General features: G+C 71.4%; 103 protein-coding genes (2 of these 103 running past the window's edge). 45 read left to right on the forward strand and 58 right to left on the reverse strand.

The genetic code is table 11. From position 1 onward, the window contains the following. The 7 genes from ACTOQ3_RS23530 to ACTOQ3_RS23560 all read right to left on the reverse strand — a co-directional run. Positions 1–57, reverse strand: the 5' portion of a protein-coding gene (locus ACTOQ3_RS23530; RefSeq protein ID WP_350947866.1) for a hypothetical protein. Its footprint begins 294 nt before the window's first position; 57 of the gene's 351 nt are visible here — the first part of the coding sequence; its start codon is at positions 55–57; the stop codon falls past the left edge of the window. A 129-nt stretch (positions 58–186) separates the two neighbouring features. Then, positions 187–1,341, reverse strand: coding sequence for a S8 family serine peptidase (locus tag ACTOQ3_RS23535; protein WP_440085500.1), 1,155 nt, complete (start codon positions 1,339–1,341; stop codon positions 187–189). 218 nt (positions 1,342–1,559) lie between these two features. Continuing rightward, positions 1,560–2,528 carry a hypothetical protein gene (locus tag ACTOQ3_RS23540; RefSeq protein WP_440085501.1) on the reverse strand — a complete coding sequence of 323 codons (969 nt, stop codon included), beginning with the start codon at positions 2,526–2,528 and terminating at the stop codon, positions 1,560–1,562. A 110-nt stretch (positions 2,529–2,638) separates the two neighbouring features. Then, entirely contained in the window at positions 2,639–4,003 is a 1,365-nt protein-coding gene (locus ACTOQ3_RS23545; protein ID WP_440085502.1) for a S8 family serine peptidase, read from the reverse strand. Next, entirely contained in the window at positions 3,997–4,683 is a 687-nt protein-coding gene (locus tag ACTOQ3_RS23550; protein ID WP_440085503.1) for a hypothetical protein, read from the reverse strand. The genes ACTOQ3_RS23545 and ACTOQ3_RS23550 overlap by 7 nt, the downstream gene beginning before the upstream one ends. 264 nt (positions 4,684–4,947) lie before the next feature. Further along, positions 4,948–6,129 carry an adenylyltransferase/sulfurtransferase MoeZ gene (gene moeZ, locus ACTOQ3_RS23555; protein WP_440085504.1) on the reverse strand — a complete coding sequence of 394 codons (1,182 nt, stop codon included), beginning with the start codon at positions 6,127–6,129 and terminating at the stop codon, positions 4,948–4,950. Between the two features lie 77 nt (positions 6,130–6,206). Beyond that, complete coding sequence (locus tag ACTOQ3_RS23560; RefSeq protein WP_440085505.1) at positions 6,207–7,115, reverse strand: alpha/beta fold hydrolase; 909 nt, start codon at positions 7,113–7,115, stop codon at positions 6,207–6,209. 441 nt (positions 7,116–7,556) lie between these two features. Between ACTOQ3_RS23560 and ACTOQ3_RS23565 the strand changes: the two genes are divergently transcribed. The 6 genes from ACTOQ3_RS23565 to ACTOQ3_RS23590 all read left to right on the forward strand — a co-directional run bounded on the left by ACTOQ3_RS23565 (position 7,557) and on the right by ACTOQ3_RS23590 (position 12,049). Next, positions 7,557–7,883 (forward strand): hypothetical protein, encoded by a 327-nt coding sequence (locus ACTOQ3_RS23565; RefSeq protein WP_440085506.1) that lies wholly within the window; start codon positions 7,557–7,559, stop codon positions 7,881–7,883. A gap of 666 nt (positions 7,884–8,549) precedes the next feature. Beyond that, positions 8,550–8,870 (forward strand): hypothetical protein, encoded by a 321-nt coding sequence (locus ACTOQ3_RS23570; RefSeq protein ID WP_440085507.1) that lies wholly within the window; start codon positions 8,550–8,552, stop codon positions 8,868–8,870. Positions 8,871–9,647: 777 nt separating this feature from the next. Further along, positions 9,648–9,983: a hypothetical protein gene (locus tag ACTOQ3_RS23575; RefSeq protein WP_440085508.1), complete on the forward strand. Its 336-nt coding sequence runs from the start codon at positions 9,648–9,650 to the stop codon at positions 9,981–9,983. A gap of 639 nt (positions 9,984–10,622) precedes the next feature. Continuing rightward, complete coding sequence (locus tag ACTOQ3_RS23580; protein WP_440085509.1) at positions 10,623–10,919, forward strand: hypothetical protein; 297 nt, start codon at positions 10,623–10,625, stop codon at positions 10,917–10,919. 60 nt (positions 10,920–10,979) lie between these two features. Next, entirely contained in the window at positions 10,980–11,609 is a 630-nt protein-coding gene (locus ACTOQ3_RS23585) for a TetR/AcrR family transcriptional regulator (protein ID WP_362685409.1), read from the forward strand. 209 nt (positions 11,610–11,818) lie between these two features. Next, positions 11,819–12,049: a DUF3107 domain-containing protein gene (locus ACTOQ3_RS23590; RefSeq protein ID WP_440068504.1), complete on the forward strand. Its 231-nt coding sequence runs from the start codon at positions 11,819–11,821 to the stop codon at positions 12,047–12,049. Positions 12,050–12,510: 461 nt separating this feature from the next. Here the strand turns inward: ACTOQ3_RS23590 and ACTOQ3_RS23595 are convergent, their stop codons facing one another. Continuing rightward, positions 12,511–13,161 carry a ferritin-like fold-containing protein gene (locus ACTOQ3_RS23595; protein WP_440085510.1) on the reverse strand — a complete coding sequence of 217 codons (651 nt, stop codon included), beginning with the start codon at positions 13,159–13,161 and terminating at the stop codon, positions 12,511–12,513. 369 nt (positions 13,162–13,530) lie between these two features. Here ACTOQ3_RS23595 and ACTOQ3_RS23600 point away from each other — a divergent pair, with 369 nt between their 5' ends. The 3 genes from ACTOQ3_RS23600 (at position 13,531) to ACTOQ3_RS23610 (ending at position 17,466) form a co-directional block, all read left to right on the forward strand. Next, positions 13,531–15,489 (forward strand): DEAD/DEAH box helicase, encoded by a 1,959-nt coding sequence (locus ACTOQ3_RS23600; protein WP_440085511.1) that lies wholly within the window; start codon positions 13,531–13,533, stop codon positions 15,487–15,489. 112 nt (positions 15,490–15,601) lie between these two features. After that, positions 15,602–16,474 (forward strand): alpha/beta fold hydrolase, encoded by an 873-nt coding sequence (locus ACTOQ3_RS23605; protein WP_440085512.1) that lies wholly within the window; start codon positions 15,602–15,604, stop codon positions 16,472–16,474. A gap of 56 nt (positions 16,475–16,530) precedes the next feature. Further along, a complete protein-coding gene (locus tag ACTOQ3_RS23610) occupies positions 16,531–17,466 on the forward strand; it encodes an oxygenase MpaB family protein (RefSeq protein WP_440085513.1) in 936 nt (311 codons plus the stop codon). Between the two features lie 60 nt (positions 17,467–17,526). Here the strand turns inward: ACTOQ3_RS23610 and ACTOQ3_RS23615 are convergent, their stop codons facing one another. The 3 genes from ACTOQ3_RS23615 to ACTOQ3_RS23625 form a co-directional block, all read right to left on the reverse strand. Next, positions 17,527–18,435 carry a RecB family exonuclease gene (locus tag ACTOQ3_RS23615; protein ID WP_440085514.1) on the reverse strand — a complete coding sequence of 303 codons (909 nt, stop codon included), beginning with the start codon at positions 18,433–18,435 and terminating at the stop codon, positions 17,527–17,529. Further along, complete coding sequence (locus ACTOQ3_RS23620) at positions 18,436–19,158, reverse strand: MBL fold metallo-hydrolase (RefSeq protein WP_440085515.1); 723 nt, start codon at positions 19,156–19,158, stop codon at positions 18,436–18,438. 126 nt (positions 19,159–19,284) lie between these two features. Next, positions 19,285–19,983 carry a DUF6758 family protein gene (locus ACTOQ3_RS23625; protein ID WP_440085516.1) on the reverse strand — a complete coding sequence of 233 codons (699 nt, stop codon included), beginning with the start codon at positions 19,981–19,983 and terminating at the stop codon, positions 19,285–19,287. A gap of 17 nt (positions 19,984–20,000) precedes the next feature. Between ACTOQ3_RS23625 and ACTOQ3_RS23630 the strand changes: the two genes are divergently transcribed. Then, a complete protein-coding gene (locus ACTOQ3_RS23630) occupies positions 20,001–20,399 on the forward strand; it encodes an NUDIX hydrolase (protein ID WP_440085517.1) in 399 nt (132 codons plus the stop codon). Positions 20,400–20,454: 55 nt separating this feature from the next. On the opposite strand, the gene ACTOQ3_RS23635 is transcribed toward ACTOQ3_RS23630, so the two are convergent. Next, entirely contained in the window at positions 20,455–23,544 is a 3,090-nt protein-coding gene (locus ACTOQ3_RS23635; RefSeq protein ID WP_440085518.1) for a hypothetical protein, read from the reverse strand. A gap of 745 nt (positions 23,545–24,289) precedes the next feature. On the opposite strand from ACTOQ3_RS23635, the gene ACTOQ3_RS23640 reads away from it, so the two are divergent. Together ACTOQ3_RS23640 and ACTOQ3_RS23645 are read left to right on the forward strand one after the other, a co-directional pair. Further along, positions 24,290–24,913: a hypothetical protein gene (locus ACTOQ3_RS23640; protein WP_440085519.1), complete on the forward strand. Its 624-nt coding sequence runs from the start codon at positions 24,290–24,292 to the stop codon at positions 24,911–24,913. Continuing rightward, entirely contained in the window at positions 24,913–25,479 is a 567-nt protein-coding gene (locus ACTOQ3_RS23645; protein WP_362685373.1) for a DUF6529 family protein, read from the forward strand. Before ACTOQ3_RS23640 ends, ACTOQ3_RS23645 begins: the two co-directional genes overlap by 1 nt. Here ACTOQ3_RS23645 and ACTOQ3_RS23650 read toward each other — a convergent pair. Further along, complete coding sequence (locus ACTOQ3_RS23650) at positions 25,469–26,410, reverse strand: HpcH/HpaI aldolase/citrate lyase family protein (protein WP_440085520.1); 942 nt, start codon at positions 26,408–26,410, stop codon at positions 25,469–25,471. The genes ACTOQ3_RS23645 and ACTOQ3_RS23650 overlap by 11 nt on opposite strands. Before the next feature lie 162 nt (positions 26,411–26,572). Here ACTOQ3_RS23650 and ACTOQ3_RS23655 point away from each other — a divergent pair, with 162 nt between their 5' ends. Both ACTOQ3_RS23655 and ACTOQ3_RS23660 read left to right on the forward strand, forming a co-directional pair. Next, positions 26,573–27,148 (forward strand): biotin transporter BioY, encoded by a 576-nt coding sequence (locus ACTOQ3_RS23655; protein WP_440085521.1) that lies wholly within the window; start codon positions 26,573–26,575, stop codon positions 27,146–27,148. 59 nt (positions 27,149–27,207) lie between these two features. Beyond that, complete coding sequence (locus tag ACTOQ3_RS23660; RefSeq protein ID WP_440085522.1) at positions 27,208–27,570, forward strand: hypothetical protein; 363 nt, start codon at positions 27,208–27,210, stop codon at positions 27,568–27,570. 88 nt (positions 27,571–27,658) lie between these two features. Here the strand turns inward: ACTOQ3_RS23660 and ACTOQ3_RS23665 are convergent, their stop codons facing one another. Further along, entirely contained in the window at positions 27,659–28,609 is a 951-nt protein-coding gene (locus ACTOQ3_RS23665; RefSeq protein WP_440085523.1) for an EamA family transporter, read from the reverse strand. Between the two features lie 139 nt (positions 28,610–28,748). Here ACTOQ3_RS23665 and ACTOQ3_RS23670 point away from each other — a divergent pair, with 139 nt between their 5' ends. Further along, a complete protein-coding gene (locus tag ACTOQ3_RS23670; RefSeq protein WP_440085524.1) occupies positions 28,749–29,993 on the forward strand; it encodes a magnesium transporter MgtE N-terminal domain-containing protein in 1,245 nt (414 codons plus the stop codon). Next, a complete protein-coding gene (locus ACTOQ3_RS23675; RefSeq protein WP_440085525.1) occupies positions 29,986–30,465 on the forward strand; it encodes a DUF1003 domain-containing protein in 480 nt (159 codons plus the stop codon). The genes ACTOQ3_RS23670 and ACTOQ3_RS23675 overlap by 8 nt, the downstream gene beginning before the upstream one ends. Positions 30,466–30,620: 155 nt before the next feature. Here the strand turns inward: ACTOQ3_RS23675 and ACTOQ3_RS23680 are convergent, their stop codons facing one another. After that, positions 30,621–32,540 (reverse strand): Xaa-Pro dipeptidyl-peptidase, encoded by a 1,920-nt coding sequence (locus ACTOQ3_RS23680; RefSeq protein ID WP_440085526.1) that lies wholly within the window; start codon positions 32,538–32,540, stop codon positions 30,621–30,623. Between the two features lie 375 nt (positions 32,541–32,915). Continuing rightward, a complete protein-coding gene (locus ACTOQ3_RS23685) occupies positions 32,916–33,401 on the reverse strand; it encodes a MarR family winged helix-turn-helix transcriptional regulator (protein WP_440085527.1) in 486 nt (161 codons plus the stop codon). A gap of 266 nt (positions 33,402–33,667) precedes the next feature. Between ACTOQ3_RS23685 and ACTOQ3_RS23690 the strand changes: the two genes are divergently transcribed. Next, positions 33,668–34,810, forward strand: coding sequence for an Mrp/NBP35 family ATP-binding protein (locus ACTOQ3_RS23690; protein ID WP_440085528.1), 1,143 nt, complete (start codon positions 33,668–33,670; stop codon positions 34,808–34,810). A 200-nt stretch (positions 34,811–35,010) separates the two neighbouring features. On the opposite strand, the gene ACTOQ3_RS23695 is transcribed toward ACTOQ3_RS23690, so the two are convergent. The 5 genes from ACTOQ3_RS23695 to sigE all read right to left on the reverse strand — a co-directional run bounded on the left by ACTOQ3_RS23695 (position 35,011) and on the right by sigE (position 39,457). Then, a complete protein-coding gene (locus ACTOQ3_RS23695; protein WP_440085529.1) occupies positions 35,011–35,373 on the reverse strand; it encodes a sec-independent translocase in 363 nt (120 codons plus the stop codon). Positions 35,374–35,477: 104 nt separating this feature from the next. Then, entirely contained in the window at positions 35,478–37,109 is a 1,632-nt protein-coding gene (locus ACTOQ3_RS23700; protein WP_440085530.1) for a S1C family serine protease, read from the reverse strand. A 95-nt stretch (positions 37,110–37,204) separates the two neighbouring features. Beyond that, on the reverse strand, positions 37,205–38,245 hold the full coding sequence (locus ACTOQ3_RS23705) for a sigma-E factor regulatory protein RseB domain-containing protein (RefSeq protein WP_440085531.1): 1,041 nt from the start codon (positions 38,243–38,245) through the stop codon (positions 37,205–37,207). After that, entirely contained in the window at positions 38,242–38,772 is a 531-nt protein-coding gene (locus tag ACTOQ3_RS23710) for an anti-sigma factor family protein (protein WP_440085532.1), read from the reverse strand. The genes ACTOQ3_RS23705 and ACTOQ3_RS23710 overlap by 4 nt, the downstream gene beginning before the upstream one ends. Positions 38,773–38,824: 52 nt before the next feature. After that, the gene (gene sigE / locus ACTOQ3_RS23715; protein ID WP_329085768.1) at positions 38,825–39,457 is read right to left on the reverse strand and encodes an RNA polymerase sigma factor SigE; all 633 of its coding nucleotides are present in this window, start codon (positions 39,455–39,457) and stop codon (positions 38,825–38,827) included. A 171-nt stretch (positions 39,458–39,628) separates the two neighbouring features. Between sigE and ACTOQ3_RS23720 the strand changes: the two genes are divergently transcribed. Continuing rightward, on the forward strand, positions 39,629–40,279 hold the full coding sequence (locus tag ACTOQ3_RS23720) for an O-methyltransferase (protein WP_440068458.1): 651 nt from the start codon (positions 39,629–39,631) through the stop codon (positions 40,277–40,279). Between the two features lie 63 nt (positions 40,280–40,342). Here ACTOQ3_RS23720 and ACTOQ3_RS23725 read toward each other — a convergent pair whose 3' ends face one another. Both ACTOQ3_RS23725 and ACTOQ3_RS23730 read right to left on the reverse strand, forming a co-directional pair. Next, entirely contained in the window at positions 40,343–41,836 is a 1,494-nt protein-coding gene (locus ACTOQ3_RS23725; protein WP_440085533.1) for a leucyl aminopeptidase family protein, read from the reverse strand. A gap of 197 nt (positions 41,837–42,033) precedes the next feature. Continuing rightward, positions 42,034–42,201 carry a DUF3117 domain-containing protein gene (locus ACTOQ3_RS23730; RefSeq protein ID WP_362685327.1) on the reverse strand — a complete coding sequence of 56 codons (168 nt, stop codon included), beginning with the start codon at positions 42,199–42,201 and terminating at the stop codon, positions 42,034–42,036. Between the two features lie 189 nt (positions 42,202–42,390). On the opposite strand from ACTOQ3_RS23730, the gene ACTOQ3_RS23735 reads away from it, so the two are divergent. Together ACTOQ3_RS23735 and ACTOQ3_RS23740 are read left to right on the forward strand one after the other, a co-directional pair. Beyond that, positions 42,391–43,173: a PaaX family transcriptional regulator gene (locus tag ACTOQ3_RS23735; protein WP_440085534.1), complete on the forward strand. Its 783-nt coding sequence runs from the start codon at positions 42,391–42,393 to the stop codon at positions 43,171–43,173. A gap of 207 nt (positions 43,174–43,380) precedes the next feature. Continuing rightward, the gene (locus ACTOQ3_RS23740) at positions 43,381–44,163 is read left to right on the forward strand and encodes an enoyl-CoA hydratase-related protein (protein WP_440085535.1); all 783 of its coding nucleotides are present in this window, start codon (positions 43,381–43,383) and stop codon (positions 44,161–44,163) included. Between the two features lie 142 nt (positions 44,164–44,305). On the opposite strand, the gene ACTOQ3_RS23745 is transcribed toward ACTOQ3_RS23740, so the two are convergent. Both ACTOQ3_RS23745 and ACTOQ3_RS23750 read right to left on the reverse strand, forming a co-directional pair. Further along, positions 44,306–44,863, reverse strand: coding sequence for a DNA-3-methyladenine glycosylase I (locus ACTOQ3_RS23745; RefSeq protein ID WP_440085646.1), 558 nt, complete (start codon positions 44,861–44,863; stop codon positions 44,306–44,308). Between the two features lie 35 nt (positions 44,864–44,898). Further along, on the reverse strand, positions 44,899–45,738 hold the full coding sequence (locus ACTOQ3_RS23750) for a hypothetical protein (RefSeq protein WP_440085536.1): 840 nt from the start codon (positions 45,736–45,738) through the stop codon (positions 44,899–44,901). Between the two features lie 23 nt (positions 45,739–45,761). On the opposite strand from ACTOQ3_RS23750, the gene ACTOQ3_RS23755 reads away from it, so the two are divergent. Continuing rightward, positions 45,762–46,136: a hypothetical protein gene (locus ACTOQ3_RS23755; protein ID WP_440085537.1), complete on the forward strand. Its 375-nt coding sequence runs from the start codon at positions 45,762–45,764 to the stop codon at positions 46,134–46,136. On the opposite strand, the gene ACTOQ3_RS23760 is transcribed toward ACTOQ3_RS23755, so the two are convergent. From ACTOQ3_RS23760 to ACTOQ3_RS23775, 4 genes are all read right to left on the reverse strand, one after another. Then, a complete protein-coding gene (locus ACTOQ3_RS23760) occupies positions 46,113–46,700 on the reverse strand; it encodes a TIGR00730 family Rossman fold protein (RefSeq protein WP_440085538.1) in 588 nt (195 codons plus the stop codon). The two genes, ACTOQ3_RS23755 and ACTOQ3_RS23760, sit on opposite strands and share 24 nt — an antisense overlap. A 9-nt stretch (positions 46,701–46,709) precedes the next feature. Further along, the gene (locus ACTOQ3_RS23765) at positions 46,710–47,504 is read right to left on the reverse strand and encodes a TIGR00730 family Rossman fold protein (protein WP_440085539.1); all 795 of its coding nucleotides are present in this window, start codon (positions 47,502–47,504) and stop codon (positions 46,710–46,712) included. A gap of 235 nt (positions 47,505–47,739) precedes the next feature. Further along, positions 47,740–48,801, reverse strand: a complete 1,062-nt coding sequence (gene dapE, locus ACTOQ3_RS23770; protein WP_440085540.1) for a succinyl-diaminopimelate desuccinylase — start codon at positions 48,799–48,801, stop codon at positions 47,740–47,742. A gap of 126 nt (positions 48,802–48,927) precedes the next feature. Next, positions 48,928–49,782, reverse strand: coding sequence for a 2,3,4,5-tetrahydropyridine-2,6-dicarboxylate N-succinyltransferase (locus ACTOQ3_RS23775; RefSeq protein WP_440085541.1), 855 nt, complete (start codon positions 49,780–49,782; stop codon positions 48,928–48,930). A gap of 69 nt (positions 49,783–49,851) precedes the next feature. On the opposite strand from ACTOQ3_RS23775, the gene ACTOQ3_RS23780 reads away from it, so the two are divergent. Further along, positions 49,852–50,676, forward strand: coding sequence for a hypothetical protein (locus ACTOQ3_RS23780; RefSeq protein ID WP_440085542.1), 825 nt, complete (start codon positions 49,852–49,854; stop codon positions 50,674–50,676). Here ACTOQ3_RS23780 and ACTOQ3_RS23785 read toward each other — a convergent pair. The 3 genes from ACTOQ3_RS23785 to fdxA all read right to left on the reverse strand — a co-directional run bounded on the left by ACTOQ3_RS23785 (position 50,673) and on the right by fdxA (position 52,920). After that, positions 50,673–51,356: a DUF4178 domain-containing protein gene (locus ACTOQ3_RS23785; RefSeq protein ID WP_440085543.1), complete on the reverse strand. Its 684-nt coding sequence runs from the start codon at positions 51,354–51,356 to the stop codon at positions 50,673–50,675. The genes ACTOQ3_RS23780 and ACTOQ3_RS23785 overlap by 4 nt on opposite strands. An 11-nt stretch (positions 51,357–51,367) precedes the next feature. After that, positions 51,368–52,447 (reverse strand): succinyldiaminopimelate transaminase, encoded by a 1,080-nt coding sequence (dapC, locus tag ACTOQ3_RS23790; RefSeq protein ID WP_440085544.1) that lies wholly within the window; start codon positions 52,445–52,447, stop codon positions 51,368–51,370. A 146-nt stretch (positions 52,448–52,593) separates the two neighbouring features. Then, the gene (gene fdxA / locus ACTOQ3_RS23795; protein WP_344902423.1) at positions 52,594–52,920 is read right to left on the reverse strand and encodes a ferredoxin; all 327 of its coding nucleotides are present in this window, start codon (positions 52,918–52,920) and stop codon (positions 52,594–52,596) included. A gap of 109 nt (positions 52,921–53,029) precedes the next feature. Here fdxA and ACTOQ3_RS23800 point away from each other — a divergent pair, with 109 nt between their 5' ends. The 9 genes from ACTOQ3_RS23800 (at position 53,030) to ACTOQ3_RS23840 (ending at position 64,939) form a co-directional block, all read left to right on the forward strand. Beyond that, on the forward strand, positions 53,030–53,305 hold the full coding sequence (locus ACTOQ3_RS23800) for a putative acetyltransferase (protein WP_440085545.1): 276 nt from the start codon (positions 53,030–53,032) through the stop codon (positions 53,303–53,305). A 210-nt stretch (positions 53,306–53,515) separates the two neighbouring features. Continuing rightward, complete coding sequence (locus tag ACTOQ3_RS23805; RefSeq protein ID WP_440085546.1) at positions 53,516–54,577, forward strand: ABC transporter substrate-binding protein; 1,062 nt, start codon at positions 53,516–53,518, stop codon at positions 54,575–54,577. 126 nt (positions 54,578–54,703) lie between these two features. Beyond that, positions 54,704–55,456 carry a class I SAM-dependent methyltransferase gene (locus ACTOQ3_RS23810; RefSeq protein WP_440085547.1) on the forward strand — a complete coding sequence of 251 codons (753 nt, stop codon included), beginning with the start codon at positions 54,704–54,706 and terminating at the stop codon, positions 55,454–55,456. 111 nt (positions 55,457–55,567) lie between these two features. Further along, on the forward strand, positions 55,568–57,913 hold the full coding sequence (locus ACTOQ3_RS23815; protein WP_440085548.1) for a hypothetical protein: 2,346 nt from the start codon (positions 55,568–55,570) through the stop codon (positions 57,911–57,913). A gap of 3 nt (positions 57,914–57,916) precedes the next feature. Beyond that, positions 57,917–59,974 carry a UvrD-helicase domain-containing protein gene (locus tag ACTOQ3_RS23820; RefSeq protein ID WP_440085549.1) on the forward strand — a complete coding sequence of 686 codons (2,058 nt, stop codon included), beginning with the start codon at positions 57,917–57,919 and terminating at the stop codon, positions 59,972–59,974. A gap of 49 nt (positions 59,975–60,023) precedes the next feature. Next, positions 60,024–61,865 (forward strand): sigma factor-like helix-turn-helix DNA-binding protein, encoded by a 1,842-nt coding sequence (locus tag ACTOQ3_RS23825; RefSeq protein ID WP_440085550.1) that lies wholly within the window; start codon positions 60,024–60,026, stop codon positions 61,863–61,865. A gap of 95 nt (positions 61,866–61,960) precedes the next feature. Continuing rightward, positions 61,961–63,349 (forward strand): cysteine--tRNA ligase, encoded by a 1,389-nt coding sequence (cysS, locus tag ACTOQ3_RS23830; RefSeq protein WP_440085551.1) that lies wholly within the window; start codon positions 61,961–61,963, stop codon positions 63,347–63,349. Positions 63,350–63,422: 73 nt separating this feature from the next. After that, positions 63,423–63,899: an N-acetyltransferase family protein gene (locus tag ACTOQ3_RS23835; RefSeq protein WP_440085552.1), complete on the forward strand. Its 477-nt coding sequence runs from the start codon at positions 63,423–63,425 to the stop codon at positions 63,897–63,899. Between the two features lie 122 nt (positions 63,900–64,021). Then, positions 64,022–64,939 carry an aldose 1-epimerase family protein gene (locus ACTOQ3_RS23840; protein ID WP_440085553.1) on the forward strand — a complete coding sequence of 306 codons (918 nt, stop codon included), beginning with the start codon at positions 64,022–64,024 and terminating at the stop codon, positions 64,937–64,939. A gap of 186 nt (positions 64,940–65,125) precedes the next feature. Here the strand turns inward: ACTOQ3_RS23840 and rraA are convergent, their stop codons facing one another. Beyond that, positions 65,126–65,605, reverse strand: coding sequence for a ribonuclease E activity regulator RraA (gene rraA, locus ACTOQ3_RS23845; protein ID WP_440085554.1), 480 nt, complete (start codon positions 65,603–65,605; stop codon positions 65,126–65,128). 107 nt (positions 65,606–65,712) lie between these two features. Here rraA and ACTOQ3_RS23850 point away from each other — a divergent pair, with 107 nt between their 5' ends. Further along, positions 65,713–68,253: a penicillin acylase family protein gene (locus tag ACTOQ3_RS23850; RefSeq protein WP_440085648.1), complete on the forward strand. Its 2,541-nt coding sequence runs from the start codon at positions 65,713–65,715 to the stop codon at positions 68,251–68,253. A 98-nt stretch (positions 68,254–68,351) separates the two neighbouring features. On the opposite strand, the gene ACTOQ3_RS23855 is transcribed toward ACTOQ3_RS23850, so the two are convergent. From ACTOQ3_RS23855 to mshB, 4 genes are all read right to left on the reverse strand, one after another. Next, a complete protein-coding gene (locus ACTOQ3_RS23855; RefSeq protein ID WP_440085555.1) occupies positions 68,352–69,593 on the reverse strand; it encodes an MBL fold metallo-hydrolase in 1,242 nt (413 codons plus the stop codon). Between the two features lie 58 nt (positions 69,594–69,651). Then, positions 69,652–70,086, reverse strand: a complete 435-nt coding sequence (locus ACTOQ3_RS23860) for a hypothetical protein (RefSeq protein ID WP_440085556.1) — start codon at positions 70,084–70,086, stop codon at positions 69,652–69,654. Between the two features lie 93 nt (positions 70,087–70,179). Then, on the reverse strand, positions 70,180–70,671 hold the full coding sequence (locus ACTOQ3_RS23865) for a DUF6113 family protein (RefSeq protein ID WP_440085557.1): 492 nt from the start codon (positions 70,669–70,671) through the stop codon (positions 70,180–70,182). A 14-nt stretch (positions 70,672–70,685) separates the two neighbouring features. Continuing rightward, positions 70,686–71,663 (reverse strand): N-acetyl-1-D-myo-inositol-2-amino-2-deoxy-alpha-D-glucopyranoside deacetylase, encoded by a 978-nt coding sequence (gene mshB, locus ACTOQ3_RS23870; protein WP_440085558.1) that lies wholly within the window; start codon positions 71,661–71,663, stop codon positions 70,686–70,688. Positions 71,664–71,768: 105 nt separating this feature from the next. Here mshB and ACTOQ3_RS23875 point away from each other — a divergent pair, with 105 nt between their 5' ends. Beyond that, the gene (locus ACTOQ3_RS23875; protein ID WP_440085559.1) at positions 71,769–73,829 is read left to right on the forward strand and encodes a prolyl oligopeptidase family serine peptidase; all 2,061 of its coding nucleotides are present in this window, start codon (positions 71,769–71,771) and stop codon (positions 73,827–73,829) included. A gap of 41 nt (positions 73,830–73,870) precedes the next feature. On the opposite strand, the gene ACTOQ3_RS23880 is transcribed toward ACTOQ3_RS23875, so the two are convergent. Next, positions 73,871–74,248, reverse strand: coding sequence for a hypothetical protein (locus ACTOQ3_RS23880; protein ID WP_440085560.1), 378 nt, complete (start codon positions 74,246–74,248; stop codon positions 73,871–73,873). 313 nt (positions 74,249–74,561) lie between these two features. Here ACTOQ3_RS23880 and ACTOQ3_RS23885 point away from each other — a divergent pair, with 313 nt between their 5' ends. Beyond that, positions 74,562–75,494 carry an SGNH/GDSL hydrolase family protein gene (locus tag ACTOQ3_RS23885; protein ID WP_440085561.1) on the forward strand — a complete coding sequence of 311 codons (933 nt, stop codon included), beginning with the start codon at positions 74,562–74,564 and terminating at the stop codon, positions 75,492–75,494. Positions 75,495–75,567: 73 nt separating this feature from the next. Here ACTOQ3_RS23885 and ACTOQ3_RS23890 read toward each other — a convergent pair whose 3' ends face one another. Beyond that, positions 75,568–77,313, reverse strand: coding sequence for an ABC transporter ATP-binding protein (locus ACTOQ3_RS23890; RefSeq protein WP_440085562.1), 1,746 nt, complete (start codon positions 77,311–77,313; stop codon positions 75,568–75,570). Beyond that, the gene (locus ACTOQ3_RS23895; protein WP_440085563.1) at positions 77,310–79,001 is read right to left on the reverse strand and encodes an ABC transporter ATP-binding protein; all 1,692 of its coding nucleotides are present in this window, start codon (positions 78,999–79,001) and stop codon (positions 77,310–77,312) included. Before ACTOQ3_RS23895 ends, ACTOQ3_RS23890 begins: the two co-directional genes overlap by 4 nt. A 113-nt stretch (positions 79,002–79,114) precedes the next feature. Here ACTOQ3_RS23895 and ACTOQ3_RS23900 point away from each other — a divergent pair, with 113 nt between their 5' ends. Beyond that, positions 79,115–79,348: an RNA polymerase subunit sigma-70 gene (locus tag ACTOQ3_RS23900; protein WP_362685234.1), complete on the forward strand. Its 234-nt coding sequence runs from the start codon at positions 79,115–79,117 to the stop codon at positions 79,346–79,348. Between the two features lie 2 nt (positions 79,349–79,350). After that, entirely contained in the window at positions 79,351–79,911 is a 561-nt protein-coding gene (locus tag ACTOQ3_RS23905; protein ID WP_440085564.1) for a Clp protease N-terminal domain-containing protein, read from the forward strand. Positions 79,912–80,025: 114 nt separating this feature from the next. Here ACTOQ3_RS23905 and ACTOQ3_RS23910 read toward each other — a convergent pair whose 3' ends face one another. The 4 genes from ACTOQ3_RS23910 to ACTOQ3_RS23925 all read right to left on the reverse strand — a co-directional run bounded on the left by ACTOQ3_RS23910 (position 80,026) and on the right by ACTOQ3_RS23925 (position 84,367). Beyond that, the gene (locus ACTOQ3_RS23910) at positions 80,026–80,718 is read right to left on the reverse strand and encodes a formylglycine-generating enzyme family protein (RefSeq protein ID WP_440085565.1); all 693 of its coding nucleotides are present in this window, start codon (positions 80,716–80,718) and stop codon (positions 80,026–80,028) included. A 115-nt stretch (positions 80,719–80,833) separates the two neighbouring features. Further along, the gene (locus ACTOQ3_RS23915; RefSeq protein WP_440085566.1) at positions 80,834–81,571 is read right to left on the reverse strand and encodes a succinate dehydrogenase/fumarate reductase iron-sulfur subunit; all 738 of its coding nucleotides are present in this window, start codon (positions 81,569–81,571) and stop codon (positions 80,834–80,836) included. Beyond that, complete coding sequence (locus ACTOQ3_RS23920; RefSeq protein ID WP_440068396.1) at positions 81,568–83,496, reverse strand: fumarate reductase/succinate dehydrogenase flavoprotein subunit; 1,929 nt, start codon at positions 83,494–83,496, stop codon at positions 81,568–81,570. The genes ACTOQ3_RS23915 and ACTOQ3_RS23920 overlap by 4 nt, the downstream gene beginning before the upstream one ends. Positions 83,497–83,602: 106 nt before the next feature. Continuing rightward, the gene (locus ACTOQ3_RS23925; RefSeq protein WP_440085567.1) at positions 83,603–84,367 is read right to left on the reverse strand and encodes a succinate dehydrogenase cytochrome b subunit; all 765 of its coding nucleotides are present in this window, start codon (positions 84,365–84,367) and stop codon (positions 83,603–83,605) included. Between the two features lie 355 nt (positions 84,368–84,722). Between ACTOQ3_RS23925 and ACTOQ3_RS23930 the strand changes: the two genes are divergently transcribed. The 7 genes from ACTOQ3_RS23930 to ACTOQ3_RS23960 all read left to right on the forward strand — a co-directional run bounded on the left by ACTOQ3_RS23930 (position 84,723) and on the right by ACTOQ3_RS23960 (position 93,186). Beyond that, positions 84,723–85,655 (forward strand): LysR family transcriptional regulator, encoded by a 933-nt coding sequence (locus ACTOQ3_RS23930; protein ID WP_440085568.1) that lies wholly within the window; start codon positions 84,723–84,725, stop codon positions 85,653–85,655. A gap of 362 nt (positions 85,656–86,017) precedes the next feature. Beyond that, positions 86,018–87,172, forward strand: coding sequence for a PP2C family protein-serine/threonine phosphatase (locus tag ACTOQ3_RS23935; protein WP_440085569.1), 1,155 nt, complete (start codon positions 86,018–86,020; stop codon positions 87,170–87,172). After that, positions 87,169–88,944 (forward strand): sensor histidine kinase, encoded by a 1,776-nt coding sequence (locus tag ACTOQ3_RS23940; RefSeq protein WP_440085570.1) that lies wholly within the window; start codon positions 87,169–87,171, stop codon positions 88,942–88,944. The genes ACTOQ3_RS23935 and ACTOQ3_RS23940 overlap by 4 nt, the downstream gene beginning before the upstream one ends. After that, the gene (locus ACTOQ3_RS23945; RefSeq protein WP_362685208.1) at positions 88,937–89,386 is read left to right on the forward strand and encodes a response regulator; all 450 of its coding nucleotides are present in this window, start codon (positions 88,937–88,939) and stop codon (positions 89,384–89,386) included. Before ACTOQ3_RS23940 ends, ACTOQ3_RS23945 begins: the two co-directional genes overlap by 8 nt. Positions 89,387–89,719: 333 nt before the next feature. After that, positions 89,720–90,505: a hypothetical protein gene (locus ACTOQ3_RS23950; protein WP_440085571.1), complete on the forward strand. Its 786-nt coding sequence runs from the start codon at positions 89,720–89,722 to the stop codon at positions 90,503–90,505. Positions 90,506–90,514: 9 nt separating this feature from the next. Beyond that, the gene (locus ACTOQ3_RS23955) at positions 90,515–92,422 is read left to right on the forward strand and encodes a fumarate reductase/succinate dehydrogenase flavoprotein subunit (protein WP_440085572.1); all 1,908 of its coding nucleotides are present in this window, start codon (positions 90,515–90,517) and stop codon (positions 92,420–92,422) included. 2 nt (positions 92,423–92,424) lie between these two features. Then, a complete protein-coding gene (locus tag ACTOQ3_RS23960) occupies positions 92,425–93,186 on the forward strand; it encodes a succinate dehydrogenase/fumarate reductase iron-sulfur subunit (protein ID WP_362685199.1) in 762 nt (253 codons plus the stop codon). A gap of 90 nt (positions 93,187–93,276) precedes the next feature. Here the strand turns inward: ACTOQ3_RS23960 and ACTOQ3_RS23965 are convergent, their stop codons facing one another. Further along, positions 93,277–93,753, reverse strand: a complete 477-nt coding sequence (locus ACTOQ3_RS23965) for a MarR family transcriptional regulator (protein WP_440085573.1) — start codon at positions 93,751–93,753, stop codon at positions 93,277–93,279. Positions 93,754–93,853: 100 nt separating this feature from the next. On the opposite strand from ACTOQ3_RS23965, the gene ACTOQ3_RS23970 reads away from it, so the two are divergent. Continuing rightward, positions 93,854–95,296, forward strand: coding sequence for an MFS transporter (locus ACTOQ3_RS23970; RefSeq protein WP_440085574.1), 1,443 nt, complete (start codon positions 93,854–93,856; stop codon positions 95,294–95,296). Between the two features lie 34 nt (positions 95,297–95,330). Here the strand turns inward: ACTOQ3_RS23970 and ACTOQ3_RS23975 are convergent, their stop codons facing one another. The 13 genes from ACTOQ3_RS23975 to ychF form a co-directional block, all read right to left on the reverse strand. Beyond that, positions 95,331–96,800 (reverse strand): hypothetical protein, encoded by a 1,470-nt coding sequence (locus ACTOQ3_RS23975; RefSeq protein ID WP_440085575.1) that lies wholly within the window; start codon positions 96,798–96,800, stop codon positions 95,331–95,333. Between the two features lie 118 nt (positions 96,801–96,918). Next, positions 96,919–99,027, reverse strand: a complete 2,109-nt coding sequence (locus tag ACTOQ3_RS23980; RefSeq protein ID WP_440085576.1) for a hypothetical protein — start codon at positions 99,025–99,027, stop codon at positions 96,919–96,921. 107 nt (positions 99,028–99,134) lie between these two features. Next, positions 99,135–99,548: a (deoxy)nucleoside triphosphate pyrophosphohydrolase gene (locus ACTOQ3_RS23985; RefSeq protein ID WP_440085577.1), complete on the reverse strand. Its 414-nt coding sequence runs from the start codon at positions 99,546–99,548 to the stop codon at positions 99,135–99,137. 14 nt (positions 99,549–99,562) lie between these two features. After that, positions 99,563–100,660, reverse strand: a complete 1,098-nt coding sequence (locus tag ACTOQ3_RS23990; RefSeq protein ID WP_440085578.1) for a C40 family peptidase — start codon at positions 100,658–100,660, stop codon at positions 99,563–99,565. Then, complete coding sequence (locus ACTOQ3_RS23995; protein ID WP_440085579.1) at positions 100,657–100,818, reverse strand: hypothetical protein; 162 nt, start codon at positions 100,816–100,818, stop codon at positions 100,657–100,659. The genes ACTOQ3_RS23990 and ACTOQ3_RS23995 overlap by 4 nt, the downstream gene beginning before the upstream one ends. Then, positions 100,815–101,483, reverse strand: coding sequence for a hypothetical protein (locus ACTOQ3_RS24000; protein ID WP_440085580.1), 669 nt, complete (start codon positions 101,481–101,483; stop codon positions 100,815–100,817). The genes ACTOQ3_RS23995 and ACTOQ3_RS24000 overlap by 4 nt, the downstream gene beginning before the upstream one ends. Positions 101,484–101,485: 2 nt before the next feature. Next, on the reverse strand, positions 101,486–103,918 hold the full coding sequence (locus ACTOQ3_RS24005) for a type IV secretion system protein (protein ID WP_440085581.1): 2,433 nt from the start codon (positions 103,916–103,918) through the stop codon (positions 101,486–101,488). Between the two features lie 68 nt (positions 103,919–103,986). Beyond that, positions 103,987–106,479, reverse strand: coding sequence for an ATP-binding protein (locus ACTOQ3_RS24010; protein WP_440068369.1), 2,493 nt, complete (start codon positions 106,477–106,479; stop codon positions 103,987–103,989). Further along, complete coding sequence (locus ACTOQ3_RS24015) at positions 106,476–106,748, reverse strand: hypothetical protein (protein WP_440085582.1); 273 nt, start codon at positions 106,746–106,748, stop codon at positions 106,476–106,478. Before ACTOQ3_RS24015 ends, ACTOQ3_RS24010 begins: the two co-directional genes overlap by 4 nt. A 23-nt stretch (positions 106,749–106,771) precedes the next feature. Next, positions 106,772–109,453 (reverse strand): TcpE family conjugal transfer membrane protein, encoded by a 2,682-nt coding sequence (locus tag ACTOQ3_RS24020; protein ID WP_440085583.1) that lies wholly within the window; start codon positions 109,451–109,453, stop codon positions 106,772–106,774. 47 nt (positions 109,454–109,500) lie between these two features. Next, positions 109,501–109,776, reverse strand: a complete 276-nt coding sequence (locus ACTOQ3_RS24025; protein ID WP_329093688.1) for a hypothetical protein — start codon at positions 109,774–109,776, stop codon at positions 109,501–109,503. Between the two features lie 151 nt (positions 109,777–109,927). Then, positions 109,928–110,512, reverse strand: a complete 585-nt coding sequence (locus tag ACTOQ3_RS24030) for a hypothetical protein (RefSeq protein WP_440085584.1) — start codon at positions 110,510–110,512, stop codon at positions 109,928–109,930. A 912-nt stretch (positions 110,513–111,424) separates the two neighbouring features. Further along, positions 111,425–112,513: a redox-regulated ATPase YchF gene (ychF, locus tag ACTOQ3_RS24035; RefSeq protein WP_440085585.1), complete on the reverse strand. Its 1,089-nt coding sequence runs from the start codon at positions 112,511–112,513 to the stop codon at positions 111,425–111,427. Between the two features lie 185 nt (positions 112,514–112,698). Here ychF and rmuC point away from each other — a divergent pair, with 185 nt between their 5' ends. Next, on the forward strand, positions 112,699–113,538 hold the 5' portion of the coding sequence (gene rmuC, locus ACTOQ3_RS24040; RefSeq protein ID WP_440085649.1) for a DNA recombination protein RmuC. 465 nt of this gene lie beyond the right edge of the window; the window shows 840 of its 1,305 coding nt (coding positions 1–840); it begins with the start codon at positions 112,699–112,701; its stop codon lies off the right edge, out of view.

Below are 113,538 nucleotides of genomic sequence, written 5' to 3' on the forward strand. Positions count from 1 at the left end.
CGCCTGCCCCAGCACAGTCGCGAGTTCCGCGAAGGCGAGAGGCGCAGGGCGCTCCACGCGCAACTCGTACCCCATAACGCGCGAGACTAGCGAACGTTCCCGGTTTTCCGGGGGGTGAATCCAGACATCCGGGCTACCGCATCCGAACGGTGTCCAAAACGCGTTCGAATCGCAGTCGAATTACGGTTACCTTCGCGATCTACCGCGCCGGACCGGCTCGAAGGCCGCCATCGCCGGCCCGTCCCTGCCGGAGTGCCGGTTGAGCATCGCCACGGCTCCCGCGAACGCCAGCAGGCCGCCCGCGAGGCCCACGCCGTACAGCCAGAGGCGCGCGGGCTCGGGGCCCGGCCTGCTGGGTTCGGTGGGCAGGGTCCCGTCACCGAAGCGCCTGCCGTCGGGCACCGGGACCTCCGCCGCGCCGGCCACCAGCCGGCCCGCCTTGGCCAGCGCCGCCGCGGCGTCGACGACGCCGAACCCGATGTGGTCGTCGTAGCCGGTGGCGGGACCCGCCGTCGCCGTGGAGGTGAGAGCCTGCGACACCATTTGCGGCGATATATCCGGGTATTTTGCTTTTATGAGGGCGGCGACCCCGGCGACCAGCGCGGTCGCCGAGCTGGTCCCCTCCGAGGATCCGTACTTCCCGCCGGGAACGACCACCGGCACGTCGACGCCGGGCGCCGAGACCAGGACCGACAGGTTGTCGCTGCTGAACGTCGCCGGCCTGCCCAGGTCGTCCACCGCGCCCACCCCGATGACCCCGGAGTATCCGGCGGGGAAGTTCCAGAAGGAGGTGGCGTTGTCCATGGCGTACTGGGAGTCCCCGTCGTTGCCCACGGCGGCGACGAGCACCACCCCCCGGGACAGCGCGTAGGAGACCGCCTCCCGCTCGCTCCGGTGCGGCCCGTAGGCGCCCAGCGACATGCTGACGACCTTGGCCCCGTGGTCGGCGGCGTAACGGATCGCGCGGGCCAGAGGGCTGTCGTTGCGCGAGCGCAGGTCCTCCTCGGGCAGGGCGGACCCGTCCTCGGGCCGCTCCTCGACGATCAGCGGCAGCGAGAGGATCCTGGCCTCGGGCGCGACGCCGAGAAGGCCCTCCTCCCCCTTGCCCGCCCCGGCGATGAGCGAGGCCATCGCGGTGCCGTGCCGCCCGGCGTCCGGGGTGTCCCTGTCGAACCTGATCGACCCCATGTCGGGACCGGAGATCACCCGCCCTCGCAGCTCGGCGACCTGGTCGTCCACCCCGCTGTCGACCAGTGCCACGATGACGCCCGACCCCTTGGTGACCTTCCAGGCCTCCTCGGCGTTGAGCATCTCCAGCACCCAGCGCTGGTCCTCGCGCACGTCCGCGGCGCCCTCGGCAGGCGCGGGCTCAGGCGGTGCCGACTCCGACCCAGGCCCTGACGACTCAGGTCGTGCCGACTCCGACGGCGCGGCCGGCTCCGGTGGCGCGGTCGACACGGGCCCGGCCAACGCCGAGGTGGCCGTCGCCGGGGCGGCGACCGGGACCGGACCCGCCACCGAGAACGCGACCAGCACTCCCGCCGCCCAGAACCGCCGCCTCAGCACACGTTCCCCTGGGTGCACTGGGGCACGGCGCTGGGCTCGTCGCCGAGGGCGCGGGCGATGCGTCCCGCGACCGCCTGGGCCGCGGGCCACAGCTCGCTGTGCAGGATCTCCTCGGGGGAGACCGCCTGCCGGGTGCGGCCGTCGGTGTAGCCGGCGGTGGAGAAGACGATGTAGGGACCGACGCCCACCCAGGCGTTGCGCTGGCGTTGCGCGGCCCCGAACAGCTCGGTCGCCGTGCCGGGGAAGGCCACGGGGCGCACCCCCACCCGATCGTCCACGGCGAGCTGCGCGGAGGCGGCGATCCGCCGCTCCTCGTCGGCGAGCACGGCGATGCCCACGGTGAAGGCGAAGGAGGACGTCTGGTCGACGTAGGTGGCCCGCAGCAGGGTGCGGCAGCCGTACTCCGAGAGCACCGAGCCCACCGGCGCGTCCGTTCCCGCCGCGCAGGCCACCTCGGGGGCGAGGCCGACCCTGCGGGCGTACTGCTGGACCCTGCCGAGGCCGATGTACTGCAGCTCGACGGGAAAGACCAGGTCGGCGCTCCAGGTGTGCCAGCGCCTGGCGATGTCGTCCTGGATGTAGCGGGCCTGCTCGGCGGCGGTCAGCGGGCGCGAGCTCGTCTCGCGCACCAGGCCGACCGTACCGGTCAGCACGTTGGTGGCGGCGATGGCGAGGATCGTGCCCATCAGGATCAGGAAGATCGTACGAAAGCGGATGCCCTGTTCCAGGGTCGCCAGCTCGGTCCGCTTGACCGCCGCGCGGTCGCGCCCCGCCGCCGGCCAGGCCCGCACGCGGGCCCGCCTGGCCGCGGAGCCCGGCGCGGGCGCCCGCCGGATCCGGCCACCACCGGACCCGCCGATGCCGCCCACCCGGGAGCCTGACGGCGGCCAGCCGCCGCGGGCGCGGGGGGCGGGGGTTCCCAGAGGCCGCTCCGGCTCCTGGGACCGCCCTTGCTGCGACATACTCCGATGCTACGTCGAAGGACCTCTCCGCCCTATCGGCGGCGGGTATTTTCGCGGCACTCTCCGTGGCAGCACCAGGCCTCGGGAGTTCGCCCGGCACCGCCGGGAGCTCACGGCCAGGGGGCCGCGACCCGGTCGGGCCCGGGTTCGTCGAAGGCCTCCGGCGGGCGGGTACGGCCGACGAACACGGCGAGCGCGATCAGGGAGACGACCGCGCCGAACCCGGCGGCCACGGCCACGCCGCCGTACAGGGTGATCCGGTCCCGGTCGCGGTGGACGACCCGCACCGGCTCGACCGCCACGCCCAGCGGGCGGGCGGGGTCGTGTCCCCCGGCCCCCTCGGCGGTGAGGGTGTGCCGGGAGATCCTGGCGGCGGCGGCGAGGGCCCGGGTCGCGTTGACGACGCCGAAGCCCGTACCGGTGTCGTAGCCGCCCGTGGGCCGCCGGGTGGCTCCCTCGGTGATCGCCTGCACGACCAGCACGGGCGACATTTTTGGATATTTGGCCTTAATGAGGGCGACAACCCCCGACACCAGGGCGGTCGCCTGGGAAGTGCCCCGGCCGACCCAGTACTCGTCCCCCGGACCGGCGCCGAGGATGTCCACCCCCGGCGCGGCCACCAGGACCGAGGGGTTCCGGTTGGAGAACGAGGCCCGGCGCAGCCCGCGGTCCGTCGCGGCGACCGAGACCACTCCCGGGAAGGCCGCCGGGTAGGAGTAGGGGGCATGGCCGCTGGCGTCCGGCTTCCCGGCGCCCTCGTTGCCCGCCGCCGCGACGAGCACGACCCCCTTGGAGATCGCGTAGCGGATCGCCGACCGCTCCTCCCTGGTCGCCAGCTCCTTGGAGATCGACATGTTGATCACGTCGGCGCCGCGGTCCACCGCGTGCTTGATGCCCCTGGCCACCACGTTCTCGTAGCGCTCGGCGGTGTTGAACTCCCGGAAACCCGGCTCCTCGTCCTCCAGGATGACCCGTACCGACAGCACCCTCGCGCGGGGCGCGACGCCGATCACCCCGTCGGCCCCGCCCGGCCCGTGGCCGTGCCCGGCGATCAGCGACGCCATGTACGTGCCGTGCAGCCTCAGGGGGCTCACCCCCGGCGGGTTGGCCCCGGCCGTGAAGTCCTTGCCCTCGGTCACCGAACCGGCCAGGTCACGGTGGTCGCGGTCCACGCCGGAGTCGAGCACGGCCACGGTCACGCCCTCGCCCTCGGAGATCCGCCAGGCGGCGGGCAGGTCGAGGGTCCGCAGCACCTCCCGCTGGCTGTCCCTGACGTCGTCGGCCCGCGCGGCCGGAACCGGGGCCAGGATCACCGGCACCACCACCGCCGCCAGCACCACCGGCACCGTCCGCCTCGCGACGTTCCACAGCGCCCCCAGCGCCCCCAGTGCCCCCGGCACCCGGCCCCCCGGCCTCGCCCCCGGCCTCGCGGGCGGTCCGGCGGTGGCGGGGAGACGCCTCGGCGTGTTCAGCATCGCCACTCCGTGGAGACGCAGTCGGGGCGGGCGGGCATGGACAGATCGGCGAGGATGCGGTCGGCGATGTCCCCGGTGAACGCGAACAGGGTCGGCCGCTGCTCGCCGACCGCCCTGGCGGGCCGGCCGTCGGTCTGGCCGACCGTGGCCATCACCACGTACGGGCCCGCCCGCCGGGCGAGGCCCGCCTGGCGTCCCGCGGAGACGAACCGGTCGGTCACGGTGCCGCGGAAGGCCAGCGCCCTCAGGCCGGGCGAGGGACGGCCGCCCCTGGGCAGCGCCGCTTCGGCCCTGGTGGCGCCGGACTCGTCCGCGAAGGCCGCGACGCCGACGGTGACCACGATCCCCTGGAGCGCGTCGATGTAGGTGGCCCGCAGAATGCCCAGGCAGCCCGCCCGCCGCAGCGCCTTGCGCAACCTGGCGTCGACCGCGCCGTCACAGCGGGTCTCCGGCGAGATGCCCACCCGGCGGGCCTTCTCCTCACCGCCCTGCTCCGCGGCGTAGGGGACGGTCTCGGGGAAGACGCGCCCGGCGGGCCAGGCCTGCCATCGCCTGGCCACCTCGTCGAGGGCGGCCCGGTCGAGCTCCGCCTGGGTCGGCCCCCGGGTGAGTTCCGTCGCCGCGGCGCTGCTCGCCACCCCGGCCACGATCGCGCAGAGCAGCGTCAGTGCAGAAGCCACGACCAGCGTCGGCCATGAACGCCGCCGCTGACGTGGGACTTCATTCACGCACCCGACCTTAATGCGGTGTGGCGGGTGTCATCCGCCGTTCCGTCCAGATCCGTCAGCGTGGAGAGGACTTGGTGACCTCGGCGGAACCCCGGCGGAACCCTGAACGGCGGGCGCCCCGCGGAGCGGGTGCTCCACGGGGCGCGGGTCGCGGGACGCGAGGCCTTTCAGGTCGTGCGGGCCCGGGGCCTTCGGACGGAGCCTTCAGACAGGGCCTTAGTAGGTGGGCAGGCTCGGGTCGACCGTCTTGATCCAGCTGAGCACGCCGCCGCCCACGTGGACGGCGTCGGAGAAACCGGCGCTCTTGACGACCGCGAGGACCTCGGCGGAGCGGGCGCCGGACTTGCAGTGCAGGACGATCTTCTTGTCCTGCGGCAGCCTCTCCAGCGCGGAGCCGTTGAGGAACTCGCCCTTGGGGATGAGCACGGCGCCGGGGATGGACACGATCTCGTACTCGTTCGGCTCGCGAACGTCGATCACGTAGATGCTCTCGCCCCTGTCCTGCCAGGACTTGAGCTCGGCGGCGGTGATCGTGGAGCCGGAGGCGGCCTCCTGGGCCTCCTCGGAGACCGCGCCGCAGAACGCCTCGTAGTCGTCGAGCAGCTGGGTGACCGTCGGGTTCTTGCCGCAGAGCACGCACTCGGGGTCCCTGCGGACCTTGACCGAGCGGTAGTTCATCTCCAGGGCGTCGTAGATCATCAGACGGCCGACCAGCGGCTCGCCGATGCCCGCGAGGAGCTTGATGGCCTCGTTGACCTGGATGGAGCCGATCGACGCGCACAGCACGCCGAGCACGCCGCCCTCGGCGCACGAGGGGACCATGCCGGGCGGCGGGGGCTCGGGGTAGAGGCAGCGGTAGCAGGGGCCGTGCTCGGCCCAGAAGACGCTGGCCTGGCCGTCGAAGCGGTAGATCGAGCCCCAGACGTACGGCTTGCCGAGGAGGACCGCCGCGTCGTTGACCATGTAGCGGGTGGCGAAGTTGTCGGTGCCGTCCACGATCAGGTCGTAGGCGGCGAAGATCTCCATCACGTTGTCGGTGGTGAGAGCCTCGTTGTGGACGACCACGTTGACGAGCGGGTTGATCTCCCTGACGCTGTCGGCGGCGCTCTCCGCCTTGGGTCGTCCGACGTCGGACTGGCCGTGGATGACCTGCCGCTGGAGGTTGGACTCGTCGACCACGTCGAAGTCGATGACGCCGAGCGTGCCCACTCCCGCGGCGGCGAGATAGAGCAGCGCGGGGGAACCCAGGCCTCCGGCGCCCACACAGAGCACCTTGGCGTTCTTCAGGCGCTTCTGCCCGGCCATGCCGACGTCAGGGATGATCAGGTGGCGCGAGTAACGACGCACCTCGTCGACGGTCAGTTCGGCTGCCGGCTCTACCAGCGGTGGCAACGACACAGTTCTGCTCCCGTTTCAGGGGTCCTTGATGCGGCTGGCGCAGCACGCTCCCCTCACAACCTAACCCGGTGCCCCCGTCATTCCCCAACCGGCGCGAGGACCGTCTCGGCGATCAGGAGCCCGGCCTCGCGGGCCACCCGCTCGGGGAACTCCATCTGGGCCACGTGCCCGGCGTCGGGCAGCAGCATCAGCCGCACGCGCGGGAACGTCCGGACGGCGCGGGCGGCCATCCGGGGGTTGACGAGGCGGTCGTGGCGGCCGTGGATGACCAGCGTGGGCGCGGTCACCATGGCCGCCTGCCGCCACAGGTTCGTCTCCCCGCGCCTGAAGTACTCGGCGACGATGCCGCGGGCCGAGTTGATCATCGCCTCCACCGCGTACGGCAGGCCGTCCCTGCGGCGCAGTTCGTCGGCCGCCTCCCTGAGCCGGTCCGGGTGGATCCGCCCCATGTCGGCGTAACACAGGGCGAGCGTGACGCCGAGCCTGCGCTCGGCGGGCACGAGGGTGAGCCGACTCGCGGCCCACTCGCCGATGCGGGGCACGGTGGACAGCGCCACCCGTGCCGGGCCGTACCGGGGCAGGAGGTCGGGCAGGGCCGGCGAGATCAGGGTCAGCGAGCGGACCAGGTCGGGGCGGGTGGCGGCGACCCGCACCGAGACGGCGCCGCCCAGGGAGTTGCCGAACAGGTGTACGGGGGTGTCGGAGACCCGCTCGATCAGGGCGGTGACGGTCCGGGCGTGGGCGTCGACGGAGTAGTCGCCGCCGGGCGGCTCCGGCGAGTATCCGGCGCCGGGCAGGTCGAGGGCGTGCCCGGACACCACTCCGGACAGCTCGCCCATCAGATCGGTCCAGTTGGTCGCGGAACCCGCGAGACCGTGCACGTAGACGGCGGTCTCGGCGGGCCCTCGCGGCGTCGACCGCACGTGGATCCGCTGGTCGCCGAGGTCGATCATCTCGCCCGGCCAGATGGGGATTGGGCTGTTCACCGCGCCTCCTCCTGTCGTTCCACTGCCTTCCACGATAGTTCGGCTCTCCACACGCCAGGCAACAGCCTCCGGGTCTCACAAAAGACACATAAGCCCATTTTCCCCCGATGTCCTTTATTACACGATTTATCATCATTAACTCGGCGGCACTTCCACCCCGCCCCCACCTGTCGAGCACAACCCCCGGCGGCGGAACCCCGCTCACCCTCGATGAACAAAAGCGACATTGAAGACATTTCACTTCAAAACGACTAATAAGAGTTCAACACGTGCCATAAATAGATAAGAGGTTAGCAAAACCCCTCGATTCCCGTTTCTCGCCAGACATGGGCGGAAATCATGACAAGCAGGGATGGCTCATCACCGGCCATCTCTGGCAATTCCGCCTTATGCGGAAAATGTCGAAAATCGGGATAACCGATCATTTCAAGGGGGAAACGCATGCCCAAGTTCAAGAGTGTCATCGCAGGGCTCGCGATCAGCACTGCGCTGACCGGTGGAGCCGTCGCCATGGGCGCAGCGACCACCGTCACGAGCGCCAGCGCGATGACCACCGCGATCACCACAGCCGCCTACCCGACCTGGGGCGGCGGCTGCGGCTGGCGTCGCGGCTGCGGCCGTTGCTGCGGTGGCCACCGCCACCACCGTCGTAGCCACCACCGCTTCAGGCTGATCATCAACAACCACAACAACAACGACAACTACCTGCGCAATGACAACCGCAGCGACCGTCTTCGGCCCCTGACCTTCGGCGGCGACGACGACTAGTCGCCAGGCCTGGAGTCGCGCGTCCCCGCGGAGGCGCGGCGCCGTCAGAGGACAGGACCACTCACGGCTCGATCCGCGATTTCCGGCGGCTTCGAAACCGTGACAGAGGGACAGGACCCCCGCATTCGCCGCGGCGCCGCCTCTCACCCAGAGAAGCCGGCCAAACAGCGACAGCGGAAACTTGAGGAGAGATCCCCAGGACCCTGACCCTCGCCACAGTGCGAGTTCTCATTTCACGAAGTCACAGGCGAGGCCCCGCGGTTTCCGGACCGCGGGGCCTTCGCGTGCGCCCCGGCTTCCCGCGCACCGCCTTTCCCGCCCCCGCCCGCACTCCGGTCCTCGCCCCCGTCCCGCCCCCGCCGTCTCGGCGCCGGTACGCGAGGGTCACCCCGGCCCACCGGCGGGCGGCGTCTCGCCCCCGCCTCCGTTTCCAAAGAACAAATCCGACATTAAATGCATTTCATTTCAAAACGACCAATAGGCATCCAACATCGACGATAAATAGCTAAGAGGAGTGCAAAAGCCTTCGATGTCCGTTTGTCAGCAGACATGTGAGGAAACTATGACAACCAGGGATGGCTCATCACCGGCTATCTCTGACGTTTTCCGGTTTATAGGGAAAATGTCGAAAACAGGGATAATTAGTCCTTCCAAGGGGGAAACGCAATGCCCAAGTTCAAGAGTGTCCTCGCAGGGCTCGCGATCAGCACGGCACTGGCCGGCGGGGTCGTCACCATGGGCGCGGCGACCACTGTCATGAGCGCCAACGCGATGACCACCACGGTCACCGCCGCAGCCTTCCCGACCTGCGGTGGCCACGGCGGGCGTCGCTGCTGCTGCGGCGGCGGCGGCCACTGCCACCGTCACCACAGCCGCAAGCGCTTCAGGCTGATCATCAACAACCACAACAACAACGACAACGAGCTGTTCAACGACAGCCGCAACGACCGCATCGTTCCGCTTCTCACCGGCGGCGTCCGCGAGTAGTCGCCGGCCCGAGGCCGCAACCCTGATCGGGGCGTGGTCGCAGGACGAGCTCATTCACGGTCGGATCCGCGCTAGTCCGCGGCTTCGAGACCGTGACGGAGGGACAGGATCCCCGTATCCGCCACGGCCGGACTTCCCACCCGGAAACATCGGTCGAACGGCGACAGGGAGAACCTGAGGAGAGATCCCCGGGAACCTGACCCTCATCTACAGTGCGAGTTCTTCATTTCACGAAGTCACAAGCGAGGCCCCGCGGTTTTCGAGCCGCGGGGCTTTCGTGCGTTATGTCCCATTTGTGGCGCACCTCCCGTTCCCCGCCACCTCGGGACTCCCGTCTCCACCACCTCGAAGCCGAAGCACACCGGCCGATCGCCCGCGGCAGGGGCCGGCCCCCTCCACGCCCCTTCCCCGAGTCCCTGTACCACGCCTGCGGAGCCGAGGCCCCGCGGCGGCACCGAGCGGCACGCGAGAGGACAGGCGCGAGCGGCACCGGACCGCCTCCCGGCGGTACCCGGACCCATTCTTCTCCGCCCCGAAGAACAAATCCGACATTAAATACATTTCACTTTAAAGCGATCAATAAGTATCCAACGTCGACGATAAATAGCTAAGAGTAGGGTAAAAGCCTTCGATCTCTGTTTGTCAGCAGACATACGAGGAAACTATGACAACCAGGGATGGCTCATCATCGGTCATCTCTAGCCATCTCTGGCAATTTCCGACTCATGCAGGAAATGCCAAAAATTGGTAAATCGATCCTTTCAAGGGGGAAACGCAATGCCCGAGTTCAAGAGTGTGCTCGCAGGGCTCGCGATCAGCACGGCGCTGGCCGGCGGGGTCGTCGCCATGGGCGCGGCGACCACCGTCACGAGCGCCAACGCGATGACCACCGCGGTCACCGCCGGCACCTTCACCACCTGGGGCGGCGGCGGCTGCTGCGGCCGCCGCCACAGCCACTACCGTCGTCACCACCACCGCTTCAGGCTGACTCTCGACCAGGACAACTGCAACCGCAACCGCCTGGAGAACAGGACCCGTTCCGACCGCCTGGTGCCCCTGGAGACGGACAACAGGCCTCCTGGCCCTCCCGGACCGCCTGTGGCCGCGTCCTGATCCACGCTTGACACGGGATCGGAATACGACGCCGGAAACGGCTGGAACCGTGTTTCAGAGCGGCTCCGGAACCGTGACGGAGAGGTAGAAGTCCCGTATCCACCAGGATCGCGTTCCTCCACGGAGAAATGCCGATCCGAACGGTGAGCGCGGAAGGCCGGGGAGAGATTTCCCGGGATTCCGGCTCTCGATACAGTGCGAGTTATCATTTCTCACGAATTGCAGGCGGGGGCTCCGCGGTTTTCCGACCGCGGGCCCCCGCCCTGTCATATCCGGGACACCCGACGCCCGGCGCGGGAGTCCCCGCCGGCGTTCTCCCGCCGCCCTCTCGGACCCCCATCTCCCCGGAACCACTCCTCCCCCTCCCGCCTCTGGCGGCGCGGCACACCTCCCGGCCTCCCGGCACGGTTCTCCCGGCCGGACACCTCGCCATCGGCATCGCACACAGGTTCGAAACGCGTCCGCGTGGATGCGAAACGCCGTCAACGCGGCAGGTGCCACCATGGGCAATCCGATGCCGCGTCTTTCTCGGCGCGCGACATCCGAGGTCGTACGCTGGGCGATGTCCGACGTTTGCAGGAGCCGGGTGAGGAGAGGGAACATGCCGAAGCCCGGATGACGACAGGGGATGTCAGACATATGAACGCGCGCGGCGACACATCGCACGGGAAAGCGGTCGACGACCTTCCCGAGGAGCTCTCCGTCGAGACGCCCGAGGCCGACGCCGCCGAGCAGCACCGGCCGGTGCGCGAGAACGGCTCCGGCGCGCCCGTCGATCTCCCGGTCGAGGTGGACCCCGCCGACGCCGCCGAGCAGAGCCGCACGGTGCGCGAGGGGGAGCCGGAGTGGCCCGACTCCATCCCCCTGGAGGCCGATCCCGCGGACACCTTCGAGCAGCGGCGCACCGTCGAGCTCGACGAGGACGATTATCGCTGACCCGGGTTACCCACGCGTAGGATGGCCACAGACGCCAGGAGCTTGACACGAGGAGACCACGTGACCGCTACCCCGGACGCCAAGCCCCGGGGCACCCGGCTGCCCCGGACGGCCCGCCGCCGCCAGTTGCTCAGCGCGGCGCAGGAGGTGTTCGTGGAGAACGGCTACCACGCGGCCGCGATGGACGAGATCGCCGAGCGGGCAGGGGTCAGCAAGCCGGTCCTCTACCAGCACTTCCCCGGCAAGCAGGAGCTCTACCTGGCCCTGCTCGACCTCCACGTGGACGACATGATCACCCGCTGTCGCGACGCCCTCGCCTCCACCACGGACAACAAGCAGCGCGTCCAGGCCGCGATCGGTGCCTTCTTCGACTTCGTCTCCAGCCAGGGTGAGGCGTTCCGGCTGGTGTTCGAGTCGGATCTCCGTAACGTCGCCCCGGTCCGCCAGCGCATGGAGCGCAACCTCCGCGAGAGCGCCGAGATGATCAGCCAGGTCATCCAGGAGGACACCGGCTGCTCCAGCGACGAGGCGCGCCTGCTCGGCGTCGGGCTCGTCGGCATGGCCGAGGTCAGCGCCCGTTACTGGATCAGCAGCAACGGCTCCATCCCCAAGGACGCGGCCACCCAGCTCATCGCCCGCCTGTCGTGGCGCGGCATCTCCGGCTTCCCCCGCACCGTCGCCGACCACTGAGAGACCCCGGCACCACCCGCGATCCCGGCGCCGGCCCGGGCCGGTTTCCCCCGCTCCCTCGCCGGACGTCGAGGAACCCTCCGATGTCCCGGCCCCCGACCGGCTGTTCGCCTATCGCGATCATCTGTTCGCTCGGCGCGATCAACCGGCGCGTCGGCCTCCCCGTGGGGCGACCATGGGACGAGCAACCCTCATCGAAAGGGAGCACGATGGAAATCAAGATCGGCGTACGTTCCGTACACCGTGAACTCGTAGTGGAGACCGACCTCACGGCCGAGCAGCTCGAGAGCGAGATCAGCGCCGCCCTCGCGTCCAGCAGCGGTGTCTTCACCATCACCGACGTCAACGGCCGGAAGATCATCGTCCCGGTCGCCTCGCTCGGCTTCATCGAGATCGGCGAGGAGGAGGCGCGCCCCGTCGGCTTCGGCGGCACGCTCTGACGGATTCCGGGCTCGCGCCAGGTCGCCCTACGCGGCATGGCGCGGTCCGCGGATCCGGCGCGAGCGTGGCCCTCAGCCGCCCGAGCACTCGTCCCGCTCGCCGAGCCCGCAGCAGCGCGGGCGTCTGACACGGCGGAGATGCTCCCGCCCCCGGCTGATGGCCGGACAGCCCGCGCCTCCCCTGCGCAGCACGGGACGCGAAGTCCAGCGGTTCGGCCCACATCTCGTCAAGGAACTGCCATAGCGGCGCGAGGCCCTCATGTCCCGCACGCTACCGGATTCGTCCGCGGTGCTCCGGCGTTCACGCCAAAGGTGAAGCGGGCTCCCCCACGTAGCGGGGCGGAAAGCGCTGATTCGTCACCACGGCGGACCGGCACCCGGAAGGTCGCCCGCGCCCGGTCCCGCCGGGCGGGAACGGCGGTCACGACGTCCGGAAGGCCGGTGGAGACCCGGACGCCGCGCTACGGGCCCGGGGTCAGCCCCAGGGCGGTCATCCGCTGGCCGTGCTTCTCGGTCAGCCGGGCGAACATCCGGCTGATGTCCTCCCCCGCCGCCTCCACCAGCAGGGCCGCGAGCTCGGGCCTGGCGGCGGCCACGTGCTGTCCCTGGCTCAGCGCCTCCCCCACCATGCGCCTGGCCCACAGCGCCAGCCGCCCGGCCTGTTTGGGATCCTCCTGGAGCGCCGCGCGGACCCTCTCGACGGCGAACTGCGACCGCCCCTCGTCCGCGAGGACCTCATCGACGAGGTTCCGCGTCTCGTCGTCCACGCCGATGGCCGCCTCGCGGTAGAAGTCGAGCGCGATCCCCGTGCCGACATACGCCTTGACCAGAGCCTCCAGCCAGTCTCCGGGGAAGGTCAGGGCGTGCCAGTCGTCCAGCGGCCCGGTGAACGGCGCCATCGCCTTCTCGGGATCCACCCCGAGGGAGGCGAGCCGGTCGCGGAGCAACTCGAAGTGCGCGTACTCGGCCGCCGCGAGACCGCCGAGCGCCGCCTGGTCGGTCAGAGAGGGGGCGTACCGGGTGGCGTCCTCGGCGAGTCTGAGGAAGGCGGTCAGCTCGGCGTAGGCGAGGACACCGAGCAGGTCGGAGACACCGGGAGGGGAATCGGTCATGGAGGCAGCCTACGAGCTGAGCGACCTCGCGATTCACCGGGAATACGAAGAAATCGGTTCTCCGTTGTGGTATCGAGTACACTGCTCTGTGAAAGTGCGACCGCACCGTGTTAATCCGGGATATCCACTCTCGGACGCCCCCAAAAGTCGGCGTGACGCCGCAGCGGTCGCTGATGACATGAGAGGGCTGGACCTTCCGCGAGGACCCGGCACGGGGAACACGTTTTCTGCCCGTGGTCCCGGCAGGCCTGCCTTCAACGGAGATTTAGGCAGGCCAAGCTGACGACGTTCCGAGACCTCGGAGTCACCCCAGAGATCGCCGATGCCCTTGAGACCGAGGGCATCATCGCGCCGTTCCCGATCCAGGAAATGGCACTCCCCCTGGCCCTCAACGGCCAGGACATCATCGGCCAGGCGCGTACCGGCACCGGCAAGACCTACGCCTTCGGCGTGGCGATGCTGCAGCGTGTCGGCAAGCCGAGGAAGAACCGCAAGAAGCCCCGCGGGCTGGTCGTCGTACCGACCCGCGAGCTCGCCGTCCAGGTCACCGAGGACCTCGTGACGGCGGCCGGCAAGCTCGGCTCGCGGATCCTCACCGTGTACGGCGGACGCGCCTACGAACCCCAGATCGAGGCGCTCAAGCAGGGCGTCGACGTCATCGTCGGCACCCCGGGCCGCCTGCTCGACCTGGTCAAGCAGAAGCACCTCGACCTCAGCCAGATCGGGACGCTCGTCCTCGACGAGGCCGACCGGATGCTCGACCTGGGCTTCCTGCCCGACATCGAGCGCATCATCAAGCTCATCCCCGCGGAGCGGCAGACGATGCTGTTCTCCGCGACCCTGCCGGGCGAGATCGTCGCCCTGTCCAGGCGTTACCTCACCCGCCCCACCCACGTGCGGGCCGAGAACAACGACATCGAGGCCGAGGCGACCCCGCAGACGACGCAGTTCGTCTGGCGCACGCACCGGATGGACAAGATCGAGATCGTCGGCCGGCTGCTGCAGTGCGAGGGCCGCGGACTCACGATGATCTTCTGTGAGACCAAGCGCGCCTGCGACATGGTCGTCGAGCAGCTCAAGGAGCGCGGCTTCGCCGCCGCGGCCGTGCACGGCGACCTCGGCCAGGGCCAGCGCGAGCAGGCCCTGCGGGCCTTCCGCAACGGCAAGATCGACGTGCTGGTCGCGACCGACGTCGCGGCGCGCGGCATCGACGTCGACGACGTCACCCACGTCGTCAACTACGACTGCCCGCAGGACGAGAAGGCGTACGTCCACCGGATCGGCCGCACCGGCCGGGCCGGCAAGACGGGCGTCGCGGTGACCTTCGTCGAGTGGGAGGACCTCACTCGCTGGAAGGTCATCAACAACGCGCTCTCGCTCGCCTTCCCCGAGCCGGTCGAGACCTACTCGACCTCCCCGCACGTCTTCAGCGACCTGGGCATCCCCGAGGGCACCAAGGGCGTGCTGCCGCGCGCCAACCGCTCCCGGGCGGGCCTGGCCGCCGAGGAGGTCGAGGATCTCGGTGAGACCGGCCGCATCCGCTCCCGCTCTCCCCGCAAGGGGCGTGAGGACGACTCCCGCAGGGGGCGCGAGGACGATCGCGAGGAGCGCCGCGAGCGCCCCGCGCGCACGTCCCGCGAGCGCCGTCGCACCCGCGGAGGCCGTACCGGCGAGGAGATCCCCGCGCCGGTCGTGGCCGAGGAGGTTCAGCCCCCTGTCGTCGAGATCGCCGAGGTGGAGACGGACATGGCAGCCCGCAGGGACATCCGTGACGAGCAGCCCGCCGAGACCGCGCCCCGCAGGGGCCGGGCTCGCAAGGCCGGGCTGAACCCCGAGGTGAGCCTCGTCGGCACGGCAGAGACCCCGGCGACCCCGGCGACCCCGGCGACCCCGGCGACCCCGGTGGCCGCGGTGGCCGCGGTTCACGCCGAGCCCGCGGCGGAGGAGCCGGTTCGCCGGCAGCGCCGCGGCAGGCGCGAGCAGCCGGCGGACGTCCCGGCGACCCCGGCGATCTCGGCGATCTCGGAGGCCCCTTCGGCTCCGTCGTGGACCGAGGAGCGGGTGGCGGAGTTCACGGATCGCGGAGAGGACGACGACACCATGGCAGAGCGCTGGGACGACGAACCCGTGGTGGAGGCCTCCAAGCCCCGGCCGCAGCCCGAGAAGATCATCCCCCCGAGCCCGTTCGCGGTGATCTTCAAGTCGCCGGACCTCGCGTCGGAGGACGACGAGATCGCCCCCTCGGCGGCCTCGGAACGCGTGCAGAGCCGTCGCCGCCCGCCGGTACGAGGCGGTCAGCAGCAGCGGGGAACGCGTCGCCCCAACTAGCAAGTGTCACCATGAGAAGGGGCGCGACCATGTCGGTGGCGCCCCTTTTCACGCTCCCGGCCCCTCCCGGACGCACGGAGCGATGTCACCAAGAGAGGTATCGTGGGGCCACGTGAGTACGCCGCGTTTTCTGACCCTGCCTCCTGGCGTCCGCTCTCGCCAGATCGAGACGGCGGTGGGCGCCTTCGCCGTACTGGAGGCCCTGCCCGTCAGCGGCATTCCCGAGCGGTGGCCCGCCCTGCTGGTTCCCGGCCTGACCGGCAGCAAGGAAGACTTCATCGCGGTCCTGCAGACGCTCGCGCAGTCGGGCCGTCAGGTCGTCGCGATCGACATGCGCGGCCAGTTCGAGACGAACGGCCCTGACGACAGGAGCGCCTACACCTGCGCCGCGCTCGGCAACGACGTCGACGTCCTGGCCCAGGTGATCGGCCACGGCGGCCCGATCCACCTGGTCGGCCACTCGTTCGGCGGCCTGGTCACCCGGGAGGCGGTCATCGACGGCCGCACCCGGTTCGTGTCCTACACGCTCATGAGCTCCGGGCCCGGCGCGATCGTCGGGCCCCGCGAGCGCGCGGGCCGCTTCATGATCTCGGAGTTGCCCGGCGTCGGCCTGGAACACCTGTGGCACACCCGGATGGAGCCGGAGGCCCTGGCCTCGGGGGTGTCCGACGAGATCATCGCCTTCCTGCGCAAGCGGCTGTTCGCCAACTCGCCCGTCGGCATGATCACGATGACCGAGGAGGTGCTCTCCGCGCAGGACCGGTGCGACGAGCTCACCCAGGTCGGGGTCGACACCCTGGTCCTGTACGGCGAGCACGACGACGGCTGGCCGCCGCGCGTGCAGTCGGAGATGGCCCGCCGCCTGGACGCCGACTGCGTGGTCGTGCCGGGCGCGGCCCACTCCCCCGCGGTGGAGGCCCCGGAGACCACCGCCGCCGCCCTCATCCGCTTCTGGAACGCCGCCGAGAGCCGTCTGAGGAGCTGACCGGCCGGGGACCCCGTTGGACGGGCCGCCGGCCACCGTGTAACCATGTGCCGACCATGGCCAGCATCAAGGACATCGAGGACATCAAGGACGTCGAGGACATCGTCGTCCAGCCTCCGCACACCGTGACGTGGCTGGTGCACATCGACCGCTCCATGTGGGTCGGCGGGGTCGGCGGCCTCATGCTCCAGGCCCTGCACCCGCTCGCGATGCGCGGGGTCTGGCAGAACTCCGACTTCCGGCGGGATCCGTTCGGGAGGCTCCGCCGTACGGCGGACTTCGTGGGCAGGGTCACCTTCGGCAGTCCCGCGGAGGCCGACGAGATCGGCCGCCGCGTCCGGGGGATCCACCGGCGGCTGCGCTTCGACGACCCCGACACCGGCCGGGTCCGCCGGGTGGACGACCCGGAGCTGCTGCTCTGGGTGCACTGCGCGGAGGTCTCCTCCTACCTGTCCGTGGCACGGCGGGCGGGCCTGGGGCTCGACGACCGCCAGGCCGACCGCTACCTGGCCGAGCAGCGCCGCAGCGCCACCTATGTCGGCCTGCACGCCGAGGACGTGCCCGGCTCCGTGGCGGAGCTGGACGACTACCTCGCCTCGACACGCCCGCTGCTGAGGGTCACCCCCGAGGCCGTGTCCACGGTCCGCTTCCTGATGTGGCCGCGCCTGCCCGCCGGGCTGCGCGCCCTCACCCCCGGCAAACCCGCCTACTTCCCCTTCGGGGCGCTCTGCTACTACGCGCTGCCCGGCTGGGCCAGGCGGATGTACGGCGTGCTGCCCGAGGTGCCGCCGGGCGCGGTGACCGCGGCGCTGAGGGCGTTCCGGCTGGCCATGGACACGCTTCCCGAACGCGTCCACGACCGGGCGTTCATGCCCGCCACCCGCGAGATGCTCGCCCGCTCGCGCGAGCGGCTCGGCGCGGCGGGCTACGACATGGCGGGAGGGCTCAGGGGACTGACCGACCCGCGCCGCTGGCCGTCCCGGCCCTCTTGACGGCACCGGCGGCACGCTCTCGCGAACGCGGCCCCGGCCCGGTCGGGCAGGTCTCGCGGCTCAGTCGGCGAGGGCGGCCCAGGGCTCGCGGTCGTCGCCCGCGGCCTGGCCCTCGGGGCAGTGGCGGCGGAAGTCGCACCACGAGCACAGCGGGCCCGTGCGGGGCGGGAAGACCGCGTCGATCTCGGGGGGCACCGTGGGCGGGGTGCGGTCGCCGTCGCCGCGCGCCCTGGGTGGGGCGGTCCCCCTGGGCCGGGTGGTGGCCGACCACTCCTTGTAGCGCTCGTCGGCCTCGGAGGCCTCGACGGCGATCTCCTCGGCGTGGCCCAGGTGGCGGGCCAGCGACTCGTCGGTGTGCTCCCACTCCACGATCGAGGCGGTCGGCAGGTGGTGCAGCTCGACCCGGTGGCAGGGGCGGCGCATCATCCGGGAGGAGGCGACGGCGTAGACCGCCAGCGCGAGCGAGGAGCGGGCGTCGTCGGTGCTCAGCGGGCGGCGGCCGGTCTTGTAGTCGACCACGACCAGCTCCTCGCCGCGCCGGTCGAGCCGGTCCACGCGGCCGGAGAGCGCCACGACGGAGGTGCGCGTGGCGACCGTGCGCTCGACGCCGACCGGCTCGGCGGACGGGTCGAGGCTCGCCACGTATCCGGAGACCATCTCCCCGGCCCGGTCGCGCCAGGTCCGCGACTGCTCGGCGTCGCGGAAACCCTCGTTGATCCATCCCCTGGTGAGCAGGCTCGCCGCGACCTCGGGCGTGCGCCGCTCGTACGGCTCGCGCCACCAGGCGGCCAGGGCGTTGTGCACGCTGGCGCCCACGCTGTTGTGCGCCCACGGCGGGCCCTTCTGCGGCGTGGGCCGGTCCATGTAGGTGAACCGGTAGCGGCGGGGGCAGTCGAGCCAGTTGTTCAGCCGCGACGGCGTGCAGGCGTAGAGCCGCCGCGGCATGCCCTCCAGGGGAAGCTGGTCCATTTAGAGCAGGTCGTTCCGGGGATTCAGCCGGATTCCCGCCGCGCGCGTGCCGTCGGTCAGCGGACCCTCCTCTTCCGGCGCCTCGGGGCCGCGGGTCAGCGAGCCGGAGAGCCAGGCGTCGAACTGGGGCTCCAGATCACCGATGGTCGTCTCCTCGCCGTGCGCGGGCAGCACCCGGGTGCGGTGCGGCAGGGTGAACAGCCGCCCGCCGATGGCGGTCAGCTGGTCGGCCAGCGCGGGATACTCACCGCCGATCCTGCCGGGGCCGTCGGCCTGGAGGGTCTTGCCGGTGAAGACCACGTCCAGGGCCTCGCAGTACAGCGACACACCGCCGTGGGAGATGCCCGGGGTGGACATGACCTCCAGCTGGACGCCGCCGACCTCGAACAGGCCCTCGTCCTCCATGTCGATGTCCGGCCAGGTGTCGGGCCAGGTCAGCCGCCACAGTGGCCGGTCCTTCGGGTGGAGGGCGACCACCGCCTCGTCTCTGGCCGCGACCTCGATGGCCGCGCCCACGTGGTCGGGCAGGCCGTGGGTGCAGATGATCGCCAGCACCTCACGCTCGCCGACCTTCTCCAGGATCCTCTCCGCGTCGCGCGCGGCGTCGATGACGATGACATCCTCGTCGTCACCCAGGATCCACGTGTTGTTCTCGACCTTGTGCTCGACGCCGTCGACATCGACGACGCCCTCGGTCACCACTCGCTCGATACGCGCTGTCACGCTTCCGAACTTTACTGCCTCCCCCCGCCCCCCGGTTCGGACGCGAGGGTCAAGGCTCCGGAGAGGGAACGGGCGGGGAGGGCGAGGGCGGCCCGGGCGGGAAGGCGGGCGCGCGGGTGGGCGGTGTCAGGGTGCCGGGACGTCCAGACGCGGGGAGAACGCCCCGAAGGGCAGGTCGAGGGTCTGGTCCTGGTCGCGAAGGTCGCGAAGGCACAGCTCGGCCAGGGTGATCAGGTAACCGGCCTCGGGGGGCCACACGACCGCCCAGAGCCAGTTTCCCAGCGCCTCACCCGCGTAGACGGCCCGGTCGGGGGCGGCGGTGACGCACCACAGGGCGGCCGGATGGCCCCTGACGGCGATCTTGGCGTGCGGCGGGCCCTTGTCGAACCCGGTTCCCGGATCGGTGCCCTCCAGCCCCGCGAACGCCGCGCCGAGCCCCACTCCGGGCTCCTCGGCGATGATCAGCAGGTCGGCGGGACCGTGGGTCAGCGAGGGACCGGAGAGCGCGACCACGGTGGCCCGCACGTCGCTGCGCTCGTCGCCCACCTCGCCGAACCCCGTGACCAGCCACCCCGCGGGCAGCGGCCAGGGAACCCAGACGGGTACGCGGGAACCTCGGGTGACGGCCTCCACCGCGGCGGAGGACGGAGGTCTGGGTGGCTGGAACGGCAGGACATCGCCGTGGGGACCGCATCTCCAGGAGCTTGACCAAGCACTCGGCGGACGAAGCGGGCCGAAACACCGTGGGCACGTAGGGGCGGCTTTCACGACTACCCACGCTGCTTCTTCGGCGGGCCATCCGTCAAGAGGCGCGGTCGTTATCACAACGTAATCTTTTCCATGTGCGCGTAAATTGTGTCGGAGCGATCATCCTTGACGGCTCGGGGCGGATGCTTCTGATCCGCCGTGGCCGGCCGCCCGGTGAGGGCCTGTGGTCCATCCCCGGCGGGCGGGTCGAACCCGGGGAGTCCGATCCCGAGGCGGTCGCCAGGGAGGTCCTCGAGGAGACCGGCCTGACGGTCGTCCCCGGGCCCCTGGCCGGGACCGTGGACCGCCCCGGCCCCGGCGGCGCCGTCTACGAGATCCGCGACTATCTCGCCGTCGTCTCCGGTGGCGCGCTCGCCGCCGGGGACGACGCCGCGGACGCCCGCTGGTTCGCCCCCGAGGAGCTTTGGCGCCTCCCCCTCACCCCGGGCCTGCTGGACGCGCTGGTCGAGTGGGCGGTCATCGCGCCCGGGTGAGCTCGCGGGGTCCGGTCACGGGACCGCCGCGAGCGTGGAGCACCGCGGTTCCCGGTCATCGCGACGAGGTGAGCGTGGAACGCCACAGGGTGAGGTGGTCCGCGCTGTAGGTGGTGGAGCGGCCCAGGGCCACGACCTGGCCGCCGGAGACCGCCACCGCGCCGAGCCACTGGGCGCCGTCGCCGTCCAGGCCGCCCTGGCTCGGGGTGTGGCGCTGCCACTTCAGCCCGTCCTCCGAGGTCCAGGCCGCGCTGTCTCCGGCCCCCGGCGCCCCGTGCCAGCCGACGGCCACCACGCCCTCCGGCGTCGCGGCGAGGTCCTGGACGGCGGACGCCCGGTCCGCGGGGAACCAGGAGAACTCCCAGCTCGCCCCGTTGTCGTCCGACACCGCGCCGAAGGCCTTCGTGCCGTCCTCGGTCCTGGCCGTGCCCGCCGCGACGACGTACCCGCCGTACAGGACCACATGCCGCAGGCCCGCGGACGTCGCCCCCGGGGGCAGGACCGGTTTGCGCGCGGTCCAGTTGACCCCGTCGGCCGACACCCAGACCACCCCGGTCTCGCGCTCGGCCGTGCCGGTGCCGCCGACCGCCACGTACCCGGACGAGGTCGCCGAGACGTCGTGCAGCCGCACCCCCGTACCGCCCGCGGGAAGCTTGACCGCCCTGGAGTAGCGCTTGAGGTCGGTGGAGAACCACAGGACGGGCACGGTGGCGGCGGGTCCGCGGTCCTCGCCCGCGATGACGTAGCCGGACGGCCCCGCCGCCACCGCGTGCGGGGCGAGGAAGTCGTGGTCGCCCGCCGGGGCGAGGGGACCCAGCACCGGCACCCTGCGCCAGCTCTGCCCGTCGGAGGAGGTGAGCAGCAGCGGTTCGGTGGAGGAGGCGTCGGTCATCGTGCTGCCCGCGGCCAGCCAGCCCCGCCTGCCGTGCGCGACGTCGGAGAGCGCCTGCCGCCTGGGGCCGCCGAGGAGCTGCGCCGGGCCGCCGGCCTTCCAGTCCTCGCCGCTCGCGCTGCTCCAGATCCCGGCGTCGCCGGAGACGGCGCCGACCGCGACGAACCTGCCGTCCCCCGCGGCCACCCTGGCCGTCTCGCGGGCGGCTCTGGCGAGGCCCTGGATCCCGCTCAGGGGCACCGGCCTCGGCTCGCCGCCCTTGGGCGCGGTGATGAGGACCACCCGGTTGTCCACGTCGGCGGCGCGCTCGTCGCCGCCGACGACGAGCGTGCCGGTGTCGGACAGCGCGAGTGCCCGCAGCGAGCCCGGCACCTCGCCGAGGTCGGTGGTCCTGTTCCAGTCGCGGCCGTCCTCGCTGGTGTGGACGGTGTAGCGCTCGAAGCCCGACTCGACGACCGCGGCCACCCCCGCCGAGGAGGAGGCGAGGCGCTTGACGCCCGTGCCCTCGGGCCCCAGGCCGGTGATGGTGCCGCAGGCCTTCCAGTCGGCGCCCTCGGGCGAGCAGTAGACGCGGACCTCGCCCTTGTCGCTGCGCTGCTGGGTCGGTACGAGCACGAACCCGCCGGCGGCCACGGCCAGCGCGCCCGGCTCCGGGACGACGTCGTTGAGCGCGGCGCCGGTCCGCTGCCAGTTCCTGCCCCCGTCGGCCGAGCGCAGGATGACCGAGGTGGACTGGCCCTGGGCCGGGTCCGCCAGCGCGACGACGGCGTCCCCCCTGGCGACGACCGCCTTGATGCCACGCACCTTGTCCGGCATGCCGATCTCCCGGGTCTCCACCCGGTCCCAGGCCCGCCCGTCCGGGGAGACCCAGGCGACGGCCCCGGTGGTGCCGTCGTCCAGTACGGCCGCGCCGACCGCGACGAACCCGGAGTCGGTCCTGGCCAGATCCATGATCTTGTCCCCGCGCGTGAAGGCGCCCAGCTCGCCGGGGTCGGCGGCGGTCCAGTCCTGTCCGTCGGAGCTGGTCCACAGGCCGTGCCCGGAGCCGAGGGGGTCGTTGCCCGCGGCCAGCCAGAGGCCGTCGCCGCCCGCCACCCGGCCCACCGTGGTCGGTCCCGGCTCGTATCCCTCCGGACCGGTCACCTTGCCCAGCCGCCAGGTCGTGCCGCCGTCGGGAGAGACCAGGAACAGCGGTCTGGGAACCGGGCTGGTGGTGTCGCTGCCGACCGCGACCATGACGGAGCCCACCGAGGCCACCGCGTTGAGCACCTGGTTGGATCCGTTGCCGCCGACACCGGCCTGCGGCACGAAGTTGTCGTCGCCCGAGCTCACCTCGTCGCCGACCAGCCGGAGACCGGTGGCGAACGGGCTGCTCACCCAGCCCCACAGGACCAGGCCACCGCCGACGGCGACGGTGAGGACCAGGACCATCAGGAACGGGATCACCAGACCCCGGCCGCGCCTGCGCCTGGTGGGGGTGGAACGGCGCACGGCGGAGGGCGCGCTGGCCGGACGGTGGTGCCGCCCGCCGTTCGGCCCCCGCCTGTCGGGCGGTCCCTGCGCGACGAGGAGGTCGGGCCTGGCGGGCCTGCCGCCGGGCGGGCGCCCCACCCGGCGTACGGGCTCGAAGTCGTCCTCGACCGGCACGGGGGACCGCTCGGGCCCGGCAGGCCGCTCGGGTCCGGGGCCGGGCGCCGATCCGCGATCCGGACCGGCGTCCGGCCTGGCCCGCGCTCCGGGTTTCGCCCTGGGCTCGGGGCCGGGTTCCGGGGCCGGCGCCGGTTCCGGCGTCGCCGCGATGCTCGGCTCGACCCTGATCCGCTCCTCGGGCACGGGTGGCGGCGGGGGCTCCGTCCGTTCGTCCCTCACCGGCTCCCGGGGGGGCGCCGAGGCGACCAGGAGATCGGGCCGCTCCGCCCTTCTCCTGCCCCTGCGCTCGGAGGCCGGCCCGGAGGCGACCAGGAGGTCCGGGCGGTCCACCAGGCGCGGCCGCCCCCGCTCGGGCGTGGCGTGGCGTCCCGGCCCCGCGGGCCTCTCCTCCTCGGGCGGAGGAGAGGCGGCGGCGGGGCCGGCGGGAGGCTCCTCCGGGGGCGGCGGTCCGGCGGGCCTGGAGGGAGGCTGGGGTGCGGGGCCGTAGGGGCGGGTGTACGGGCGGCGGCGCTCGCCGCCCAGTCCCTCGGGACGGGCCTGGGGCGGCTCGCTGTCGTCCGGAGTCGGTGCCGCGAACGGCGGGAGCATCCACGGGGAGGCCATGGGGCGCCCTCGCGCCCCGTCGTCGGAGGGACCCGGCGGGGAGTGCTGGATCGTCGGCGGGGACGTGTGGGACTCCTGGGACCTGCCTTCGTGTACAGCATCGTCGTGAACGCCGTCGTCGTCCGCCGGCCACTCTTGCGAGCGCGGGTCGTGAGGGCCCGAGGCCACGCTCAGCACCTCCTTGCAGGAAGCCCGTTCCAGCCCGGGGTCACCACCCCGGACCGTTCCAGTCGTCTCCGTAACAGCAGGCCGCAACCCCTACGGATGCGGCGAATCGCACGCGACCCTACTACTACCCCGTTCTCCGGAAACGATCACCTCCCACGGCCGGATACCCGGCCCCGCCCGTACACAGTCAAGAGCAACACGTCCGGGCCGCGATGACGAGACCTCTCTAGTCAGATTTATCAGCCCAGCGCCGGAATTGTCCGGCTTTATCCTTTAAATTTCAAAAACATCAGCCACTGGAAGATCCCCCTGAATCTCCCGTCGCGGGGCCCGGACGGCCCGCGAGCCCGGGAGCACCTCGGCGCCGGCAGCCCCGCTCCCACCCTCCCGGCGTCGCGGGGCATGACCTCTTCGGCCATAAGCTCTTCGAGAAGAATCCGGCTTCGTCCACCCGTGTGCGGATTAGTTCACAGACTCCCGGAACGACGGCGTGTACACCTGACTTCACAACCCACCACCCCAGGGAGCAGATATGACACGGCTGGGGCCCGTATACACACTGGCGGCAGGAGCGGTGATGGCCGTCGCCCTCGGCGTGGCCAGCGCCACCACCTCACCCGCCACACAGACCGTCAACGCGCAGGACGACGCACCCCCTCCGGTGGCCCAGGCCACCACGGTGGCGTCGCCGACACCGGAGCCGGAGGTCGTCAAGACGGCCAAGCCCACCCCCGTCAAGGCCGACTACGCCGGGCGGGTCACCGGCAACGGCGGGCTGATCGCCATCTCCATCAGGAACGGCAAGGCGGTCGGCTACTTCTGCGACGGCAAGATCGAGGCCTGGATGAAGGGCAAGGCCGCCGACGGCAAGGTCACCCTGTCCGGCCACGGCAAGGCCTCGCTCACCGCCCAGCTCGGCGGCGGCAAGGCCGCGGGGACCCTCGGCTTCGGCGGCAGGAAGTGGAGCTTCAAGGCTCCGACCGTGAAGAAGCCCTCCGGCCTCTACCGGGCGACCGCGCTCGTCCGCGGCGCGAACGTCCGCGCCGGATGGATCTACCTCGACGACGGCACCAGGGTCGGCCTCACCCTCGTGGGCGACAAGGTCGCCGACGTGCCGATCCCCGAGCCGGGCGAGAACGCCGTCGTGAACGGCGTGGAAGTCGATCCGCAGGACGTCGACGAGTTCATCGAGGGGTTCTGATGAGTGACACACAGATCACACCTGTCCAGCACCGGCAGCCGAACAACCTCGCGCCGCTCCTCGTCCCGCTCGTCGTCGGCGGGCTGGTCGCGGTCGGGCTGGGCGTCTACGGGCGGGTCCACGCGCCCACCGGGTACGCGATCGGCCTGGCCGGGTTCTCCGGGGCGCTGGCCATGAAGGCCTGGCTCACCACCGGCGCGTTCCTGCTGGCACTGGTCCAGCTCTTCTCGGCACTGGTCATGTGGGGCCGGATCAAGCTGGACGTGCCGTGGATCGGGACCCTGCACCGCTGGTCGGGGCGGGTGGCGTTCATCCTGACGATCCCGGTGGCGCTCCACTGCCTGTACGCGCTGGGCACCCAGTTCGACGTGCCGCGCGTGATGATCCACTCGCTGCTCGGCTGCTTCTTCTACGGCGTCTTCACCGCGAAGATGCTGTCGCTTCCCAAGCGGGGCCTGCCCGGCTGGACCCTCCCGGTCCTCGGCGGGCTGACCTTCGTCGCCCTGACCGGCCTCTGGCTGACCTCGTCGTTCTGGTTCTTCACCACCATCGGGGTCAAGCTGTAGGCGGGGTGAAGGCCGTGGTGCGCCGCAGACCTGCGGCCCTGCCCTTCGCCGCGACCACCAGCGCCATCTTCCTGGACGCCTCGTCGATCATCTCGTCGCCGAGCATGACCGCGCCGCGCCTCTCGACCGTCGTGTAGTACTCGTACGCGTCGAGGATCAGCTCGGCGTGGTCATAGTCCTCCTGCGGCGGCGAGAACACCTCGTTCGCGATCTCGATCTGGGAGGGGTGCAGCACCCACTTCCCGTCGAATCCGAGCGCCGCCGCCCGCCCCGCCACGCGGCGGAAGCCGTCCAGGTCCCTGATCGCCAGGTACGGGCCGTCGACGGCCTGCAGGTCGTGCGTCCTGGCGGCCATCAGGATCCGCATCAGGATGTAGTGGTAGGCGTCGCCCTCGGTGTAGCCGGGCGGCTGCTCCCCGACCACCAGGGTCCGCATGTTGATCGAGGCCATGAAATCGGCCGGGCCGAACACGAGCGTCTCCAGGCGCGGGGACGCGCCGCCGATGGCGTCCACGTTGACCAGGCCCCTGGCGTTCTCGATCTGGGCCTCGATGCCGATCCGGCCGACCGGGAGGCCGTTCGCCCTCTCGATCTGGGTGAGCAGCGTGTCGAGCCACATCACCTGGGCCGCGTCCTCCACCTTGGGCAGCATCAGGCAGTCGACGAACTCCCCCGCGCCCTCCACGACCTCGATGACGTCCCGGTAGGTCCACTGGGTGCCGAGGTCGTTGACCCGGACGACCCTCGTCCTGCCCGACCAGTCGCCCTCGCGCAGGGCGGCCACGATGTTCTTGCGCGCGCCCTCCTTGGCGAGCGGCGCGACGGAGTCCTCCAGGTCGAGGAAGACCTCGTCGGCGGGGAGCCCCTGTGCCTTCTCCAGGAATCTGGGGTTGCTGCCGGGCACCGCGAGGCACGATCGTCGGGAACGCATGGGGAACACGCTAACGCCCGTCGGTGGACGGACGACAGGCCGGACGGACGTTATGGCGTCCGCACAAAGACCCCGCCCCGTTCTTGGCGATGATCTCGTAGGACCCTTGCCGGAGATGTCAGAAGAATGGACATCAAGAATCTGCCAAAGGAGACACGCACCATGGCAAACGCTTCTTCGGTGGCCAGGCCCGCCGTACTGTCCGACCTCATCCCGGCCTCCCGCGTCCGCGACGTCGCGCTCGTGGTCGGTGGCGCCGCCCTGACGGGCCTGGCGGCGCAGCTCAGCTTCCCGCTGCCCGGCTCGCCGGTACCGGTCAGCGGCCAGACCTTCGCGGTCGTGCTGGTCGGCGCCGCCCTCGGCATGAACCGCGCGGTGCTGAGCATGGCGCTCTACATGCTGGCCGGGGTCGCGGGCGTGCCGTGGTTCGCCGACGGCGCCTCCGGCTTCGGCGGAGCGTCCTTCGGGTACGTCATCGGCTTCGTCGCCGCGGCGGCCGTCGTCGGCAAGCTCGCCGAGCGCGGCGGCGACCGCACCGTCCCGCGCACGATCGGCACGATGATCCTGGGCAACCTGGTCATCTACGCCTTCGGCCTGCCGGTCCTCGTCGCCGTCGCCCAGGTGGATCTCGCCACCGGCCTCGCCCTGGGCGTGGTGCCCTTCCTGCTGGGCGACGCCCTCAAGATCGTCGTCGCGGCGGGGCTCCTCCCCGCCGCCTGGAGGCTCTCGCGGCGCTGACCTCGCGGCGTGTACGGCCTGTACCGCCATTCGGGGGGCACAGGCCGTACATTCGTCTCATGGGCGTGATCGAGGAGGGCGCGAAGAAGTCGAGCGTCCTGTGGCTGTCGCTGGACCGGCCCCGGCTGGCCTGGCACACCTGGCACGACGGCGCGATCTACCTGGTCACCGGCGGGGGCGAGCAGCCGTTGCCGGGGCTGGCCGAGGCCGGGGAGGTGCGCGTGACGCTGCGCAGCAAGGACAACGGCGGGCACCTGGTGGCCTTCGAGGCCTCCGTGGAGGTGGTGGACCAGGCGAAGGCCTCCGACGCGGTCGCGGCGCTCGCCAAGGAGCGGCTCAACGCCCCCGACGGCACGAGGCTCCTGGAGCGCTGGGCGGCGGCCTCCAAGGTGATACGTCTCGTCCCGCGCGAATCCGCCTGACCGCCGCCGTCCGGGACGGCCCCGCCGGCCGCCGGTCCATCCGGCGACGCCCTTACCGGCTCATCCCGATATCCCGGCTCATCCCTTCTCACCCCACGGGAGCCGGTTCCCCGGCCTCTCGCACGGGTGCGGGCGCCGGCAGCGCGGCCGTGGCCCGCTGGGCCAGGTAGGCGCCGACCAGGACGATCACGCCGCCCGCGATCTGGAAGGGCCCGAGCGCCTCGCCCAGCAGGATCCAGGCGACCACCGCCCCGGCGATGACCTCCAGCGAGGCGACCGTGGAGCCGATGGCGGCCGACAGGCGGCGGATCGCGAGAACGCCGAGGACGTAGGCGGCGGCCGTGGCGACCACGATCAGCCAGACCAGCGCTCCGACGACCGGCAGCGTGTGGCCGCCCTCGGGGGTGGCGGTCCCGCTGAGCGCCTCCCAGGGGATGTTCCACGGCCGGGAGATCGGCAGGAGCGCCACGGCGGCGCCGAGCAGGCCCCAGGCGATCAGGCCGAGCGGGTCGACGTCGTCGCCGAAGCTGTCGCTGAGCAGGAAGTATCCGGCGCAGCCCGTCATCGCGGCGAAGGCGAGCAGCAGTCCCACCGGGTCGAGGGCGAGACCCGACCAGACCTCCACCACGATGCCGAGCCCGACCACGGCGACGACGGCACCGACGAAGGCCGCCCGCGGCAGCCGTACCCGCCGGACGAACCGCACCCAGAGCACCACCACCACCGGCGAGGTGTACTCGATCAGCAGGGTGACGCCGACCGGCAACCGGGTGATCGCCGCGAAGAACAGCGCCTGCACGCCGGCGACCGCGATCATCGCGTACGCCAGGAGGAACGGCAGCCGCGAGCGGGGGATGCGCAGCGCCGAGGGGCGGGCGATCGCGAGGATGCCGACGAGCAGCAGCCCGGCGCCCGCCATGCGGACCCAGACCGCCTCCAGCGGGGCCAGTCCCGCCGCGCCCAGGTATTTGGCCATGGGTCCCGAGAAGGCGAAGCACAGGGAGGACGCGAGCGCGATCAGCAGTCCTGCACGTCTCATGACCCACCGTTTCTGTAATTACCGTTAAGCACGTTTGATGCTGGCATGTCGGGATATCGGACAGCAAGCCGATTCCGGATTGTGAGCCGGGATGCGTGGCAGCGACCGGTCGGCCCGAGATGCGGCCTACGCTTCAGATGTGAGGATCTTCATCGCGCGTCTCGCCGGCACCCCGGTCTTCGACCCCGCCGGGGACCAGATCGGCCGGGTCCGCGACGTGGTGGTGGCCATCGCCGGCAGCGCGCCACCGCACGTGCACGGGCTGGTCGTCGAGGTGCAGCCCCGGCGCAGGGTCTTCCTGCCGATCACCCGGATACGGTCCGCCAAGGCCGGCGCCGTCGTCTTCAGCGGCCAGCTCAACATGCGCAGGTTCGAGCAGCGGGCGACCGAGACCCTGGCCATCGCCGAGCTGCTCGACCTCGGCGTGCAGGTCGACGGCGAGCGGATGACGGTCCTGGATCTGGCCATGGAGGAGACCAGGCGCTCCGAGTGGCTGATCACCAAGGTCGCGGTGGTCGGGAGTCCCCCCGGCATCGGACTGCGCCGGCGCGGCGCGACCAAGATCGTCGACTGGGGCGAGGTCCGCGGCTTCGGCGCCGTCCAGAAGGACCAGGGCGCGGCCAACCTGCTGGTCGCCTTCGAGTCGATGCGCGCCGCCGACCTGGCCGGGGCCCTGCACGAACTGCCCGACAAGCGGCGGGTCGAGGTGGCGGCGGCCCTCGACGACGTACGGCTCGCGGACGTGCTGGAGGAGCTTCCCGAACGGGACCAGATCGGCATCCTGAGCAGGCTCGCCCCCGAGCGGGCCGCGGACGTGCTGGAGGAGATGAACCCCGACGACGCGGCCGACCTGCTCCAGGACCTCCCCGCCGAGCAGGCCGAGGCGCTGATGGCGCTCATGGAGCCCGAGGAGGCCGCGCCGGTCAGGCGGCTGCTGATCTACCCCGAGAACACGGCGGGCGGGATCATGACGAGCGAGCCGGTGGTCCTGCCGCCGAACGCGACGGTCGCCGAGGCGCTGGCCAACATCCGCCAGCGCGAGCTCACCCCGGCGGTGGCCGCGCAGGTCTACGTGGCCCGCCCGCCCGTCGAGACGCCCACCGGCCGCTTCCTCGGCCTTGCCCACTTCCAGCGGCTGCTGCGCGAGCCGCCCTCGACCCTGCTCGGCGGCATCCTGGACACCTCCCTGGACCCGATCAGGCCGGGGTTCAGCCTGAACCAGGTGACCTCCTACCTGGCCAACTACAACCTCGTCGCGGCTCCCGTGGTGAACGAGGCGGGCCGCCTGGTCGGCGCCGTCACCGTGGACGACGTGCTCGACCACCTGCTGCCGGACGACTGGCGTGAGCGGGACGACCGGCCGAGGGAGGGCGAGAATGCCTGACCGCCTGGACCAGCCCAGGCAGCCCGGCCCGCGGTTGCGCCCCCACTACGACCCCGAGGCGTTCGGGCGGCTGTCGGAGCGGATCGCCCGCTTCCTCGGCACCGCCAGGTTCCTGGTCTACATGACGGGTTTCGTCGCCATCTGGGTCCTGTGGAACGTCTTCGCCCCACAGTCGCTGAAGTTCGACCCCTACCCGTTCATCTTCCTGACGCTGATCCTGTCGCTCCAGGCCTCGTACGCGGCGCCGCTGATCCTGCTCGCCCAGAACCGGCAGGACGACCGCGACCGGGTCCAGAACGAGCACGACCGCAGGGCGGCGGAGCGCAACCAGGCCGACCTGGACTACCTCACCCGGGAGATCGCCGCCCTGCGGATGGCGCTCGGCGAGGTGGCGACCCGCGACTACATCCGCTCGGAGCTGCAACGCCTGCAGGAGGACCTCCAGGAGCCCCAGGAGGCCGTGGAGTCGTGAGCCGGGGTTTGTCCCCGCCCGGCCCCCCGCCCGGCGGACGCGCGGGCTGAGCGCCGTACCCGGTGACACGGGACGGGGGGTGAACCGGGCGCCACGCCCGGCTCACCCCCCGCGGGCCTCCCGAGTATCAGAGGCTCCTGGAGATCACTCCTGGATCAGAAGAACCGGTTCTCCGGCTCCGGCAGGTCCAGCTGCCCCGGGCCGCTCCACCTGGTCGTGTCCTTCGGCACGTCGGTGCTCCGCAGGGTGCTGATCGCCAGCGGCAGGAGCACCCTGCTCCCGGCCAGGTCGACGGTGACGTTCGCGCCGGTGGCCGTCTCGTCGCTGTAGGTCGAGTCGGTGCCCGCGATCACGAGGGCCAGCCTGTGCCCCTTCTTGAAGACGTAGTCCTGCGGCAGCGTCTCCCAGCTCACCCTGCCGTAGGTGCCCGCGGGCAGCGGCGAGGGCGTGCTGAGCGAGTCGCGGTTCTGCACGTCGATCCAGCCCCGGGCGACGATCTCCAGCGGGCGGGTGGCCCGGTTGGTGACGACCTGCTTGTAGCAGGCGTCGTCGTCGGTCGTGCTCTCGCCGTGGCAGCTCTCCTCGGTGACCGTGGTGATGCCCTGGCCGCGCCGCCAGTCGATCCGGGTGTCCTCGCCGAAGTCGACGAGGAGTGCGGTCAGGTTCGAGGTGGGCTTGTCGAGCGCGACGCGCAGGTCCACCACGGGCGTGCCGGACAGGCGCAGGTCCAGCGGCAGCGCGCCGGTGGTGAAGGCCACCCTCCCCTGCTTGGCCGTGCCGACGTCGGCGACCATCGCCTCCTCGGACTGGCGGATGTCGGTGAACGTGGCGGTCTGACCGCTCTTCGCCGGTACGAGGCCGAACGAGCCGTCGGCCGCGGGACGGAAGGGGATCTTCAGGGCGAGCGGGGCGGGCCAGTCGTGCTGGGTGGTCCAGCGGTCGAGGCTGCTCTGCACGTCGGCGCGGGGCTCGCGCATGATGCCGTTGCGCACGCCGAGCAGCCAGTGGTCGAACCAGCGGTGCAGCGTGTCGACCCAGATGTCACGGCGCCCCTCGAAGTCGAAGGGGTCCACGTGCTGGTACTGCCCGACCCAGATCTTGCGGGGCACGTTCCGGTCGGCCAGGGCCTTCCACCACGTGGAGAAGTTGTCGGGCATGACGTTGAGGTCGTTGACCGTGTGCACGGCGAAGACGCTGGCACGCACCTTGGAGACGTCGGCCAGCGAGCCCGCGATGTAGTCGCGCTCGGCCCAGAAGCCGTTGTAGTTCCCGGTGTCGTCGCCGTCCTCGGCGTCCAGGCGCGCCCAGGTGGCCGCGCACTTGGCCGTGGGTTCGCTGTCGACGTAGTTGCCCAGCCACGACATGTAGTCGTAGTTGTAGATCACCCCGTTGGAGCGCTGGTACTTGTACCAGGAGCTGATCGCCGAGATCGGGACGATCGTCTCCAGTCCCTGCACCCCGGTCGCCGCCACGGCGTTGGCCAGCGTGCCGTCGTACGACTTGCCGATCATCGCGGCCTTGCCGGTGGTCCAGTCCGCGACCGCGGGCGTGCCGTCGGCGCGGTAGGCGGTGGCGCGGCCGTTCAGCCAGTCGATGACGGCCTTGCCGCCCAGCACGTCGGCCCGCCCTCCGACGTCGGGACAGCCCTCGGACCTGGTGGTCCCGATCATGTCGACGTTGAGGACGGCGTAACCACGCGGCACGAAGTAGTTGTCGTAGTACAGGGGGAATTTCGTGACGTTCCCGGCGGCGTCGTAGACCTTCCTCTCGGCCTCGTTCCCCCGGCCGGAGTTGTCGTAGTACGGGCTCTCGTCGATGATCACCGGCACCTTGAGCCCGGGACCGGACTCCTTCGGCCTGATGATGTCGACCCGGACCCGATCCGGCCTTCCGTCGGCGTCGCTGTCGACGCTCGACTCGACGTAGACGTGCTCGCGGACGGCGTCGGCGTACGAGAAGACCGGCTGGGTCCGTCCCCGCTCGACGGTGAGAGTGGGTTGGGCGGCCGCGTGGGCCGGGGTGACACCCGACGCGACCACGATGAGGGCGGTGAGGGCTGCTCGTAACGTTGGCATCGAGCCTCCGCACTAGTCGTGAATATCCGCAATCTCCACGAGTGTCCGTATAACCGGCAAGATCCTTTATGCGTTCGACATCACTCTGGGTCTGGCATGTGACATGGCGCCCGACGACCTTGTCCGGAGGAGGGTCAGGACGGCCGAGGCGGGTCGCGGCGGGACGGAAGACCGTCATGCCGCCCGGAAGAGCCCGCGGCCGCGTCTCGGGAACGCCTCGGTGACACTCCGCGCCGGAACGGCCCGGCCCGGCGCGACAGGCCGGCATGGACGGCATGGACGGCGCCGGACGGGACCCTGCCACCCGGGCAGGACCGGTGCCGGCACGGGGCCGTGCGACTCAGGACAGGCCGGTACCGGTGCCGGTCCCGCGGCTCAGTACGGGTCGGTGCCGGCCCGGGGGCCGGGGAAGAGCTTGGTCAGCATGGCCGCGCACCGCCGCAGCTCGTCGGCGTCGAGCATGTCCGGGAACTGGGCGCGGACCCCGCGCAGGTAGGTGGGGCCGGCCTCGGCCAGCCGCGCGGCGCCCGCGTCCGTCAGGACCGCGAACAGGCCGCGCGCGTCGCTCGTGCAGGTCTCACGCTCGACCAGGCCGTCGCGCTGGAGGCGGTCGATGAGCCGGGTCAGGCCACTGCGCGAGAGCAGCACCCGGTCGGCCAGGTCGTTCATCCTCAGCCGCCGCTCGGGTGCCTCGGACAGCTGCGACAGCACCTCGTACGAAGCCAGGGCCAGGTCGTGCTCGACCAGCAGGTCGGCCTCCAGGGCCCGGGTGATGCGAACCTGGGCCCGCTGGAGCATGCGCCAGACCACCAGCTCCGCCGAGCCGAGGCTCTCTCTTGACTCGCCCGCCGTGAGGGTCACGGAGTAACCTTAGAACGTTGCACGCGCATCTACACAGCGAATTGTCCGAATTCAGTGATCGTCGCCGGATTCGGAATTCCTTCCGGTGTCCCCGGGTTCATACCATGGACTCACGACGCCGACCGTTCCCCGATGGGATCGGCCTCCTGCCAAGCCATACGGGCGCCACGACGGGCAGGTCCTGCCCGTGAGACGCCTCATCGATAACAGACAAGGAGGGACGGCATCCCCCGTCGCCCCCGGGTGACGTGATTGCCGACACTTCGATGGCACCTACCCCGGAACTGGTGATGGCCGCCCTCGCGACCGTCAACGACCCTGAGATCCGTCGGCCGATCACCGAACTCGACATGGTCAAGAGCGTCGACATCTCCCCCGAGGGAGCCGTACGTGTCGCGATCTTCCTGACCGTGTCCGGCTGTCCCATGAAGGACACCATCACCCGGGACGTCACCGGCGCGGTCTCCAAGATCGACGGAGTGGCCGGTGTCTCCGTCGAGATGGACGTCATGAGCGCCGAGCAGCGCAAGACGCTGCAGACCAAGCTGCGCGGCAACAAGGGGCCCGAGAAGGAGATCCCCTTCGCCCAGCCCGGCTCGCTGACCCGCGTCTTCGCGGTCGCCTCCGGCAAGGGCGGCGTCGGCAAGTCGTCCGTCACCGTCAACCTCGCCGCCGCGATGGCCGCGAGCGGCCTGAAGGTCGGCGTCGTCGACGCCGACATCTACGGCCACAGCGTTCCCCGCATGCTCGGCATCTCCGAGCGCCCGACCAAGGTCGAGGACATGATCATGCCGCCGGTGGCGCATGACATCAAGGTCATCTCGGTCGGCATGTTCAAGCCCGAGGGCAACACCCCGGTCGTGTGGCGAGGCCCGATGCTCGACCGGGCCCTGCACCAGTTCCTGGCCGACGTCTACTGGGGCGACCTGGACGTGCTGCTGATGGACCTGCCCCCGGGGACCGGCGACATCGCGATCTCCGTGGCGCAGCGGATGCCGTCGGCGGAGCTCCTGGTGGTGACCACCCCGCAGCAGGCCGCCGCCGAGGTCGCCGAGCGCGCCGGATCGATCGCCGTCCAGACCCACCAGCAGATCGCCGGTGTCATCGAGAACATGTCGTGGCTGCCCTGCCCGCACTGCGACGAGCGGATCTCGGTCTTCGGCGAGGGCGGCGGCCAGACCGTGGCCGACGCGCTGACCCGCACCCTCGGCTCCCGCGTGCCGCTCCTGGGCCAGGTGCCCATCGACATGCGCCTGCGCGAGGGCGGCGACGAGGGCAAGCCGCTGGTGCTGACCGACCCGGACGCCCCCGCGGCCACCGAGCTGAGCCGCATCGCCGCCTCCCTGAGCAAGAAGTCGGGCAGCATCAAGGGCCTCCAGCTCGGCATCTCGCCCACCCGGCGCGGCTGAGCCCCGGCCGCTGTCGGCCACCGTCCCGCCGGACCGGCCACACGCCCCGGGGAAACGGACCGGCTCCACCCGGACCGGCCCGGCCGGTCCGGACTCTCCCCCGGCACGACGACGGCGGCGCCCCTTACGGGGCGCCGCCGTCGGCCGTATGAGACGCGTGTCAACCGGATGAGACCCGAAGACCGGGCGAGGTCCGGCGATCAGGTCGCGTCGGAGTCGTACGGGGGGATCTCGCCGTAGCCCAGCTCGTCGGCGACGCTCATCGCGTGGTCGGCCGGTTCGGCGGTGGCGGTGGTGGCCGAGGCGCCGTTCCAGTCGTCCTCGAGGTCGGCGGTGAGGTGCTTGCGGACGAAGTTCTTCGGGTTGAGGTCGGCCGGGTCGAAGTCGGCGAACTCGGGCCCGAGGCCCGTCCGCAGGTCGTCTCTCGCGTTGTTGGCCATCCGGCGCAGGTTGCGCAGCGTCTTGCCCGCCTGCGAGGCGGCCTGGGGAAGCTTCTCCGGGCCGAAGACGAGAAGGGCGATCACCACCAGCGCCACGATCTCAGGCCAGCCGAGTCCGAACACGGTGATCTCCTACCGGGAGGATGCCAGAAGCTCCTCTCCGGCCACACGCCGGAGAGGTTCCACACTAACGCCCCCACTCGTGAGCACGCGCCCCGCCCTCACGCTCAGGAGGGTTTGGGAGAGGGCTGCTCGGGGGCGGCGCCGACGGTCACCGTCGCGGTGTTCTCCTGGCCGCCACGCTGGTACTTGATCGAGAGCTTCTCGCCGGGGGCCCTGTTGCGGATCATGGCGATCAGCTCGTTGCCGTCCTGGAGCACGACACCCTCGACCTCCAGGATGACGTCTCCGGGCTTGAGCCCCGCCTGGGCGGCGGGACCGTTCGGCTCGACCGGCTGGGCGCCCTGCCTGGACTCGGTGGCGATGCGCACCCCGACGCCCTGGTACGTCGGGTCGATGGCGACGCCGATCCGCGACTTCTTGGCCTTGCCCGTGGTGATCAGCTCCTGGGCGACCCGCCGGGCGTGGTTCACCGGGATGGCGAAGCCCAGGCCGATGCTGCCGCTCTGGCCGCCGACCGATCTGCCGAGCGTGGCGATCGCCGAGTTGACGCCGATGACCTCGCCGTTGACGTTGACCAGCGGGCCCCCCGAGTTGCCGGGGTTGATCGCGGCGTCGGTCTGCACGGCGCTGAGCCAGGTCGCCTCGGAGCTGTTCTCCTCGCCCGCCTGGACGGGACGGTTGAGCGAGCTGACGATGCCGGAGGTGACGGTGCCGGTCAGCCCCAGCGGGGATCCGATGGCGATGACCGGATCGCCCACGACCACGTTGTCGGAGTTGCCGAGAGTGATCTCGGGGGCGCCGAAGGTCTCCGCGGGCTTGACCACGGCCAGGTCGGACTCGGGATCGGTGCCCACGACGATGGCGGAGGTGGACTTGCGGTTGTTGAACTGGATCTGGATCTGGCCGCTCGGTTCGGCGTTGGCCACCACGTGGTTGTTGGTCACCACGTAGCCACCCTTGATCAGGAAGCCGGAGCCGGTGCTGGAACTCGCTCCGCCCTCGACCGCCAGCGACACCACGCTGGGCAGGACCTTCGAGGCCACACCCGCGACGGATTCTGGGGGCCGGACGTTGGAACCCGTCGGCGCCCCTCCCAGGCTGAAGGAGGGGTCGCGCCCCGAGCCCGCGGGCTTGGTGAGGAGGTAGGTGCCGACGCTGCCCAGCGTGGAGGCGAGCAGCGCGACCATCAGGGCGAGGATCACCAGCGTGGCGGTACGCGGCCCGCGCCGGACGGGCGGGGGCGGCGGGCCGCCGAAGCTCCCGGGAGCCCCCAGGCTCCCCGGAGGCGGCGCCCAGCCCGGTCCCATGCCGAACGCCTGGGCGGGCGGCGGGGGTGGCGCGGCCGGGGAGGCGAAGGCCGCCGTGTCGTGCTTGGGCCTGCCCGAGGGGTCACCCCAGTGCTCCCCGGTGAAGCCGGGGTCCCGGCCGCCCTCGCCGGGCGGCACGTCCCTGTCGTCATACCTGTCGTCGTGGCGGAACAGCTCGGGCTGGTCCTGCCGCCCGCCCCAGCGGGCGCGGTCGGGCGGGGCGCCCAGCTGGCTCCAGCCGTCGTCCCGGGGCTGCTCCGCCTGGAAGGACCCCTCCCCGGCGGGCAGGAACTCCGGGCGGGAGAACTCAGGGCCTGAGGAGTCGGCGCGCCGGGACTCGGGAGTGCCGTGTCCGCCGTCGGTGAAGTCCGACGGCGTACGCCCCTCAGCATCGTGCGCCTCATGGGAAGTACGGGCATCGTCGGTCATCGAATACTCACTACTCCTTGCCTCGCAGGCGGCCGCTCACCGAGTCAACCCGGCAATCTTCCCCCGAGCGGCATACGAGATGTGTAAAGCATGCGTTATCCGAAGGGATTGACCCAGGAGAGCAGGCGGCTCGCGCCTCGGCCGAGCCGCGTCCAGAGATCGGGAACGGGCTCGTGCGGCAACGCCGCGACAGCGGCGTCGACCATGTCGGCCGGCGCGTCGGCAAAGACGGTGTAGACATGACCCCCACTCGCCCAGATCGTCTCCTGCCCAGCTGGGTCTCGAACCCAGATCGTATGCCCCTTGCGCTCCTCCGCATGCCAACCACGGAGGCGTTCCTCATCAAGCATCCCAGACTGGATAAAAACCGACACGACCGACAGGCCGTCCGAGTAGCCCAGGTACAAGTATCCAGGGGGGATGTCGTGCGCGGCGAACAGCTCCAGGCGTCCGGGCAGGGTGCGGGGGAACCGCCGGCCTTCGGCTTCCAGCCGGGGAAGCTCGGCCAGGTCCGGGCCGCCGGCGGCCATCGCGGGCACCGTCCCGCTCGCCACCGGGTCGAGCGTCAGATCGACGAAGGCCCCGGCGCTGACGACCCGGCCCTCCGCGTCCATGAGTTCGCGGCGCAGCACCGGGCCCCCGGACTCGTCGAGCCAGTATCGGGCGGCGGCCGTGCCGTCGGCCCGCAGGACGTCCACGAGGCGGGCGGGGCGCCCGCAGGCGAAGCCCTCTCCCACCGTCACGACCCGGTAGTTGCGGGCCAGGACCTCGAGCATCGCCTCGGACGGGCTGGACATGCCCCCGGCCGGGGTGCCGGGATCGGCCTTCCGCACGGAGCCGGAGGGCTCGGCGCGGACCGTCATTCCCTTTCCGGGGACGTTTCGCACCTCCAGCACCGAGGCGGCGGCGCCGGAGGAGCCGTCGGCGCCCCAGGCGGTGACGTACTGGGTGCCGGAGTATCCACGGGACCGGCCCGCGACCGCCGCCTCACGGAGCAGGTGCAGGCCGGTGTCCTCGCTCTCGACGTCGTCCGGCGGCACGGCGTGCGGGGACCGGACGGCGTACGCCGGACCGCCCGCCACCAGCCCCAGCAGCAACAGGGCGGCCAGGATGACCGTGGCGGGCAGCCGGATCACGGAGAGGGGGAGAGAATCGGCGTCGCCGATCCGCCATAGGGCGCGGTGTTCCTGTGCTGGTTGGCGAACATGTCGACCGGTGGCACGACGCGGGGGTTGGGGTCGGTCCCGCCTACCACGAACAGCGTCCCGATCGCCACGGCCGCCGAGGCGACGCCCACCGCGACGTATCCCGCCCTCCGGGCACGGCGAGGGCCCCCGGAACGGCCCCGGGGCCGGTTGTCGGGGGGAGCGACGCTGTGCATGCTCGGAATGGGCGCGCCGCCGAAGGTGCGTGAGGCCGGAAAGGGGCGCTCACGCGGGGGCAGCGGGCCGCCGGGCTCCGCCATCCGCAGCAGGGACATCGTCAGGTCCGTCGGCATCGAGGGACCGTCGAGGGACCGCAACCGGCTCTTCAGCGCCCGCATGGCGTCGACCTCGGCCCTGCAGGGGGCGCAGAAGGTCAGATGCGACAGGGCACGGTCGCGCTCGTGGTGATTCAGCTCACCGTCGACCAGTGCGGAAACGCGTTCTCCGAGGTGACTCATGCGCACTCCTTGCCAAGCGGCTCGTCGTGACATTCGTCATGACTGTGGTTTCTCATGCGAATTCCTCCCCGTGGGTAACGCTCGGGGGGAATTGGTCGTTCCGCGGCGCGCGATGCTCAAGCGCCTCACGCAGCTGCGCCCTCCCACGGTGGATCCGGCTGCGTACCGTGCCGAGCTTCACGCCCAGCGTCGCCGCGATCTCCTCGTAGGACAGCCCCTCGATGTCACACAGAACGACGGCCGCGCGGAACTCGGGCGCGAGCGCGTCGAGTGCCGCCTGGATGTCGGGCTCCAGATGGGTGTCGTCGTACACCTGTGCGGGAGAAGGCTCGCGCCCGCGCAGCCGCTCGGCGGCGTCGTCGGCGAGCCCCTCGAACCTGATGCGCTGCTTGCGCCGCGCCATGTCGAGGAACAGGTTGGTGGTGATGCGGTGCAGCCAGCCCTCGAAAGTGCCTGGCGTGTAGTTCGACAACGACCTGAAGACCCGGACGAAGACCTCCTGTGTGAGATCTTCCGCATCGTGCACGTTGCCGGTCAGCCGATAGGCCAGCCGGTAGACGCGCGCCGAGTGCGTCCGGACCACCTCCTCCCATGTAGGAGGCGTCCAATCAGACACGGGAGCTTCGGCCTGGTGGTCGGACTCCTCCACCAGCACTCCTCTCTCCGGGACCACCGCTATCGCCATAGTGCCTGGTTTCGTCCCTTCGTGCGCACTGACTACCTTCAGGACCGGCAAAGGCCGCTTAAACCGTGCAACGCACCGGGGGTGACATGAGTTCCCGATCGGGCCTGCCTCCCTTAGGCTGCGACCCAGTGCCTATATGACTGTGTACGGAGAAAGCGGGAGGAGAGGCCGATGGCAGAGACGCCGACAAGTCCGTTGGAGGCCACTCTGGCCTATGCCGACGAGTTCCACAGGGAGGACGACATCCTGCGGGCCGCGCGCATGCGCGGCGCGGAAGTGGGAGCGCCCCCGATCCTGCCCGGTGGCGGCGCCGCTCTCTGCTTCCTCGCCACCGCCATCAACGCCCGCGCCGTCGTGGAGATCGGCACCGGCTGCGGAGTCTCGGGGCTGTGGCTGCTCCGCGGCATGCGCCAGGACGGCACGCTCACCAGCGTGGACGTGGAGCCGGAGCACCAGCGGCTGGCCAGGCAGAGCTTCGCCCAGGCCGGATTCTCCGGCGGCCGGATCCGCCTGATCACCGGCCGCGCCCTCGACGTGCTCCCCCGCCTCTCCGACGGCGGCTACGACCTCGTCTTCTGCGACGGCGCCATGCACGAGTACGCCGACTATCTGGCCGAGTCCGTACGGCTGCTGCGGGTCGGCGGCATCGTCGTCTTCGACAACGCCCTCTGGGGCAACCGGGTGGCCGACCCCGTGCAGCGAGACCCCGACACGGTCTCCATCAGGGAGCTGGGCAAGCTGGTCCGCTCCGACGAGCGGCTCCGCCCGCTGATGATGCCCCTGGGGGACGGCATCCTGGCGGCCGTCAAGCTCGCCGACTGACACCGCCCCGTCAGCGTCCCCGGTCGTCCCCGGTCGTCCCCGGTCGTCCCCGGTCGTCCCCGGTCAGCGCTTCTGGAACCCCGACAGCCATTCGAGCAGCAGGCGCACGCCGAACCCGGTGGCCCCCTTGCTGAAGACGCCCTCGTCCGCGCCGCTGCGGCCGACACCCGCGATGTCCAGGTGCGCCCACGGCCGCCCACCGGTGAACTCGCGCAGGAACAGCGCCGCGGTGATGGAACCGGCGCCGTAGGTCGAGCCCGCCTCGATGTTGGTCATGTCGGCCACGGACGAGTCGAGCGCGGGAACGTAGTCCTCGATCAGGGGCATCCGCCAGAGCCGCTCCCCGCTGGTCGTCCCCGCCCCGGCCAGCGCGCCGGCCAGCTCGTCGTCGGAGGCGAAGACCGCGCCGAGGTCCTTGCCCAGGGCGATGCCGATCGCCCCGGTCAGCGTGGCGATGTCGACCATGACGTCCGGGTCCAGCTCCGCGTCGGCGTAGGCCAGCGCGTCGGCCAGGACCAGGCGCCCCTCGGCGTCGGTGTTGAGCACCTCCACGGTCCGGCCGCCGTACTGCGTGATCACGTCGGAGGGGCGCTGGGCCGTGCCGGAGAAGGCGTTCTCGGCGGCGGCGACGAGGCCGGTGACCCGCACCCGCACGCCGAGCGCGGCCAGCGCGCCCAGGACCGCGATGACGACGGCCCCGCCGGCCATGTCGGTCTTCATGAACACCATGTTGCTCGTCGGCTTGAGCGAGATGCCGCCGGTGTCGTACGTGATGCCCTTGCCGACCAGGACCACGTGGCCGGTCGCGTCCTCGGGCTCGTAGGAGAGCTGGATCAGCCGGGGCGGGTTCACCGACCCCTGCCCGACGGCGAGGATGCCGCCGAACCCGCCGGAGCGCAGTTCCCGCTCGTCCCACACCCGCACCGCGACACCCTGCTCGGCGGCGCGTTCGGCGAGCCAGGCGGGGGACTTCACCGAGGAGGGGGTGTTGGCCAGGTCCCTGGCGAGCGCCACGGCCCCGGCGATCACCTCGGCCTCGGCGACCTCCGCCTCGACCCCATCGCCGACGAACTCGAGCGTCACCGGGGCGGACTTCGCCTCGCCGATCCTGAAGGTGTACGTGGCCAGCAGCGCGCCCTCCACGAACGCGGCCACCGGCCCGCTCGGGAGCACGATCCTGATGGCGTCCCTGCCCTTGCCGCGCCGCGCCACCGCCGCGCCCGCCTTGCGCAGGGCGGTCGCCGAGCCGTCGCCGACCCCGTAGAGGAGCACCCGGCCGACGGCGTCGCCGTTCGCGACGGGAACCTCGACGATCTCACCCGCCTCGCCCTTGGCCTTGTGGTGGGCGAGCAGTGCCGCCGCGGGCACCGGCAGCTCGATCTCGGGCGCGAGGTCCTCGGCGAAGGGGACGGCCAGCAGCTCGGCGTCACCGGGGAGCCCGGAAAGCACGGTCCCGGCTTCCTCCCCGGTGGCGGGCTCCGCGCCCACGGGGGACACGGCGGAGAGCCCCTGCGCGTAGGGAACGCGAGGCAGGAGCAGATAGGGGGAGATGGGCATAGGGGTAACTCCAGTCATCAGGCCCGGCGTGGTGGAGAACGCCGGGGAGCACACCGCGGCCCTGGCGCGAGCCGCCGTGAGGCGGTCCGGCGGCCAGGGCCGTGTTCGTCGTCGGTCGCGCGGGCCATCGCAGGTGTCATGCTCCCCGAGCAAGCTCAAATAGGGCCCGGCTCCACCACTTCTGTCTTAGATCGGGATCAACCGACTATTTTCTTCAATTCCTCAGCGAGGGCACTTGCCTCGTCCGCCGAAAGCTCGACGACAAGGCGGCCGCCACCCTCCAGAGGAACCCGCATGACGATCCCCCTGCCTTCCTTGACGACCTCCAGCGGACCATCACCGGTCCTCGGCTTCATAGCCGCCATGCGTGTATCCCTTCCTGCTTCGGGCTCCGGATCTCCGACTGACCCGAGGGTGGCCGACGCATTCACGTCTTCTGTGATGTCCTATTATCCCGCCTCCGCACGGAGAATGGGAACGATCAGTCTCAGCGTCGGCTCATCCGGCGATCAAGACCGTTGTCCGGGGCCCCTCAGACGACCAAACTTGTCCTCGTGAACGCCCGCGCCGCTCTCTTCGATCTGTACGGGGACCACCTCAGGTCCCGAGGCGGTCGCGCGTCCGTGGCCGCCCTCGTCCGGCTGCTCGCCCCGCTGGACATCGCGGCTCCCGCCGTGCGCACCGCCGTCTCGCGGATGGTGCGGCAGGGCTGGCTCGCGCCCGCCCGGTTGCCCGGAGGCCCCGGTTACGAGGTCACCCCCAAGTGCGTGCACCGCCTCGACGAGGCCGCGCTGAGAATTTACCGAGTCGGGACGATCACGTGGAACGGCCGGTGGCACATCCTCGTGGTGGAACCCGTACGCGAGCGGTCCAGGCGGGAGCGCCTGCGCTCGGATCTGGCCTTCATCGGGTACGCGCCGATGTCGGAGACGACCTGGATCGGGCCGCGGCCCTCCCCCGAACTGGACGCGATCCTCGAGGGCGAGGACCTGTCCGTGGACCGGTTCGACGCGGTGCTCGACGGTGACCCCGCGGCGCTGGTCGCCAGGACCTGGGACCTGGACGGCATCGGGGCCGCCTACGAGGAGTGGATGGCCCAGGCGATGGAGCTGGTCGGCCGGCTGCCCGGCAACGCGAGCGGCGACCAGGTGTTCGCCACCCGGAGCAGGCTGCTGCACGGGTGGCGCAACTTCCTGTTCCGCGACCCCGGGCTTCCCGCCGAGCTCCTGCCCCGGGGCTGGCCTGGGGAGAAGGCCAGGATCTACTTCGAGCACGAGGCCGGACGGCTGCTCCCGGCCGCCGCCGCCTTCGTCGACCGCCACCTCGGCGAGGTGTAGCGGACATCGTGCCGCAACCGTGACGGACAACCGTGACGGAGACCGTGGCGGGCCCCTGGCGGACGTCCGCGGACGGAAGCGAGGCCTGAATCCGCCGGCGGAGCCGTACGAACGAGCCGCACAGACGACCCCGTACCGACAACCCCGTACAGGCAGGGCCCCGGTGAGCCCTCGGGCGAAGCCGGGACCGTTCGGAAGGAGCATCCGTTGAACGACGTTCTCTACTCCGTCGACGACGCCGTCGCCACCATCGTCCTCAACCGGCCGGAGGCGATGAACGCGCTGACGGTCCGGGCGAAGACCGCCCTGCTGGAGGCGCTGACCTCGGCGGCGCGGGCGTCCTCGGTGCGGGCGGTGGTGCTGACCGGGTCGGGACGGGCGTTCTGCGCCGGCCAGGACCTGACGGAACACGCCGCGAACCTGGAGGCGGGGCGGGGACTGGACGGGACCGTACGCACGCACTACAACCCGATCGTCCGGACGATCACCGAGATGGACAAGCCGGTCGTCGCGGCGGTGAACGGCGTCGCCGCGGGCGCGGGCGCCTCGCTGGCCTTCGCGTGCGACCTGCGGATCGCCTCGGAGAGGGCCAGATTCGCGACGGCCTTCTCGGGGATCGGCCTGGCCCCCGACTCGGGCGCCTCCTGGACCCTCCAGCGCCTGGCCGGCCCGGCGCGCGCGGCCGAACTCCTGCTGCTCGGCGAGCCCTTCGGCGCGGACCGCGCGCTCGAACTCGGGGTCGTCTCGCGGGTCGTCCCGCCCGGCGAGCTGGACACCGCGGCCCGCGCTCTGGCCGTACGGCTGGCGCAGGGTCCCACGAGCGCCTACGCGGCGACCAAACGCGCCCTGCGGTTCGCCGCGACCAGCTCCCTGGCCGAGGCCCTGGAGCTGGAGGCCGACCTCCAGGACGCCTGCGCCAAGACCGGCGACCACCTGAACGCGACCCGCGCCTTCCTCGCCAAGGAGAGCCCCGTCTTCGAGGGGCACTGACCTCCGAAGCCCCGGACGTCAGGGGCGCCGGCTCCGGGGGCGCGGACCGTGAAGGGCGCCGGCTCCGGGGGCGCGGACTTCTGGAATCGCCGGGTTCGAGGGCCGTCGGCGGCTTCCGCGGGCCGTTCCCGGCGCGGGGGCGTCAGGCCCGGCGTGTCCAGCAGTCGGCCAGGTGATCGTTGACCAGGCCGATGGCCTGCATCAGCGCGTAGGCGGTGGTCGGGCCGACGAAACGGAAGCCGCGCGCCTTGAGGTCCTTGGACAGGGCCTTGGAGCCGGCGGTCTGGGCGGGCACGTCCGCCAGGGTCTTCGGGACGGGCGCGCCGGGGTCCGCGTGCTTCCAGACGAGGTCGGACAGGCCGCCGCCGAGCGCGGCCCGCGCGTTGGCGATCGTCGCCTCGATCTTGGCCCGGTTTCTGACGATGCCCGCGTCGCCGAGCAGGCGGGCGACGTCCTCGTCGCCGAATCCGGCCACGGCCGGGATGGAGAACCCCTCGAAGGCCCTGCGGAAGTTCTCCCGCTTGCGCAGGATGGTGATCCACGACAGGCCGGACTGGAACGACTCCAGCGCGATCCGCTCGAACACCCGGTCGTCGCCGGTGACCGGACGGCCCCACTCCTCGTCGTGGTAGGCGACGTAGTCGGGGGCGGAGGTCGCCCAGCCACAGCGCACGAGCTCCACCGGCTCCACCGGCTCCACGGCCTCGACGTGGCCCGCGGCCCGCGAGGTCTCGGTCACCGCGGGTCCTCCGTCTCCTGCCGCTCCCCCGTACGAAGGCCGACGGAACCGGGAGACGACTCCTTCGAGTCCGAGGTCCCGGAATCCGAAGTCCCGGAAGTCCCGGAAGAGGGCGATGACGGCGAATCCGGCACCGAGGACGTCTCGGACGGTTCGGCCGGCCTGGCGAACCGCGACCTGCCGGACGGCCCGGCGGCCTCGGTCGTCCCGGGGGCCTCAGCGATCTCAGGGGTCTCGGAAAGCTTCTCCGGCTCGGACGGTTCCTCCGGCTCGGAGGGCCTGGCGAACCGCGACACACCGGACGACGTGCCTCCTTCGGCCGCCCCGGGGGCCTCAGGGTCCTTGGGAGCCTTCTCCGGCCCGGAGGGCTCACCGGACCCCTCGGGCTCGCGCCCGGCCGGCGACCCGTTGGACAGCTCCTCGGCCGCCCCGAAGCCGTCCCCTGCGGAAAGCTCGTACGGCGCCTCGAGCCCGCGCTGAGGGGGCTGGGAGCCGGGGTTGAGCTCGTGGCGGGCCTGGAGCCTGCCGGCGAGCAGTTCCGACACCCGCTGCTCCAGCACGGCGATCCTGGTGTCACGCTCGCTCAGGGCCCCGGCGACCCGGTTCAGGGTCTCGTCCACGCTCTGCGTGTTGTATCCGACGAGGCTCACCGGAAGCTGGAGGGCCATGAAGTCGACCGCGCCGAGCTGACCCGCCTGGGGCAGGTTCAGCGGGGGCACGTCGGGCGCGAACTCACTCAGCTCGCCTCCCCGGCCCATGGCGACCACCGTGACACCGGCGATGACGGCTACGGCAGCGAAAGCTAATACGACCAGCACATACGAATCGTGCCACATCTCCACTGGCCTAGGATCGGATCATGACGTTCCTCGTGCTCGGGCCCGGTGACCGGGACGAACCCGGCTGGGTCGAGGCCCGCTCGATCGGGGAGGTCGAGGAGCTCGTCCGTGCCGGGCACACCGTGGTCGTCACCCCCGCCCGGCTGGCCGCCGCCGAACCCGCCCCGTCCGCCGGGAACGTCGAGCACAGCGGCAACAGCGGGGACGCCGGAACCGCCGTCGCGGGAGAGCGGGACGCCGAGGCCGCGGAACTCACCGCGGCCTCGATCTGCGCCTGGGCCGGCGCCCGGGTCTTCCGTACGGAACGCGTCGACCAGGTGCGGCTCGCGGTCGAGATGACCGACTCCCTCGCCGGACGGCGTCCGCCCGCGCTAACCCGCCGTGGCCTCGCCTAGCTCCTCCGGGCTCGGCTCCAGGTGCCTGGTCGACTTCTCCAGCAGCCGGAACGCCTCGTCGACCGTGGTGGTCCAGGAGATGGCGTCGAAGACGTTCGGGCGGGTGAAGCCCGCCTCGTCCATGCCCTTGACCAGCTCCCGCAGCGGCGCGTAGATCCCCCAGGGATCGAGGACCACCAGCGGCTTGTCGTGCAGGCCGAGCGTGCGGGACGTCCAGATCTCGAACAGCTCCTCCAGCGTCCCGATGCCCCCGGGCAGCACCAGGAAGGCGTCGGAGCGGGCGTCCATCACCCCTTTGCGCTCGCGCATGTCGGTGGTGACCACCAGCTCGTCGGCGTCCTCGTCCGCGAGCTCGACGTCCACCAGCGCCTGGGGGATCACCCCGACGGTGCGGGCGCCGCCCGCGCGGGCCGCGCGGGCCACGGCGCCCATGCAGGAGACCCTGGCCCCGCCGCTCACCAGGGCGTGCCCCCTGCCGGCGAGCTCGGAGCCGACCTGCTCCGCGAGTTCCAGATACTTCTTGTCGATCTTCTGACTCGATGCGAGGAATACACAAATGAACACGTGCCGACCTTATTCGGCGTCGCCGACCGTGGTCATGGCCGCCTTCCGCTCGTCCTCCAGCCGCCCGCCCCTGTTGTTGTCGGCCTCGACGATGATCCGGACCGCCTCGTCCACGTCGTCGGTGACGTGAATGAGATCGACATCCGCCGGAGAGATCTTTCCCGTCCCCATGAGGGTGTTCTTGATCCAGTCGAGCAGGCCGCCCCAGAACTCCGTTCCCATGAGCACCACCGGGAAGGAGGTGACCTTCTGGGTCTGGACCAGGGTGAGCGCCTCGAAAAGCTCGTCCATGGTGCCGAAACCGCCGGGCAGCGTGACGAATCCGCAGGAGTACTTCACGAACATGGTCTTTCGGACGAAGAAGTAGCGGAACTCGATGCCGAGGTCGACGTACTCGTTCATGCTCTGCTCGAAGGGCAGCTCGATGCCCAGGCCCACCGAGACGCCTTCCGCCTCCACGGCCCCCTTGTTGGCGGCCTCCATGCAGCCGGGGCCGCCACCGGTGATCACGGCGTAGCCCGCCTCGGACAGCTTCCGGCCGAGCTGGACCCCCATCTCGTACTCGGGGCTGTCCACGGGGGTGCGCGCGGACCCGAAGACGGTCACCGCCTGGGGCAGCTCGGCGAGCTGGCCGAAGCCCTCGACGAACTCGGCCTGGATGCGCAGCACCCGCCACGGATCCATGTGCAGCCAGTCGGCCGGCCCCCTCCGATCGAGGAGTCGCTGGTCGTGGGTGGAGTCGGAGACGAGATCGCCGCGAACCACCGCGGCTCCCTGACGACGTTCCGGACGTGTTTTCTTCATGCGGGTCACCGTAGCGCCGTCCCAGAAAAATCTTGAAAAATCTCCATGAAAACATGGAACCGGACTTTGAACAGGGTGCGTCTAACTGCACGAGGGTGCTGCTCGGGACTGAAAGTGGCTTTCCCCGCCAAATGGCCGGCGAGGAAAGCCACTTTCATTTGTACCGGCCCCTCCCGGGTCCCGCACACCGGGGATCTCGCGAACGGCGCACCGGCCCCGAGGGCCCCGGCCTCCCTCAGGACAGCCAGCCGAGCATTCCGCGCTCGCAGTCGGCGATCTTCCTCAACGAGACGAACTCGTCCTTCTGGTGCGCCAGATTCGGATCTCCGGGACCGTAGTTGACCGCGGGCACGCCCAGGCCGGAGAAGAGCGAGACGTCGGTCCAGCCGAGCTTGGCGCGCGGCGTGCCGCCGACGGCCTCGACGAAGGCCGCCGCCACCGGATGGGTCAGGCCGGGCCGCGCCGCGGCGGCGGCGTCGGTGAAGCGGACCTCGTACCCCTCGAACACCTCGCTCACGTGGGCGCGTGCCTCGTCCAGCGACAGGTCGGGGGCGAAGCGGTAGTTCACGGTCACCACGCACTCGTCGGGGATCACGTTGCCCGCGACGCCGCCGCCGATGCCCACCGCGTTCAGGCCCTCGTGGTACTCCAGCCCGTCCACGACGGGAAGCCTGGCCCGGTAGGCGTTCAGGATCGCGAGCACCGGCTGGGCCGCGTGGATGGCGTTGACCCCGAGCCAGGACCTGGCGCTGTGCGACCGCTTGCCCCGGGTGACGATCTGGGCCCTGAGCGTGCCCTGGCAACCGCCCTCGATCACGCCGTCGGTGGGCTCCATGAGCACCGCGAAGTCACCCGCGAGCCAGTCCGGGTGCCTGCGGCTGAGCCGGAGCAGACCGTTGCGCTCGGCCTCGATCTCCTCGCAGTCGTAGAAGACGTAGGTCACGTCCCTGCTGGGCTCGGGAAGGCCTGCCGCCAGTTTCAGGGCGACCGCGACGCCGGCCTTCATGTCCGAGGTGCCGCAGCCGTACAACCGGTCGCCCTCGACCCGGCTGGGCAGGTTGCCGACGACGGGGACGGTGTCGAGGTGTCCGGCGATCACCACCCGCTCGCCGCGGCCCAGGTGGGTGCGGGCCACGATCGACTCCCCGTCGCGCTCGACGGTCAGGTGCCGGAGCGGCCGCAGCGCCTCCTCCACGGCGTCGGCCAGGGCCTTCTCGCCGCCGCTGACCGACTCGACGTCCACGATCCCGGCGGTGAGCTCCCCGACATCCTGTGTGAGGTCCAGACGCGTACTCATGCCCGCGACCCTAGTACTCGTACGGGAATGTGCTCGTACGGGATCCGGCCGAGTCGGGCTCCGCGAGAAGCCTTCCGCGCCCCGGCGGGATCCGGCCCGCCCCGGCCCCGCTCGCGCGGGAGGCGGTCACCCGTGCAGGAGGCGGTCGAGTTCGGCCCTGCCGGGCCGGTGGCCCTCCTCCAGACGTTCGAGCACCAGGACGCAGCGCAGGCCGAAGCCGCCGCCGGGAAACTCGCGCCACCGGGTGCCTCCGGTCGCCACGCACCAGTCGGGGACGCGCCCGCGGCCCAGTTCCTCACCCGTCCGCACGTCGACGACCGGGGTCGAGCCCGACAGGACCGTCCCGGCGCCGACCACGGCGCCCCGGCCCACGCGGGCCCCGTCGACGATCACGGCCCCGCCGCCGATCAGCGCGCCGTCCTCGACGACCACGGGCACCGTCCCCGGCGGCTCCCCGGTGGCGCGGGGGTCCTCCGCGCCGTCCTGGCCACCGGTCTCACCGACACCGGCTCCCCCGGACAGGCGGACGTTCCTGCCGATCTGGGCGCCCGCGCCGATCGAGACCCACGTGCCGACCGTGCTGCCCTCGTCCACGTGGGCGCCGATGTCGACGAACGAGGGCATCAGCACGACGCCCGGCGCCAGGTAGGAGCCCCAGCGGGCGATCGCCCCCGGCACGACGCGCACCCCCTCGACGGAGGTCTTCAGCGGGACGCGGTCGTGGTGGTGGAAGTCGCCCACCTGGGACCTGGCCATGCCGAGCACCCGGAACGCGAGCATGACGGCCCGCCGGGCGCGCTCGTCCACGACCACCTCGCCGGTGCGGGAGACCTCGGCCACCCTGGCCTTGCCGCTGTCGAGCATGTCCACCGCGCTCACCACGACGGCACGGGCCTCGGCGTCGGCGGGACTCAGCTCGGCCCTGCGCCACCACAGCTCGTCGACGGCCGCGGGCAACGGGCTGGCATCGCTCTGGGTCATGGCCCGGAGCCTATGTTCGCGGGGTTCTATCAGACCGCGCAATCGCTGGGGGCCTGTAGGTTCTTGACCGTGCGACGGCGCTTCTCAAAAGGGGTCATCGCGATCATCGTGATCGTGACCGTGCTCGCGGTGGCCATCACCGTGGGTCTCTTCACCTTGCTCAGGCGGGTGACACCGCTCGTCGACCTCGGCGAGGGATGCAAGATCACGACACCGGAGGGCTCGCTGGAGCTGGATCTCGAACAGGCCAAGGTGGCGGCGGTCATCGCGGCCGTGGCGGCCCGCAGGAAACTGCCCGAGCGGGCCGTGGTGATCGCCTACGCCACCGCCATGCAGGAGTCCAAGCTGGAGAACCTGACGGGCGGCGACCGCGACTCGGTCGGCGTGTTCCAGCAGCGCCCCTCCCAGGGCTGGGGCAGGCCCGAGCAGCTCGTCGATCCCGTCTACGCCTCGGGGAAGTTCTTCGCCGCGCTGGTGAAGGTGAAGGGTTACCGGAGGATGCCGCTACACGAGGCGGCCCAGGAGGTGCAGCGCTCGGCCGACGGGTCGGCGTACGCCCAGCACGAGGACGACGGGAAGATCCTCGCCGCGGGGTTCACCGGGCGCGTGCCCAAGGCCGTGCACTGCTGGTTCCCCGCCCCGGCGGGCAAGACCCCTCTCCCCGACGAGCGGGGGGCCGAGCGCGGGCTCGCCAGGGCCCTGGGACCGGGGGACGCCTTCGAGGCCCCCTCGCGCAGGCGCGGCTGGCTGGTGGCCGCCTGGTCGATCGCGCACGCCAAGACGTTCGGGCTGTCCAGGATCCGCTACGACGGCCAGTCGTGGGTCTCCGCGAAGGGCCACGACGGCTGGAAGGCCGAGCCGGGATCCTCCGCCAGGAAGGTCCGGCTCTCCTAGCCGCCCTGCCCGCCCTGCTTCTTCTCGATCCTGATCGTGCCGGGGGCGAGGGGCTGGGCGTGGGAGGAGCTCCAGCGCTTGCCCTGGAGGCGTTCGAAGCTGAGCAGACGGCCGTCGGCGGCCCGGTAGTCGGCGAAGTCGAGCAGGCCCCGCTCGGGCATCGAGGTGACGCCCTCCCCGCGGAAGGCCGCGGTGCCCCGGTCGACGGGGAAGAAGTCGACCCCCTCGACACTCAGCGTGGCCTTGGCGGGGATCATGCCCTCGGTGGGCACCGGCGTCCACAGCAGCACCTCCAGGTGCGGCGGTTCACCGCCCAGGCCGTCGCGCATCTGGATCGACAGCCACTGGTAGCGCCGGGTGCCGTCGTCGAGGAGGTACTCGGTCCACTGGCTGCCCTGCCATGACAGGTACAGGGCGCCGAGGACGCGGCTGCGCACCCCCTGACAGTCGATCGTGTCACCGACCTTGATCGTGCGAGGGTCGGGGTAGTCGATGCCGACACGGCCCATGGACGGTTGGGCCTGCGGCTGCGCGGCCTCAACCGAGAGGAGGGGGGTCTCGCCGGAACGCTCGGAATCGCCGGCCTTCCTGTCCTGGCGCGTCGTCGCGAAGAACGCGCCGAGCAGCAGGACGAGCGTGGCCACACTCAATCCGAGTATCACGGCGACCTCGGTGGTCATGCCGCGCGATCCTACTGGAGGCGGCGCACCGCCGCACTGATGCGTTCGTCACCGGCCGTCACGGCGATCCTGATGTGCCGGTCGCCCGCGGTGCCGTAGAAGTCGCCGGGCGCGACGAGGATTCCCCTGCCGGCCAGCGCGCGGACCTGGTCCCAGCAGCCCGCCCCGTTGGACGCCCACAGGTACAGGCCCGCGGTGGAGTGCTCGATCTTCCAGCCGGCCGCCTCCAGGGCGGGACGCAGCGCCGCGCGGCGGGCGGCGTAGCGGGCCCGCTGCTCCTCGGCGTGCTCGTCGTCGTCCAGCGCCACGGCCATCGCCGCCTGGACCGGCGCGGGCATGATCATCCCCGCGTGCTTGCGTATCTCCAGCAGCCGCTTGACCAGCGCGGGGTCGCCCGCGACGAACCCGGCCCGGTAACCGGCCAGGTTGGAGCGCTTGGACAGCGAGTGCACCGCGAGCAGGCCCTCGTGCGAGCCGCCGCAGACGTCCGGGTGCAGGATCGAGACCGGCCGCTCCTCCCAGCCCAGCTCGATGTAGCACTCGTCGGAGGCCACGACCGCGCCGTGCTCGCGCGCCCACGAGACGACCTTGCGCAGGTGCTCGGCGGGCAGGACCCTGCCGGTCGGGTTGGACGGGGAGTTCACCCAGACCAGCGGCACCCGCTCGGGCCCGAGCGTGAGCAGCCCGTCGGTGGCGTACGGCTCGGCGCCCGCGAGGCGCGCCCCCACGTCGTAGGTGGGGTAGGCCAGCTCGGGGAGGACCACCCGCTGCCCCGGACCGGCGCCGAGCAGCGTCGGCAGCCAGGCCACGAACTCCTTGGAACCGATCAGCGGCAGCACGTTCGCCTGGTCGAGGATCACGCCGTGCCTGCGTCGCAGCCATCCGGCGGCGGCCGAGCGAAGGCGCTCGGTGCCGTACGTCAGCGGGTATCCGGGGCTGTCCGAGGCGTCCGCGAGGGCCTGCCGCACGACGGCGGGCACCGGGTCGACGGGAGTGCCCACCGACAGGTCGACGATCCCGTCGGCGTGCGACGCCGCGAGCTCCTTCAGCGGCGTGAGCCGGTCCCACGGGAAGTCCGGCAGACCGTTCATCGGAACCTCGCCGGGACGCTCGTGGCCTCTGACGGGTCGGGAATGGCGTTCATGGTGATCAGCCGTCGTCCTTCGCTGGGGCGGGTCTGCCGAAGGCGGGACCGGAGGCGGGCGGCCGTCATGGCCGCCCCCCTCCGGCACCGCTTCTAGTGGCTCTCGGCCTGCGGAGGCAGGGCCGCGACGACCGGGTGGTCCTTCTCGATCTTGCCGACCTTGGAGGCGCCGCCGGGCGACCCCAGGTCCTCGAAGAAGTCCACGTTCGCCTTGTAGAAGTCCTTCCACTGCTCGGGCAGGTCGTCCTCGTAGAAGATGGCCTCCACCGGACAGACGGGTTCGCACGCGCCGCAGTCAACGCATTCGTCGGGGTGGATGTAGAGCATCCGCTCACCCTCGTAGATGCAATCGACGGGGCACTCCTCGATGCACGCCTTGTCCAGGACGTCCACGCAAGGCTGCGCGATGACGTAGGTCACCTCGGGCTCCTTCTTCTTTACGCACCTAGGCACGACTTCGACCGCGAGTTGCTACGCCCTAGTATTGCCGTGCCTGCCATGTGTCTGAAACGGGAGGGGGCAAAAGCCGATGGCCCTTGGTTTCAGCGCTCACCTGAACATCACCATAACCCCTTCCGACGTGGGCAAAAGAGTCACCACTCGGAGACGGGTTCCTGAAGGGTTCCGCGACGCGGTGGGTGAGCTGGAGTTCTGGCGCGACGGCGTGCTCGGCGTCCGCAGGCGAAACGGCGTCCTGGTGGAAATCGACGAGGAGACGCTCGCCGCGGCGAAGGTCGTCCCGGAATCTCCGCGGACCCCGCGCCCGCGCGTGAACGGCCCGGAGTCCCCGCACCCACCCGCGTGAACGGAGCGGCTCACCCGTCCGACCTCGGGCACCGGATATCGGGCACCGGCTCTCGGACATCGGCGGAGTCCCCCGCGGCGTCCCCGCGGCGCGTGCGGACGACGGCCGGACCCCGCCGGGTAAGCCACTCGCCAAGACACGTGTAAGCCGTTAGCCAATAAGGGCCGCGCCTGCTCGACCAGACGAATGACAGCGGAGAGTATTCCGTTCGTGACCGTACGTACCAGCGCCGCAGCCGCCGTGATCCTCACGGCCACGATCGCCGGATGTGGCGCCCCGGCTCCTCAGAACGTCCAATTCCCGCCTCTCAACGCGCAGGCCGCCTCCCTGAAGGAGGGCTTCTCGACAATGGAGCGCCTCGTCGAGGCGGCCAGGAAGGAGGGGGCTCTCACGGTGATCGCGCTGCCGCGCGGCTGGGTGAACTACGGCGAGATCATCGACACCTTCTCCGAGGAGTACGGGATCAGGGTCAACCAGCTGGAGCCGGACGCCAGCAGCGCGAGGGAGATCGCGGCCGCGGCCACGCTCAAGCCGGACGTGTTCGACCTGAGCATGGACGTCGCCGCGGCCAAGTCCGCCCTCTTCGCCCCGTACAGGGTCCAGGGCTGGCAGGACATCCCCGACCGCCTGAAGGACCACAGGGGCCTCTGGTACGCCGGGTACGGCGGCTACATGTCCATCGGCTACGACCCGAACAAGGTCGCGGCCCCCGCGTCCTTCTCCGACCTGCTCAAACCGGGACACAGCGTCGCGCTGCCCGGCGACCCCCGAGAGGTGTCCGCGGCCTTCAACGGGGTGATGGCCGCCTCCCTGCGGGGCGGCGAGGCGAGGGCCGAGCGGGGCGTGGAGTTCTTCCACCGCCTCAAGGGCGAGGGCAATCTCGCGGCCACGCCCAAGGCGGCCTCGGTGCTCGTCGACTGGGACTACCACAACGCCGAGCGGGCCGCCGTCGACAAGGCATGGAAGGTCGCGATTCCCGGTGACGCCGTGCTCGGCTCGTACTACGTCCAGGCCATCAACAAGAAGGCCCCGCACCCGGCCGCGGCCCGGCTCTGGCAGGAGTTCCTGTTCTCCGACAAGGGTCAGAACCTGTTCCTGAAGGGCTATGCCCGCCCGGCCAGGATGGAGGCCCTGCAGATGCGCGGCACCCTTGACCGTGAGCTGGCCGCGAAACTGCCCGCGACCAGTGCGAAGCCCGTGATCCTCTCCATCCCGGAGATCGACAGGGCCAGGGCCTACCTTCAGCGCGAATGGGTCAAGAAGGTGAGATGAACCTGAGGCTGCCGAGACTGATATGTCGTGACTTCCCAGAGGCTCTAAAGTGTCTGGAGAGGCCGACAGAGGCCTCGTGTCTCAGAATGTGAGCTGATCGTCTTGCGATACGACACCCCGAGCTCGATGAGGTGGAGCGCTCGCGCCTATGACAGCAGCTTTGGGTACGTTTCAGCGCACGGCGCCCCCCTGGTCGAGCTTCTCGACCCGCAACCGGGGGAGCGCATCGTGGATCTCGGCTGCGGCACCGGGATGCTGACGGCCGAGATCACCTCCCGGGGCGCCCGCGTCCTGGGGATCGACGGCTCGCAGGCGATGATCGAGAAGGCCCTGGCCCAGTATCCGGGGCTGGACTTCATCGTCGGCGACGGCCGCGACTTCACGGTGGCCCAGCCGTACGACGCGGTCTTCTCCAACGCCGCCCTGCACTGGATGGGCCGGGAGCCGGACGCGGTGATCACCAGTGTCCGCGAGGCCCTCGCCCCGGGCGGGCGGTTCGTGGCCGAGATGGGCGGCGCGGGCAACTGCGCCGCGCTGACGGCGGCGCTGTCCACCGCCTGGCGGGAGTACGGGCTGCGCGAGCCCGACCTGCCGTGGTACTTCCCCACCCCCGCCGAGTACGCCACAAGGCTGGAGAAGGGCGGCTTCACCGTCCGCCTGCTGGAATACTTCGACCGGCCGACCCCGCTCGACGAGTGCCCCGGCGGGGCGGCCGACTGGGTCCGGATGTTCGCGGGTTCGCTGCTCAAGGAGGTGCCCGCGGAGATGGTCGACCCGCTGCTCCGCCGGGTGAACGAGCTGGCGGCCCCCGCCCTCCGGCGGGAGAGCGGTTGGATGGCCGACTACGTGCGACTGAGGTTTGCGGCCGTACGCCGCTGAACCGACCCAATGTGCCGCGGCGATTTGCCAGACTATGGTCTGTTCCATGAGTCTCGTTCCCCGGCCACATGGAGTGACTCGGGCGGCTTGAGGGGCTGGTGAAGGGAACGGATGAACTTCTGTCTGAGTGACCTCGTGCCGCCGCTGCGCTGGAGCGACGCGGCCACGATCCCACTTCTGCGCGAACAGCCCGACCTACCGGACGCTTGGTGGCGGAGCCTGCCGATGGCCCGCGTGCTCGCCGTGCTGGGCCCGGAGAGGCTGGCCGACATCCTCGCCTCGGTCGCCCTGAACCACTGGCCGGCCGCCGCCGTGGGTGACGTGCTCCCCGCTCTGCACGTCCTGGACCCGGACGACGCGGACGAGCCCTACACGGCCATCGCCCTCGACCGGGCCGGGTCCTGGCCGGGCCTTCTCGCACTGACCGGCCACGACCTGCGCGACCAGCCGTTCATCCAGCCGGTACCACTGCTGCACGCCCTCTTCACGGCGGTCTTCACGCGCCTGGCGGCCCCCACCCACGCGGTCCCGGTCCCGGCGGCGCCCACCGCCGGAGCCGCCCGGACGCCCGTCTCCCCGCGTGAGTCCTCCGAGTCCTCCCCCGAGCCGGTGGCCTCCCCCACGCCCGCCGCCGGGGACCTCCCGGATCAGGACGCTCCGCCCGTCGCGGCGGCCCCCCGCCCCGGGAACGCGCCGGAGCCGGAGTCCCTCGCCGAGCCCGTGGCCCTGCCGAAGCGCAAGCCCCCCCGGGAGCGCGACGCCCTGCCGGTGCCCGAGGCCCGTCGCACGGTGGATCCGGACGCCGGCCCCCAGGAGGCCCCCGGGTCGCTCTTCCAGCCCGCCTCGGCGAGGAGGAATCAGCCGTCGAGCACCTCCGCGGGGGAAGAGCGGTTCGCGTCCGCCCCCGAGGACGTGAGGGCCGCCGAGGCCGGGTTCGCCGCAGAGGGCGGACCCGCGGAGACGGAGGCCGTCTCCGCGGCCGGCCCCGCCGGAGCCGTCGCCGGGACCGCGGAAGCGGAGGACGTCTCCGAGGCCGAGCCCGTCGCCGGGCCCGCGGCCGAATCCGGGGACGGCCGCGAGGACGACCCCGGACCCGCCGACGCCCCCGAGGCGGAGGACGTCCCCGAGCCGGTCGTGGAGACCCACGAGGACCACGAGCACGCGGAAGACCAAGAGCACGCCGAGGGCCGCGAGGACGCGGAAGACCTCGAGGACGACGGAGCCGCGCGGCCGCCGGTGCTGCCCGCGCCGAAGAGCCTGCACGCGCTGGTGGACGGCGTCTTCGCCAACGTGGAGGACAAGCGCTGGGCGGTGGCGCAGAACAGGCTGTTCAGCGACGCCCCGGCGACCGTGGAGGCGCTGGCCAAGCTCTTCGCGGTGTCCCCGGAGGTCATCGGCGACATCGAGGCCGACCTGCGCCGGGAGCTCGACGAGTGGACCGCCTCCGACGAGGCCGCCCCGTACCGGGAGCACCTGGAGGAGGTGAAGGGGATCCTCGGCAAGGCCGCGCCCAGGGAGCGGCTGATCAACGCGGCCCCCTGGCACACCCAGGAGCTGCACTCCCTCGACGTACCGGCCTGGCAGTTCGTGCTGGCCACCCTCCCCGGCTACCACCTGGTCGACGAGTGGCTGGTGGAGGGCGACATCACCGAGCTGCGCCACCGCACCCGCGACATGATCAGTGGCGCCAAGCCGCCGCTCACCATCAACAAGGCCCTCGACATGGTCTCCTCGCTGGGCATCCACCCCGAGGTGTCCAAGGAGTGGCTGGAGAACGTCCCGCAGCTCCGGATCCTCGGCGCGGGCGAGCGGCCTCCCCAGCGCTCGAACGGCGCCCCGGCCCTGACCGCGGAGAAGCCCGGCGACCTGAGCGGCGGGGCCGGCGGGATCGGCGGGGCGAACGGCGGGAACCCCGGGCAGGAGCCGAGGAAGGCGCCGTTCCGCCCGCTGAAGGACGTCTCGCTGACCAGGCGCTGCTTCCGGCAGCCGGACGGCCGCTGGTGGCTGAGGATCGACGTCACCCGGGAACACCTCGGCGGCGCCGAGTGCCCGCTGCCCAGCGGGTTCGCCGCCTACCTCGGGATGTCGCCCGGTGACGGCCGTACGGTCAGCAGCGCGGTCGGGGAACTGATTCTCAGCTGGCAGGACAGGCCCGTGCTGGAGTCGCTCATGACGCTCCTGGAGGACGTGGGCGCCAAGGAGGGCAGCCACCTGTTCCTCACCCTGTCGGACGAGGGCGTGCTGCGGGCCAGGCACCTGCCGGCCGCGGGCGAGGAGGTGGAGGCGACGGCGCGGGCACTGCGGCTCGTCGGCTACACCGCGACGGGCGGCACCCCCGAGCAGGCCGGGCGGGTGATCGCCACCCGGGTCGGCATGACGGGACCCGTGGCCACCCCCGAACTCCTCACCCGCCTGCGAGAACGCGGGGACCGCGATCTCCTGTCACTGTTGGCCTGACCCATGCCCCGCCTCGCCATCTCCCCGGACTTCCCCGTCGAACTCGGCGCCCTGGCCCAGCCGGTGCGCCGGGACGTCGTGGTCTCGGCGCGCAGGTTCCTGCAGAACGTGGCGGGCGCTCCGCACCCCGAGCGGGTCAGGGGGGCGAGGGACCCCCGGGTGGCGACCCTGAGGCTGGCCGACCGGCACCGGGGCGTCGTGGTCAAGCAGCGGGACGTCTACTGGCTGCTGACCGTGCTGCCGGACGCGGAGGCGTGGGCGTACGCGCAGCGCTACCGGTTCGGCGTCAACACGGCGCTGGGCGTGGTCGAGATGTGGGACGCCGAGGCGCTGGACCGGGTGCGGCCCGCGGTGCGCAGGGCGGCCGAGGCGTCCGCGACGCGGCTGTTCTCCGACTTCTGCGACAGCGACCTGGCCGAGCTGGGGGTCGACGGCCGGTTCCTGCCGCTGGTCAGGCAGATCACCGACCAGCTCACCCTGGAGGCGCTCGAACCGCTGCTGCCCCCGACGCAGTACGAGCCGCTGGCGGCGCTCGCCAGGGGCGAGTCGATGGCCGGGGCCTGGCGGGAGCTGGAGAACTGCCGCGCCGTCGCCGCGGACCCCGAGCCGATCAATCCCGAGGACTTCGGTGCCGCGCTCCTGCGCAGCCCGGACCGCGCCGTCTTCACCGACGACGCGCGCGAGCTGAACCGCGTGCTCGACGCGCCGGGCTGGTGCGTGTTCCTGCACCCGCCGCAGCACCGGCTGGCGTACTGGGAGTCCTACCAGCAGCCGACGCTGGTCACCGGCGGCGCGGGCACCGGCAAGACGCTCGTCGCCCTGCACAGGGCGGCCTACCTGGCCGGGCGCGCAAGCGGGCAGATCCTGCTCGTCACCTTCTCCCAGGGGCTGAGCGCCGAGCTCGCGGCCAGGCTCGACCAGCTGATCGAGGACGAGGTGATCCGCAAGCGGATCGAGGTCGGCAACGTGGACCGGCTGGCCCACCGCATCGTCGCCGAGGCCGAGGGCCGCCCGCCCGCCCTGGTCGGCGCCGCCGAGCTGACCGCGCTCTGGGAGGAGACCGAGACCGGTCACAGCCCGGCGTTCCTGCTGCGCGAGTGGGAGCAGGTCGTCCTGGCACAGAACCTGCGGACCCTGGACGAGTACCTGGACGCCCCCCGCCCGGGCCGCAGCGTCGAGCTGGTGGCCGGGGAGCGCGCCTCCGTGTGGAAGGCCGTCGAGCATGTCACCGGGCAGCTGCGCGAGCGCGGCAAGCGGACCCTGCTGCAGCTGGCCTCCGAGGCGTCGACGCTGCTCGGCCAGACGACCGGGGACCTGCTGGAGGAGACGGAGCCGGCGCGGGAGCCGTACCGGCACATCGTGGTGGACGAGGCCCAGGACCTGCACCCGGCGCAGTGGCGGCTGCTGCGGGCGGCGGTGCCGCACGCCCGCGACGACATGTTCATCGTGGGCGACCCCCACCAGCGCATCTTCGACACGCGGGTGACGCTCGGCGCCGTCGGGATCGACGCGATCCAGCAGCGCCTGCGGGTGTCGTACCGGCTTCCCAGGGAGATCCTGTCCTGGGGGGTCCGGTTGCGCGGGGGCGGTCCCGCCGACGGGCTCGTCAATGGTGTGCAGGAGCTTTACGGCTTCAGGGGCACCCGGCACGGGCTCCGGCCGATGGTCCGCGCTTACGATTCACCGCAGGATGAGCTGACGGGTCTGGTGGCACAGGTGGGACAGTGGGTGAATGAGGGTGTGACGCCCGAGGAGATAGCGGTGGCCGCCAGGACCGCCGGCCTCGTGCGTGACGCACGGGCCGCTCTGCGTGATCTGGGGGTACGGGTGACGACACTGCACGCCATGAAGGGGCTGGAGTTCCGGCGGGTCGCGGTGATCGGCGTGACCGACGGGATCGTGCCCGACCCCGACTCCCTGACCCCGGTCGGCGAGGATCCCGCCGCCAGGGCACACGATCTCCAGCGGGAACGCGGCCTGCTCTACGTGGCCTGCACCCGGGCGAGGGAACTCCTCTACGTTTCTCATTACGGGCGGGCCAGTCCCTTCCTTCCTACCTGACCACATAGTCTGAACTGCGGATATATTCCCCTTTGCCGGTTGGACCTCAATGAACCTCAGCCTGAGCGACATCGCGCCACCCTTGCGCTGGACCTCTCCCGGCCAGGTAGCGCCGATCGCGACCGACCCCCGCCTCCCCGAGGCGTGGTGGCAGGCGCTTCCGCTCGACACCGCCTGCTCGACCATCGGGACGTCCGAGGTCGCCGGTCGCCTGACCGACCTCGCCCTGGCGTGCTGGGGTCACCTGATGCTCGGTGACGTCCTCCCCCTGCTCAGGTTCGCCGACCCCGCCGCGAGCGTCCGCACGCCCGAAGGGCTCGGCCGCGAGGTGGTGCACAAGCTGTTCACCGGGGTGCTCGAGCGACTGCTCGAACCGGTCACCGAGGAGAGCGTCGCCAGGATCCGCCCCTCCCGGCCCGACCGGCCGCTGCCCGAGCTGATCGACGAGGTCTTCGCCACGCTGGACGAGCGGCAGCGGGCCATCGCCAGGGACCGGCTGTACGCCTCCCAGCGGGCCACGCTCGACGACCTCGCCCAGCGGTTCTCGGTCACCAGGGAGCGCATCCGGCAGATCGAGCGCGACCTGCGCGACCACGTCGAGGCCTGGCTCGCCAAGGACGACGCGGCGCCGCTGATCGCCCACGTGTCGTGGCTGCGGGGCCGGCTGGGCTCCGCCGTGCCCGCCGACGACCTGGCCGCCGCCGTGCCGTGGCACCGCACCGAGCTGGCCACGCTGGGCATCCCCTCCTGGCGGTTCGTACGGACCCTGCTGACCGGCTACGAGCAGGTGGACGGCTGGCTGGTCGCCGGGGGGGCGGACGAGCTCAGGGAGAAGACCCGGCAGCTGTTCACCGACGGGCCGCGCCCGCTGGACGAGGCCGTGACAATGGCCAGCCAGCTCGGCATCCGCGAGGACGTGGCCGAGCGCTGGCTCATCGCGGTGCCCCAGCTGCGGGTGCTGGAGAACCACGTGGTCCCGTGGCCGCGCAGCGTCAACGACAAGGCCGAGGCCGTGCTGGCGGTGGCGGGCGGCCCGCTGACGCCCGAGGAGATCCAGGAACGCATCGGCGAGGACTACAGCCTCGTCGGCATCCGCAACCAGCTCACCGCCGACGACCGCTTCCTGCGGGTCGACCGGAACAAGTACGGGCTGTCGCGCTGGGGCGGCGAGCAGTATCTGGGCATCCGGGAGATGATCGTCAGGGAGATCGAGCGGTCCAACGGCGAGGCGTCGGTCAACACGATCGTCACCAACCTCACCGGGCGCTACGACGTGAGCGAGAGCTCGGTCCGCGCGTACGCGGGCGGGCCCGGCTTCGAGCGCACGCAGCGCGGTTGGATCAGGGTGGCCGGGGCCGAGCAGGCCGACTACCAGCCGCGGCGGGACGTCTCGGAGACCCGGCGCTGCTTCCGCAGCCGCGACGGGCGCTGGTGGCACCGGGTGGACGTCAACGCCGAGCACCTGCGCGGCTCGGGTTCCCCGCTGCCGACCGGCTTCGCCGCGCACCTGGGCATGGCCCCCGGCGGCCAGCTGACCGCCTCCACCCCGTCGGGGGACGTGGTGATCAGCTGGCACAACCAGCCGACCATGGGGTCCATCCGCCCCGTCCTGATCGCCGCCAACGCCTCCGAGGGCGACCACGTCTTCCTCACGGTCTCCGACGGCGGCGAGCTGCTCACCCGCTACCTGCCCGCGGCCTCGCCGGCCCTGCCCGCGCTGAACCGGGCGCTGCACCTGATCGGCTACACGGCGCCGGTGGCGTCGGAGGCCGAGGGCATCCGCCTGATCGGCGCCCGCATCGGCCTGCCGGAGGGCTGCACCCGCGAGGAGGTGATCGCCCGCCTGCGCGACCGGGGCGACCGCGAGATCCTCGCCTTCCTCGAGGGCTGAGTGTCACGTCCCGGGCCCGGACACGACCGGGCCCGGGTGGCGCCCGTGTGGGCTCCTGCACCGTGGGCTCGGACACGATTGCGTAGGCTCGACCCATGCTGAGCCTGTATGACACGCGGAATCGCCGGGTTGAGCGGATCGTTCCCGAGGGGACCCGCTCCCTGCGGATGTACACCTGCGGCCCGACCGTCTACCGGTCGGCCCACGTGGGCAACCTCCGGGCCTACCTGCTGTCGGACCTGATCAGGCGGGTCAGCGAGCGGCAGCGGGTCCGGGTGGTGGCCTGCCGCAACATCACCGACGTCGGGCACCTGGTGGACGACACCGCGATCGACCCCTCGGGCGAGGACAAGGTGCTCGCCCAGGCCAGGGCCGAGGGGCGGAGCGTCCTGGAGGTCGCGCGGTTCCACGAGGACGCCTTCGTGGCGGACACGACCGCGCTGAACATCCGCCCGCCCGAGCACTCGCCCCGGGCGAGCGAGACGATCGACCTGATGGTCGAGATGATCGCCAAGCTGATCGAGAAGGGGAACGCGTACGCGGTGCCCGACGGCTCGGTCTTCTTCGACGCCGCCTCCTTCCCGACGTACGGGGAGATCTCCGGCAACCGGCTCGACCGGCTGAGGCCGGGCCACCGGATCGAGGCCGTCGACCCGCGCAAGCGGTTCCACGCCGACTGGGCGCTGTGGAAGCCCTCGGACCAGGGGCTGACCTGGGAGACCCCGTGGGGCCGCGGCTTCCCCGGCTGGCACATCGAGTGCTCGGCCATGTCGCTGCGGTTCCTCGGCGAACACATCGACCTGCACACCGGCGGGATCGACCTGCGCTTCCCGCACCACGAGGACGAGCGCGCCCAGTCCGACGCCACCGCCGGGCACGAGGTGGTGCGCCACTGGGTGCACGGCGAGCACCTGCTCTTCGACGGGCGCAAGATGTCGAAGTCCACCGGCAACGTGGTCCTGCTCAAGGACGTGGCGGACGCGGGCCTCGACCCGCTGGCCGTGCGGCTGGCGCTGCTGGAGCACCGCTACCGCCAGCAGATGAACCTCACCTGGGACACCCTGCGGGCCGCCGACAAGACCCTGCGGCGCTGGCGCGGCCAGGTGGCCGAGTGGTCGGAGTCGCCGAGCGGCCCGATGCCCGCCGACCGGGTCTCCCGGATCGAGGCCGCCTTCGACGACGACCTCGACACCCCGCTGGCGCTGCGGCTCCTGCGCGAGCTGGAGCGCGACGACTCGATCTCCCCCGGTTCCCGCTTCGAGGCGTTCCTGCACCTCGACCAGGTCCTCGCCCTGGACCTCTCCCTCGACATCGGCAGGACGGTCAGGCCGAGAAGCCTGCCCGAGGGCGCCGCCGAGCTGCTGGAGCGGCGCTCGCGGGCCCGCGACGCCAGGGACTGGGCCGCCTCCGACCGCCTCCGCGACGAGCTGGCCACCCTCGGAGTGAAGGTCACCGACACCCCGGAGGGCCAGACCTGGGCCTGACGGCCGCCCCGCCGGGAGGGACGAAAGCAGCAGATCACTCGTAATGTCGGTCGCGACCGATAGCGTCCTGATCATGAGTGAGATCGTCGTCGCCGTACGACCCGGCACGATCGCGGATGTGGACGGGATCGTCGCCTGCAGTTCCGCGCTGTTCGCCGAGGACGCCGGAACCCGTGACCCCGCCCTGAACGTGAACTGGCCCCAGGAGCACGGGCGGGCCCGTTTCGTGGACGCGCTGGACGATCCGGACCGCCTGGTGATGGTCGCCGAGGACGGCGGCCGGATCGTCGGCCACCTGACCGGGGCCCTGTCCGGGCCCACCGCGATGCGGCCGGTCACCGTGGCGACGCTCGGCAGCATGTACGTCGAGCCGTCCTACCGTGGCCGGAAGATCGGGACCAGGCTGGTGGAGGAGTTCAGGCAGTGGGCCCGCCACCACGGCGCCCGGTACGCCGGGGTGACCGCCTACGCGAGCAACGAGGCGGCCGTCCGCTTCTACCGGACCAACGGCTTCGCCGCGCGGTCCACGGTCCTGGAGACGGTGCTGTAGGGCCGGCGGGAACGTGCCAGGTCCGGGAGGCCCGTGGCGCGGGCGGGTGACGCGCGGGGCCGAGGGCGGGTAGGGGGCCGGTGTGGACGGGAAGCGCCGGGCGTTAGGTGTTGAATTGCCGGATGACAACTATCGCGCCCACCGGGGCCCAGCACACCATCGCGGCCGGCGGTTTCCAGGCCGTCATCACCGAGCTCGGGGCAGGACTCAGAAGCCTCACCCTGGACGGCAGGCCGCTCGTCGTCGACTTCCCCGAAGACCAGCCCCCGCTCGGCGGGGCGGGGCTGCCGCTGCTGCCCTGGCCGAACAGGGTCGAGGACGGCCGCTACACCTTCGACGGCGAGGACCGGCAGCTCGCGCTGAGCGAGCCCAAGACAGGCAACGCGATCCACGGCTTCTCCCGCTCGTTCCCCTGGCGGGTCCTGTCCCATGACGACGCCTCGATCCGGCTGGGGCTGCGGCTGTTCCCGCAGCTCGGCTACCCGCACGTCCTCGACCTCTCCATCCGGTACGCCCTGGGCGCCGCCGGTCTGGAGGTCGAGGTGAGCGCGGAGAACGTCGGCGCCGGCGACGCGCCGTACGGCTTCGGAGCCCACCCCTACCTGTCCCTCGGCGCCCTCTGCGCCCTCGACGACGCCGTGCTCGGGCTCCCCGCCGAGCAGTGGATCGCGGTGAACGACCGGAAGATCCCCACCGGCCGCCACGACGTCAAGGGCACCGAGTACGACTTCAGGACCGCCCGCCCGATCGGCGGGACGGAGCTCGACACCGCGTTCACCGGCCTGGAGCGCGGCGCCGACGGGCGGGTGCGGGTCACGCTGGCCGGCCCGGACGGGACCGGGGTCGAGCTGTGGGCGGGCGAGGGCGTCGAGTGGCTCCAGCTCTACACCGGTGACACCCTGCCGGAGGGCCACCGCCGCCAGGGGCTGGCGGTGGAGCCGATGACCTGCCCGCCGAACGCCTTCCGCACCGGTGAGGACGTCATCCGGCTGGCCCCCGGCGACCGCGCCGTGCACCACTGGGGAATCGGCCCGATCTGACGTCTGACGCCCGGCCGTCGGACCGGGCCCCGCCGGAGCGGCCCGCCGAAGGCGCGGGAACTCTTTCGGGAACGAGAAAAGGCCCCTGGTCAGGAGGGGCCCCTCAACGTCGCGGAAAGACCCTCGGGAAAGTTCCGAGGAAGGCCCCTTGTCAGGGAGGGGCCCACCAACGTCGTGGAAAGACCCTCAGGAAAGTTCGGTGGGGCTGACGAGGATGCCGTCCTCGTCGCTGTAGAGCCAGGCGCCGGGGGTGAAGACGACCTCCCCGAAGGTGACCGGCACGTCGAGCTCGCCGGCGCCCTCCTTGGCGCTCTTGGCCGGGTTCGAGCCGAGGGCCTTGATCCCCAGGTCCAGTCCGGCGAGGGCGGCCGTGTCGCGGACGGCGCCGTTGACGACGACGCCGGACCAGCCGTGCGAGACGGCGGAGGCGGCGATGACGTCGCCCATCAGGGCGGTGCGCAGGGATCCCGCGCCGTCCACGACCAGCACGCGGCCCTCGCCCGGGGTGGCCAGGACCCGCTTGACGAGGGCGTTGTCCTCCAGGCAGCGGACGGTCGCGATCGGCCCGGCGAACCGGGGACTCGGGCCGTAGGAGCGGAACTGGGTCGGGCAGCTCGCGACCGCCGAGCCGTGGGCGTCGACCAGGTCGGCCGTGGAAAGTCTCATGCGTGCATCTTCACAATTACGGCTGCGCCGACGACACGGGGGTGGTGCCACACTTGCGGGAGCTTGTCGCCTAGGAGGTTTTTGTGAGGTTCCGCCCGTACGCCTGGATGCCCCGCCCGCTCACGTGGCTGGCACGGGTGCTCACCGTGTTTCTGGTGCTCGGGCTGCTACTCGCCGGAGCGGGCGTGTGGAGCGTGCGGGCGTCGTTCCCGCAGCTCGACGGCGAACTCAAGGTGAGAGGCTTGAAGGGGAAAGTCACCGTATATCGCGATAAGACGGGTATCCCGCACATCTACGCTGACTCCCCCGACGACCTGTTCCTGGCCCAGGGCTACGTGCACGCCCAGGACCGCTTCTTCGAGATGGACTTCCGCCGCCACGTGACCGCCGGGCGGCTGTCGGAGATGTTCGGCTCGGCGACGCTGACCGAGGACAGAGTCATCCGGACCATGGGCTGGCGGAAGGTGGCCGAGAAGGAGCTGCCGCTGCTCGGCGAGCAGACCCGGCACTACCTGGACGCCTACGCCCGCGGGGTGAACGCCTGGATGGCGCGCAACGACGGCTTCGCCGACAGGAGCCTGGAGTACGTGCTGCTGCGGGCGACCAGCCCGGACTACAGGCCCGAGCCGTGGACCCCGGTCGACTCGCTGGCCTGGCTCAAGGCGATGGCCTGGGACCTGCGCTCCAACATGGCCGACGAGATCGGCCGGGCACTCGCGGCGAGCAAGCTGCCGCGCGGCCGGGTGGAGCAGCTCTGGCCCGGTTACCCGTACGGCACCCACCAGCCGATCGTCACCCGGGGCTCGGTCGGCGAGCGCGGGTTCGACCAGGGCCAGGAGCCGAAGAAGGTCGACACCGAGCAGTCCGGGGTGGCTCCGGCGACGGGAGCGCTGACCCGGGCGGCCGAGGCCCTCCGCGCGGTGCCGAGCCTGATGGGCGACCCCGCGGGCGGCCACGGCATCGGCTCCAACTCGTGGGTGGTCGGCGGCGAGCACACCGCGTCGGGCAAACCGCTGCTCTCCAACGACCCCCACCTGGGGCCGGGCATGCCCTCGGTCTGGTACCAGGCCGGGCTGCACTGCCGCGTCAAGAGCGCCGAGTGCCCGTTCGACGTCACCGGGTTCACCTTCTCCGGCGTGCCGGGCGTGGTCATCGGCCGCAACGACAAGATCGCTTGGGGCTTCACCAACCTGGGCCCGGACGTCGCCGACCTCTATATGGAACGGGTCAAGAACGACTCGTACCTGTTCATGGGCGACTGGAAGCCGCTGACCACCAGGACCGAGACGATCAAGGTGGCCGGCGGCGCCGACGTACGGCTCAAGGTGCGCGACACCATGCACGGGCCGATCATCTCCGACGTCCTGGAGAACGTGAGGAACACGCTTCCGGGCATGGACGCGGCCTTCAAGGAGCAGGCCGACGCGGTCGCGCTCAAGTGGACGGCCCTGGAGCCGGGCCGGACCGCTGACGCGATCTTCGCGCTGAACACCGCGCAGGACTGGCAGCAGTTCAGGGCCGCGGCCGCCAGGTTCGAGGTGCCCGCGCAGAACCTGGTCTACGCCGACACCGCGGGCAACATCGGCTACCAGGCCCCCGGGCGGATCCCGGTGCGGACCCGCGGCGACGGCACCTGGCCGGTGCCCGGCTGGACCGGCGAGTACTCCTGGCAGTCGACGATCCCCTTCAACGAGCTGCCCAGCCTCTACAACCCGCCGGAGGGCTACATCGTGACCGCGAACAACGCGGTCATCGACCCCACCCGCTACCCGTACACCCTCACCAAGGACTGGGCGTACGGATACCGCTCCCAGCGCATCCTGGATCGCCTCCGCGAGGCGGTGAAGGACGGCGGCAAGATGGACGTGGCCGCGATGAGCGAGTTGCAGCAGGACAGCGACAACGGCCTCGCCCGGTTCCTGGTGCCCAAGCTGCTGGACGTCGAGATGGCCGGGCCCGCCAAGGACGCCCGCGAGCTGCTGCGCGAGTGGGATCGCACGCAGGGCGCGGAGTCCGGGCCCGCGATGTACTTCAACGCCGTCTGGCGGCACCTGCTCGTCGAGACCTTCAACGACGATCTCCCCGAGGGCGCCAGGTCCCAGGGCGGCGACCGCTGGTTCGAGGTCGTCCGGGTCATGCTCGACCGGCCGGACGACGCGTTCTGGAACGACACGGCCACCCCGGGCGCCGAGACCCGCGACGACATGCTGCGGCGGGCGATGGCGATGGCCTACGACGAGCTGAACGACCTGCTCGGCCCGAACGTCAAGGACTGGCGCTGGGGCGACCTGCACTCCCTGGAGCTCGTCCACCAGAGCTTCGGCACCTCGGGAATCGGCCCGATCGAGTGGCTGTTCAACCGGGGCCCGTTCCCGGTGTCCGGCAGCGACGACGCGGTCAACGCCGCCGGGTGGGACGCGCAGGACGGCTACGCGGTGAACTGGCTGCCGTCCATGCGGATGGTGGTGGACCTGGCGGACCTGGACAAATCCCGGTGGATCAACCTGACCGGCGCCTCCGGCCACGCGTTCCACGACAACTACTGGGACCAGGCGCCGCTGTGGGCGGACGGCGAGACCGTTCCCATGCTCGCCCGCAGGGACTCCGTCGAGAAGGCCGCCACCCACACCCTGACGCTCAGCCCCTGACGGCGCGGAGGCCCTTCCGGGCCGCGGGACGAGCGCGTCCGCGGCCCGGCGGCCCGCCCTTCCGGCCGCCGGCCGTCAGGACGTGGGACATCAGGCCGTCAGGTCGTCAGGACGCGGGACTCCCCGATGGCGAGGTCCCACAGGTCGGCGCGGTCCAGCCCGGCCTCCGCCCAGGCCATCCTGGCCTCCTCCACCGGCGCGAGAAGCGACTCCCCGGACAGCACGAACGTGCCCCAGTGCATGGTCGCCATCCGGCGGGCTCCCACGTCCTGGCAGGCCCGTACGGCCTGCGCGGGATCGACGTGCGCGGCCTTCATGAACCAGCGGGGCTCGAAGGCCCCCACCGGCATCAGGGCCAGGTCGATGCCTCCCGGATAGCGGGCCCCGATCTGGGCGAAGCGCTCACCGTACCCGGTGTCGCCGGCGAAGTAGATCGTCTGGTCGTCGGAGGCGATCACCCAGCCACCCCAGAGGGACTTGCAGGTGTCCCACGCCGACCGGCGGCTCCAGTGGTGGGCGGGGACGAAGTCGAAGCGGACGCCGCCCACCCAGGTGCTCTCCCACCAGTCGAGCTCGGTGACGTCGCGGAACCCGCGCCGGGTGAACCAGGACCTGAGCCCCGCCGGTACGAGGACGGGCGTGGCGCGCGGCAGCCGCCGCACGGTCTGCGCGTCCAGGTGGTCGTAGTGGTTGTGGCTGATCACCACGGCGTCGATCCGGGGCAGGTCCGCCCACGCGACGCCGGGCGGGGTGAGCCGGGGCCGGTGAATGCCGACGATCTTCCTCGCCCAGACCGGGTCCGTGAGGATGGTCAGCCCGCCGATCTGCACCACGTACGTCGCGTGCCCCACCCAGGTGACGACCGCGTCGGTACCCGTCGCCGGGGGAAGCCCGTCCCGGTGGACCGGGATGCGGTCCTCGTCCCCGACGCCGGGCCGGAGCGTGCCGTGCCAGGCGACCGCCAGCAGCTCCTGGAACGTCGGGATCGGCGAGGTCAGCCGGTCCTTGAAACCACCCGGCCATGACCTCCGCGGCAGGGGCTCGGGCCGCCTCGGCGGCGCCGGTCGCACGGGAGGCGCGGACCGCGCGTAGGGCACCGGTCGCGCGGATCGCCCGGGCGGTTCGGGAGGGCGGGGTACCGCCCCGGGCACCGCGGCCCGCCGCTCGGCGGGCCGATCCCGCACCGCCCGGCCGGCGGTCCGGCCCAGCTGCCTGAGCGCGCGTACCGGTCGCGTGGTGAAGCGAGCCGACCATCCGGAACGCCGCTGGGGCTCTTCGAGAAGGCCGTCGGGTTCCGCGGGCACGTGGGAGGCGATTGCTGGGTGGGATGTCTGTGACATGGGCGGCCCCCTTCGGTCATCAACAGCTCACCCCTTGTAGATCCCCTCCCAGAGAGATTCATTCCTTTTGCGGGGGTCTAGTGTGAAACCACCAGGGAGATCTGCGGGTGTAGTTGCCGTCCTCCAGGTTCGCCAGCCGCTCGAAGAGGTTCCACGAGGCCTGGTTGCCGCAGATCATCATGGAGACGACCACCGCGACGAGATAGAGCGGGAGCATCGGCAGGCCCACGCAGCACATGTACTGGGAGGCGTGCCGGTCCTCGTGCCTGAGCAGGGCGCCGGTGAGGAACCCCTCCGGGTGCTTGGTCAGCACCACGTTGCCCACGGTGAACGCCGAGGCGATCGGGAACCGGAAGCGGTAGCCGTACGCCAGGATCAGCCCGTCGGGCCCGGCGGTCACCCGGGCACGGCCGAGGCGTGCCAGGAGCAGCCCCAGTGGGGTGGACAGGTTGACGTAGTTGAGCGTCCGCCGTACCCGATGCAACCGCCGCATACCGGGATTGTGCGTCATCCGGCCGACCCGCGACAGTGGCTTTCCCCGGCCTTTCCCGCCCTTTCCCCGCTTTTCCCGCGTGTGACGAGGTCGTCAGGGAGCGGTCGGGCCCGGCGGTACGGGTGGGCCGGGCGGTGCCTGCGGTACGGGTGAGGATCGCGGTCCGGAGCCGTACCCATGCGGGGTGAGCAGCCACGACCCGGCCACGGCGGCCGACGGCGAGAGCAGGACCCCCGTCACGACCGCCACCAGGCCCCCGTAGAGGTAGAGGTAGCCGGACAGGTCGTTGGCGATGACCAGGTCCCCCTCCGGCCGCGCGGAGATCCAGATCACGGTGACCAGCGCCCAGCCCGCCGCGAACGACAGGGGCGCCGCCTTGCCGCGCGTCATCCGGCCCGCCCCGTAGGTCACCGCGAACAGCAGGGCGAGGCAGACGATGGCGGAGATCGGGACGGGCCTGACGTACCAGGAGTGCTGGAACCCGCCGAGGACGCCCATCAGGAGCCCGAGCATGACGAGCACGGCGTTGGCCGCCACGGTGACGACCGTCTCCGAGGGCTCACGCACGGCTGGTACCTGCTCCATCACAAGCATCGAGGCTAGTCGATCCCGGCGAAGAGGTCGTCCTCGCGGTCGTACGGCTCGCCGAGCCCTCCCGCCTCGATCGGCGCTCCGGGACCGGCGGGCCCCGGCGCGCCGGAGCGGAGGATGAAGTGCTCGACCCCGAGCACCTCCTGGCCGACGTTGTTGGACAGGGCGAACCAGGGCGGGCTCACGCTGATCTGGGTGGCGTGCGCCCGCATCGCGTCGATCTTCCGGCCGACGTGGGCGCGGGCGTCGATCTCGGTGGTGACGTCCTTGTCCTCGCAGCCGAACGGCAGGTCGTCGACCGGCTCGGCGAGGAAGGGGGCGCCCCTCTCGCGCATCGCCTCCTCGGTCCTGTACATCACGGATCGGGGCATGGCGGTGTGGTAGATCTTGGCGACCCGCCACGGCCCGCCCGCACCGGATCCCGGTTCGGATCCCGATCCGGCCTTCGGTCCGGAGACCGCTCCGGGCCCCGGTCCGGACACCGGTTCGAACGCCGGGTCGGCGGCCAGCTCGACGGCCCGCCAGGCGACGCGGTGGGCCTGGATGTGGTCGGGGTGACCGTAGAAACCGTTCTCGTCGTAGGTGACGAGCACCTGGGGCCGCACCTCGCGGATGATCCTCACGAGCTCGCCCGCCGCCTCGTCCGGATCGGCCCGCCAGAAGGCGTTCGCCCTGTGGTTGGAGGCGACGCCCATCATGCCGGAGTCCCTCCAGCGGCCGGGACCGCCCAGGAACCGGTGGTCGGTGACGCCGAGCGCCGCGCAGGCCGCGGCGAGTTCCCCGACGCGATGCTCGCCCAGGGTGTCGTCGCGATCGGCGGCCAGGTGGGCGAGCTCCGGGGGGATCACCTCCCCCTCCTCCCCCAGGGTGCAGGTCACCAGCGTGACGTGCGCGCCCTCGGCGGCGTACCTGGCCATGGTGGCTCCGCTGCCGATCGTCTCGTCGTCCGGATGGGCGTGCACGAGCATCAGGCGCCGATCAGTCATGCGTCCGAGGGTATCGACGCCGCCCATCGTGCGGAACGCCGGATTCCCGGTCCCTCCACGCCTCGGAAACAAGACACTCGATGCGGAACTGGCAAGATGGCTCGTATGAGTGAGAGCTTCCCTCGCCTGCACGCCAGAACCCGTCGATTCACCCTTGGAGTGCCGCGCGGCTTCACGATCGCCCCGGGCGGTGACCGCGTCGTGTTCCTCCGGAGCAGGAGCGGCTTCGACCCGGTGACCTGCCTGTGGGAGTACGACGTCCTCAGCGGCGCGGAACGCCTGATCGTCGACCCGCGCGCCCTGGCGGCGGACGAGGAGGACCTGCCGCCCGCGGAGCGGGCGCGCCGCGAGCGGAGCCGCGAGCAGGCCGGGGGCGTCGTCGGGTACAGCACCGACGCCGCGGTGACCGTCGCGGCGTTCGCGCTCTCCGGCGGTCTCTACGTCGTCGACCTGAAGACGGCCCTCGTACGGCGGCTGAAGACCTCCGGGCCGGTGATCGACCCCCGGATGTCCCCCACCGGCGTCCACGTCGGTTACGTGACCGGCGGCGCGTTCCACATCCAGGACCTGGAGGACGAGGTCGACCACGCGCTGGCCCGCCCCGAGTCCCCGGAGGTGACGTACGGCCTGGCCGAGTTCATCGCCGCCGAGGAGATGGACCGCATGCGGGGCTACTGGTGGTCGCCGTCCGGCGACGCGATCCTGGTCGAGCGGGCCGACGAGTCGCCGGTGCAGCGCTGGCACATCGCCGACCCGGCCAACCCGGCCCGTCCCGCCGCCGAGCAGCGCTACCCCTCCGCGGGTACGGCCAACGCCGGGGTCGAGCTCTTCGTCCTCACCCTCGACGGGGCCCGCGTCGCCGTGCCCTTCGACGACGAGTACCTGGTCAACGCCACCTGGGACACCCACGGCCTGTCGATCGTCACCATGACGCGCGACCAGCGGACCATGCGGCTGCTCGACGTCGACCCGGCCACCGGTACCTCCACGGCCGTGCGCGAGGACACCGACCCCGCCTGGGTCGACGTCGTCACCGGCGTCCCCGGCCACCTGTCCGACGGCAGCCTCGTCTGGGCCGCTACCTCGGAGGGCGGCCACCGCCTCGTCGTCGGCGACTCCCCCGTCACGCCGCCCACCCTCCAGGTCCGCGAGATCCTCGACATCGACGGCGAGACCGTGCTCTTCCGGGCGAGCGGGGAACCCACCGAGATCGCCGTCTGGGCCTACCGGAGGGGCCAGATCACCCTTGTCAGCCCGGCCGAGGGCGGCGTCTACAGCGGCCACACCGCGGGCGGCACCCTCGTGATCACCGGCCAGACCCTCGACAGCGAGGGCTCGGTCACCCGCGTCCTGCACAACGGCACGCCCCGCGGCCACATCGTCTCGCACGCCGAGCGCCCCAGCCTGGACCTGCGGGTCTCCCTGATCAGGGCGGGCGAGCGCGACCTGGCCACCGCCGTGCTCCTGCCCTCCGGCCATGTGCCCGGCTCGGCGAGGCTGCCGGTCCTCATGGACCCGTACGGCGGACCGCACGCCCAGCGCGTGCTGGCCGCGGCCGGAGCGCACCTGACCAGCCAGTGGTTCGCCGACCAGGGCTTCGCGGTGGTCGTGACCGACGGCCGGGGCACCCCGGGCCGCGGCCCCGAGTTCGAGCGGGCCGTCCTGCACGACCTGGCCACCCCGGTCCTGGAGGACCAGATCGACGCCCTGCACGGCGCCGCCGCGCGGTTCCCCGACGACCTGGACCTGTCGCGGGTCGGCATCCGGGGCTGGTCGTTCGGCGGCTACCTGGCCGCCCTGGCCGTGCTCCGCCGCCCCGACGTGTTCCACGCGGCCGTCGCCGGGGCCCCGGTGACCGACTGGCGCCTGTACGACACCTGCTACACCGAGCGCTACCTCGGCCACCCCGACGAGGGCCACTACGACTCCTCGTCCCTGTTCGCCGACGCGGAGAAGCTGGACCGCCCCCTCCTGCTGATCCACGGCCTGGCCGACGACAACGTGGTCGCCGCGCACACCCTGCGTCTGTCCTCGGCCCTGCTGGCCGCGGGCCGCCCGCACAACGTGCTGCCGCTGTCGGGGGTCACCCACATGACCCCGCAGGAGGCCGTGGCGGAGAACCTGCTGCTGCTCCAGGTCGACTTCCTGAAGAAGGCGCTCTCCTGAGCTCTCCTCGGTAAGGCTCGGGCCCGAGCCTTACCGAGGCCTCAGTGGTTCTGGCCGGGAGGGTAGGGAACGGTGTAGCCCTGCTGCGGGGTGTACGCCTGCGGGGCGGTGTAACCCTGCTGGAGGTTGTGGCCCTGCGGGGCGGTGTAACCCTGCGGGGCGTAACCCTGCTGAGGGGCGTGCCCCTGCGGCGGGTAGTGCTGCGGAGCCGGGGGCTGCGGGGGAGGCTGCGGAAGGCGAGCGGTCCGGCGCTCGGCGGCTCCGCAGGCGGCGCCGGCGACCATCAACGCGATGCCCCCCAGCGCGAAGACCTGTGCCCGTGGCATGTTGTTGGGGTCCTCCTCCTCCATGGCCAGCAAAAAGGCTATGCACAGCACTATGCAGCCGAAGGTGAGATAGAGGATGCGGCCTATACCCATGGGGCGAGAGTGTAGCTTCCCGGGCCGAAGCGCTTCGGACGTGACAGGCACGTCTACCCCCGGCCATTGCGGACGGCCCGCTATACCGAATCTGCCGTCTTTCAAGATTTCGTCAACACGACGGTCCTAACATAAGTGCCCAAACCGGGCGCGAGTGGTCCGTACAGCCGACGGGATTCCTTGCCTTCCAGGCCAGGTTCCGGACCATGGGCGCACCGGCACGAATCCGCACTTCGCAGGGGGAGGCGCCACGGGGCGGGGCCGATCCCTGTCGCCGTGGCCTTCGTCGTCTTCACGGGAGGATCCACCACTGATGATGGTCACTCGCACGAGAATCGCCGCAGGCCTCGCGGGCCTCGTCCTGGTCGCCGGGACGGCGGCCCCCGCCGCCGCCGCGGCGACCGGTGTCACACCGTCCTTCGACGTGGTGGCGCTGGGCGACTCCTACGGATCCGGCACGGGGGCCGGGGACTACGAGCCGGGCACCGAGGGGACCTGCTACCGCAGCCGCAACTCCTCCTCCGCGATCCTCGTCGAGGAGCTCCGGCAGCGCGGCACGAATGTGAAATTCGCCAACGTCATGTGCAGCGGCGCGGCCGTCCAGGATCTGCGGCAGACGTTCAAGGGGGAACCCCCGCAACTCGACGCGCTCCGCCGGAACACCGATCTGGTGACGCTGAACATCGGCGGCAACGACATCGACTTCGCCGGATACGGCAACGTGTGCGTCCAGGCGGACTGCACGGGCGCGCCCACCGCGGCGATCCTCGACCGCATGCCCGCCCTGAAGCGGTCCCTGAGCGGCCTCCTCACCGAGATCAGGCGCCGCAGCCCCCGCGCCCAGATCGTCATGACCGGGTACGGCAGGGCGGTCACCCGTGGCCAGAACGCCACCGGCGTACCACTCGACCCGATCTGCGACGCCGGTGTCCTCAGCGCCGAGGAGCGCCTGGCGGGTGCCAAGGTCTCCGGCGCGCTGGACGCGACCCTGGCCAGGACCGCGCAGGCCGCCAGAGCACGCGGGATCGACGTCCGGTTCGTCGGCCCGCACCTGAACTCGACGACCCTGCGCCCCGAGTTCGCCGGGCACTCGCTGTGCGAGTCGACCGACCCGTTCTACCGGGGATTCGACGCCCTCGCCCCCGGCCAGGAGGGCGGCGTCGCGGTGCTGCACCTCAACCGGCAGGGCCACGCCGCCCTCGCCGACCTCATCCGGCGCAAGGTCCCGATCCTCTCCGCCCCCTGACCCGCGTCCCGGAAAGCGCGCGGAACGAACCGGGGACGGCGCGCCTCCAGGTGAGAGCCACAGGAACCCGCTCTCACCTGGAGGAGCCGTGCCAGCTGCTCCACAGCGCCGCGTACGAGCCCCCCGCCGCGACCAGCTCGTCGTGGGAGCCGAGCTCGCTGATGCGGCCGTCCTCCACCACCGCGACGCGGTCGGCGTCGTGGGCCGTGTAGAGGCGGTGGGCGATGGCGATGACCGTACGGCCGTCGAGGACGGCGGCGAGCGAGCGTTCCAGGTGGCGGGCGGCGCGGGGGTCGATCAGCGAGGTGGCCTCGTCGAGGACGAGGGTGTGCGGGTCGGCCAGGACCAGCCGGGCCAGGGCCAGCTGCTGCGCCTGGGCGGCGGGGATGGACTCGCCGCCGGAGCCGACGGCCGTGTCGAGTCCTTCCGGCAGGGCCTCGACCCACTCCCAGGCGTTGACGGCCTCCAGCACCTCGCGGACCCGCGCGTCGTCGGCGTCCGGCCGGGCGATCAGCACGTTGTCGCGTACGGTGCCCCGGAAGACGTGGTGCTCCTGGGTCACCAGGGCGACATGGCCGCGCAGGTCGTCCAGGGGCAGCTCCACCAGCGGGACGCCGCCGACCGTGACCTCTCCGGTGCGGGGTCCGTGGACGCCCGCGAGCAGGCGTCCCAGCGTGGACTTGCCGGCCCCTGACGGGCCGACCATGGCGAGCCGCTCGCCGGGCCTGACCGTCAGGTCGATGCCGTGCAGCACGTCGTGGCCCTCGCGGTAGGCGTAGCGGACGCCGTCCGCCTTCAGCTCGCTGCCCTCGGGGGCGGCGGAGCCGGGCTCGCGGTCGTCGGGCACCTCGGCGACGCCCAGCAGGCGGGCCATGGAGGCGCCGCCGACCTGGAGCTCGTCGATCCACATGAGCAGCCGGTCGAGCGGGTCGATGAGCTGCTGGACGTACAGCGTGGCGGCGGTGACCTGCTCCAGCGAGACCCACCCCTGGATGTAGAAGAGGCCGCCGATGACCAGCGTCGCCACGATCGGGATCACGTAGCCGAGCTCGACCGAGGGGAACCAGACCGTGCGCAGCCCCATCGTGTATCTCTCGGCCGCCCACGACTCGGCGATGTCGGCGTCGGTGCGCTGGTGGCGCCGCCGCTGCAGGCCCAGGGCCTCCACGGCGCGGGCGCCGTTGACCGTCTCGGCCAGGCCGTCGGTCATGTCGGCGTACGCCGCGCTCTCGCGCAGGTAACCGTCCCTGGCCCGCTTGAGATACCAGCGGGTGGAGATCCACAGGATGGGGACGGCCAGCAGCGAGGGCAGCGCGAGCAACGGCCCGACCAGCACCAGCGCGCCGACGGTGATCACGCAGGTGACCAGCGCGATCAGCGTCTCGGGCACGGCGTGCCGCACCGTGCGCGACAGCGAGTCGACGTCACGCGAGGTCCGCGAGATCAGGTCGCCCGACCCGGCGCGCTCGACCGTGGACAGCGGCAGGCCGAGCACCCGCTCGACGAACTCCTCGCGCAGCTCGGCGAGGACCTTCTCGCCGAGCCTGGAGGAGGCGTAGACGGCGAACCTGACCAGCACCGCCTGGGCGACCACGAAGCCGCCGATGGCCAGTGCCACCTGGGTGACGTCGATCCCCGAGCCGTCGTGGACGCCCTGGACGAGACCGCCGAGCAGCCACGGCACCGCCAGGCCCGCGACGGCGGCCAGGGCATGCAGGACCAGCGCCACTGTCAGGTCGCGGGGGTACTTCAGGGTGAGCCTGCGGGCGTACGCCCGGACCTGCGCCTGGTCGGCGACGGGCAGGATCTGCCTGCTCATGACGTCTCTCCCCGGGTGACGACGGCGGTGTAACCCGGGTGGGCGGCGAGCAGCTCCCGGTGCGTGCCCTCGGCGCGCACGACGCCTCCCTCGACGTAGATGACGTGGTCGGTGCGGTCGAGCACCAGCGGGCTGGTCGTGCAGACCAGCGTGGTCTTGCCGGCGCGGGCCTTGACCAGCCGGTCGGCGATACGCGCCTCGCTGTGGGCGTCGACCGCGCTGGTGGGCTCGATGAGGATGAGCACCTCCGGGTCGAGGGTGAGCGCCCTGACGAGCCGGAGCCGCTGCTGCTGGCCGCCGGAGAACTCCCGGCCCGCCTCGGCGACGCGTCCGTCGAGACCGCCGGGCAGCGCCTCGACGATGTCCTCGGCGCACGCGGTCCGCAGGGCCTGGTCGAGCTCCTCGTCCGTGGCCCGGCCGGTGACGTCGAGCTCCTCCCTGAGCACTCCGGCGAACAGCTTGGCGTCGTTGTCGGCGACGAGGACCCGGCGGCGCACCTCGGAGATCGGCAGGGTCTCCAGCGCCACGTCGCCGAAGTCGACGTCGCCCTCGCTGTAGCGGCCGAGCCGGTCGGCGATGGTCGCCGCCTCCTCGGGAACGGCCGCCGCGACGGCGGTGAGCACGCCGGGACGCACGGCCACCCCGGAGGCCACGTCGCGCAGCAGGCCGCCCTCGGAGCGCCCGGTGCCGCCCTCCACCTCGGGCCGCAGCGCGAGGATGCGCACCACCCTGCGGGCGGCGACGTGCCCCTTGGTCAGCTTGTCGGCGGCCTCGGTGAGGGTGCGCACGGGTGCGATCAGGAAGGCGGCGTAACCGTAGAAGGCGACGAGCTGACCGGCGCTGATCTCGCCGCGCATCGCGAAGGTCGCGCCGAGCCAGGTCACGCCGGTGACCAGCAGTCCCGGCAGCAGGACCTGCGCGCCCTCCAGCAGGGACTCGACGGCGGCCACCCGCACGCCCGCGTGACGCACCCGCTGGGACTCGGCGCCGTAACGGTCGGCGAAGACCCGCTCGCCGCCGATGCCGCGCAGCACCCGCAGGCCGGTGACGATGTCGGCGGCGCGGGTGGACAGGTCGCCCTGCAGGTCGCGGTGGGCGTTCTGACGGCGGTGCAGCGGCTTGAGCAGGGGGGCGACGGCGACCGCCATGAGGGGCAGGCCCACCAGGACCATCAGGCCGAGCGGCGGCGAGCTGCTCATCAGGATGACGGTCACGACAGCGATGGCGACGGCCGCGCCGCTGCCCCGGATCAGGATGTCGACCGCGTTGCCGATGTGGGCGATGTCGGAGTTGCCGACGCTGACCACCTCGCCGGTGGACATGCGCTTGGGCAGGGTCGCGCCCAGCCGGGTCGACTGCCTGGCGGTGACCTGGACGGTCCGGTAGGCGGCGGCCAGCCAGTTGTAGACGGCCATCCGGTGACGCAGGACGCCCGTGACGGCCTGCGCGATCCCCAGGGCGAGCACCACCCCGCCCCAGGTGGCCAGGGACGACACGTCCCTGGCCGTGATGGCGTCGATCCCTTTGCCCATCGCGTACGGCACGAGCGCCATCGCGAGCCACCACAGGACGGCGTAGGCGATGCCGAGGAGCATCGGGCCCCCCTGCATGCGGATCACCCACCGCAGGTATCTGACCGGGCTGCGGGCATCGGGAACGCCGGGATCGGCGGCGGGTAAGGAGCGCATGGCCATGCAAGGGTTACAAACTCCGCCCTGACCAGGCAAATCATTTTCGACCCTCGGGCGTGTCGCCGTCAATCAGAGTTGACAAACGGCTCGCGTCAACTTAGATTGACGGCATGAGTGATACGGCGCAACTGGCATCCGACGCCGGTAGCCGCGATCCGGCCGTGGGCCTGCGAGCCGTGCGGGCCCTGCGGACGCTGGTCGACCGGCTGGAGGCCCTCCAGGTGGAGAACGCACGGGACCAGGGCTGGTCCTGGCAGGAGATCGCGCACTGCCTGGAAGTGACCCGGCAGGCGGTGCACAAGAAGTACGCGGGTGGCCGAGGTTTGCTGAGACGGGAGAGATAGCGATGTTCGAACGGTTCCACCGCGAGGCCCGCCAGGCGGTGACCCTCGCGCAGGAGAACGCCCGCAGGCTGCGGCACGACGTCATCGGCACCGAGCACATCCTGCTCGGACTGCTCGGCCAGCCGGAAAGTCTTTCCGCGCGGGTGCTGGGCCGTCACGGCCTCGACCACGACGGCGCCTACCGGTCGGTCGTCCGCCTCACCCCGCAGAAGCCGGGCGACGCGCTCGACGCCGAGGCGCTGGAGTCGATCGGCATCGACCTGTCGGCCATCAGGGAGAAGGTGGAGGCGGCCTTCGGGCCGGGCGCCCTGGACCGCAGGCCCGACACCGAGCGGCGGGGCCGCGTGCTCGGCGGCTTCCACATCCGCTTCAGCCCCCGGGCGAAGAAGACCCTGGAGCTGTCCCTGCGCGAGGCCATCAACCTCAAGCACAACTACATCGGCGACGGCCACATCCTCCTGGGCATCCTGCGCGAGGGACAGGGGCTGGGCAGCAAGGTGCTGGCCGACGCGGGCCTCGACGCCGCGAGCCTGCGACGGGAGATCGTCGCCGAGCTCGGCTAGCCGCACCGACTTGGGAGGCCGGGTACGCGGCCGGCGGGTGGGCGCGTACCCGCTCACCGTCCCCGCTCACCGTCCCCGCTCACCGCGTACCGTTCTCCCCGTACCGCTCAGCGCTCAGCGCGATCGGGCGAGCCGGAACCCGAGGTCGTCGACGCGGAAGGTCGGGTGGCTCTTGCGGCGGCACGACGCCCGGCATCCCCGGGGGAGGTCGTACGCGCCTCCGCCACGGAACACGCGGTACGGGCCGTAGACCTCGGGATCGTAGACGTCCCAGCACCACTCCCACACGTTGCCGATCATGTCGTGGAGGCCCCACGCGTTCGGCGCCCTGGTCGCGACGTCGCGCACCTCGCCGCCGGAGTTCCCCCGGTGCCAGGCGATGTCGTCCAGCTCCCCGTAGCGGACGCCGGAGGTCCCGGCCCTGCACGCGTACTCCCACTCGGCCTCGGAGGGGAGGCGATAGCCGTCGGCCCCCCGGTCGCAGGCCACGTCCTGCCCGTCACGGTCGTCGCCCACCGAGTAACAGGGGTCGAGACCCGCCGCCAGGGAGAGGAGATTGCAGAACCGGACCGCCTCCATCCAGGAGACCTCGGTCACCGGCGTCCGGGGGCCCGCCGGGCTCGCGGGCACCTCGCCCAGGACGGCGCGGTACAGCTCGCGGGTCACGGGATGCGGCGCCAGCCGGAAGGCCTCGATCTCGACCTTCCAGATCCTCTTCGTCCCCTCGTCCCGCAGGAAGGTCCTCCCCGCGGGGACCTCGACCATGCGCTCGGCGACCGCCTGGGGCGACGTCGGTTCTGGACTCATCGCGGGTTCTCTCCTCTGCGATCGGTTCGTGCCGGCGACAGGCCGGGGCGACCCCGATCCGGAACGGGAGAACGGGAGCCGCCCCCGACAGGGGCGACTCCCGTCTCCGGGGAACCTACTTGGCGGCGCGCAGGTAGTCGCGGTTCATCTGGGCGATGGTGTCCAGCGGGATGCCCTTGGGGCAGACCGCCGTGCACTCGCCGGTGTTGGTACAGCCGCCGAAGCCCTCCGCGTCCATCTGCTCGACCATGGCCTTGGCGCGGGAGTCGCGCTCGGGCTGGCCCTGCGGCAGCAGACCCAGGTGGGTGATCTTGGCGGCGGTGAAGAGGGAGGCCGAGCCGTTCGGGCAGGCGGCGACGCAGGCGCCGCAGCCGATGCAGGTGGCCGCGTCGAACGCCGCGTCGGCGTCGACCTTCTTCACCGGGACGCTGTGCGCGTCGGGGGCCGATCCCGCCGGGACGGAGACGAAGCCGCCCGCCTGGATGATGCGGTCGAACGCCGAGCGGTCCACGACCAGGTCCTTCACCACCGGGAAGGGCGCGGCGCGCCACGGCTCGATGGTGATGACCGCGTTGTCCTCGAAGTGCCGCATGTGCAGCTGGCAGGTGGTGGTGGCCACCTGCTCGCCGTGCGCGACACCGTTGATGACCATGCCGCACATGCCGCAGATGCCCTCGCGGCAGTCGTGGTCGAAGGCGACCGGGTCGTCGCCCTCCAGGATGAGCCGCTCGTTGAGGACGTCGAGCATCTCCAGGAAGGACATGTCCGGGGACACGTCCTCGACCCGGTAGGTGACCATGCGGCCCTTGTCCTCGGGACCGTTCTGCCGCCAGACCTTGAGTGTCAGGTTCACTTGTAACTCCGCTGGCTCATCTTGACGTACTCGTAGTCGAGATCTTCCTTGTGCAGGATCGGGCCCTGCTCCCCGTACTCCCAGGCGGCGACGTAGGCGAAGTGCTCGTCGTCGCGCAGGGCCTCGCCGTCGGCGTCCTGCGACTCGGCGCGGAAGTGGCCGCCGCACGACTCGGTGCGGTGCAGCGCGTCGATGCACATCAGCTCGGCCAGGTCGAAGAAGTCGGCCACCCGCCCGGCCCGCTCCAGCGCCTGGTTGAGCTCTCCGGCCTCGCCGGAGACCTTCACGTTCCTCCAGAACTCCTCGCGCAGCTCGGGGATCCGCTCCAGGGCCTTGCGCAGCGACTCCTCGGTACGCTCCATGCCGCAGTAGTCCCACATGATCTTGCCCAGCTCGCGGTGGTAGGAGTCGGCGGTGCGGTCCCCGTCGTTCGACAGCAGCCTGGCGATCTTCTCGCGCACCGCGACCTCGGCCTCGGCCACGGCCTCCTCGTCGACCTCGCCGTACGGGCCGTTCGCGAGGTAGTCGCCGATCGTGGTCGGCAGCACGAAGTAGCCGTCGGCCAGGCCCTGCATCAGCGCGGACGCGCCGAGGCGGTTGGCGCCGTGGTCGGAGAAGTTGGCCTCGCCGATCACGAACAGGCCCGGGATCGTGGACTGCAGGTCGTAGTCCACCCACAGGCCGCCCATCGTGTAGTGGACGGCCGGGTAGATGCGCATCGGCTGGGCGTAGGGGTCCTCGCCGGTGATGCGCTCGTACATCTCGAAGAGGTTGCCGTACTTCTTCTCCACCGCGTCGCGGCCCAGCCGGCGGATCGCGTCGGCGAAGTCGAGGTAGACGCCCAGCCCGCCGGGGCCGACCCCGCGGCCCTCGTCGCAGACGTTCTTGGCGGCGCGGGAGGCGATGTCGCGCGGGACCAGGTTGCCGAACGCCGGATAGATGCGCTCCAGGTAGTAGTCGCGCTCCTCCTCGGGGATCTCCGAGGCCGGGCGGGTGTCGCCCCGCTCCAGCGGCACCCACACGCGGCCGTCGTTGCGCAGCGACTCCGACATCAGGGTCAGCTTCGACTGGTACTCGCCGCTGACCGGGATGCAGGTCGGGTGGATCTGGGTGTAACAGGGGTTGGCGAACATCGCGCCGCGCCGGTGCGCCCGCCAGATCGCCGTGGTGTTGCAGCCCTTGGCGTTGGTCGACAGGAAGAACACGTTGCCGTACCCGCCGCTGGCCAGCACGACCGCGTCGGCCAGGTGCCGCTCGATCTCGCCGGTGACCATGTCGCGGACGATGACGCCGCGCGCCCGGCCGTCGGAGACGATCAGGTCGAGCATCTCGTGACGGGTGTGCATCTCGACGGTCCCGGCCGCGATCTGCCGCTCCAGCGCCTGGTAGGCGCCGAGCAGCAGCTGCTGGCCCGTCTGGCCCCTGGCGTAGAAGGTGCGGGAGACCTGCGCGCCGCCGAAGGAGCGGGTGTCGAGCAGGCCGCCGTACTCGCGGGCGAACGGCACGCCCTGGGCCACGGCCTGGTCGATGATGTTCACGCTGACCTGGGCGAGCCGGTAGACGTTGGACTCACGGGCGCGGAAGTCGCCGCCCTTGACCGTGTCGTAGAACAGCCGGTAGATCGAGTCGCCGTCGCCCCGGTAGTTCTTGGCCGCGTTGATGCCGCCCTGGGCCGCGATGGAGTGCGCGCGCCGGGGCGTGTCCTGGTAGCAGAAGGACTTGACGTTGTAGCCCAGCTCGCCGAGGGTCGCGGCGGCCGAGCCGCCCGCCAGCCCCGTGCCCACGACGATGACGTTGAGCTTGCGCTTGTTGGCCGGGTTGACCAGCTTGGCGCCGAACTTGCGCTTCTCCCAGCGGTCCTCGATCGGGCCGTCGGGGGCCTTGGTGTCGCGGATCGGCGCGCCCTCTGTGTATCCCGTGGTCATGCCCCGCTCACCGCTCCTCGCTCGCCATGCGGAAGATCCGCCTCTCGTCCGCCGTACGGGAGATCCGCTCCTCGTACGCCGTCGTGCCCGTCACGCCGGGCCCCGCTCACTTGATCACTCCGATGACGACCGCGACCGGGACCGCGAGGAAGCCGACGACCAGCAGCGCCGACAGGCCCGTGGCGGCGGCCCTCAGCGAGCGGTAGCTGCGGCGGCCCGCCAGGCCGAGCGTCTGGAAGGCGCTCCACAGGCCGTGGCGCAGGTGCAGGCCGACCATGACGACCGCGAGCACGTAGAACAGGGTGATCCACCAGCGGGACGGCGCGAAGCCCTCGACCAGGCGCTCGTACGGGGTGGAGCCGGCACCCGCCGGGTTGACCGCGCCGAACGTCAGGTCCAGCAGGTGGTAGACCACGAACAGCACGATGACGACGCCGCCGTAGCGCATGGTGTGGACCGCGTAGCCGCTCGCCCGGGACTTGCGCCTGGCCGCGTACTTGACCGGACGGGCCTTGCGCGCCCGCCGGGCCAGGGAGATCGCCGACCACATGTGCAGCCCGACCGTGACGACCAGTCCGATCTCGATGAGGGTCAGCAGGGTGCGGTACGGGAGGATCGGCTCGCCCACGGTCCGCAGGAAGGCCGCGTAGGAGTTGAAGGACTCGGCGCCGAAGAAGCTCTTGAGGTTTCCGACCATGTGGCCGACAAGGAAGAGCACCATCAAGGCGCCCGTGACGGCCATCACGGCCTTCTTGCCGTTGGAGGAGCGGAGGAAACCGCCCCGCCGCCTGGGCGGCGCCGGCTTCACTGGGGCGTCCGCCGGGGGTTTCACCGACGCGGTGGCGGATCCGCGCTCAATCGTGGCAGTCACGTTCGTCACGCTAGGTAGGAGGGTTTACCGGCGTCCAAGTCATCATGGATGTGGTTTCCATAGCCTGCGGCTATTAACTCTGCTTCCCTGAGGCTTCCGCGGCCGCGGCCCCAGGGTGGTGCGAGCAATCTCACACCTTCCTCGCCAAAGCCTCACATCGTCTCGCACACCACCCCCCGCCCCGGATCCGAGGCCGCGGGGCCGGTGCGCTAGGGTCCCGCGTCCGGGATTCCGGGCGCTCGAGGTCCCCGGCGGATCCTCGGCGCTCAGGACCTCACCCGCCCGGCGACTCGCGCCCCCGGCGACGCGCACACCGGGGGAGCCGTACGCGGAGGAGCCTCTACGCTAGGGAAACGTGCAGCTCCAGCAACTCGCCTACTTCGTGGCGGTCGCCGAGGCCCGGCACTTCACCCAGGCCGCCGAGGGAATGCGCGTCGCCCAGCCTTCGCTGAGCAAGCAGATCAAGGCCCTGGAGGCCGAGCTCGGCGCGCCGCTGTTCAGCCGCGCCCGGGGGAACGTCACGCTGACCCCGGCGGGTGAGGCGCTGCTGCCGCTGGCCCGCAGGATGCTGGCCGACGCCGAGACCGCCAGGAGCGAGGTCGGCGAGCTCGCGGGACTGCGCCGGGGACGGGTCCGGCTGGGCGCGACCCCCTCGCTCTGCGCCGGGCTGCTCGCCGACGCGCTGGCCAGGTTCCACCACGCCTACCCCGGCATCGAGCTGTTCGTGGAGGAGGGCGGCTCCCGCGACCTGGTCCGCACCCTCGCCCGCGGCCAGCTCGACCTGGCACTGATCATCATGCCGCTGCACAGCGACGACCCCGCCCTCGTCACCGAGGAGATCCTGCGGGAGAACCTCGTCGTCGCCTCCCCTTCGAACGATCACCCCCGCCGGCCGTACGTGCGCATCGAGGAGTTGCGGCGGCGGCCGATGGTGATGTTCAGGCGCGGGTACGACCTGCGGGAGGCGACGCTCAGCGCCTGCAGGCAGGCCGGGTTCGAGCCCAGGTTCGCGGTGGAGGGCGGCGAGATGGACGCCGTGCTGCGCTTCGTGGAGGCCGGGCTGGGGATCGCGCTGGTTCCCTCGATGGTGCTGGACGGCCGCCCGGGACTGGCCGGGACGCCGCTGGCGCCCCCCGGGCTGCGCCGCACCATAGCCATCGCGCACCGCAAGGACGTCGAGCCCACCCGCGCCGCGCAGGCCTTCCGCTCGGCCCTGCTCCTCTTCCTCACCGAGGCCGCCCGCGACGGCAGCCTCCCCCAGGGACTCGACCTGATCACCGAGAGCTGATCACCGAGAACCGGTCGCCGGTCGCCGGTCGCCGAGAGCTGATCACCGAGAGCCGGCCCCCGTCCAGCGGATCCGCTCCGGAAACCGTCACCGCGGCACGCGGCGCGGGCGCTCGCCGCGTGCGACGGCGGGGGTTTGCGGGCCGTGCGACCGGGCAGCGGCCATGGATGCCCGGCGGCCGGGTGGGCGCTCGACGGGTGCTCGACGGGTGCTCGACAGCCGCTGTGGCGCGTTCCTGACGTGCGGCAGGTCACGATATCGGCCGCGTGGATCACGGGAACTGATCAACACCCTCTAAGTCCCGGTGTCACACTATTCTACGTAGCGTCGACAGGTTCTCCCGATCTCACGAAGAGGCGTCAGTGACCGCCCCCGCCAATGAAACGCTCACACTCCTCCTCATCGAGGACGACGCGGGCGACGCCTTCCTCGTGGAGGAACTGCTCAGCGAGGCGGACAACCCACCCAAGATCATCTGGGTGCGCAGCATGGCCGAGAGCCGGGAGCGCCTCACCGAGGACGTGCGGTGCGTGCTCGTCGACCTCTCCCTGCCCGACGCGACCGGCCTCGAGGCGCTGGAGCAGGTGCTGTCGATGGCTCCGCACGCCGCCGTGCTCGTGCTGACCGGCCTGAACGACACCCACGTCGGCGTGGAGGCCGTCGCCGCCGGCGCCCAGGACTTCCTGGTCAAGCAGGACGTGGAGGCCCGCCTGCTGGCGCGGGCGATCCGCTACTCGATAGAGCGCAAGCGCGCCGACCTGGCCCAGCGCAAGCTCGTCGAGGCCGAGCTGCTCACCAAGGAGAACTCCCGCCTCGAGCGCGGGCTCCTGCCGGTCCCGCTGCTGGCCCCCGGGGTCCTGGACCACCAGGCCCGCTACCTGCCGGGACGCAGGCGCGCCCTTCTGGCCGGTGACTTCTGGGACACCGTGCAGAGCCCCGACGGCGCCATCCACGTGGTGGTCGGCGACGTGTGCGGGCACGGGCCCGACGAGGCCGCCCTGGGCGTCGCGCTCAGGATCGCCTGGCGGACCCTGGTCCTGGCCGGGCACACCGGCAACGAGCTGCTCGGCACCCTGGAGTCGGTGCTCCGCCTGGAACGCAAGTCCGCGGAGATCTTCACCACTCTGTGCATCGCCACGATCGACCCCACGCTCGACCGGGCGCGGATGCACGTGGTCGGCCACCCGCCGCCGCTGCTGATCCGCGACGGCGTGATCGGCGTGGTGCCCGGCACCCCCTCGGGGCCCCCGCTGGGAATCTTCCAGGACGTCCAGTGGACGGCGATCGACGTTCCGCTCGGCGACGACTGGTCGCTGCTGCTCTACACCGACGGCCTGATCGAGGCCACCGTGGGCGGCGGGCCCGACCTGCTCGGTACCGAGGGCCTGCTCAGGCTCGTCCAGGAGCAGGGCGGGATCGAGCTCGACCGGCTCATCGAACGCGTCATCGAGCTGAACCGCGACGCGCTCAGCGACGACCTGGCGACCGTGCTCATCTCTCGAAGCGGAAAACGATGACCGACCGTTCGGAGCGCCCGGATCACGGCCTCAGTCCTCGCCCCCTGCCCGCGTTCACCCCCGCGAAGAAGTTCGGGAACCTTCCGGTGGGACGCTGGTTCACGCTCGCCGGGGTGGGCATCGCGCTGGTCTTCATGGTCTCCGCCGTCGTCACGATCAAGTCGATCGAGGAGACGCGAGAGGCGAGGGAGACGCTGGTGGACGTCGTCGACCCGGCGGCGCTGCGCCTTCTGGAGATCTCCAACGCGATGACCTCGCAGGAGAGCTCGGTGCGGGCGTACGGCAGGACCAACGAGGAAGTCTCCCTGCGGGACTACCGGAACGCGATCGCCGCGGAGAAGACCTCGCTGGAAACGCTCGTCACGCTGCTCCCCCGGATGCCGGAGCGGCAGGCGGTCACCGCCGAGGTGGTCCGGTTGAAGGCGACGGGAGAGGCCTGGCGGCGCGACTACGCGGAGAAGGTCATCGCCGCCGTACCGACCCTGAAGACCGACGCCGCCCGGCAGAACGCCCCCATCAACGCCACCCGGTTCAACGAGATCCGCCAGTCCCTCGCCGGTCTCCAGAACCATCTGAACCGGCTGCACGAGGCCGGCGTCGTCCGGCTCGACCTCGGCTGGCAGGCCTTCTACATCGCGCTCATCGGGGTGGCCTCGGCGCTGGTCGTCGCCGGGATCGCCGCGGTGCTCATCGTGCGGTACGCGGTGCTCCGCCCGCTGGCCGAGCTGAACCAGCAGGTCCGCGCGGTCGCCCAGGGCGATTTCGACCACAAGCTCAGGGTGGAACGCCCGGCCGAGCTGTCCGAGCTGTCGGGCCATGTCGACGCGATGCGCCGCCGCATCCTCGCCGAGTGGCGCCGGTCCTCGGAGACGCGGCGCAAGCTGGAGGACCAGGCGGCGGAGCTGAAGCGCTCCAACGGCGAGCTCGAGCAGTTCGCCTACGTGGCCAGCCACGACCTGCAGGAGCCGCTGCGCAAGGTGGCCAGTTTCACCCAGATGCTCGAACAGCGCTACGGCGACCAGCTCGACGAGCGCGCCAAGCAGTACATCGCCTTCTCCGTCGACGGCGCCAAGCGCATGCAGATGCTGATCAACGACCTGCTCGACTTCTCCAGGGTCGGCAGGATGGGCGGCGAGCGCACCAGGATCGACGCCACCGTGCCGTTCAAGGCCGCGCTGAACAACCTCGGCGCCACCATCGAGGACGCCGGGGCGACGGTGACCCACGACGAGCTGCCCGAGGTGTACGGCAACCGGGCGCAACTGACCCAGCTCTTCCAGAACCTCATCGGCAACGCGATCAAGTTCCACTCGCAGGAACCGCCGGTGATCCACATCGGGGTGCGGCGCGACGGGGACATGTGGGAGTTCTCCTGCACCGACAACGGCATCGGTATCGACAGCAAATACACTGACCGCATCTTCCTCATCTTCCAGCGCCTGCACGGCCGGGACGTGTACGCGGGCACGGGCATCGGGCTGGCGCTCTGCAAGAAGATCGTCGAGTACCACGGTGGCCGCATCTGGGTGGACACCGAAGGCGCCGGAGGCGGCGAGACCGCCAAGAACGCCGAAAGCCCCGGGAACACCGAGAACGCCGAGAACGCCGAGAACGTCGGGCACACCGGACACACTGAGAACGTCGAGAACGCCGAGAACGCCGAGAACACCGCAATCGCCGAAAAGACCGAGAACAGCGAGAACGTCGGGAAGACCGCCCCGTCGGGCACGACCTTCCGCTGGACCCTTCCCACAGGAGACACCGATGAATGACCTGCGCTGGATCGACGTGCTCCTGGTCGAGGACGACCCGGGCGACGTCCTGCTGACGCGGGAGGCCTTCGAGCTCAACAAGGTCCGCAACAAGCTGCACGTGGTCAACGACGGCGAGCAGGCCATGGCCTTCCTGCGCAAGGAGGGCGACTACGCCGACGCGCCCCGGCCCGACCTGATCCTGCTCGACCTCAACCTGCCCCGCAAGGACGGCCGGGAGGTGCTCCAGGACATCAAGGCCGACGAGAAGCTCCGCGGGATCCCGGTGGTCGTGCTGACCACGTCGGAGTCCGAGGAGGACATCCTGCGCAGCTACAACCTGCACGCCAACGCCTACGTCTCCAAGCCGGTCGACTTCGACCAGTTCATCAGCGTGGTCCGGCGGATCGACGACTTCTTCGTGACCGTCGTCAAGCTGCCCAACTCCAGCCAGCACTACTGACGGCCCGCCGGGGCACGGGCGAGGGAGGAGGACAGGGGTCGCCCACTCGCCACAGCCGCCTCCACAACCTCCCGAGACCTCCCTGTGATCGTCCACCTCGTGAGACGTCGCAGGCGAGGGGCTCCTGCCAGGCGAATGTGACAGGAATCACACCGGGTCAGTGAAATTGTGAGAGACCCCTTACACACAACCCCTGGGCTCCGTCGTAACGTATCCCCCACCAACATGCGCGCGCACGTGTGAGCCGGCGCGACGATGGCCCGGACGCGCGGCACAACTGAAACAACCCGGACCCCTGGGCGAGCGGGGTCCGCGGGAGGTGGAGAGGTCTCGATGACCCAGACAACGGCCGAGAGCCCGGCCAGAAGGCAACGTGCGCAGATCAAGGAGCGCACTCTGCGGACCGACCAGTGGTGGCGCTATCCGCTGGTCACGTTCATCATTTTCACGGCATTCCTCGTCTACGCCACGTGGGCGATCTTTGATACAAAATACTTCGTATCGCCGTACCACGCGCCGTTCGCGTCGCCCTGTCTGGCGACGAGCTGTCCGCCGGACGCGCGACTGTTCGGCCTCGCCCCCTTCGGCGACTGGTACACCCTGCCTCCCGGCCTGCTGATCCTCGGCCTTCCCGCGGGGTTCCGCTTCACCTGCTACTACTACCGCAAGGCCTACTACCGGGGGTTCTGGCTCTCGCCCCCGGCCTGCGGGGTGAACGAGCCGCACACGAAGTACTCCGGTGAGTCGCGGTTCCCGCTGATCCTGCAGAACATCCACCGCTACTTCTTCTACGCGGCGATCGTCGTCGGCCTCGTCCTCGCGTACGACGCGGTGAAGGCGCTGATCGAGAAGCCGGCCGGCCTGGGCACCTGGATCCTGATCGTCAACGCGGTCCTGATCAACCTGTACACGCTGTCGTGCCACTCCTGCCGGCACATCACGGCCGGGCGCCTGAACCACTTCTCCAAGCACCCGATCCGCTATCGGGCCTGGGGCTTCGTCTCCAAGCTCAACGCCAAGCACTCGCAGCTCGCGCTGATCTCCATGTTCTCCGTCATGGGCGCCGACCTGTACGTGCGCCTGGTCGCCAAGGGCATCATCGCCTTCTCGTTCGCATAAGGATCTCCTGTGGAAATCGAGCGTCACGAATACGACGTCGTCGTCATCGGCGCCGGCGGTGCGGGTCTGCGGGCGGCCATCGAAGCCCGCCAACAGGGCAAGCGGACGGCGATCGTCTGCAAGTCGCTGTTCGGCAAGGCGCACACGGTCATGGCCGAGGGCGGCGCGGCCGCCGCCATGGGCAACGTCAACAGCGACGACAACTGGATGGTGCACTTCCGTGACACCATGCGCGGCGGCAAGTTCCTCAACAACTGGAGGATGGCCGAGCTGCACGCCAAGGAGGCTCCCGACCGGGTCTGGGAGCTGGAGGCGTGGGGCGCGCTGTTCGACCGCACCAAGGACGGCAAGATCAGCCAGCGCAACTTCGGCGGGCACGAGTACCCGCGGCTGGCTCACGTCGGTGACCGCACGGGTCTGGAGCTGATCCGCACCCTGCAGCAGCGGGTGGTCGCGCTCCAGCAGGAGGACGAGAGGCTCCACGGCGACGCCGAGGCGTACATCAAGGTCTTCCAGGAGTGCACGGTGACCCGCCTGCTCAAGGAGACGGGGCCCGGCGGGAGCGGCGCGATCTCCGGGGCCTTCGGCTACTGGCGGGAGAACGGCAAGCTCATCCTGTTCGACGCCCCCGCGGTCGTGCTGGCCACCGGCGGCATCGGCAAGTCGTACGTGGTCACGTCCAACTCGTGGGAGTACACCGGCGACGGCCACGCGCTGGCCCTGCTGGCCGGCGCGAAGCTGATCAACATGGAGTTCATCCAGTTCCATCCCACCGGGATGGTCTGGCCGCCCTCGGTGCGGGGCATCCTCGTCACCGAGTCCGTCCGGGGCGACGGCGGGGTGCTGAGAAACTCCGAGGGCAAGCGCTTCATGTTCGACTACATCCCCGAGGTGTTCAAGGACAAGTACGCCACCAGCGAGGAGGAGGGCGACCGCTGGTACACCGACCAGGCCAACAACCGCCGCCCTCCGGAGCTGCTCCCCCGCGACGAGGTCGCGCGGGCCATCAACTCCGAGGTGAAGGCCGGCCGTGGATCACCCCAGGGCGGCGTCTACCTGGACGTCTCCACCCGCCTCCCGGCCGCGGAGATCATCAAGCGGCTCCCGTCGATGCACCACCAGTTCAAGGAGCTGGCCGACGTCGACATCACCAAGGAGGCCATGCAGGTCGGCCCGACCTGCCACTACATCATGGGCGGCGTCGAGGTCGACGCCGACACCGGCGCGGCGGACGTGCCCGGCCTGTTCGCGGCCGGTGAGGTCTCCGGCGGCATGCACGGCTCCAACCGGCTGGGCGGCAACTCGCTGTCCGACCTGCTGGTGTTCGGCCGCCGCGCGGGCGCGGGAGCGGCCTCGTACGTGGACGGTCTGGCGGCCCGGCCGAAGATCTCCGAGGAGGCCGTGGCCGAGGCGAGCGCGGAGGCGCTGGCCCCGCTGGAGCGCGCGGGCGAGAACCCGTACGAGGTCCACCACGAGCTGCAGCGGACGATGAACGAGCTGGTCGGCATCATCCGCAAGGCCGAGGAGGTCTCCGAGGCGCTGGAGGCGGTGGAGAAGCTCAAGGAGCGTGCCCAGGGCGTCGGCGCGGCCGGCAGCCGCATCTACAACCCGGGCTGGCACCTCGCCCTCGACCTGCGCAACATGCTCCTGGTCTCGGAGTGCGTGGCGAAGGCGGCGCTGTTGCGCCAGGAGAGCCGCGGCGGTCACACGCGCGACGACTTCCCCGGCATGTCGTCCGAGTGGCGGACCAAGATCCTGCGGTGCGGTCTCACCCCGGACGGCTCCGGCGTCACGGTGCAGGAGCGGGTGCAGCCGCCGATGCGGGACGACCTCATCAAACTGTTCGACCGCGACGAGCTGAAGAAGTACATCACCGAGGAAGAGCTGGCCGCCTTTGACGCGCTGGCCAAGGAGTAACCATGAGTTACAAGGCGAAGTTCCGCGTGTGGCGGGGCGAGGGCGGCGAGGGCAAGCTTGAGGACTTCACGGTCGAGGTGAACGAGGGCGAGGTCGTCCTCGACATCATCCACAGGCTTCAGGCCACCCAGGCCCCCGACCTGGCCGTCCGCTGGAACTGCAAGGCCGGCAAGTGCGGCTCGTGCTCGATGGAGATCAACGGCAGGCCGAAGCTCGGATGCATGACCCGGATGTCCACCTTCACCGAGGAGGAGACGATCACCGTGACGCCCATGCGGACGTTCCCGGTGATCAAGGACCTGGTCACGGACGTGTCGTTCAACTACCAGAAGGCCAGGGAGATCCCGTCCTTCACCCCTCCGGCCGACGTGAAGCCGGGCGAGTTCCGCATGCAGCAGATCGACGTCGAGCGGTCCCAGGAGTTCCGCAAGTGCATCGAGTGCTTCATGTGCAACAACGTCTGTCACGTCATCCGTGACCACGAGGAGAACAAGACCAACTTCGCCGGTCCGCGCTTCCTGATGCGGATCGCCGAGCTGGACATGCACCCGTACGACGTGGCCGACCGCAAGGACTCCGCCCAGGAGGAGCACGGTCTCGGCTACTGCAACATCACCAAGTGCTGCACCGAGGTCTGCCCCGAGCACATCAAGATCACTGACAACGCGCTGATCCCCATGAAGGAGCGTGTCGTCGACCGCAAGTACGACCCGCTGGTCTGGCTGGGCAACAAGATCTTCAAGCGTTCCGGCTCGAAGACCTGAGCCTCCCCACCGCTCACGACGGCGCCGTCTCCGGATTCCCCCGGGGGCGGCGCCGTCGTGTTACCCCGTTGTTTCCTCCCGCCGCGTTTCTCAGTCACGCCACAGCCGCTGTGTCTGCTTCCGCATGACCTCGTTGGCGCGGACGGCGAAGTCATGGATGATCGCCAGCTCCGCGTCGTCGTAGCTCTCGACGAGATCGGCGTAGGCCCGGTTGACGTCCGCCAGGATCTCCTGCAGCGCGCGATAGGGCCCCTCGCGTACCAGCTCGACGAGGACACGGCGCCGGTCGGCGTCGTCCCGGCTGCGGCGCACGTACCCCGCTTTCTGCAGGCGGTCCACGACCGCGGTGATGGCGCCGCCGCGCGTCAACCCGATCCGTACGGCGAGGTCGTGCGGGGTCAGGGGGCCCTCCTTGTCGAGGACGGCCAGGCAGTTGAAGTCGGTCACATTGATTCCGGCCCGGCCGGCGACGCCGACGTGGAACAGCGCCGCCCGCATGGCTGTCAGGCGCCCCTGGTCGGACACGGCCATGATCATCTCCATGCGGCTCTTCCGCTCCGTTGACATGGCGGACCCCTCTTCCTATTCTCTCTAAAATAGAGACACTCTAAATAAGAGACTCTCTATTTTGGCTCCAAAAGAATAGGCGACCCTCCGGGAGGAAACCATGTCCGCCGCCCCACCCAGAACCGGTCCTCCTGTGTCGCGCCGGCGCTGGATCGCTCTCGGCGTCGTCCTGAGCGCCGCCTTCATGGACAACGTCGACGCGACCATCCTCGGCATCGCGCTGCCCCGCATACAGCGCGACCTCGGCGCCGACCACACCACCGCGCAGTGGAGCCTCGCCGGCTACGCCCTGGCGTTCGCCCTGCTGCTGATCACCGGCGGGCGGCTCGGTGACATCTTCGGCCGCCGGCGCCTCTTCCTGATCGGCGTCGCCGGGTTCACCGTCGCCTCCGTCGCGTGCGGTGCCGCCACGACGCCGGAGGCGCTCGTCGGCGGTCGCCTCGCCCAGGGCGCGATGGCCGCGTTGATGGTGCCCCAGGTGATGTCGGTCATCGTCGTCATGTTCGCCCCCGCCGAGCGGACCCTGGCGTTCTCACTTCTGGGCGCGGTTCTCAGCATGGGCAGCGTCAGCGCTCCGCTGCTGGGCGGGCTGCTGACCGAGTACGACGTACTGGGCTCAGGCTGGCGCGCGATCTTCTACGTCAACGTGCCCATCGGGGTCCTCGCCTTCTGCGCGGCGGTGCGGTTCATGCCCGAGACCCGCTCGGAGCGGCCGCTCCGGCTCGACCTGGCGGGGGTGGCCCTGGTGACGCTCGCCACGCTGGGGATCATGTACCCGCTCGTACAGGGTCCCGTGGCGGGATGGCCCGCCTGGACGTTCGCCGCGATGGCCGCGGGGGTCGTGGTCCTGGTGCTGTTCGCCGCCCAGCAGCGGCGCCGTCACCTCCGGGACGGTTCCGCGCTCGTACCGCCCACGCTGTTCCGGCGAAGGTCGTTCACCGCCGGGATGGCCGTGGTGTTGCTGCTCTTCTCCGGCGTGACGTCGTTCTTCCTCGTGCTGACCTACCAGCTGCAGTCCGGCCTGGGGTGGACGCCGCTGCACACGGCGCTGGTGACGCTGGCCTGGCCCGTCGGCATCACCGCGACCACCCACCTCGCGTTGCGCCACGGTGCGGCACACGGTCGCCGCCTCATCGGCACGGGCGCGCTCACGATGGCCGCGGGCACCCTCGCCGTGATCGTCTCCGTACGGGTCCTGGGATCCGATCTGGCCTGGCCGCACGTCGCGGCCGCCGAGCTGGTCATCGGTCTCGGCATGGGACTGTGCGTGCCGATCCTCACCGGCGTGGTGCTCGGCGACGTCCCCGCCGACGACGCCGGTGCCGGTTCCGGCGTCGTCAACACCGGCATCCAGTTCGGCACCGCGGTCGGGATCACGATCGTCGGGGCCGTCTTCTTCGCCCTGGCCTCCGCGGGAACCGGTGACCTCGCGGACCGGTTCGGCACGGCGACCGCGACGACGCTCTGGTACAACGTCGGTGTCTTCACCCTGGCCGCGCTGCTGAGCCCGCTGCTTCCCGCTCCGTCCACGACCGAGCCGTAGGGATCCCTCCCCGGACGGTCAGGATCGTCCGAGATCAGGTGGAACGGCGGAAGAGGCCGCGCTTCTTCTTGCCGGTGTCCTGGCCGGGGAGCGGGTAGACCGCCGTCGGGGTCGGCTCGGCGGGAAGCCGGTCGCCGGAGCCCTTCTCACCGGGGCCCTGGGCGGGACCGCCCTGCGGCTCGGGCCCGAAGGGCCTGGCCGTCTCCCCCGCGGGACGCCCCGCCTCGCTCCGCGCTTCCTGGCCGGACGGCGTGAAGCCGTCCTGGGAACCGCCGGGAAGGGGCCGACCCGCCGAGGGATCCTGGCCGGAGGCGTCCTGGGGAACGGGACCGGTGCCGAACGGCCGGAGGTCGTCTCGCGGACCGTCGGCTCCCAGATCGCCCCGGGCGGGCTCCTGCGGGAACGGCGCCCCGGGGAACTCCGCCGCCCCCTGCGGGAGGCGCCCCTCACCGGAGTCGAACCGCGAGGTGCTCTGGAAGGCGGCCGGTGAGGCGTCCTGGGCCGCCGGGCCGTAGGGCGCCTGTCCGGGCCGCCCCGGCTGCACGTGGCCGGTCTGCGGGTCGTACGGGTCGTACGGGCTGTGCGGGTCGTGCGGGTCACTGTGGCCGGCGGCCGGCTGCTGCTCGTAGCCGGGCGCGGGCAGGTACGCCGTCGTCTGGTCGTACCCGTGGGGGGACCGCTCGGGGGTGTAGCCCTCCGGGTAGACCGGGGCGTACATCTGCATGGGCACGAAGCTGATGATCGGCGCGTAGGCCGTACCGCCCTGGTAGGGGCCGGGACCGTAGCCGGGACCGCCGGGGTAGGCCATCGGCTCCATCGGGTCGCGGCCCATCCCGCGCGGACCGGCCCGGCGGATGGCCGCGGCGTGCGCCAGGCGGCGCAGCCTGCCCTCGAAGATCAGAACGGCGAACAGCACCAGCAGCACCAGGATCAGCGCGGGGATGCCGAGCTGGCGGCTCAGCGTGGCCCCGTCGAACTCGGAACCCGCGTTGCGGATCTCGTACACGGAGGTACCGGAGGCGCTCTCGTCGAGCGCCGCGGTGTCCGACGGCGTGGGCGTGGCGGTGGGGAGCGGGGTCGGCTCGGGGTTCGTCGGCGGGAACTGGGGGTCGTTGTTCTCCGGCGAAGAGGTCTCGGCGGGCGGGGTCACCGGAGGCGCGGTGTTCTGGACCGGCGGCGGCTGCACGACCGCCGTCTCCTGCGGGGGCGGCGGGGCCGAGGACGTCTTGGGCGGCTTGGGGGGCTTCGGCGACGCCGGGACGGTGATCGTGGTGGTCACGGTCTTCTGCGGCACCGCGGTCTCCTCGGAGCCGCCCTGGGGATCCTCGGTGACCGTGACGGTGACGATCGGCGTGGCCTCCTCGCAGGGGCCGGCCGGATCGACGTCACAGCCCTCGACCTGCGACGGGGTGACACCCACCACCCTGACGGTCGCGCCGGCCGCGGAGGATCCGGTGAGCGGCGCCAGGGCGAGCAGGACGGCGCCGCTGAGTCCCACGGACATCACAACGGCGGAGACAGCTGCCCTGTGCCGTGCTCGCGTCACCGGTGCCCTCCGCGAAATCAACCATGAACACGTCAAGGTAAATACTAGTTGGGCAAAAGTAACAGCAAACCGCGTTTTACAAAACGTGTCGCGACCGGCGGCGGCGCTGGATCCTCCTCTGCAGCCACAGGAGGCCGAGCAGCGCTCCCACCGCCGCTCCCACCGCCGGGAGACCTCGGACCCCTGTCAGCAGCGGACTTGACTCGGCGACCGGCTGGACCTGGCCGCTCGGACCGTCGACGTCCTGCGGGAGGGGTGCGCCCTGCGGGCGCGGGTCCTGCGAAAGGGGCACCTGCGCGGCGGGGAAGGGACCCGCCTGCGGCAGTTGGAGGCCGTTCACGAGGCCGGGCATCTGGCCCGCCCCCGCCATGCCCATCGAGACCGGCGGCATCATGGGCCCAGGCGCGCCCGGCGCTCCCGCCCCGCCCGGCTGCGCGCCCGGCATCTGCTGCGCGCCGGGCATCTGCGGCCCGCCCGGCTGCTGACCCGCTCCCGGATAACCCGCTCCGGGGTGGCCGGGAGGCAGGGGCCCGCCCATCGGACCGCCCGCACCTCGCGGCGGCACGCCGGGCTGTCCCATGCCCGGCTGCCCGATCCCCGGATAGCCCGGCATCATCGGCTGCCCCGTGCCCTGTCCCGGCATCGCGGGCTGCCCGCCGACCCCCGGATAGCCGGGAACCATCGGCCCGACCACCGGCCGGCGCGCTCCGGGGCGGCCGGCGATCTTCTGCCCGCCCCCCGGGGTGACGGGACCGAGCGCCTGGAGGCCCGGCCCCATCTGCGGCCCTCCAGGCAGGCCGGTCATCGGCAGGCCGACTCCCGGCTGGCCTGGACCCGCGTGCCGAAGGGCCGACCGGCCCGCTTCCCGCCCGCGCGCACCGGACCGGCCGGCCGCGTGCCGTTGCCCGCGCGCCTTCCGCCCGCCCGCCTTGCGACCCGTCGGGGAGCCCACGGCCGAGTGGTGCCTGCCGTTCTGTCCCCGAAGCGTGGGGGCGGCGGGCACTCCCTCCGGCGGTACGGCGGCCTGCCCCTGACCGGGCACGCCGGTACCGGCCTCGGGCGCGACGCCCGGGGCCGCGGCGCCGTCCGGAAGCCGCGTGCCCTCCGGCGGAAGACCCGGGGTGACCGGACCCGCGGGACGACCGGGAACGGCGCCCGCCCCCGGGACCCGGACCGGGGCGGGAGCCACCGGAGCGGCCGCGGGGGATCCGGCCTCCTGCTGCCCGCCCGGCGCGGTGACCCGCGTCTCGTGGGAGGCCGCCGGGCCTCCCGTCGCTCCCGCGTCCCCGGGAAGCGCACCCGCCCGCGGGCTCACCGGCGCGCCGGCCCTCGGCGACGCTCCCGGCCCGGCGGGAAGCGCGGAAGCCGCCGGGCCAGGACGCGCGGCGGTGCCGTCCGCCCCCGTACCCGCCGCGCCCGGCCCCGCGGCCGGGGCGACGAACGACTTTCCGAGAAGATCGAGCAGGAACGCCGACGTGCGCTGCTCGGCCCTCCGTGCCTCTGCGGCCTCTGCGGCCTCTGCGGCCTCTGCGGCCTCTGCGGCCCGCGGGGTGTCCGGTGCGGCCAGGGGAGCACCCTCGGCCTCCCCGGCCGTCCGGGGAACCCTGAGGACCATGCTGGCGGCACCTGGCGCCCCGACACCGCGTGCGCCCGCGGACCTGTCCTCCCTCGCGGCGCGGGCGTGTTCCAGCGTCTCCGGCCCCGCGACGACATCCCCGCCCGGCCGCATCGCCGCGTCCGAGCTCTTGATCGTGCTCTGGGCCTGCTGACTCACCGGCTCGCCGTCGGGTCCGCTCATCCGGGCCAGGGCGGTCACCGTGACGTCCTGCGGGCGCCGCGGCACGGCGAGCAGCACGTCGACGGAGCCGCCCCGGGCGGGCAGGGCGCCGATCACGCACACCCCCGCCCCCCTGGGTACGGGTACCGAGGACCTGGTCTCCTCAGGGCACTCGATGCCCGCGAGCGCCTCGGCGGGGGTCGTCAGGACCGCCAGCCGCGCGTCGGAGCCCGGTCCCTGCAGGCGGATGCGGAAGCGGATCGCCTGGTCGGCGCGGCTTCCCGGCGCCCACGTACCGGTGTCGGCGGCGACGGCCAGGTCGAGGGGCGGCGCGGCCGGCTCGTCCATCTGGACGGCGTACACCCCCGTGGACCCGAGGATGAGCACCCCCGCTCCAACAGCGGACACTAACCCAGCACCACGCCACCATACGGTCACCGCATATCTCCGTTCCCCGGGTACGGACACGCGACATCGCCACGTCCAGTAGCAGTTATGTCACGTTGCGGAGTCGATCAATCCTTATTGAACCGACCTTGCCCATCGTTGAGACGACCTTGTACCGCCCGGACGATTGGAAGGTCCGCGGGGAGCCACGCCACCTCGTAAAGCTCGTCCACGCCCAGCCAGCGCAGATCCAGGTGCTCCCTCGCCTCGGGCTTGCCCTCGGCGACCACGGCGAGCCAGACCCGGAGGACGTAGCCGCCGGCGAGCGCCCAGTCGCCGCCGACGCGCTCGCCCACCTCGATCAGCACGCCGAGCTCCTCCTGGCACTCCCTGATCAGTGCCGTGTGCTCGTCCTCGCCGGGATCGACCTTCCCCCCGGGAAGCTCCCACCCTCCGGCCAGCTCGGGAGGGTCGGCACGCTGGGCGGCGAGCAGTTTTCCGTCACCGTCGACGATGGCTGCGCCCACAACGACCTTTTCCATGGCTCCCGATTCTGTCAGCCCTGCTCCCGCGCCTTGAGTTGCGCGAGGATCTGAGGATGTTGCAACGGCCGGGTGAATCCCACGATCCCGGTGCGCTCCCGGTAGGTGGTGACCTTGATCGGCCCGCACAACCGGCATCTCGCCTCGACCATCTTGCCCGGAGAGACCACCATTCCCACGTGCCCGGGACGGTCTGGGCCGGTTCCTGGCCCGGAGTTGAAGAAGACGAGGTCCCCCGCCTGCTCCTCTCCCTCGGGAACCTCTATGCCGAACGGCCACTGGCCGAACGTGGTGCGCGGGATGGTCAGGCCGACGCTCCGGTAGGCCATGTAGATGATCCCCGAGCAGTCGTAGCCGGCCGGGCCCGTGCCGCCCCAGATGTAGGGCTTGCCGCGCTGGGCCAGCGCGTACTCGAGGATCGCGGCCACCGTGCTCGTCGGCGCCGCCTCCAGCATGGGCTCGTCGCAGCTCTCGTCCGCCTCGGGCGGGGTCGTGACCTCGCCGTCCTTGGCGTACTTCCCGGCGATCTCCATGACCTGGTCGACGTACCACCAGGCACGGTTGTAGACGAACAGCGAACGCCGCACGTCCTCCGGCGCGCCGTTCCGCTTCAGCATCTTCGCCGCGCCTAGGATGGCGTCCGCCGGGTTGTACACGTCGGCCCAGCCGTCTCCGTCGCCGTCGGAGGCGTAGCCGTTGAACGTGGACGGGATCTTGATCTTGGCCTTGCCGCCCCACGTGCTGATGAGAAACTGCATCGGCCCGGCGGCGCCCGCGTAGTTGGTGCCGCTCCGCACGCCGGGGAGCGTGGAGCGGCCGTGGTTGGTCTCGCGCTTGCCGACCCCGGCGAGCACGTTCCACTGCACGCCGACCTTCCGGCCGTGCTCGCGGTACAGCTTCAGATACTCCTCGGGGATGTCGGACGTCGCGGTCTCCGACAGGTCCTCCGCCGCCTGCGCGTTCTCCCCGCAGTCGGGTTGCGTCTCCCCGGTGACCGACGGGAAGGACGGGAAACTGCTGATCATCATCATCGGCGCCATGATCAGCGTGATCAGGCAGAGCCCGGCGACTCCGAGGATCAGGGCGAGCCGGAGGTGTTTGCCGTCCCTCATGCGACCTCGCCGCCCGTCCCGCCGCGCCGGTACACGACCCCGCCGCGCATCCACTCTCGCCCGTACACGACCCCGCCGCGCCGGTACACGACCCCGCCGCGCATCCACTCTCGCCCGTACACGACCCCGCCGCGCCGGTACGCGATCCCGCCGGTCATCCGGTCGCGCCGGTCTCGAAGGGCTGGTCGTCCCCCTCCTGGCCGGAGTCGGCGGGCTGAAGGTCGTGGACCCGCCATTCCGCGCCGACCTGGATGAGCGTGACGGCGTACTCCGCGGTCCTCTCGTTCACCCCGCTCCTGGCCGTGACGTTCTGGGTGCCGACGACCACGAAGACCACCGAGGCGCTGTCGATCTGCCGGATCCCCTTCACGCGCGCAGTCCCGACGGAGACGACCTCGTCGGCCTTGTTCGCCTCGACGGTGCCCGGCGAGGTGACGGTCCGCAGCAGCGCCCCCGAGAACTCAGTCGTGACGTATCCCTTGAGACGGTCGCCGTAGACCGCCGGATCCTCGTCGTAGCTGAAGGTGCCGTACTCGGCGGTGAACCGCTGCGCGTAGTCGGCGGCCGCGGCCAGCTCCTGCTTCGTCATCGGCAGGTAGGAGTAGACGTCGAAGGGCGCGTTGCTGGCCGTCGCCGCCGGGCGCGCAGGCTCCGCGGCCGGTTCCCTGCCTGACGCCACCGTGCGGGTGACGCCCGCCGGCTCCGCCCGGGTCTCCGGGCCCTCCCCGGTGTCCGACCACATGGTCACGTAGACGCCGACCGCGGCGAGTATCACGACCAGCACCGCGAAGACGGCTCCCCGCCGGCTGCCTCCCTCGATCATCGTCAGTCCTTGCCGCGGTTGGACGGACGCAGCCAGAACGGCGGCGGCTCACCGGCCTCCCCGCCGCGCTCCGCCCGCCTGGTGATCCAGAGCGGCGGCGCCTCGGACGACCTGCCTCCGGAGTCCCGGTTCCGCGAACCACCGGAGCTCCGCGAGGAGCCACCGCCGCCGAAGATGCTCCCGCCGGAGCCTCCGGACCCCGAGGAGCCACGCGAGGACCCGCCGCCGTTACGCGATCCCGAACCGGAGCCGCCCCGCGAGGAGCCGGAACCCGAGGAACCCCGGGAGGAGCCGCCGCCGCCGAAGATGCTCGTGCCCGAGCGGCCGCCCCCCGAGGAACCGGAGGAACCCGAGGGCCTGCCCGCCGAGGGCGCCGAGGGCCTGACCGCCGGCGCACCGGACGACCTGCCGCCCGAGGACGACCCGCCGCCCGAGCCTCCCTGCGGGGCCCAGCCGCCGGAACGGCCGCCGAACCAGCCGCCCGACCCGCCCGAACCGCCCGACCCGCGCCCGGAGGAGCCTCCGGACCTGGTTGGGGACGCGCCGCCTCCCGTACCGGCTCCGGAGAGGTTGAGCGGCGGCGCCGCGCCGGGGCGGGCCGCGGTGACCGGCCTTCCGGTGCCCCTGCGCCGCCCGGCCGCCTGGGAGTCGGTGTCGAGCGGAGCCGGTTGCGCGCCTGCGGGGACCCGGGTGCCCGACGGTGTGGCCGGCGTGGCACCGCCGTCCTCGCCGCGGACCCTGCCCTGGGCGACCGAGGCGGCCGCCGCCGCGCCGACGGAGGCTCCGCCGGCCATCGCGGCCGCCTGCAGCATCGGCTCGGCCTTGCGCATGCCCCACCGGCCCGCCCTGGCCGCCGCGACCGGCGGCAGCACGGACGCGGCCCGCTGCAGGGTCGGCGCGGTCGCCGCGTCGCCGAGCATCCGGGTGGTGAGCGTGTGCCCGTCCATGGACGAGAACAGATGCTGGAACGGCCGCCGGTAGAAGAACACCGCGATCGTCAGGATCGCCATGAACATGACCTGCATGCCCCACGGCATCGCCGTGGAGATGATCAGGGCGTAGCCGTACACGAGCACGCCGAGGACGAGGGCGAGCACGGCCTGTCTGAGCAGGGTGCCTATCAGCATCTCCACCCAGCGCATGGCGATGATCCGCCCGGATCCCGGATGGACGCCGATCAGCAGGAAGACCGGCGCGAGGATCAGCAGCAACAGGAAGCCGACCTTGAGGACCAGCAGCGAGACCGCCACCAGGAAGATCAGCAGTCCCGCGACCACCGCGGCCATGAGGGCGCCGATCGCGACCCCCAGGCGGCTCGTCCAGTCCTTGCCCTGGAAAAGGGGGAAGACCGGCGTGTTCTGCAGCTTGTCGGCGACCTCGGTCTCATATCGTGCCTGGTGGGAGTTCGCCTCCGGCATCTGCTCGGCCTTCATCTCGGCCGCGTCGATCGTCTGGATCTCCAGCAGTTTCGCGCCGAACACCTTGATGATGGGAGCGTCGGCGTCGGCCGTGCCGAACTGGCCCATCAGCCACGGCTTGCAGACCAGGGTGGACCAGAGCGCGTCGGAGTTCTGCTCGACGCCGGGCACGCCGCTCTGGCCGTACCCGCCGCTCTTGACCTGCGGGTTGGCGTCGCCCTTGGCCGGCAGGCAGGAGGTCCCGCCCGCGCCGGGGAGCCCGGAGAAGGCGGAGTTGACCACCTCGCCGGTCTTGTCGGTGACGACCTTGCCCAGCCCCGTGAGATCGCCGGGGCGGCTGAAGAACCAGACCGCCACGGTGACCGCGAGGACCATCCAGATGACGCCCTCGGCGGTGGTGGTGGCGCGCTTGCGGATCAGCCCGTACCAGGCCAGCCAGATGGCGCCGAGGATCACCAGCGGCCGCAGGTACGGCCAGTACATGGCGTCGGCCAGGCGGACCACCATGTCGTCGACGACGTTCTTGATCGATTCCAGCGGGCCCTCGGTGGCCGCCGCCTGGTAGGTCGTGATGGTCAGCCTGTCCAGCGCCTTGGCCCACAGGAAGACCGTGTTGGCCATCGCGTTGCCCATCACCGCCGCGATGTCGTCGCAGCCGAGCAGGTGGGTGTGCCAGAACTGGCCGCTCATGCCGTACGTCGCGTAGTTGCCCTGCACCGCCGGGGCCTGTGCCGCCGGGGCACCCGGCTGGGCTCCCGGCTGGGCTGCGTCGGGAAGCGGCGGCTGGATCAGGCCGTCGACGCCTCCGGCGACCATGTCCGGGGACAGGTCGGGAGACATGTCGCAGGGGGCCGCGGCGACGGCCGTGGACGTGTCGGCGGGGAACACCAGCGGCAGCGCGAGGAAGGCGGCCAGCGCCACCAGCCCGATGGCGATCCGCCTGCCCAGCCGTCCCCTGCGGGAACCCCTCTCGCGGGAGCCCGTCGCCTCGCGAGGCCCACGAAGCCCGCCGCGCACGCCAAGCCCTTTCGGCCCCTTGAGGGACCGTCTCTCTCGAGAGCCCTCAAGCCCCTTGCGGGAGCCTTTCATGACCGCACCTCCAGCGCCGCAGCCCCCGGCCTACCGACTCTGTCGCCCCCAGGAAGATCATGCACTTTCTCGTCGGGTTTGTCGTGGGTCGGATTCGTGTCCAGCCAGCGCAGCAGCTCATCCGAGATCAGGTCCACCCCGATACGGCCCGCGCGACCGTCCAGATCCCGGAAGACGCATTCGCCGTTGCCGAGCGAGCGCAGCACCGCCTTGTGCTCCTCGGACGGTTCGACCCCGAGCAGCGCCATCACGTGCTCCACCTCGACCCGTTCCGTGGAGCGGAACGCGAAGACCGACGACAGGCAGTTCGTCACCTGCTCGCTCAGCAGGTCTCCGGCGTTCTGCGAGACCAGGACCAGCGCCGTGTTGCGGGAGCGGCCCATCCGGCTGACCTCGGGCACCAGCTTGGCGCCCTCGGGGGTAGAGGTGATCGCCCACGCCTCGTCCAGGAAGATCGCCTTGGGCGTCCGCCGGTCCAGGCCGTTCATCAGACCCCGCGCGAACTGCGCGACGAGGTAGAGCAGCGCCACCGACAGCCTCTGCTCGTACGAGTAGTCGTCGCGGCCGGTGGAGGCGTCGGGCAGCGTCAGGCCGCCCAGGGTGAAGACCGTGGTCCAGCCCTCGGTGTCGATCTGGTCGCCGCCCGAGGGGTCGAAGCAGAGCCTGGCCAGATGCATGTCCGACATGGAGCGGAGCACCGCGCCCAGGTTCTTGGAGGCGGCGTCCTCGGTCCGCTCCAGGAAGTCGACGACCTTGCCCAGCGACGGGTCCTCGGCGTTGGACACCGCGGCGACCGCCTGGATCATCGCCGACTCGCGTTCCTCCGACATACGGGGCAGCAGCAGACGCAGGGTCTCGGTGGCCATCGTCTTCTTGGCCGCCAGGTCGTCGCCGAACGAGAACGGGTCCAGCAGGCCGGGAGCCGCCGAGCCCAGGGGGATGATCCGCGCCTTCCTGCCCCGCTTCTTCAGCAGCTGCACCAGCGAGTCGGCGTCGCCCTTGGGGTCGATGACCGCGACCGTCACCCCGCGCAGCGCCATCTGGTAGATCATCAGCAGTGCCAGCGTGGTCTTGCCGCCGCCGGGTTCGCCGGTGATGGCGATGGCCGTCGGCCGGTTGCGCGTCGCCGCCACCAGCGGGTCGAAGTGCACGATGCTGCGGGCCCGGCCCAGGGTCTCCCCGACGTACGGGCCCATCCAGCCCGAGGCGCTCTCGTCCACCCGGTCGCCCAGGTCGACGGTGGCGGTGGCCATGCCGCCCGCGATGGTGCGCAGCGGCTGCCGCTGCGCGTAGGCGTTGACCCGGACCCGCTCTCCCGGCAGCGTCTCGCAGAACAGCGAGAACTGGTCGCCGGTGGAGTTGACGATGTCGATGCCCATGTCGCGGTAGTGCTCCACGACCGCCTCGACCCGCTGCACGCAGATCTCCTCGGTCGGGGCCGACACGATCAGGCGGTGCCAGCCGTACACGAACGGCAGGCGCTCCTTGGTGATGCCGTGCTCCAGCATCCGGGCCGCGTCGATCTGCTCGGCCAGGGCCAGCGGCGCCTCCGCGCCCGCCTCGCGGATGTGGATGTCCATGTCGCGGGCGTGGGCGAGCTTGCGCGCCACGTCCTTGCTCGCCTTGACCGGCGGGATCAGCCGCATCCTCGAACTGATCTCCACGGGGAAGGGCAGCTGGTCGGCGAAGTGCATCCACGGCTCGCCGTCGGGGAAGGGCATGAGGTCGGGGAAGCGGGCGAAGGACATGTGCGCCACGTAGGAGTCGCCCTGTGGCTGCTCGATGCGCAGCAGTGCCCTGCCGTTGTGGATCTGTCCCTCGACGAGGGACTCGATCTCCCCCTGCCCCCACCGGCGCTTGGGGCTCGCCGAGGCCGGAGGGTCGCCGAGGGACCCGGTCGTGGCGTGCTGGAAGAGCCAGGCGAGCTCGACGGAGGTGGCGTGCCTGGCGTACAGCGCGCTGGCGGACAGCGCCCTGCCCAGCCGCTCCGCCTGCTCGGACCACTTGGCGATCTCGGCCTTGGGGACGTGGTCGTCCTCGATGCCCAGGGCCTTCTCGCTGCGCTGGTAGAAGCCGAAGAGCTGCGAGAGGACCCCGGTGCCCAGCTGCCGCCCGCGCGTGCCGAGCCGTACGCCGAGGTAGACCTCCTTGGTCCAGAAGTCCTTGGCCCAGACGTGGCGGTACATGTCCTCCAGGTAGTCGCGCCAGCCCGGCCCCTCGTCGGAGGTGGCGTTCAGCGCCATCGCCCACTCGGCGGCGGGGTAGGTGCGGTGCGCCACGCGCAGGTGGACCTCGGCGTCGGGCATGCGGATGGCGGCCAGCGCGATCGTGATGTTGGTGGCCAGCGCCTCCCGCTCCTCGGGGGTGATGAACTCGTAGCTCACGGTGGGAAGCCTGAAGTAGGCCCAGACCGACGAGTCGGTCAGCAGGATCCGATCATCGAAGTATCGGACGGCCAGGCGGCTGCGCGTCCGGGAGGCGCGGCTCACAGCCCCTCCCCCACCGCTCGCGCGGCCCCGTCTCCACGGCCTCCGGACCCCTCGCCGGCCCGGATCCCGTCGCACCCGCTCGCCCGCGCCTCGCCCGGCCCGCCCCGACGAACCCCGCCAAGGCGGCCCGTACCGGCCTGCTCCGGTCCGTTCCGGCCCGGCCCGGCCGTACGAACCTCGTACGACCCGTTCACCCGCGCCCGGTCCGACCCGCCCACCCGGACGCCGGCCTGCCCGCTCACCACCTGCACCTCGTCTCGCCCGTTCACCACATCTCCTCGCGCCCGGGGGATCACTGGGCTAGTTCCTCCTCGCTGGGTCGACCCGCCTGAACCGTTCCGAAGCCCGCCACGACGACACCGGCCAGGGCGAGGTACGCCCGGCGGCCCGGTGCCCTCAGGTGGGACGGTTCCACCCGATCGGCCCTGCCGGGGGCCAGCGCGTCCTCCCAGGGAACCCGGACGATCGCCCGGCACCTGCCCCGCGCGACCGCCTCCGCCTGTTCCACGTCGGCCATGCTGCGGCGGCTCACCCCGTTGACGACCATGACCGCCCGGTGGCGCAGGTCGGCGCAGCCGTGCCCGTCGAGCCACTCGTAGGTCATGGCCACCGCGTCCGGCCCGTCCTCGCTGGCCGGGACGACGAGGACGAGCTGATCGGCGTAGGGGAGGACCCGTGCGGCCAGGGCCGCCGCCGGGTCCACGACGATCGTCTTGTAGTGCCGGTCGAGCATGTCCATCGCCTGGCCGAGCCGCCGGTCGGAGAAGAGCGTGCGGTCCGACAGGCGCTGCTCGGCACCGGCGTCGCTGTCTCCGGCGAGGACCTCCAGCCCCGAGGCGCAGCGGCTGGTGTAGGCGCGCATGCCGAGGTATCCCTGGACGTTGTCGAGCCCGGAGAGCAGGGAGCTCAGGGTCTCGGGCGACTCGCCCTGGATCCTGCCGGACAGGGCGTGGGAGCCGGTGCTGGCGTCGACCGCGAGAATCCGGTCCTCCCGGTAACGGGCGAGGGTGTGGCCGAGCATGAGCGCGGTCGTGGTCTGCCCGGCGCCGCCGGTGCAGCCCAGGACCACCACCCGGCGGCTGCCGCTGAACACCGCCCTGGCCCGCGCCTCGTCGATCTCCGAACCGTCCGTACGGCCACCGCCGCCGGGTCCGATCACCACCTGGGCGAGCCGCCGCCAGCCGCCCGAGGAGTCCCGGCCGACCACCGACTCCACCCGGCGGACCCTGGTCTCGGCCTCGCCGCGCGGGGAACCGGTCACCGGCACCGCGGGGGTGACCGGATCCGCCGTGGCCGATCCCGACGGGACCGCGCGGATCGACATGCCGCCTCCCTGGACGCCTCCTTGGACGCCGGTACCCGCCGGGGCACCGGGCCCTGCCTGCGCGCCCGCGTTCCTCTCCGGCGGCCAGGCCTGCGACGTGCCGGCGGGCCGCCCGATCGGCGCGGGCTGCCCCTTGCGGTGCTGGCGCCGCGCGCTCTCCTCGTCCTGCCTGTCCTGCCTGTCCTGCGGGAGCCCGGCCGCCTCCGCGGCGCGGTGCCCGATCGGCGCCGGTCCGACGAACCTCGGCACGAAGGACGGAACGGCCGGGGCGGAGGGTTTCCGGGCGGGGTCGGGCACGACGGCCGACCGCTCGGCGGGCACCGCACGGGCCGGGGCGGGCGTCTCCACCCGAGGCGGCTCGGAAACCGAGGGCGGCGGCACGGCCGGGGCCTCCGGCCGCTGCCGGACCGAAGGCTTCGGGGTGGGGGCGACGGTCTCGGAGGGCGCAGAGGGCACAGAGGGCGCGGCGGGCGCGATCACCTCGGGGGGCGAGACCGGCGGGGTCGACGCGGGAGGCGCGGCCGGGGCGGCCGGGGCGGGAGGCGCGATCGGGGCGGTCGCGGCGCGCTGGGCCTCGGCGGAGGCCGCGAGCCTGCGCAGGCGCCGCAGCGCCTCGGTGCCGATGGGGGCGGCCGGAGCCGCGGTCGCGCCGGACGCCGCCGGGGCCTCGTCCTTCGAGTCGCTCGCCCGCCCCTCGGCGGATCCGGCCGCCGGAACACGATCCGCCCGCCCCCCGGACCGTCCGGTGGAGCGGTCGGCGGACGGCCGCGAGACCGAGCCCGCGACCGGCGTGCCGGGCACGGACCCGGCGTCCTCGGTGGGCGCGGTGGGCGCGGTGGTCCTGGAGTCCCTGGAGCCTGACGCGGCGGTCTCGGACTCCTTGGAGTCCTTGGAGTCCTTGGAGGCGGGAACCTCGGAGGCGGCCCCGGGCTCGACGAGATCGGAGGTCGGGGTCGCGACGGGCACCGAGAGGGACGACACGACAGGCAGGGGCGCGGAAGTCACGGAAGGCATCGGGAGAACGACGGGGACGACGACCGGGGGCGTCTCGACGGCCCAGGAAGTCTCGACGGCCGAGGGCCGGCCGAGAGCCGGGGCGGCGCCCTGGCGGGGGGCGTGGACCTCGGCCCAGGCGACGCGCTCGCGGGCCACCGGAGCGGTGGCGGCGGCCGCCGCGGCAGCGGCCACGGCGGGACGCACCTCGCGCGAGCGGGCGGCGGCGCGCTTGGACTGGGCGTGCCTGGCCTTGCGCGACGCCTTGACCCGTACGGCCGCGTGCTGCGGCGCGGCCCGCCAGATCCGCCCGGTCAGCGTGACCTCGGCGGGCTCGGAGAGAGGGGCCATCCGGCACCAGGTGCGCGGCTCCCCCACGTAGCGGGCCTGCGACTGGAGCAGCTCGGTGAGCCTCTTGCTCTCGATCACCGGCCGGGTGGAGAGCCAGGTGACGACACCGGGCGGCACCAGGTAGAGCACGTGCCAGGGGGCGGCGAAGGGCAGGCCGAGCAGGTAGAGAAGCAGCGACCACGGGGCCAGCACTCCCACGAACCCACCGATCCAGACGATCGGGAGCGGCATCGGCAGCCGTAGGTCGTACAGCTTGTAGAGCCGCTTCTCGATCCTCCAGATATTGGTGTACGTGGGCAGATCCACGTGATCCTCCTCTCCGCCTCTCCTTGTTTGACCGTTCGAACCCGGTCTCAACCCCCCGAGATGCCCAGTGCGCCCGCGATCGCCTTGGCAGTCACCTCGATGATGTTCGGCACGTAGAAGATCACTCCGATGGCGATCGCCAGGATGATGAACTGGACGAACCTGGTGATCTCACGGGTGAAGAGGAAGAAGAGGGCCACCACCGAGACGATGACCAGGAAGAGTGGGGCGAAGAAGCTGCGGAGGAAGTCAGCGAGGCCTTCGGTGTTGACGCCCGCCGGAGGAGCTGTGGGCTGAGCGAGCTCTATCGCGCTCAGCAGCATGGTCTTGAGAATCACTTCTTGTCCTCCGTACTCACGATCGTGCCCGCCGGGCGGCGACGGGCCCTCGGCGCGTAAGCGCGGGGACCCGGATCGGCGGCTCATCGATCAGGGGGGGTCTGCTCACCGTGGACCGGCACCATTCGATCATGCGTTACCCCGCCACAGATCGGTATGCGCCGCGGATGTCCTTGACGAACCATTTGTCGCCTTGCTTGACCATGGTGAGCAAGTAGGACTGTTCCAGCTTGCCTCCTGTTTGGCCGGGGTCGGCGGGTTCCGGCTCGGCGGACGGCTCCGCCTTCGACGGGACACCCCACAGAACCGTCGCGGTCACCTTGCGGGTGGTTCCCCCTGCGAGGGGCACCATGAAGTCCTTGAGCTGCTGGAAGGTGAACGCGCCCCCGAACCCCTGCAGGGTGACCCCGGCGTCGGCGTACTGCTGCAGCGCGGTGGTGTCACCCGCGTACGCCCTGAAGAAGTCCTCCAGCGTGGTGCGCAGTTCCTGCTCCGCGGCCCGGTCGCGCTCGGGCGCGGCCTTGGGCGGCAGGTCGGCCACCCTCGGCGCGGGCAGGATGCCCGGACGCCCGGCGACGACGAACCTCTTCGCGGCCCGGTCGTGGTGGACGGGCACCGACAGGAGCTGGCGGCGGTCATCCGACTGGTAGGCGACGGTGACGACGGCGTTGTCGGCGTCGACGACCTCGATCCCGTACGGTTGCACCGCTCCAGCGCTCATCCTGCCGAAACCGTCCCAGCCGAACTGCGCCTCGGCGCCCTCGGGCAGGTAGGGGGGCGAGTCTCGACTCCCTCTCCGAGAGGCGGGCCCCGTCGAAGTTCAGGTAGACCTCGGCGAACTGGGCCGCGAAGGCGGAGGCCTGGGCCGTGGGGAATCCGCCGTCCGGCACGGACACCGCGCCGGAGGGGGCGTTCTGCTGGGTGAAGCGCTCGAAGGGCGCGCGGACCCCGTTCACCACGATGACGACGATCAGCGCCCAGAGCACGGCGCGGCCGGTCCACACCAGCCAGCGACCGCCTCCACCGGACCAGCGTCCGCGCGACGCGCCCCGCCCGCGTGCCGGAGCGCGATCGAGATCGGAATCGTCGGGAAAGTCCGGGTATGCCGACAGCTCGGGGTCGCCAGCGATCCGGGGATCACGCTGGACCGTCGACCTTCGAGCCATCACGCCTCCGCTCGCGTCAATCCTCGGCCGGTGCGGGGTCGTATCGCCGCCGATCCCATTGGCCATGGTGACGCACTTACTCTAGCCGCCCAGCCGATTCTTCCAGGAAAGCCACGCCTATGCTGCAGGCATCGCGATGACTGAGCAAACCGGGTCTGGAACGCCGACGAGGCCGCCGATGTCGCCGATGACCCGTGAAAAGCGCATTACCCCTGGCCAGCGCGTGGGCTGATTACTCAAACGCCACCCATTGCTAACTGGACGGTTCCCGGACTGTCGCGACCTGCGCATTTAACACGAAATACGTCACCCAGGGTCACAAACCCCAAATAACGTGACTCGGCACGCCCGGCCAGGGATGGATCATCGGATGGGATGGACGAGCCTCCCGGTCTGTCATCGCCCCGGAAGGGAACACCCGGCCGCCCCGCCGACGGGCCGGGACCTCCCTCGTGGCACGCGAGCGGTCAGACGTTGAAGCGGAACTCCACCACGTCGCCGTCGCGCATGACGTAGTCCTTGCCCTCGATGCGGGCCTTGCCCGCCTGGCGGGCGGAGGCGATGGATCCGGCCTCCACGAGCTCGTCGAAGGAGACGATCTCGGCCTTGATGAAGCCGCGCTGGAAGTCGGTGTGGATGACCCCGGCCGCCTCGGGGGCGGTGGCGCCCTTGCGGATCGTCCAGGCCCTGGTCTCCTTGGGGCCGGCGGTCAGGTAGGTCTGCAGCCCCAGGGTCTCGAAGCCCACCCTGGCCAGCTGGGTCAGGCCCGACTCCTCCTGGCCGACGGACTGCAGGAGCTCCAGCGCCTCGGCGTCGTCGAGCTCGACGAGCTCGGACTCGATCTTCGCGTCGAGGAAGACGGCCTCGGCCGGCGCGACGAGCGCCGACAGCTGGGCCCGGAGCCTCTCGTCCACCAGTTCGTCGGCGTCGAGGTTGAAGACGTACAGGAACGGCTTGGCCGTCAGCAGGTGCAGCTCGCGCAGGTCCTTCGGGTCGATGCCCGCGCCCTTGGCCCCGGCGTACAGGGTGGTGCCGCCGTCGAGGAGCTTGAACGCCGCCTCCGCCGCGTCGAGCGCGGCCTTGCGGTCCTTGTTGGTCCTGGACTCCTTCTGCAGGCGCGGAATCGCCTTCTCCAGCGTCTGCAGGTCGGCGAGGATCAGCTCGGTGTTGATCGTCTCGATGTCGCGTCCGGGGGCGACGCCGCCGTCCACGTGGGTCACGTCGGGGTCGTTGAAGACCCGGATGACCTGGCAGATCGCGTCGGTGTCACGGATGTTGGCGAGGAACTGGTTGCCTCGCCCCTGTCCCTCCGAGGCGCCGCGGACCAGACCCGCGATGTCGACGAACTCGACCTTCGCCGGCAGGATCTTGGCGGATCCGAAGATCTCGGCCAGCTTCTCAAGACGCGGGTCGGGAACGCCGACGATGCCCACGTTGGGCTCGATGGTGGCGAACGGATAGTTCGCCGCCAGGGCGTTGGCGGTCTTCGTCAGCGCGTTGAAAAGCGTTGACTTGCCGACGTTGGGCAATCCGACGATGCCGATGCTCAGGCTCACGTGAGCCGAGTTTACGCGGAATGACCCACTGCTACCCGCCACGGACGGGTCACAGGTCCGAGTCACGGGCACGGGCGGGGCCGGTTCCGGTCCGGAAGCGGGCCGGCTTCGGGAGCGGGCCGGCTTCGGGAGCGTGTCGGCGCGCCAGAAGCGGCCGGGCCTGGAATCATGCCGGGGTGGATGTCATGGCGCTCTCCTTCCAGCTCGCGGTGGGCCTCGCCGCGGGACTCGCGATCGGGTTCCTGCTGGGCCGGGCGCGCGCCTCCTCGGGAGCCGCGGACGTCGCGGCGCGCCTGGCCGACGCCGAGGCCCGCGCGAAGATCGCCGAAGAGAAGGTCGCCTACATCGAGGGGCAGCTCTCCGAACGGTTCCAGGCCCTGTCGAGCCGGGCGCTCGACGTCAACAACCTGCGGTTCCTGGAGCTGGCGGAGACGAGACTGGCCGCCAACCGGGCCGAGGCGGCCGGCGAGCTGGAACAGCGCAAGCAGGCCGTCGAGCACCTGATCGAGCCGCTGAAGGACACCCTGGCCCGCGTCGAGACGCAGCTGCGCGACACCCAGACGGGCCAGCGGGCCGCCCACGCCGAGCTGGCCAAGCACATCGACGTCGTCCGCGAGAGCAACGAGCAGCTCCGCGCCCAGACGAGCTCGCTGGTACGGGCCCTGCAGCGGCCCGAGGCCAGGGGCAGGTGGGGGGAGCTCCAGCTCCGCAGGGTCGCCGAGATCGCCGGGATGCAGCGGTTCTGCGACTTCGACGAGCAGGTGAGCGTCACCACGCCGGACGGTGTCCTGCGGCCCGACATGATCGTGCGGCTGGCCGGCGGCAAGAACATCGTGGTCGACTCCAAGGTCTCGCTGTCCGCCTATCTGGAGGCCGCCGAGTCGGCCGATCCCGACCACCAGTCGGCCCGGCTCGACGCCCACGCCCGGCACGTGCGCGACCATGTCGACCGGCTCGCCTCGAAGCCCTACTGGCAGGCGTTCAGCCCGGCGCCGGAGTTCATGGTGCTGTTCATCCCCGGCGAG

Source organism: Streptosporangium sp. LJ11 (assembly GCF_051918945.1).
Taxonomy (GTDB): Bacteria; Actinomycetota; Actinomycetes; order Streptosporangiales; family Streptosporangiaceae; genus Streptosporangium.

Bases quoted from the DNA above. Each gene is read 5' to 3' on its own strand.
- ACTOQ3_RS23850 (WP_440085648.1), top strand. From the start codon at position 65,713: ATGCCCCGCCCGCTCACGTGGCTGGCACGGGTGCTCACCGTGTTTCTG.
- ACTOQ3_RS23895 (WP_440085563.1), bottom strand. From the start codon at position 79,001: ATGCGCTCCTTACCCGCCGCCGATCCCGGCGTTCCCGATGCCCGCAGC.
- ACTOQ3_RS23900 (WP_362685234.1), top strand. From the start codon at position 79,115: ATGAGTGATACGGCGCAACTGGCATCCGACGCCGGTAGCCGCGATCCG.
- ACTOQ3_RS23820 (WP_440085549.1), top strand. From the start codon at position 57,917: ATGCCCCGCCTCGCCATCTCCCCGGACTTCCCCGTCGAACTCGGCGCC.
- ACTOQ3_RS23575 (WP_440085508.1), top strand. From the start codon at position 9,648: ATGCCCGAGTTCAAGAGTGTGCTCGCAGGGCTCGCGATCAGCACGGCG.
- ACTOQ3_RS23975 (WP_440085575.1), bottom strand. From the start codon at position 96,800: ATGTCCGTGGGACTCAGCGGCGCCGTCCTGCTCGCCCTGGCGCCGCTC.
- ACTOQ3_RS23880 (WP_440085560.1), bottom strand. From the start codon at position 74,248: ATGGGTATAGGCCGCATCCTCTATCTCACCTTCGGCTGCATAGTGCTG.
- ACTOQ3_RS23710 (WP_440085532.1), bottom strand. From the start codon at position 38,772: ATGAGTCACCTCGGAGAACGCGTTTCCGCACTGGTCGACGGTGAGCTG.
- ACTOQ3_RS23635 (WP_440085518.1), bottom strand. From the start codon at position 23,544: ATGGCCTCCCCGTGGATGCTCCCGCCGTTCGCGGCACCGACTCCGGAC.
- ACTOQ3_RS24000 (WP_440085580.1), bottom strand. From the start codon at position 101,483: ATGATCGAGGGAGGCAGCCGGCGGGGAGCCGTCTTCGCGGTGCTGGTC.
- ACTOQ3_RS23600 (WP_440085511.1), top strand. From the start codon at position 13,531: ATGGCACTCCCCCTGGCCCTCAACGGCCAGGACATCATCGGCCAGGCG.
- ACTOQ3_RS23970 (WP_440085574.1), top strand. From the start codon at position 93,854: ATGTCCGCCGCCCCACCCAGAACCGGTCCTCCTGTGTCGCGCCGGCGC.
- mshB (WP_440085558.1), bottom strand. From the start codon at position 71,663: ATGACTGATCGGCGCCTGATGCTCGTGCACGCCCATCCGGACGACGAG.
- cysS (WP_440085551.1), top strand. From the start codon at position 61,961: ATGCTGAGCCTGTATGACACGCGGAATCGCCGGGTTGAGCGGATCGTT.
- ACTOQ3_RS23680 (WP_440085526.1), bottom strand. From the start codon at position 32,540: ATGCCAACGTTACGAGCAGCCCTCACCGCCCTCATCGTGGTCGCGTCG.
- ACTOQ3_RS23810 (WP_440085547.1), top strand. From the start codon at position 54,704: ATGAGGTGGAGCGCTCGCGCCTATGACAGCAGCTTTGGGTACGTTTCA.
- ACTOQ3_RS23595 (WP_440085510.1), bottom strand. From the start codon at position 13,161: ATGACCGATTCCCCTCCCGGTGTCTCCGACCTGCTCGGTGTCCTCGCC.
- ACTOQ3_RS23840 (WP_440085553.1), top strand. From the start codon at position 64,022: ATGACAACTATCGCGCCCACCGGGGCCCAGCACACCATCGCGGCCGGC.
- ACTOQ3_RS23785 (WP_440085543.1), bottom strand. From the start codon at position 51,356: ATGACCACCGAGGTCGCCGTGATACTCGGATTGAGTGTGGCCACGCTC.
- ACTOQ3_RS23660 (WP_440085522.1), top strand. From the start codon at position 27,208: ATGGGCGTGATCGAGGAGGGCGCGAAGAAGTCGAGCGTCCTGTGGCTG.
- ACTOQ3_RS23950 (WP_440085571.1), top strand. From the start codon at position 89,720: ATGACCCAGACAACGGCCGAGAGCCCGGCCAGAAGGCAACGTGCGCAG.
- ACTOQ3_RS23865 (WP_440085557.1), bottom strand. From the start codon at position 70,671: ATGGAGCAGGTACCAGCCGTGCGTGAGCCCTCGGAGACGGTCGTCACC.
- ACTOQ3_RS23940 (WP_440085570.1), top strand. From the start codon at position 87,169: ATGACCGACCGTTCGGAGCGCCCGGATCACGGCCTCAGTCCTCGCCCC.
- ACTOQ3_RS23645 (WP_362685373.1), top strand. From the start codon at position 24,913: ATGAGTGACACACAGATCACACCTGTCCAGCACCGGCAGCCGAACAAC.
- ACTOQ3_RS23730 (WP_362685327.1), bottom strand. From the start codon at position 42,201: ATGGCGGCTATGAAGCCGAGGACCGGTGATGGTCCGCTGGAGGTCGTC.
- ACTOQ3_RS23905 (WP_440085564.1), top strand. From the start codon at position 79,351: ATGTTCGAACGGTTCCACCGCGAGGCCCGCCAGGCGGTGACCCTCGCG.
- ACTOQ3_RS23700 (WP_440085530.1), bottom strand. From the start codon at position 37,109: ATGACCGACGATGCCCGTACTTCCCATGAGGCGCACGATGCTGAGGGG.
- ACTOQ3_RS23775 (WP_440085541.1), bottom strand. From the start codon at position 49,782: ATGACCCAGAGCGATGCCAGCCCGTTGCCCGCGGCCGTCGACGAGCTG.
- ACTOQ3_RS23640 (WP_440085519.1), top strand. From the start codon at position 24,290: ATGGCCGTCGCCCTCGGCGTGGCCAGCGCCACCACCTCACCCGCCACA.
- ACTOQ3_RS23725 (WP_440085533.1), bottom strand. From the start codon at position 41,836: ATGCCCATCTCCCCCTATCTGCTCCTGCCTCGCGTTCCCTACGCGCAG.
- ACTOQ3_RS23565 (WP_440085506.1), top strand. From the start codon at position 7,557: ATGCCCAAGTTCAAGAGTGTCATCGCAGGGCTCGCGATCAGCACTGCG.
- ACTOQ3_RS23920 (WP_440068396.1), bottom strand. From the start codon at position 83,496: ATGACCACGGGATACACAGAGGGCGCGCCGATCCGCGACACCAAGGCC.
- ACTOQ3_RS23800 (WP_440085545.1), top strand. From the start codon at position 53,030: ATGGCCCTTGGTTTCAGCGCTCACCTGAACATCACCATAACCCCTTCC.
- ACTOQ3_RS23590 (WP_440068504.1), top strand. From the start codon at position 11,819: ATGGAAATCAAGATCGGCGTACGTTCCGTACACCGTGAACTCGTAGTG.
- ACTOQ3_RS23720 (WP_440068458.1), top strand. From the start codon at position 39,629: ATGGCAGAGACGCCGACAAGTCCGTTGGAGGCCACTCTGGCCTATGCC.
- ACTOQ3_RS24025 (WP_329093688.1), bottom strand. From the start codon at position 109,776: ATGCTGCTGAGCGCGATAGAGCTCGCTCAGCCCACAGCTCCTCCGGCG.
- ACTOQ3_RS23885 (WP_440085561.1), top strand. From the start codon at position 74,562: ATGATGGTCACTCGCACGAGAATCGCCGCAGGCCTCGCGGGCCTCGTC.
- ACTOQ3_RS23960 (WP_362685199.1), top strand. From the start codon at position 92,425: ATGAGTTACAAGGCGAAGTTCCGCGTGTGGCGGGGCGAGGGCGGCGAG.
- rraA (WP_440085554.1), bottom strand. From the start codon at position 65,605: ATGAGACTTTCCACGGCCGACCTGGTCGACGCCCACGGCTCGGCGGTC.
- ACTOQ3_RS23985 (WP_440085577.1), bottom strand. From the start codon at position 99,548: ATGGAAAAGGTCGTTGTGGGCGCAGCCATCGTCGACGGTGACGGAAAA.
- ACTOQ3_RS23875 (WP_440085559.1), top strand. From the start codon at position 71,769: ATGAGTGAGAGCTTCCCTCGCCTGCACGCCAGAACCCGTCGATTCACC.
- ACTOQ3_RS23995 (WP_440085579.1), bottom strand. From the start codon at position 100,818: ATGACCGGCGGGATCGCGTACCGGCGCGGCGGGGTCGTGTACGGGCGA.
- ACTOQ3_RS23860 (WP_440085556.1), bottom strand. From the start codon at position 70,086: ATGCGGCGGTTGCATCGGGTACGGCGGACGCTCAACTACGTCAACCTG.
- ACTOQ3_RS23655 (WP_440085521.1), top strand. From the start codon at position 26,573: ATGGCAAACGCTTCTTCGGTGGCCAGGCCCGCCGTACTGTCCGACCTC.
- ACTOQ3_RS23615 (WP_440085514.1), bottom strand. From the start codon at position 18,435: ATGGACCAGCTTCCCCTGGAGGGCATGCCGCGGCGGCTCTACGCCTGC.
- ACTOQ3_RS23665 (WP_440085523.1), bottom strand. From the start codon at position 28,609: ATGAGACGTGCAGGACTGCTGATCGCGCTCGCGTCCTCCCTGTGCTTC.
- dapE (WP_440085540.1), bottom strand. From the start codon at position 48,801: ATGAGTACGCGTCTGGACCTCACACAGGATGTCGGGGAGCTCACCGCC.
- ACTOQ3_RS23675 (WP_440085525.1), top strand. From the start codon at position 29,986: ATGCCTGACCGCCTGGACCAGCCCAGGCAGCCCGGCCCGCGGTTGCGC.
- ACTOQ3_RS23750 (WP_440085536.1), bottom strand. From the start codon at position 45,738: ATGTGGCACGATTCGTATGTGCTGGTCGTATTAGCTTTCGCTGCCGTA.
- ACTOQ3_RS23990 (WP_440085578.1), bottom strand. From the start codon at position 100,660: ATGAGGGACGGCAAACACCTCCGGCTCGCCCTGATCCTCGGAGTCGCC.
- ACTOQ3_RS23690 (WP_440085528.1), top strand. From the start codon at position 33,668: ATGGCACCTACCCCGGAACTGGTGATGGCCGCCCTCGCGACCGTCAAC.
- sigE (WP_329085768.1), bottom strand. From the start codon at position 39,457: ATGGCGATAGCGGTGGTCCCGGAGAGAGGAGTGCTGGTGGAGGAGTCC.
- ACTOQ3_RS23965 (WP_440085573.1), bottom strand. From the start codon at position 93,753: ATGTCAACGGAGCGGAAGAGCCGCATGGAGATGATCATGGCCGTGTCC.
- ACTOQ3_RS23765 (WP_440085539.1), bottom strand. From the start codon at position 47,504: ATGAAGAAAACACGTCCGGAACGTCGTCAGGGAGCCGCGGTGGTTCGC.
- ACTOQ3_RS23650 (WP_440085520.1), bottom strand. From the start codon at position 26,410: ATGCGTTCCCGACGATCGTGCCTCGCGGTGCCCGGCAGCAACCCCAGA.
- dapC (WP_440085544.1), bottom strand. From the start codon at position 52,447: ATGAACGGTCTGCCGGACTTCCCGTGGGACCGGCTCACGCCGCTGAAG.
- ACTOQ3_RS23540 (WP_440085501.1), bottom strand. From the start codon at position 2,528: ATGTCGCAGCAAGGGCGGTCCCAGGAGCCGGAGCGGCCTCTGGGAACC.
- ACTOQ3_RS23755 (WP_440085537.1), top strand. From the start codon at position 45,762: ATGACGTTCCTCGTGCTCGGGCCCGGTGACCGGGACGAACCCGGCTGG.
- ACTOQ3_RS23815 (WP_440085548.1), top strand. From the start codon at position 55,568: ATGAACTTCTGTCTGAGTGACCTCGTGCCGCCGCTGCGCTGGAGCGAC.
- ACTOQ3_RS23545 (WP_440085502.1), bottom strand. From the start codon at position 4,003: ATGCTGAACACGCCGAGGCGTCTCCCCGCCACCGCCGGACCGCCCGCG.
- ACTOQ3_RS24030 (WP_440085584.1), bottom strand. From the start codon at position 110,512: ATGAGCGCTGGAGCGGTGCAACCGTACGGGATCGAGGTCGTCGACGCC.
- ACTOQ3_RS23945 (WP_362685208.1), top strand. From the start codon at position 88,937: ATGAATGACCTGCGCTGGATCGACGTGCTCCTGGTCGAGGACGACCCG.
- ACTOQ3_RS23890 (WP_440085562.1), bottom strand. From the start codon at position 77,313: ATGAGCAGGCAGATCCTGCCCGTCGCCGACCAGGCGCAGGTCCGGGCG.
- ACTOQ3_RS23835 (WP_440085552.1), top strand. From the start codon at position 63,423: ATGAGTGAGATCGTCGTCGCCGTACGACCCGGCACGATCGCGGATGTG.
- ACTOQ3_RS23910 (WP_440085565.1), bottom strand. From the start codon at position 80,718: ATGAGTCCAGAACCGACGTCGCCCCAGGCGGTCGCCGAGCGCATGGTC.
- ACTOQ3_RS23825 (WP_440085550.1), top strand. From the start codon at position 60,024: ATGAACCTCAGCCTGAGCGACATCGCGCCACCCTTGCGCTGGACCTCT.
- ACTOQ3_RS23610 (WP_440085513.1), top strand. From the start codon at position 16,531: ATGGCCAGCATCAAGGACATCGAGGACATCAAGGACGTCGAGGACATC.
- ACTOQ3_RS23855 (WP_440085555.1), bottom strand. From the start codon at position 69,593: ATGTCACAGACATCCCACCCAGCAATCGCCTCCCACGTGCCCGCGGAA.
- ACTOQ3_RS23580 (WP_440085509.1), top strand. From the start codon at position 10,623: ATGAACGCGCGCGGCGACACATCGCACGGGAAAGCGGTCGACGACCTT.
- ACTOQ3_RS23570 (WP_440085507.1), top strand. From the start codon at position 8,550: ATGCCCAAGTTCAAGAGTGTCCTCGCAGGGCTCGCGATCAGCACGGCA.